Genomic DNA, 89,966 nt, shown 5'->3' with positions numbered 1-89,966 from the left:
GGCCGAGATGGTCGCGGGCCAGCAAAGCCTGTTCGCCAACCAGGCCGAGATGATGGCCCAGGCCGAGGACCAGCGGAAGACCCGCATCCGCCAGATCGAAAGCCAGATCGAGGGCTTTGCCGCCCAACAGGACGCGATCCGCACCCAGGCCGACCTTGTGGAATCCGAACTGGCGACCCAGCGCGACCTTCTGGCCAAGGGCCTGACACAGGCGGCCCGCGTCTCGGGGCTGGACCGCGAACTCGCGCAGTTGAACGGGCGGTTGGGCGAGCTGACCTCGGCCCGCGCCGAAGCCGAGGGGCGCATCACCGAGATCGAGATCGAGATCACCGCGCTTCTGACCCAGCAGCGCGAACAGGCCCAGGCCGAATTGCGCGACGTGGTGGCCAGCGAAAGCCAGCTGGACGAGCAGGCCCGCGCCCTGACCGACCGGATCACCCGGCTGGAGGTCAGGTCGCCCGCCGCAGGCCTGGTGCTTGGCCTGCAGGTGACGACGCCGCAGGCGGTGATCCGCCCCGCCGACGCCCTGATGTTCATCGTCCCGCAGGACCGCCCGCTTCTGGTCGCCGCGCGCGTGCCCGTCACCCATGTCGACGAGGTTCATTCCGGCCAGGATGTCCGGCTGGTCTTCTCCTCGCTGCCCTCCCGCTCCACGCCCGAAGTGATCGGCAAGGTGACGCTGGTGTCAGCCGACGCGCTGACCGATGACCGCAGCGGCGCAAGCTACTTCCGCACCGAAGTCGCCATCGACGCCGCCGCCCTGAAGACGCTCGGCGACGCCGAGGTGGTGCCCGGCATGCCGGTCGACGTCTTCATCCGCACCGGCGACCGCACGCCGCTCTCCTACCTCCTGAAACCGCTCACCGACTACTTCCGCAACGCCTTCCGCGAGACGTAGGCCCCCAGGGGTCAGGACCTCCTTACTCACGCCGTCCCCGCGCTTTACAGCCCCGCCTGGCGCGGGCTAGGTCTGGCGAACAGGGAAGACTTGCCGAGGATGGCCCGTGCCGACAGCTTCGATCCTTGGAACAGGGACGGCCCGCGACCTTCCGATTGCCACCAGCCTGGAGCTTGACCGCATCCACGGCCTCCCCGACGGCGAGGTTGAGCGGCTGACTGGCGTCACCCAGCGGCCCCGCGCGGGCGGGCGCGACCAGGTGGCGCTGGCGGCCGAGGCGGCGCTTGCGGCCCTCACTGACGCCGGGATCGACCCCGCGGCGCTTGACGCGATCCTCCATGCCGCCGCCGTCCCCTACCAGACCATCCCCGCCACCGCGCCCCTGGTCCAGACGGCCCTCGGCCTGCCCGACGGCGCGGTCGCGGCCTATGACCTCGGCGCAACCTGCCTGGGGTTCCTCGCCGCGCTGCAACACGCCGCCGCGATGGTCGAGACTGGGCGCTGGTCCCGCGTTCTGGTCGTCGCCTCGGAACGGATCAGCGACAACCTCGACTGGCGCGTCCCCGCGACGGCGGGCCTGTTCGGCGACGGGGCCGGGGCGGCGGTCGTGGGCACAGGCCCGGGGGGGCTGAAGGTCGGCCCGGTGGCGCTGAAGACCTACCCCTCGGGCTATGAGGACGCCCGCCTCCGCGCCGGCGGTACCCGGCTTGGCACCGACGCGCCATTGGACGAGATGCGCTTCTGGATGGACGGCCCCGCGCTTTTCGGCCTGACCCGCCGCCGGTTCGACGATTTCGTCCACGGTAGCCTGCAGACCCATGGCCTGACCCTCGACGACATCGCCCTTGTCGTCCCGCACCAGGCCAGCCCCGTCGCCCTGCGGCTGATGGCCCGTGCCCTGGGGCTGGGCGAGGATCGCCTGGTCGACCTGTCGGTGACCCATGGCAACCAGGTCGCGGCCTCGCTTCCCGTCACGCTGGACCACGCGCGCCGCAGCGGACGCCTGCACCCCGGATCGCGCGCCCTGATGCTGGGCACCGCCGCTGGCGTCACCTTTGGACTGGCGGTATTGGAGGCTTGACCATGCGGCTGACCTTCCACACCCAGGCCCGGATCCCGGTCCCCGCGCGCCTCGTCCTCGCAGGCGGGCGCGGGCGGCTGGACCTTGCGGTCCGCTATGGTGTGCTGGAACGTCCCGGCCAGCCGCCCATCCTGATCGACGCGGGCTGGCCCGACCACCGCCCGGGCGAGGGCCTGGGCCTTTGGCTCTACCGCGCGATCCTGCGGCCACGGGTCGACCCTGCCCTGTCCCCCCAGGCCGTGCTGGGCCGCCCGCCGGGAGCCGTCCTTCTGACCCACCTCCACGCCGATCACGTCGGCTCGGTCCGCAGCCTGACCGGCGTCCCGATCCACGCCCCGGCGCAGGCCCTGGCCCACGCGCGCCGCCATCCCTGGCGGGCCTTGCGGCATGGGGTGATGGCCCACCTTCTGCCCGACCGGGTGATCGACATGGCAGGCGATACCCCCCTGCCCTTTGGCCTCGGCCGGGGCAAGGACGTGCTGGGCGACGGCTCGGTCTTTTCGGTCCCCCTGCCCGGCCATGCCGATGGGCACATGGGGCTTCTGTTCCCGGGCTTCGCGACCCCAGTCCTTTACGCTGCCGACGTGCAATGGGTCTGGCCCGCCATTGCCGAAAACCGCCCGCCACGCGGACCGGCCCGGCTGGTCTACGACGACCCCCGCGCCGCGATGGAAAGCCTCGCCCGGGTCCGCGACTTTGCCGCCGCGGGCGGGCGCGTGGTCCTGTGCCACGACCCCGACCCGGTGCCGGTCTTCACCGCATGACGCTGCAGGGGGCCGCCATCGCGCTCCGCACCTTTGCCGCGACCTTGGCGAGGGCCGCCTGGCAGCGCGACCGCGCGCGGTTCGAGGCCTGGCAAGCCCGCCGTCTGCAGGCCTGGCTGCACGACCATGTCGGGGTGGACAGGCTGCTGGCCCTGCCCGAGATGGACCGTCACAGCCTGATGGCCAATTTCGCCAGCCTGAACCGCCTGGGCCTCTCCACTGACGCCGCGACCGCCATTGCCGAAGGCCGCGCTCCCCTGCCCACGGGCCATCACGTCGGCCTCAGCACCGGCACCACCTCGGGCCGCCGGATGCCCTATCTCATCTCCGAAGCAGAGCGGTTCCTGTGGCTGGGCACGATCCTGGCCAAGACGCTGGGCCTTGCCGCCCTTGCCCGTCCGCGCGTCGCGGTGGCCCTGCCGCGCGGCTCCGCGCTCTATGACGCCGCAGGGGACGGGCGGGCGCTGCCCCTCTGCTTCGTCTCGCTGGCCGAGGGCTTCGCCGGCGCGCGCACAAGGTTGGAGGCCTTCCGCCCCGACGTCATCGTCGCCCCGCCACGCCTGTTGCACTGGCTCGCCCTGCAGCGCACGACCCTTGCGCCGCAACGCATCTTCTCGGCAGCCGAACTGCTGGACCCACCCGACCGCGCCGCGATCCGGGCAAGCTTTCCCGGGGCGCAGCTGGGCGAGATCTACATGGCGACCGAGGGCCTCTTTGCCGTCAGCTGCCAGCACGGGCGGCTGCACCTGGCCGAGGATTGCCTGCATTTCGACCTCGTCCCCGCCGGCGATGACGCGGTCGAGGCGGTGGTCACCGACTTCTCCCGCACTGCGCAGACCATGGCGCGCTACCGGACCGGCGATCTGTTGCGCGTCGTGCCCTGTACCTGCGGCTCGCCCTTGCGCGCGGTGGTGGTGGCGGGACGGGCCGCGGACCGGATCGGCGGCATCGCCCCGGACCGGCTGACCCATGCGGTGCTGAACGCCGGCGCGCCGGATTTCCGGCTGGTGCAGCAGGGCGAGGACGATCCGGTTCTGACCCTGCCGCCGGGTACCGATCCCTCAGGACCCAGCGCGGCGCTTCAGGCACTGTTGGATCGCCCGATCACTGTGGAAACCCGGCCCCTCACCCCGCCCGAGGACACCAAACTGCGCCGCGTCATGCGGATTGCGTGACCCGTTCCAGCGTGGCCAAGAACCGCTCGGCGGGGTCATAGGCCGCAGCGGCAGCGCGAAAGCGGGGGATGGCGGGCCAGTCTTCCGAAAGCAGACGGTCCACCAATCCCGCCGCGCCCACCAGCGACTTGGCGCGTAGCCCCAACCCATGCCATTCGATCCGCGCGGCCATGTCGAACTGGTCGAAATCCTGCGGCACGACCAGGCTCGGCATCCCTGCCGCAATGGCCGAATAGGCGATGCCGGTGCCGCCATGATGGATCACCGCATCGAACCGTGGCAGGTCGCGCTGATAGCAGAGGCGCGGTACGACCAGCAGGTTTCGTGGTCCAATCGATCCGCTCGGCCCTCCTTCCATCCGGCCCGCCGAAGCGACGATCACCCAGTCGGGCCGGTCTTCCGCCATCCTCTGCAGACCCGCTCGCCACCGCGCCCGCGCCCAGGGCAGATGCGTGCCAAGCGTGGCAAAGATCAGCCGATTGGCCTGCGGCAGCTCGGGCGCAGGGTCCAGCAACGGGGCAGAGGCGAGGGGGCCGATCATCTGAAACGCCCCCGGCCAGCGCCGGGGAAACTCCAGTTCCGCCATCCCCAGGCCCAGGATAGCCTGCGGTGAATAGATCGCCTCGCTGCCGTCCGCACGGAACGGTCGGGAAAGCTCAGGCGGCAACTGGCGGCGAAACAGGGCAAAGACCGCCTGCCGCAGGGCGCGATGTCCCAGCCGCCCCACCGCATCCCGCACCCGCCCCGGCATTCCACGCGGAGGAGTCCAGCCGCCACAGAAGGACGGCGTCCCGTTCGGCGCGTACAGCGACAGGGGTGAGGCGACCATGGTGACCCATGGCACCCCCGTCCGCGCCGCCGCCGGTCCCGCCATCAGCGCCACGCTGTCGGCGACCAGCACATCGGCCCGCCAGCTGAGGATTTCATCGCACAGGTCATCCGTCAGCCCCGGCACCAGCGCCAGGTTCGCCCGCAGCTGCGCCAGCGCCGCCCAGGGCCGCCCGGTGATCCGACCAAACCCCTCGGCCAGATGCTCCAGCGCGCCGGGGGCGAGCGATGGCGGGGCCGCCGCCTCGATCCCCCGCGCCTGCAGGAACGGCAGCCGAGCATGCCCGGTCAGCACCCTTACCGCATGCCCCGCCCCCTGCGCCGCCAAGATCAACGGCACCAGCCGGTCCAGATGCCCGGCAAAGGGTGGCGCGATGACCAGGACCCTCATCCCCGCCAGTCCCGCAACAGACCCGCCACCGCAGCCCTCGTCTCTGGGCAGGTCCAATAGCCCATGTGCCCGCACGGCACCCGGACATCCGGCGCGGCCCGGTGCAGCGCGCGCGAGATCAGGTCGCGCTCACCCACCACCGTGACCAGCCGCACCCCGGGCCAGTGCGGCCGTTCCCCCAGCACCGGGCCCAGGGCGATGACCAGCCGACAGACCCCTTCGACCCAGCCGCACCGCAGCAGATCCAGCCCGCAGCTTCCGGTGATGATCGCCACCGGCCCACCCAGCGCCATCAGCCGCCCCGCGACCGCCTCGCGCGCCGCCCCCGTCCGCGCCGCCCGCCACTGCACGGCGTTGCGCCAGGCGGCCAAGGGCAGCGGCACCGCCCCCTCAGGTACCCCGCCAACCCAAGGATAGCCGTCCCGCACCCCTTCCAGATGCCCCGGAGTCACCGCGGCCAGGAACTCCGATTGCACAGGGGCCAACCCGGTCCGCGCAGGGTCCGACCGGCCGGTCAAAAGTGCGACGCGAGCCACTGTCACTCGTACCGGATCCCGTCCGCCGTCAGCCTCATCCGGCGGCTGCGCCAGCGGATACGCCCGGGCCGCAGCGCCGCGGCAATCGACACCAGCGGCAACACCAGCTCTGCCGCCACCACCGCCCAGATCGGAGCCGTCCCCCGCCCCCCGATCGCCCGCACCAGCCGCCGATGCAGCGCCGCCCGCACCACCAGCAGGCCCAGCCAGACCACCACCGCCAACGGCCCGTCGAACACCGCCAGCACCAGCCCCACGAGGGGCAGCACGGCGGGCACCAGCACCAGCCCCAGCATCGCCCCGTCGAGGTTCGCCGCCACATAGCGATGCGCAAAGACCGTCCAGCGCCGCAACAGGCGCAGCGCCTCTGGCAGCCCCCGCAGCGTCACCGCCACCCGCGCGGGCACAGCCGTCTGCAGGATCGGGCGGCCATTCCCCGCAAGCAGCTGCGCAACCGCCCAGTCATCCGTCACCGAATGGCCCATCGCCGCAAAGCCGCCCATCTGCCGCAAGGCCCCGGCATCGACTGCATAGGCCATCCCGTTGATCGTCCGGTTCCGCCCCAGCCGCGCCATCGCGAGATAAGCCGAGGCGCCCTGCCCGTCGACAAACCCCGCCACCAGCGCCTCGGCCGCCGTCGCAGGCGTCCGCCCCCAGCTGGGCAGGGCCGTCGCGAGCCCCCCGGAGCCCCGCGCCAAACCCGCCAGCCGTTCCAGCCCGCCGGGTTCCAGCGTGGTGTCATCGTCCAGCACGGCCAGCACATCGGTATCGGCCAGAGCCTCGCCCCGGATCAGCTTCAGCGTCTTGGGGTTCTCGCCATCATGTGGCGGGCGGCCCGTCACCACCTGCACGCCTGTCCGCCCCTCGGCCAGCCCGAAGGCCACCCGCTGGCCCTCGGGATCATCGTCATCAACCAGCCAGACGAACCGTGCCCCCGGCGCATGGTCCGGCCCATGGGCCAGCGTCTCCTCCAGCGTCGGGTCGCCCGACAGGATCGGCTGTAGCACTGTCACCGAAACCGGCGACACCCCCGCCCCATCCCGATGCCGCCAAGCGAGCCGCAACCGCACCGCGTGACAGCCCGCGTAAACCAGCCCCAGTCCAACCAGTACCACACCGATCACGGGTCCGCCCCCACCTGGCCCATGGCGGGATCATCCAGCCGCGCGCCCCCCTGCCACCAGCGGCGAAAGCGCTCAACCGCCAGGTTTGTCGGCACGTCCGGCGGCCCCAGCTCGGCGCGAGTGCGCGCATCCTGAAAGGTCTTTGTCGCAGTGAACACTTCCACCCCGAAGCGGGTCAGCGGAGGCTCCCACCAGCCGGTCCGGCGAGACAAGGCCTCCAGCGCCACAGCAGCCCGGCGCGCACCATCGACGCCAACGGTCAGCGACGGCCCGGGCAGGCCCAGCCGCGCCAGCACGTCCGCAACGAAGGCCTCGATGCCGACCGGGCTTTGGTCGATCAGGTGGAAGATGCCCTCTGCCTGCCCCTCCACCGCCCGCGCGACCTGCCGCACCAGCGTATCGATCGACACCAGGTCCCCCCGCGCCGGAACCACCGTCCGAAAGCGCGGCAAGACCCGCAGCCGGGCCGCGCGGGCGATGCGGGGAAACAACACCGTGTCGCCCACGCCATAGACGGCGCGCGGCCGCAGGATCGCCCAGGACCCGGGATAGGCGGCGACCAACGCCTCGGCTGCCCGCTTCGTTCGGGCATAGTCATTGACCGCCGGCGTCATGGGCGCAGGCGCCTCGGGCAGATCCTCCTGATCGCCCTCGGCGTACAAGACAGAGGAAGACGAAATCAGGATGAACCGCGCCCCCGTCCGCGCTGCCAGCGCCAAGGCATGGCGCGTCCCCGTCACATTGGCCGCGTCAAAAGCCGCAGGCCGCCCCCAGGGCGCGGACAGGGCGGCGGCGTGGATGACGGTATCGAAGGGCGCAAGGTCCGGCACCCCGCGCGTCAGGTCATGCGCCACCGCAACGTCGGCGGCCTCAACCCGGGGCGGGCGGCGCGACAGGCCGGTGACGTGATGCCCGCGCGACCGCAGATAGCGCCCGACCGCCCCGCCGACGAAACCGCTTGTGCCGGTGACCAGTATCCTCATGCCGCCAGCAATACCCGGGATCGGGCGGAACGAAAGTCAGAACTTCCAGCCCCTCGCTGCCAAGGCCTTGCAGGGCGCCCGCACCAGCGTCACCATGGCGCGACGGAACGGAGGACCCGCGATGAAGATCAACGGCCAGGCCTATCGCACGATCTGGCGCGACGACCGGGGCGTGGTGCAGGTGATCGACCAGCGCTGGCTGCCGCATGAGCTGCGCATAGTGCCCCTGATCACCCGCGCCGACTTTGCCACCGCGATCCGCGACATGTGGGTGCGGGGCGCGCCGCTGATCGGGGCCACCGCCGCCTGGGGGATGGCGATGCAGATGGCCGAGGACCCCTCGGACAGGGCGCTGGCTGAGACCTGGGACATCCTCCACGCCACCCGCCCCACCGCGATCAACCTCCGCTGGGCGCTCGACGAGATGCGCCGCCTGCTCGCCCCCCTGCCCCCGTCAGCCCGCGCCGCCGCCGCAGCCGCCCGGGCGAAGGCGCTCTGTGACGAGGATGTCGAGATCAACCGCCAGATCGGCCTCCATGGCCTCCACATCATCCGCAAGATCGCCGCGACCAAGCCCGGCAAGCCGGTCAACATCCTGACCCACTGCAACGCGGGCTGGCTTGCCACCGTCGACTGGGGCACTGCCACCAGCCCGATCTACCATGCCGATGCGGCGGGCATCCCCGTCCATGTCTTCGTCGACGAAACCCGCCCGCGCAACCAGGGGGCCCAGCTGACCGCTTGGGAGCTGAACAGCCACGGCATCAGCCATGACCTGATCGTCGACAATGCGGGCGGCCACCTGATGCAGCATGGCGAGGTCGACATGGTCATCGTCGGCACCGACCGCACCACAGCGCGGGGCGATGTCTGCAACAAGATCGGCACCTATCTCAAGGCGCTGGCGGCGCGGGCGAACGGTGTGCCGTTCTACGTGGCCCTGCCTTCACCCACCATTGACTGGCGGGTGATGGACGGCCTGCGCGAGATTCCAATCGAGGACCGCAGCCCCGCCGAGGTCACCCTGATCCAGGGCCGCGACACCGATGGCGCGATCCGAACGGTGCAGATTTCACCCAATGGGACGGGGGCCAGGAACCCTGCCTTCGACGTGACCCCGGCCGATCTGGTCACCGGCCTCCTGACCGAACGCGGCCTTTGCCCGGCGACCGAAGCGGGCCTTGCCGCGATGTTTCCGGACCTCAGGGCCGCCGTCGCGGGCGCGTCGAAAGATGCCTAACCCTTCCTGAACGCCCGCGCGCAAGCCGTTGATTGCGCGTCGAAATCAGAAAATGTCCACCGTGGGCAGACTCAAGCCTCGACCCACAACCCCTCGTCCTTGACGATCTTGTAGGCCTCGTCCAGCGACTTCTTCGCCCGCTCGATCAGCACGTCGATCTCGGCGGGGGTGATCACCAGCGGCGGCGCGATGATCATCCGGTCGCCCACGTGCCGCATGATCAGGTTGTTGGCAAAGCACCGCTCCCGGGTCTTGTAACCGACGGTCCCCGCCTCGCTGGCAAACTTCGCCCGCTTGGCCTTGTTCGGGGTCAGCGCGATGGAGCCCATCAGCCCCACGAGCTTCGCCTCGCCCACCATCGGATGGTCGGTCAGCTTCTCCCACCGCTCGCGCAGGTAGGGCGAGGCCACGTCCCGCACATGCTCCACGATCTTCTCGTCCTGCATGATCCGCAGGTTCTCCAGCGCTACCGCGCAGGCCACCGGATGGCCACTGTAGGTATAGCCGTGGAAGAACTCCCCGCCACCACCTACAACGTTGGCCACCTCGTCACAGACGATCGACCCACCAATCGGCGCATAGCCCGAGCTGAGCCCCTTCGCGATGGTCATGATATGCGGCTTGATGTTGAAGGTCTCGGACCCGAACCATTTCCCGGTCCGACCAAAGCCGGTGATGACCTCGTCGGCGATCAGCAGGATCCCGTACTTGTTGCAGATCCGCTGGATTTCCGGCCAGTAGGTCTTGGGTGGCACGATCACGCCGCCCGCACCCTGGATCGGCTCGCCAATGAAGGCGGCCACATTGTCCGGCCCCAGCTGCAGGATCTTCTCCTCCAGCTGCCGCGCGCGGGCCAGGCCGAACTCGTCTTCCGACATGTCCCCGCCCTCGCCCCACCAGTAGGGCTGGTCGATATGCTCGATCCCGTCGATCTTGCCGCCATGCGCGTGGATCGGCTTCATCCCGCCAAGCGAGCCGCCGCCCATCGTGGAGCCATGATACCCGTTCCACCGCGCGATGATGGTCTTGCGCCAGGGCATCCCCTTCACGTCCCAGTACCGGCGCACCAGGCGGATGTTGGTGTCGTTCGCCTCCGACCCCGAGCCCGCGAAGAACACGTGGTTCAGATCACCGGGCGCAAGCTTAGCGATCTCCGCCGCCAGCGCGATGGCCGGCACATGGGTCGTCTGGAAGAAGGTGTTGTAATAGGCCAGCTCCTCCATCTGCCGCGCCGCGACCTGGGCCAGTTCCTTGCGGCCATAGCCGATGTTCACACACCACAGCCCCGCCATCCCGTCGATGATCCGATTGCCCTCGCTGTCGGTCAGCCAGACGCCTTCCCCCCGCGTGATGACCCGCGCGCCCTTGGCCGCCAGCCCCGCCTTGTCGGTAAAGGGGTGGAAGTGGTGTGCGGCGTCCAGGCGCTGCAATTCGGCCGTCGGCATGTGGTTGGTGATCATGTTCATGGGGGTGACCTCGCGGGAATCGGCAGGGCCTGCTGCCCCGTCTTGATCGCGAGGATATGATCAAACGCGCCGCCGTTCAAGAAATTTGATCAAATTATCTGACGCCTTTCTCTTCCCCAAATATCCCGGGGGTTTGGGGGCAGCGCCCCCATCATCCGAGGAGGAGGCGCAGGGCCGACGACGAGACAAAAGCCTCGCGCGTCAGCGCTCAATTCGAAACCCGTCAGTGGCCCTCGGCCAGCGCCTGCCGGACGTGATCGACGCCCTGCTGGATGTCCTGCTCAATCGCCCGGGCAAGGGCCTTGGCATCCCCTGACCGCATCGCTGCCAGCGCCTCACGGTGCAGGTCCGGCGCGGCCTCGCGGCCATAGCGGTCGATCACGGCGCGCAGGGAGGGCCCCGCCCGCAGCCACAAGGACCGCGCGAGGTCCAGAAGGACCGGGGCTTCCGCCGCCTCATAGAGGGCAAAGTGGAAGGCATGGTTCGCCGCCAGGTAGTCCGGCAGCTTCCCCGCCCCGATGGCCCGGTTCACCGCCCCGTCGATCGCCTCCAGCCGGTCGATCTGCGCTGCCGTCAGCTTCGGCGCGGCGAGTTCCGCCAGCTTCGGCTCGATCGCCAGCCGCGCGAAGGCCACCTGCTCCAGCATTTCGGACGAAAGCTCCGGCACCGCCACCCGCCGGTTGCCCTGCGGCAGCAGTGCGCCCTCGGCGGTCAGCCGCCGTATCGCCTCGCGCACCGGGGTCATCCCAGCCCCAAGGTCGGTGATCAGCCCCTGGATCGTCACCGGCGCACCGGGGGCGAGATGTCCGAACAGGATCATGTCACGCAGCCGCGCGTAGGTGACCTCATGGCTCGGGATCTTGCGGCTGTCGGCGTCCATTGGGGCTCCCCTCACGTCGCCCCTTTATGACGCCATCTGCCCGGCAATCAAGAGTTGATCAAATCCTCAGGACGCGTTTGGCGCATAGCGGAACCGCGTCACATCCGCCGTCCAGCCCTGCCCCGTCAGGTCATGCGCGACGACGCCGACAAAGGCCCCGGTGAAGGAGGCATGCTCGCCCCGCCCGCCCTCGTCCGACACCACCGAGGCATCCAGCTCCGGCCCCACTGCCACGCCATTGACGCTGAAGCGCTGCACCGACCGGTCGACGCCGACCCCCAGCGTCACCTTGCCCTCCGCCACCGGGAACCGCCCGTGGAAAGTCAGCGCCTCGCCGGGCCAGTCGCCGAGGCAAGACACCAGGGTCACCACCCGCTCGCCGCCCTCGCGCGTCACCAGGGCCGCATGAAACTTGTGCCGGTTGTAATAGGTGATCAGCCCCGCCGCCCGCTGCCAATTGGGCGGGTCCGCGACCACATCGCACTCCGCTTCATAGCTGGGTTCATCCTGCCGCCGCGCGACCAGCGACTGCTCGAACCACGACCCGAGGCTTTCCCGCCCGATCAGGCGCAGGGCGCTGCCGGTCATCCGGAAGATGCGATCCGGCTGAGGCGTCCGCAGCCACTGGAAGTCCATCGGCAGTGCCGAGCCCGTGAAGTCGTACTCCACCGCGACCGGCACCACCCGCTCCACCGGCAGATCGACCGTGGTCGGAGGCAGCATCCCCCCATCCTTCAGCCACAGCCACCCGTCGCGCCAGACGACCTCGGCCAGCCCCGTCTCCCGGCCCGTCGCGCAGAAGAGCCCGCGCGGACCCTTCTGCGGCCGCCCGCAGAGGTACGAATGCCAGAACCGCCCGTCATGCCCTTCGACATACTGCCCATGCCCCATCCGCTGGATAGGGTTCTGCGACGCGAACCGCGCCGTGATCACGTGCTTCTGCGGATGCGTCTCATACGGCCCGCGAATGTCCCGCGACCGCGCCAAGGTCACCGCATGGTCATAGCCCGTGCCCCCTTCCGCGGTCGTCAGGTAATAATACCCGTCCCGCCAGAAGAGATGCGGCGCTTCGGTCAGGCCCAAGTCGGTGCCGACATAGATCGTCGAAACCTCGCCCAGCAGCCCCTTCTCCGGGTGCCATTCCTGCAATTCGATCCCGTCAAACCGGTCATTCGCCGGGTTCAGCCCCGAGCCCTTCTCGCGATGGTTCCAGCGCATGTTGACGAACCATTTCCGCCCGTCCCGGTCATGGAACAAGGACGGGTCAAACCCCGAGGAATTGACGTAAGTGGGGTCCGACCACTCCCCGTCCACCGTCTCGCAGGTGACGATGTAGTTGTGCGCGTCCTTGAACGCCCCATCCAGCCGCTTCACGTCCGTATAGACCAGCCAGAACTTCCCGTCCGCGTAGGACATGCACGGAGCCCAAATCCCGCAGCTGTCCGGGTTCCCGCGCATGTCCAGCTGGCTCGCCCGTCGCAGGGGCCGCGACACCAGCCGCCAGTTCACCAGGTCGCGGGAGTGGTGGATCTGCACCCCCGGATACCATTCGAAGGTCGAGGTCGCGATGTAATAGTCCTCGCCCACGCGACAGAACGACGGGTCGGCATTGAAGCCGCGGATCACGGGGTTTTCCAGCATCATCAACCTCTTGTCATGGATGCGGGCGGAAGGATCCCTCAATCCCTCCGCCCACGCGGCCGACCCGACAGGGAGGTGCCGGGGCCCGGCCAACCCTTCAGCGCAACAGCGCCCGTGCCTCAGTCGGCGACAGGGCCGCTGGCCGGGTGCAGGTTGTCGTCAGCGTGACGAACTGCCCGGTCTCGCCTGAGGTGAGACAAGCCATCATCACGTCGACGCCATGCAGCGTCCGCTCCAGGCTGCAGCGCGCATCGCGCCCGCCCTGCAGCGCGGCGACCATGTCGGCCAGACCCGCCGTGCGGTAGTTGGCCAAGGGCCCGCGCTGCGGATGTTCCTGGTTCGGGATGCCGAACGGGTGGTCCCAGGGTTCGAGCGTGGTCAGGCTGCCGTCCTTGCCGCCGATCTCCACCGTCCCGCCGAAGAAGTTCGGGTCGGGGACGTAGAGCGTGCCCTCGGTGCCATAAAGTTCAAAGTGGTTGCGCTTGTGGTGCCAGACGTCCCACGAGGTCGACAGGTTGATCGTCGCCCCGCTGGTAAACTCCAGCAGAGCATGGATGTTGGTCGGCGTCTTGACCGGGACCTTCTCGCCATTCCGCGCCCCGTTCGAGATCGTCCGCTCCTTCTCGGCCATCGAGGTCAGCGCCCCCACCCGCTTCACCGGGCCGAGGAAGTTGATGAGGTTCGCCACATAGTAAGGCCCCAGGTCCAGCATCGGCCCCGCGCCCGGCAGGAAGAAGAAGTCGGGGTTCGGATGCCAATGCTCCATCCCGTGGTTCAGGACCGCCGCGCAGCCCGCGGTGACCTGACCCACGCGCCCCTCATCCAGCGCCGCCCGCGCCTGCTGGTGCGCGCCGCCCAGGAAGGTGTCCGGCGCGCAGCCCACGGCCAGGCCCTTCGACTTCGCCAGGTCGCGCAGCGTAACACCCTGTTCCAGCGTCAGGACCAGGGGCTTTTCCGAATAGGCGTGCTTCCCGGCCTCGAGGATGCGCTTCGTCACCGGGTAGTGCGCGTCCGGGATGGTCAGGTTGATGACCACGTCCACGTCCTTGTTGGCCAGCAGATCATCAACCGACTGCGCCTTCACGTTGAACTCTGCCGCGCGCGCCTTCGCCGCCTCCATGTTGACGTCCGCGACGGCCCGCACTTCCAGCCCCTTGAAAAGGGGCGCAAGCCGCAGGTAGCTCGTCGAGATATTGCCGCATCCGATGATGCCGAGACCGAGATTTGCCATTTTGTCCTTCCTCAGAATGCCTTGACGGTTGCGATGGACCGGGTTGCGAACCGCGCGTCGTCCTTGGGGTTGTCGTGTTCCAGAACGAAATGCCTGACCCCGATCTTGCGCAGCGCGGCCACGATCGTCTTCCAGTCGACCGTGCCGTGGCCCACGTCCGACCAGCCGTCCTCGTCGGTGTTCTCCCCGGCCTTTGCGATGTCCTTCACATGCGCCGCCGTGATCCGGTCCTTGTATTTCTCGATCCAGGCCAGCGGGTCCGCGCCGCCGCGAATGACCCAGGCCACGTCCATCTCCCATTCCAGATCCGGCCCGCCTTCGAAGATGCGGTCTTGCGGCAGGCTGCCATCGGCCAGCTTGTGGAACTCGAAGTCGTGGTTGTGCCAGCCAAAGCCGTAACCGGCGGCCTTGTAGGGCGCCCCCGCCTTCTGCAGCCGCGCGCCGAAGGCCTTCCACCCCGCCGCATCCGAAGGCCGGTCGGCGGGCATCACGTAGGGGCAATAAAGCCGCTCCATCTTCAGCGCCTTGGCGATGCCCAGCACCTTCTGCACATCGTTTTCCAGCTGCTGCAGGCCAAAGTGCCCGGTCGGCATCGTCAGACCGGTAGCCTTCAGCCCCTCCTGCGTCGCCGCCACCGCCGCGTCATCGGCATACAGCGCGCCATAGCCTTCGACGGCAGTGTAGCCGGCCTTCGACACCATCTCGAAGGTCCGCGACATGGGCGGGAAGTTGCGCGAGGAATAAAGCTGATAGCTGAACATGGGTCTGCCTTTCGTCAGCCGCCGTAGGTGGCGGAATGGAGATCGCGGAGGGTGAAGGTGGGTGTGGCCGAGGGGTCCTCGGGGGTGAAGGTGATCGTCGTCGGATAGCCGGGGAACATCGTCACGGCGTTGGCCGAGAAGCGGCCCGGAACTTCAGATTCCACTGCAACAAAGGGGCTGAGTGCCGTGACTTGCAACGTCAATTTCCAGACATCTTCCTCGCGCTTGATGTCCGCCGTCAGGCCGGACGGCTTGAGGTCATAGGCCTTCCAAGGCTTCGGTGCGTGGACGTCGCCTCCCTGCGCATCGCCCGACCAGATGAAGGCCAGCACCTCGCCCGCCTTCAATGCGTCGGACGCAACCGTCAGCACCGGCACCGCCGCATCCGGGGACACGGTCACCGTCGCCTTGCCCAACTCCCGCGTTGACCCATCCATCGCCGCCGCATTGGCCGTGACGGTGATCGTCACCCCCTCGGACCGGTCATTCACCGCCCGCAGCTCGATCCCGCCATCCTTCGGCACCGCCGTCACCAGCACCGGCGCATAGAACCGCGCGGCCATGTGGTGAAGAAGCTTCCAGTTCCCGCCGTGATCCAGGCTCGCCCAGCTGCACACCGGCCAGGTGTCATTGAGCTGCCAGTAGAGCGTCCCTTGGCAATGCGGCTTCAGGCTCCGCCAATGGGTCACCGCCGTCTTGATCGCCAAGGCCTGCTGCACCTGGCTCACATAGACGAAGTTCGGGAAGTCCACCGGGAAGCGGAAATAGCGGAACATCGTCTCGGCGATCCGCGCATTGCCGCCCGGGTTCTTCTGGTGGCTCTCCATCACCGGGGCGGCGATGTTCCAGTCCGCCTCATCCGCAAAGGCCCGGATTGCCGACAGCGAGGGATAGGATTGGAAGCCGAACTCCGAACAGAACCGAGGGCTTACGTCCCGATAGTGATCAAAGTCCTTGCCCTCGTGCCACACGCTCCAGAAGTGCATGTCACCCGACGAGTCATCATGCCACGCATCGCCAAAAGCCATCGGCCCCGGTGACGGCGACGACGGCCACCAGTTCGCCCCCGGCAGCGTGTCCAGAAGCGCGGCCTCGACAGTCCTGTTCAGCCGGTCGTAGTTCACCAGATAACGGTCGCGGTCCTTGCGGCTTTCCGGGAACCAGGTCAGCGCCCCGATCAACTCATTGTCGCCGCACCAGAGGGCGATGCAGGCATGGTGGCTGATCCGCGCGACGACATCCCGCACCTCGGCATCCACTTCGGCGAGGAACTCGGGGGTCGAGGGGTACAGATGGCAAGCAAACATGAAGTCCTGCCAGACCATCAGCCCCAGCTCGTCGCAGAGGTCATAGAACCAGTCCGGCTCATACCGCCCGCCGCCCCAGATGCGGATCATGTTCATGTTGGCGTCAACGGCGGATTGCAGAAGGCCCCGCACGCCCTCGACCGTGATCCGCCCAAAGAGCGCATCCGCCGGGATCCAGTTCGCCCCCTTGGCAAAAACCGCCCGCCCGTTGACCAGCACGCCAAAGGACCGCCCCGCCGCGTCCGGCTCGGACACCAGCTTCATGTCCCGCAGGCCGATCCGCTTGACCACCCGCGCCCCGCCGCCGGTCAGCACCAGATCATGCAGCACCTGCGCGCCCTGACCTGCGGGCCACCACAGCACCGGGTCCCGGATCACCAGAGAAAGCTCCGCCACGCCACCCACGACGCGCGCAGTTTGCGAGACGCCACAAAGGCTTGCCGTCACATCCTCAGACGTCGCATGAACCGTCAGCCTCACCTCGACACAGGCCGCAGAGTGCACCTGCTCCACCAGCACATCACCGATTCGCGGCCCCACGGGTTCCAGCCGCACGCACCCGGACACCCCGAAAATCCCCAGCGCGATGTTCCAGTCCCAGCCGAAATCGCACTGCTGCTTGCGCAGCATGTTGTTGAAGGCAATCGCCCCATTGACCTGCTGGTACGGGATCGGAAACGGCATCCGCGCCGCCCTCGCCAAGGCCTCGCGGACCGGAGAGCGGAAGTGGATCTCGACCGCATTCTCGCCCGCCTTCAGCGCGGAAGACACATCCACCCGCCACCGCCGATGGACGTTGGCGGCTGACAGGACCAGAACCCCGTTCAGCCGCACCTCGGCCACGGTGTCCAGCCCTTCGACCACCAGTTCCGCAGGCGAACCGTCATGCGAGAACACCCGCCGCGCCACCCAGTCGCGCTCGCTGACCCAGCGGCAATCATACTCGTTCCGGCCCCAATAGGGCTCCGGGATCACCCCCGCCTTCGCCAGCGCCGAGACCCCGTCCCCCGGCAGGTCGAAGGCAATGACATGGGCGCCGCTTTCATCCGAAAGCGTCCAGCACCCCGCCAGATCGAGCATCGTTCAGATCCTTTGTTCCGTCTTCGCGTCAAAGAGCGAGGCCTTGGGGATATCCAGCCCCAGATGCACCTTCGTCCCCGCCGGGAGCCGCCCTTCGACGGGCACCCGCACGCTCATGTTCACCCCTTCGGCCTTCAGCCACAAAAGGCTGTCGGCCCCCAGGTTCTCGTCAATCTCCACCTCGGCCGGGATCGACGGTCCGGCAACCGGCGCGGTCGAGACCGTGATATGTTCCGGCCGGACGCCCAGGATCGCCTGATCCCGGTCCAGGACCGCCCCGCCCTCATAGCCCGCAAGGTCGATCTTCGTGGACCCGAACTGGAAGGCCTTACCGCCATCGACCGTCCGCCCCTGCAGGAAGTTCATCGACGGGCTGCCGATGAAGCCTGCGACGAACAGGTTCGACGGACGGTTGTAGATCTCCAGCGGCTCGGCCAGCTGCTGGATCACACCGCCCTTCATCACCGCGATGCGGTCGGCCAGCGTCAGCGCCTCGATCTGGTCATGGGTCACGTAGACCATCGTGTTGCCGAGCGCGTTGTGCAGGCGCTTGATCTCGACCCGCAGCTCGGACCGCAGCTTGGCGTCGAGGTTCGACAACGGTTCGTCGAAGAGGAACACGTCCACATCCCGCACCAGCGCGCGGCCGATGGCGACCCGCTGGCGCTGACCGCCGGACAGGGCGGCCGGTTTGCGGTCCAGCAGCGGCTGGATCTGCAGGATTTCCGCCGCCCGGGCGATGCGCTTGTCGATCTCGGCTTGCGGCACGCGGGCGTTCTTCAAGCCGAAGGACAGGTTCCCCCGCACGGTCATCTGGGGATACAAGGCGTAGGACTGGAACACCATCCCGATCCCCCGGTCCGACGGCTCGGCCCAGGTGACGTTCTTCCCCTTGATCCAGATCTGCCCGTCGGTGATGTCCAGAAGCCCCGCCAGACAGTTCAGAAGCGTCGACTTCCCGCAGCCCGAAGGCCCCAGAAGCACGACGAACTCCCCCTCTGCCACGTTCAGGTTCATGTTCTTCAGGACAGAGACGGAACCGAAGTTCAGCGTCAGGTCCTTGACTTCAATCGAATTTCCCATGTGTCAGCCTTTCACGGCACCGGCGGCGATACCGCGCACGAAGAGTTTCCCAGACAGGAAGTAGACAACCAGCGGCACCAGGCCGGTCAGCATGGTCGCGGCCATGTTGACGTTGTATTCCTTCACCCCCTGGACCGAGTTGACGATGTTGTTCAGCTGAACGGTCATCGGGTAAAGCTCGGGCTTGGTGTAGACCACGCCGAACAGGAAGTCGTTCCAGATCCCGGTGACCTGCAGGATCATCGCCACCACGAAGATCGGCAGCGACATCGGCAGCATGATCCGGAAATAGATGCCCCAGAACCCGGCCCCGTCGACGCGGGCGGCCTTGAACAGCTCTTCTGGGATCGAGCTGAAGTAGTTCCGGAACAACAGCGTCAGGATCGGCATCCCGAAGATCGTATGCACCATCACCAGACCCCACAGCGTGCCGTAGATCCCAAGCTCGCGCAAAAGGATCACGATCGGGTAGAGCATCACCTGATAGGGAATGAACGACCCGAAGATCAGGATGGTGAAGAAGATGTCCGATCCCTTGAAGCGCCAGTTGATCAGCGCATAGCCGTTCACCGAAGCGATGATGATCGACACGATGACCGAGGGCACGGTGATGACGACACTGTTCCAGAACCCGCGGCTCAACCCGTCGCAGTTCAGGCCGGTGCAGGCCTCGGACCAGGCCTTGACCCAGGGCTGGAAGGTGATCTCGACCGGCGGGGCGAAGATGTTGCCCAGCCGCACTTCGGGCATGCCCTTCAGGCTGGTCATGATCATGACCCACAGCGGCAGGATGTAGTACAGGCACACGACGATCAGCGTGCCGTACAGCATGATGTTGCGCCCGCTGAGAACCTTCTTCGGCTTCGCGCCGCGCGGGCCGGACATTGCGGCCATGGACACGTCAGCCATGCTTCTTCCCTCCGAATTCCAGGTAAGCCCAGGGGATCAGGACGATCAGCACGCTGAGGAGCATCATGGTCGAGGCCGCCAGACCCTGCCCAAGGTTCTGTGCCGTGAAGAGGTAGTCGTAGACATACATCGCGGGCACTTGGCTGGCCGTTCCGGGCCCGCCCGAGGTTTGCGCGACGACAAGGTCGTAAAGCTTGATGATCCCCGATGCGACGATGACCAGCGTGGTGATGAAGACCGGCCGCATCATCGGCACGATGACCAGAAGATAGGTCTTCCAGGTCGGGATGCCGTCCACGCGCGCGGCCTTCCAGATGTCCTCGTCGATGCCGCGCAGGCCCGCCAGCATCAGGCACATCACAAAACCGGTGCCTTGCCATAGTCCCGCGATCAACAGGCCGAACATCACGATGTCGGGGTTGTAGAGCGGATCGAAGGTAAAGCTTTCCCAGCCCATGCTGCGGACGATGCCCTGGATGCCGAACTCGGGGTTCAGGATCCATTGCCACACGAGGCCCGTCACGATGAAGGACAGGGCGAAGGGATACAGCATGATGGTGCGGAACGTGTCCTCGAACCGGATCTTCTGGTCCATCAGGACAGCCAGCAGGAAGCCCATGACGATCGTGAAGACCAGGGCAAAGACCCCGTACAACATCAGGTTGCCGATCGAGGTCAGCCAGCGGCTGCTTTCCCAAAGCCGCTCATACTGGTCGAAGCCGACAAAGTTCAGCCGGGGCAACAGCTTCGAGTCGGTGAAGGAATAGACCACCGTCCAGATCGTGCCACCGACGAAGACCACCAGCGCAGTCAGCACCATGGGAATTGCGGCGATCTTTGCATTCAGATTGCGGAATAGTCGCCCGCTGCGCGCTGTGGAAGCCATGCGCCCCTTCCCCCCCTCGGTCCGGATACAGAAAGGGCCGCCCGCCAGGCGGACGGCCCTGTGGATCAGGCAGGTATCAGAGACCCGACTTCAGGATCTCGACCCACTTGGCATGGGCTTCTTCAGGGGCCATGTCGGACTTGAAGAACTCGACCATCAGGTCGCCAGCCTGGGTCTGGACGTCGGGCGACCAGACCATGTCGCCGCCCGGCAGGATGTTGCCGCCAGCCAGCAGTTCGAGGCCCTTCTTCATGCAGTCGTTGGCAGCCGACAGGTCGACGTCACCACGGATCGGCAGCGAGCCCTTCTTCAGGTTGAAGGCAACCTGGGTGGCAGGCTCGACCAGGATCTTGGCCAGACGCTTCTGCGCGGCTTCCTTTTCCGGATCGTCCAGTTTCGGGAAGTAGAACGCGTCACCGCCGGTCGAGAGGTACGCATTCAGGCCGAGGCCCGGCAGGCAGGTATAGTCCTTGCCGGCCACTTCGCCCGCAACCTGGAATTCGCCCTGCGCCCAGTCACCCATGATCTGGCCGGCGGCCTGATCGGTGATGACGAGGTTGGTGGCCTGGTTCCAGTCCTGCACGGTCGACTTGGCGGCCAGCTTGCGCGCGTCGGCAGCCGCCGCGAAGACCGCAGCCATTTCCGGGCCGGCCGCGACGTCCATGTTCTTCTCGACGTTCACCTGTTTCCAGACGTCAAGCCCGGCAACGGCGGTCGTGATCGCACCGAAAGCGAGGTTCGACTGCCAGGGCTGGTTGCCCAGCGCCAGCGGGATCTTGCCCGCAGCTTCAACCTGCGGCGCGGTCGCAACGAACTCGTTCCAGTTGGTCGGAACCGGGATACCCAGATCCTCATAGACCTTGTTCGACAGCCACAGCCATTCCGGCGAGTGGATGTTCACCGGCGCGCAGTAGATCCGGCCGTCGATGGTGCAGGCGTCCAGAAGCGACGACGGGAAGATGATTTCCTTCCAGTTGTTCTCTTCGGCGACATCGGTCAGGTCGAGCATCAGGCCGGCCTCGACCAGTTCCATGGCCTGCTGGCCGTGGTTGAACTGGGTGGCGCCCATCGGGTCACCGCCCGTGATGCGGCTGATCATGATCGGACGCGCAGTGCCGCCCGAACCGGCGATCGCGCCGTCGATCCACTTGTCGCCCGAGGCGTCGAACGCCTTGGCGAGTTCCGCAACCGCCGCGGCTTCCCCTCCGCTGGTCCACCAGTGGGTGACCTCCAGCTCGGTTGCCATGGCGGGCATCGCCACGGACATCGCCAGAAGCGCCGTCATCTTCGAAAGTTTCATACCGTTCCTCCCGGTTTCTAAAACGTTATAGAAATAGCCTATAACGTTATAGTTTTGCCGATCAACTGATCTTTTCGCTTGTCGCGCCTGCTTGCAAAAGTTTTCATGAAGGGATGATCCGCGCCTAGAAGGGGCGGAAACCCAGGGAAAACCCGGCCGATGCTGCACCGCCAAAATCCCGCTGAACCCCTTGCCGGACGGGCAAATCCCGCCCCGGGCCGGGTGGCGTGTGCTGCAGGCGCAAAGCCGCTGTGGACAGGCGAATCACCCAAGGGGATTCGCGGCGGCCTGGAACTCCTTTCGCCGGAAGGGGGCGCGCAGCATGGCCACGCTCACTGATCCGCCCACCCCTGATTCGGATACCCAGCGCCCGACGCTGAAGACCATCGCTGCCGCCACGGGCTTTGCCATCGCCACCGTCAGCCGCGCGCTCAAGGACGCCCCCGACATCGGCGAGGACACCAAGCGCCTCGTGCGCGAGACCGCCGAACAGCTCGGCTACCGCCCGAACCGCGCCGGGGTCCGCCTGCGTACCGGCAAGACCAACGTGATCGCGCTGGTCCTGTCGACCGAGACGGACATCATGAACCACACCTCGCGGCTGATCTATTCGATCGCGAACGCGCTCCGGGGGACGGCCTACCATCTGGTGGTGATGCCCTTCTTCCCCGATCAGGACCCGCTCGACCCGATCCGCTACATCGTCGAGACCGAAAGCGCCGACGGGATCATCCTGAACCAGACCAAGGAAGACGACCCGCGCATCCGCTACATGCACGACCACGGCTTCCCCTTCGCTGCGCATGGCCGTACCGCGATGGGCATCGACCACCCCTATTTCGACTTCGACAACGAAGCCTTCGGCCGCATCGGGGCCCGCACCCTCGTCGAACGCGGGCGCAAGCGGCTCTATCTCCTCGCGCCGCCCCGCGCCCACATGTACGCCCGCCACATGACCTTCGGCTTCTCGGACGAGGCCGCCCTCCTTGGCGTGCCCTTCGAGGTTGCCGCCAACGTGACCTCCGATTCCGGGGGTGAGGCCGTGGAGGCTGCCGTTGCCGCCCGCTTCGCCCAGCCTAACCCGCCCGACGGTCTTCTCGTCGGCTCGACCACCGCCGCGATGGCGGCCATTGCCGGGGCCGAACAGTCCGGCCGCACCCTTGGTCGCGACTTCGACGTGGTGGCAAAAGAGGCCATCGCCGTGCTGCGCCGCTTCCGTCAGGACATCCTGATCGTGCGGGAAGACGTGGGCCGCGCCGGCGAATTCCTCGCGCATGCGCTGGTGGCGGAAATCGACAAACGCGACTGGACCGACAGGCAGGGCCTCGAGGTGCCGGTCAAGGTGGAACGGGGCCGCTAAGGCCCGAAGTGGAGGAAAACATGAAGACGATCAAGGGCCCGGCCCTGTTCCTGGCGCAGTTCGCGGGCGACGCCGCACCGTTCAATTCCTGGGGCGAGATCACCAAATGGGCAGCCGATTGCGGCTATGTCGGCGTGCAGGTCCCCTCCTGGGACGGCCGTCTTTTCGACCTGGAAAAGGCAGCGTCGTCAAAGACCTACTGCGATGAGTTCAAGGGAATTGCGAAGGATGCAGGCCTGCAGGTGACCGAGCTTTCCACCCACCTGCAGGGCCAGCTCGTCGCCGTCCATCCCGCCTATGACACCCAGTTCGACGGTTTCGCCGCCCCTGCCGTCCGCGGCAACCCGAAGGCCCGCGCCGAATGGGCCGTGGACCAGGTGAAGAAGGCGCTGACCGCTTCCAAGAACCTCGGCCTCACCGCCCACGCCACCTTCTCCGGCGCGCTGGCCTGGCCCTACCTCTACCCCTGGCCCCAGCGCCCCGCGGGTCTGGTGGAAGAGGCCTTCGACGAGCTTGCCCGCCGCTGGACCCCGATCCTGAACCATGCCGAGGACTGCGGCGTCGACGTCGCCTATGAAATCCACCCCGGCGAGGACCTGCACGATGGCGTCACCTTCGAGATGTTCCTCGACCGGGTGAAGGGCCACAAGCGCGCGAACATGCTTTACGACCCCTCGCACTATGTCCTGCAACACCTTGATTACCTTGACCATATCGACATCTACCACGACCGGATCAAGATGTTCCACGTCAAGGACGCCGAGCTGAACCCGACGGGCCGTCAGGGCGTCTACGGCGGCTTCCAGTCCTGGGTGAACCGCGCGGGCCGCTTCCGCTCTCCCGGCGACGGGCAGGTCGATTTCGGCGGCATCTTCTCCAAGCTCACCCAGTACGGCTACGACGGCTGGGCCGTGGTCGAATGGGAATGCTGCCTGAAACACCCCGAGGACGGCGCGCGCGAAGGGGCCGCCTTCGTTGACGCCCACATCATCCGCGTGACAGAAAAAGCCTTCGACGATTTCGCCGACGCCGGCACCGACCGCGCCGCCAACCGCCGCATGCTTGGACTGGAGTAAGCCATGCCCATCGACGCCGCCCACACCGCCCGCCCCGAACGTCTCCGCCTCGGCATGGTCGGCGGCGGACGCGACGCCTTCATCGGCGCCGTCCACCGCATCGCCGCGCGGATTGACGATCAGTATGAACTGGTTGCTGGCGCTTTCTCATCCAACCCGGAAAAGGCCCTCGCCTCCGCGCAAGACCTCGGCGTCCCCCGCGCATATACCTCTTTCGCCGAGATGGCCGCCAAGGAGGCTCGCCGCAAGGATGGCATCGATGCCGTCGCCATCGTGACCCCGAACCACATGCACGCCCCCGTGGCGATGCAGTTCCTGAAGCGCGGCATCCACGTCATCTGCGACAAGCCGCTGACCGCCACCCTGCCCGAGGCCAAGAAGCTCGCGAAAGCCGCCGAGGCCTCGGGCGTCGTCTTCGCGCTGACCCACAACTACACCGGCTATCCGATGATCCGGCAGGCCAAGGCGATGATCGCCGCCGGGGAACTCGGCGAGCTGCGCCTCGTCAACGTCGAATACGTCCAGGACTGGCTGACCGAAGCGGTGGAGGCCTCGGGCCAGAAACAGGCCGACTGGCGCACCGACCCCGCTCGATCTGGGGCCGGAGGCTCTACCGGCGACATCGGCACCCACGCCTTCAACCTGGCGAACTTCGTCACTGGCCTGACGCTCGACACACTCGCCGCCGACCTGACCGCCTTCGTCCCCGGCCGCCGGGTAGACGACAACGGCCATGTGCTGATGCGCTACCAGGGCGGGGCGAAGGGCATGCTCTGGTGCAGCCAAGTGGCACCCGGCAACGAAAACGGCCTGCGCCTCCGCGTCTACGGCACCAAGGGCGGCCTCGAATGGGCGCAAGAGGACCCGAACTACCTTTGGTTCACCCCCTTCGGCCAGTCCAAGCGCCTGATCACTCGCGGTGGCGCGGGATCGGGCCCCGAGGCCGCCCGCGTCAGCCGCGTGCCGCCCGGCCACCCCGAGGGCTACCTCGAAGGCTTCGCCAACATCTACACCGAGGCCGCCCGCGCGATCCGCGCCGCGAAGGCCGGCACGCCCGTCCCCGAAGGCACCACCTTCCCCGGCCTGAAAGAGGGGCTGGAGGGCGTGGCCTTCGTCGACGCCTGCGTCCGCTCCTCGGCCCGCAACGGCGCCTGGGTCAGCCTGAACCTCTGACGGCTGGTGGGCGCATCGCCCACCCTACCTCGCGCGGGCATAGGGTGGGCAATCTGCCCACCGTCCTGTTCGGCGTCGTAGGGTGGGCGATCCGCCCACCGCCCCTACCCGCGCAGCCGCGCCCGCTCGCGCTGCAGCCACAGCACCGTCAGCAACAGCGGCGCATTGCCGATCTCGCCCGAGGCCATCACCTCGACCAGCCGGTCGAAGGACAGAAGGTGACCCTTGATGTCCTCGCCCTCATCCACAGCCCCAAAGACGCCCGCCACCCCGTCCGGCAAGTCGCACAGCGCAACGTAGGAATACAGGTACTCTGCCACCGCCCCCGGCGTCGGGTAGTATTCCGCCACCTTCTCCAGCGCGCCGAGCGTAAGCCCCGCTTCCTCCACCGCCTCGCGCCGCGCGGCCTCCTCGGGCGTCTCGCCCGGGTCGATCCGGCCCGCGATGGCCTCCAACTGCCAGGGCAAGGGATCGCCGCGCCCGAAGGGACCCATCCGGAACTGCTCGATCAAGAGCACCCGGTCCCGCAGCGGATCATAGGGCAGGACCGTCACCGCATCGCCGACAACGAACACCTCGCGCGTGAGGCGCTCACTCATCCTGCCGTCAAACCGCCGATGCCGCAGCCGGTGCACGTCGACCGCAAAGAATCCGGCATGCGCGGGGTCGGGTGTCCCCGCCTCCACCTCGCCCGTCCCCTGCCGCAACCCCGGGCCCGGGGCAGACGCCGCCCGCACCCTGCTAGCCGCCTCGACCCGCAGCGAGGCGAGACGCCCGGCCACGATGTCCACAGGCAACCGGCCATAGGCCTGCATCACAAGCCGGGCCAGCATCAGCCGCTCGGCCGCCGCCACGCCAGCCCCCGGCCCCCCGGCCCGCATCACTTGTCCAAAGAACCCCGCCCGCGCCTCGGCCTCGGCCGGGTCCGCGCCCAGGACCACCGCTGCGGTCCCCTCCGGCCAGCCTTCCAGGGCAGTGCTCACGTCACTTCCAGCGGCGACCCGCGTTTTCCGTCAGAAGCCCGCCGACAATGCCTCCGATCAGGACCGTTCCGAAAACGCCCACCGACATCAGGCCCCGCGCCCGCTGCGCCATGGTCTGGAACACGTCCAGGATCGCCTCAAGCGCCGTGTCGTAACGCATCTTGACCGAGTTATCGATCATCTCGCGCAGCGCCAGCAGGAACAGCGCCGCCACCACCAGGATCACCGCCGTCTTGATCCCGGCCCCGGCGGCCTCGACATAGCCCTTGCCCGTCGTCCCGCCCATGACCGACCAGCCGATGATCGCCCCGACCACGGCAGCGCCTTCGCGCAGCGGCCCGGCCGAGGACGCATCCGGCATGTTCAACGCGTAATAGTTGGCCAGGACGAACCCGACGACAGCAAAGCAGACCGCAGCCATCAGCTTGGCGCCGGTTGGCATTTTTGTAGCCATTCCAAAGTCCTCAGCTTGGACGCGTCACCGTGATCTGCGTCACGTCGCAGTTTCCACCCTGAAACGCCCCCGCGCAAGAGGCGAGGTAGAAATCCCACATCCGCTTGAACCGGTCGTCAAAACCCAGCTTCTTCACCTCGCCCCAGCGGTCGGCAAAGCTTTCGTGCCAGCGCCGCAGGGTCAGGCTGTAGCTCTCGCCGAACTCGATCGATCCCTTGACCTTCAGCCCCGCCTTTTCCACTTCGGCCCGCAGGACCGACGGCGCCGGCAGCATGCCGCCCGGAAAGATGTATTTCTGGATGAAGTCGACGCCCTTGCGGTACAAATGCCAGCGCGCATCGGCGATGGTGATGATCTGCAAGGTTGCGCTTCGCCCCGGCTTCAGCCGGTTGCGCAGCGTGTCGAAGTAGACCGGCCAGTACTTTTCGCCCACCGCCTCGAACATCTCGATCGAGGCGATCCCGTCATAGCTGCCGCGTTCGTCGCGATAGTCCTGCAGCTTGATCTCGACCCGGTCCGACAGCCCCGCCTTCGCGATCCGCTCCACCGCATAGTCATGCTGCGCCTGGCTGATCGTCAGGCCCGTCACCCGTAACCCCCGCTCCTTCGCGGCATATTCGGCAAAGCCGCCCCAGCCGCAGCCGATCTCCAGCACATGATCGCCCTCGCGCGCGCCCATCTGGTCGACCATGCTGGCATATTTCCGGCGCTGCGCGGTCTCCAGGCTTTCCTGCGGATTGGCGAAGATCGCCGAGGAATAGGTCATCGTGTCGTCCAGCCACAGCCGGTAGAACTCGTTGCCCAGGTCGTAATGGTAGCTGATGTTCTTCCGCGCCTGGCGCTTCGAATTCGACTGCAGCCAGAACCGCATCCGTTCATAGGCGCGCAGAAGGCCCAGGCCCGGGAAGCCGTCGCCCACGATGTTGTTCGCCGGACGCTGGATCAGGTCCAGGAAGGCCTGCAGGTCCGGCGTCGTCCACCAGCCGTCCAGATAGGCATCGCAGAACCCGAGGTCCCCCTCGCGCACCAGGCGGGCGAAGAGATCAGGGTTCACCACCTGGATCTCGGCTGCGATCCCCGGCGTCCGGCCCTCGATCCGGAACCGCCGCCCGTCGGGCAGGACAAAGTCCAGCCGCCCCTCGCCCAGCCGCCCCGCCGTCTCGAACGCCGTGGCAAAATAGCGTGGCAGCCCGGCCTGCCCCTTCACCGTCGTCAATACTTCCATCGGCCCACCCCCAGGGTCGTTATTGTAAACACTTTCACCAAAGGTGATGCGTTCCTCAAGCATTTCGTGCGCCATATGCCGAAAGGGCAGCCGCGCGGCCCTCGGCCAGGTCGACAACTGGCGTCGGATAGGGCTGATCGGCCCGCATACCCCAGGATCGCGGCACCGCGTCAAAGAAGGCCAAAGCCTCCGTCCCCGGGCTTTTCGACAGCTCTGCAATGAACCGACGCCGATAGCGCGCGTCGGCGTCGAACTTCTCGGCCTGGCTGCCTGGATTGAACACCCGGAAATAGGGCGCCGCATCCGGTCCGGACCCCGCCACCCATTGCCAGCCCATCGCATTCGCTGCCGGGTCCCAGTCGGTCAGGCAATCGGCAAACCAGTCCAGCCCCAGCTTCCAATGCGTCAGAAGGTGCTTCGTCAGGTAGCTCCCCGCGATCATCCGCGCCCGATTGTGCATCGTGCCCGTGACATACATCTCGCGCATCGCGGCATCGACGAAAGGCTCGCCGGTCATGCCCCGGCGCCAGCGCTCGGCTAACTCGCTCTCGCCGCGCCAGGGGAAGCTGTCCCACTCCGGCTTCCAGTTGCCGCTGGTGATATGCGGCGTGTGATGCATCAGGTGATAGCTGAACTCGCGCCAGGCCAGTTCCCGCAGAAAGCTCTCCGCCCCCGCGCGCCCCTCGTCCCGCGCCCGCAGTCCTGCATGCCAGACCTCGCGGATGCCGATCTCGCCATAGGTCAGGTTCTCCGACAGGCGCGAGGTCCCCGCGACCCCCGGGTAATCCCGCATCTCGCCGTACCGCGCGACCGGCCCCTCCAGAAACGCCGCAAGCTTCGTCCGCGCCGCTGCCTCGCCCACCGCCTGGTAGGGCAGCACCACCGCCGCCCCCCGGTTCATCGCCGCCCCCAACCGCCAGTCCTCCAGCCGGTCCGAGGCAGGCCACCGCTCCACCCCGCGCAATGCCTTCGGCGCGGGCTCAGGAGCCGCCACCCCCATCCCCCGCGTCGCTTTCCAATACGGAGTGAACACCCGGTAGAACCCACCCGTCCCGGTCTGCACCTCCCAGGGCTCATGCAGAAGATGCCCGACAAAGGACCGCGCCTCGACCCCGTCCCCCTTCAGCGCCGCCTTGACCGCAGTATCCCGCGCCACGGATGCCGGATCATAAAGCCGCGACCACCAGACCCCGCCCGCGCCCGTCTCTGCCACCAGCGCCCGCAGCACCTCCAGCGCCGGCCCCCGCCGCAGGATCAGCCGCGCGCCCAGCCCCTCCAGAGCCTTCGCAAAGGCGTCGACCGAAAGCCCCAACCGCCATTTCGGCGCGGCACCCAGCGCTTCGGTCTCCGGATCCAGGATGAACACCGGCAGCACCGGCCGCCCGCTTGCCACCGCAGCGGCAAGCATCGGCTGGTCCCCCAGCCGCAAGTCCCGGCGGAACCACAAGATCAACGGTTTATCGGACATTCCCCGGCCTTTCCCACGCAACGACAAGCTAGGCCGAAAGCAGCAGGGTCAATATGGTCTTGCCCATTTTGCAAATACTCTCGGGGGTTTGGGGGTGGAAAACCCCCATCGCCCGAGGAGAAGCGCGAAGGCGCGCCGACGAGACAAAAGACTTGCGCGCCAGCGCTCCGCTAAGCTGACCCTACAGCACCCGGTCCAGCGCCGCGATCAGCCGGGCGACCTCTTCGGCCGAGGTATAGTGCACCGCCGACATCCGCAAGACACCCTTGTCGCGCGAGATTCCCAGCGCCTCCAGCGGCCGGACCGCATAGAAATCCCCCGCCCAGCAGGCGATCCCGTTGCGCCCCAGTTCCTCGCTGACCGGCTCGGCCACCCTGTCCAGCTCCACCGCCACCGTCGGCGCCCGCTGCTCCGCCGACCGCGGCCCCAGCAGCCGCACATCGTTCCGCCCCCCCAGGTAGTCGAGCAAAGGCTGGATCACCGCCACCTCCTGCGCGCGCATCAGGTCGTGCACCCCCCGGTTCCGCGCCGCCGGATCGCCGCCGATCCCATGCCTTTCGGCCAGCGCATCGACATAATCCGCCATCCCCGCGCAGGCCGCGATCTGCGCATGGTCCGGCCCCGCAGGCGTGTGCCGCTTGTACAAGGTCCCATGGTTGAAGAAATGCGCCTGCCCCGGCAGCTCCATCCCGAACGCCTCGCGCAGCACCATGATCCCCTGGTGCGGCCCATAGGTCTTGTAGGCCGAGAACAGGTACACATCGCACCCCAAGGCCGGGATATCCGGGAACCCGTGCGGAGCATAACTCACCCCGTCCACCACCGTCCGCGCCCCTGCCGCCTTGGCCATGGCACAGATCGCCGCCACGTCGTTGATCTCGGCGATCACGTTCGAACAATGCGGGAAGCACACGAGCTTTACCTTGCCATCCGCCAAAGCCGCATCCAGCGTCTCAAGGTCCAGCGATCCCGTCGACCGGTCCAGCTTCCACTCCCGGACCTCGATCCCTTCGTCAGCCAGCCGCCGCCAGACGCCCGAGTTCGCCTCGTGGTCCTGGTTCGTCACCACCACCGCGCCGCCCGTCCCGGCCATCCACTTCCGCACCGCCTGCGCCAGCACATAGGTGTTGGCGCTGGTCGACGGCCCGAACGACACCTCCTCGCGCGCGACGCCCATCATCGCCGCCAGCCGCGTCCGTGCCTCGTCCATCTCCGCGCCCCCCGCCTGCGCCCCCGGATAGGGCCCATAGGGCTGCACCTTGCGGTCCCGGTAGAACCGCGTCAGCCGGTCGACCACCTGCACGCATGGGTAACTCCCGCCCGCATTCTCGAAGAACGCATGCGTTGACAGGACTGGCGAGGCAAACGCCGGGAATTGCGCACGGACAAAGTCAAGATCAAGCGCCAAGGCACAGGGCTCCATGTTGGGGCCGCGGGCCGGGGCGCGCACGCAGTGCGGGGGCTCCCGGTCTGCGGCAGGTCTTCCAGCCAGACCCCCGGATGTCTCCCCGAAGGCCAGAGCCGGGATCGCCCCGGCATCGTCTGGCACGCTAGCCGCCCCGCGCCCGTCCCGCAACCCCCGCACGTGCCCGCTCCCGGGCCCGTGCACTGGGCAGAACCCGCTCGCCGATCGGGCATCCTGACGCAAGGTCACCTGAATTTGTGCCGTTTTCTGCAGCAAAGGCTGCAAAAATCCACAATTTCCCCTTGTCCTTTCCGGCGCTCCCTCCCACCTTCGCCCGATAGGCGTGCCGAGGGGGCAGCGTCTTCGACCACCACAAAAGAACATCTGGCAGCCGGCCCAACCGGCAGGCCAAAGCAGAGGAGCACTTATGTCCCGATTTTCCCTTTCCATGTTCAGCGCAGCCTCTGTGCTGGCGCTTACCGTCTCGGCGCATGCCGCCGACCCCGAATTCACCGTGCTTGACTGGGCCGGCTGGGAAATCGACGGGATGCTGCAACCCTACGTCGACAAGCATGGCCAGAAGCCGACATATGTCTTCTTCGCCGACGATGACGAGGCGTTCCAGAAGATGTCCTCGGGCTTCAAGGCCGACGTCGTGCATCCCTGCGCCGCCGCCGTTCCCCGCTACATCGACGCGGGCCTGATCGAGCCCTGGGATACCTCGAAGATCCCGGAATTCGCCAACATCCCGGCGCGGATGGTCGAACCCTTCACCAATGACCAGGGCGTCTGGTTCATCCCGACCGACTACGCCTACACCGCCATCGCCTACAACGCCGAGACGGTGCCTGCGGAAGACGTGGCCTCGGTCCAGGTCTTCACCAACGAGAAATACGCCGGTCGCATCTCGCTTCCGGACAACACCGACGACGTCTGGTCGCTCGCTTTCATGGCCACCGGCGTTACCTCGTGGGACAACGTGACCGACGAACAGTTCACCGCCGCCGCCGACTGGCTGCGCAAGGTGCACCCGAACGTCCGCGCCTACTGGGCCGACCCGTCGGAACTGTCGCAGCTGATGGCCTCGGGCGAAGTGCAGGTGGCCTGGTCCTGGAATGACCCGGTCGCGATCCTCCAGTCCGAAAACTTCCCCGTGGGCTTCAACCGCGCTGCCGCCGAAGGTGCCGCGACCTGGTACTGCGGCTTCGTCAACGTCAAGGACGCCCCGGGCGTCGAGGACAAGGCTTACGACCACATCAACTCGCTTCTGGCGCATTCCTCGGCCCAGCCGCTTCTGGATGCCATCGGCTATGCGCTGGCGAACGACGCCGCGATGGCCGAAATCCCGGCCGAAGCGCTGGCTGCAGCCTATGTCGACCCGGTGACCACGCCCCTCTTCGTGCAGTCGCCGCCGACGACCGAGCTTCGCGACCGCATGATCGAGGAATTCGAGCTGATCAAGTCGGGCTTCTGATCCCGTCCGACCACTCCAACGAACGCCCGGGGGAAACCTCGGGCGTTTTGGTTTTCGCACTCTTTGCGCCCACTTCACCAGCGCTGCTACGATGACCCGGCGAAATGTCAGCCGATCCCTGCGGTCAACCGCCTGAGCGTGTCGCTTAAGGTAGCGTCGGCCACGAATTCATCCCCGCCCACCGTTCACACCCCGGTTGCACCGCCGCCCCGCCCCGTCTAAGCCACAGGGACCCCCACTCCGGTCCCTCATGTTCGAAGTCATCGCCCTCAGCTTCGCCTTCACCTTCGGCCTTGCCGTCCGCCGGATGGGTCTGCCGCCGCTGGTGGGCTTTCTCGCCGCGGGCTTCGCGATCAATGCCGTAGGCCCGGCCCTCGGCCTGCCCGAGAAAACCGGCGAGATCCTCGACCACGTCGCCCACCTCGGCGTCCTCCTCCTCCTCTTTGCCGTGGGCCTGAAGCTCCGTCTCGGCCAGCTTGCCCAGCCCCAGGTCTTTGGTGGAGCGCTCATCCACTCCGCGATCACCACCGCCGTCTTCTCTGCGGGCCTCGTTGTCTTCCTCCGCCTCGACTGGTCCACCGCCCTCCTCCTCGGCGTGGTCCTCTCCTTCTCCTCCACCGTCTTCTCGGCCAAGGTGCTGGAGGCCAAGCGCGACATCGGCGCCTTCTACGGCCGCACCGCCATCGGCATCCTCGTCGTTCAGGACATCATCGCGCTCGCTGTCCTCTCCCTCTACAGCGGCCAGGCCCCATCCCCTTGGGCGCTGGCCCTCCTCGTCGCGCTTCCGCTCCTGCGCCCCATCCTCCACTGGCTCCTCGACGCCTCCGGCCATGACGAGCTCCTCGTCCTCGCCGGGATGCTCCTCGCTGTCGTGGCCGGCGGCGCCGGCTTTCAGGCCGTGGGCCTCGGGGCCGAGATCGGCGCGCTGGTCATTGGCCTCCTCCTCTCCACCCATGCCCGCGCCAAGGAGCTGTCCGATTCCCTCTGGGGCCTGAAAGAGCTGTTCCTCGTCGGATTCTTCCTGCAGATCGGCATGTCCGGCCTGCCCGGCCCCGGCGACCTGGCCATCGCCCTCGTTCTCACGCTGCTTCTGCCCCTCAAGGGCGCGCTCTTCTTCGCCCTCCTCCTCGCCTTCCGTCTCCGCGCCCGGACCGCCTTCCTGACCGCGCTCAACCTCACCGCCTACAGCGAATTCAGCCTGATCGTCGCCGCTGTTGTCCTTCCGGAATGGCTGGTCCCCCTTGCCCTTGCCGTCAGCCTCTCCTTCATGTTCGCGGCCCCCCTGGACCGCTTCGCCGACCGCCTTTTCGAACGGCTCGAACCGCGCCTCCACGGCTTCCAGGCGCGCCGCGTCCACCGGGACGAGCTGCCGACCGACCTTGGAAACGCCTCCGTCCTGATCCTCGGCATGGGCCGCACCGGCACCGCCGCCTATGACCAGATCGCCCCGCAGCTAAGCGCCGTTGGCATCGACGCCGACACCTACCGCGTTCAGGCCCATGTCGAGACCGGCCGCAACGTCCTTTTCGCCGATGTCGAGGACGCAGGCTTTTGGCGCGGGCTCCGCATGTCGGGGATCGAAGGCGCGATCCTCGCGATGGACAACATCGAAGCCAAGGAAAGCGCCGCCCGCGCGCTGCGCGCCAAGGGCTTCCACGGCCCGATCATCGCCCATGCTTTGTATGAGGACCACGTCCTCCGCCTCAAGACCGCGGGGGCCGACCACATCTACCAGACGATGAACCAGGCCGGCATCGGGCTGGCTGAGCAGGCCGCCCGCGCCATCGAACTGGACCGCCAGCCCGCCAGTCTGATCGAGGTCTAGGGCCGCGGGGCAGACCTTTCCAGATCCTTAACGACCGCAGACAACCTGTTGATTTCCCTCGCGCATCCGCGTTTGTCCACCGTGGACACCTACCGCCCCAGCGTCGCCACCACCAGCTCCGCCGCCGCCGCGCCCGAGTTCTGCTGCTGCCCGGTGATCAGGTTCCCGTCCCGCACTGCGAAGGCCTTGAAAGCCCCCGAAGTGATGAAATTCGTCCCCTCGATCTTCCCCGCCTCCTCCTCGATCCAGAACGGCTGGATCCGCTTGCCCACGAAACTGTCCGCATAGGCCTCCTCGGCGTTGGCAAACCCCGTCCAGGTCCGCCCTTTCACCAGCAGGTCACCATTCGACAGCCGCGTCTTCAGAAGGACGCAGGTCCCATGGCAGACCACCGCCACCACCTTCCCCGCCTCCCAGGCCCGCGCGACGAACCCGTGCAGCTCCGCATCGTCGATCATCGTCACCATCGGCGACTGCCCACCCACGACGAAGATCGCGTCGTACCCGGCCAGATCGACCTCCCGGATCGCCCGCGTCCCTGCCAGCAACGCCGCATGGGTAGGCGACTTCTTGAACCCCAGCGACAGGATATCCGCCGCCGAGTATCCGCTCGCATCCTCCGGGTCCGAATAGCTGTCTCCCACCAGATCGCCGCCCTTCGGGCTGACGATGTCGACCTCGTAGCCCGCCTCGGCGAAGACCCACCAGGGATGCGTCAGCTCCGCCCACCAGAACCCGATCGGCCAGCCCGTGGTGGGCGACACCCCCGGGTTCGCCGCGATCATCAGGACGCGCTTCTTCGTATGGATGTCGATGTTCCCGGACATGGGATTTCCTTTCCTGTGTTGCTCTCTTGCGCGGCTATTCGACCTCAGGCGTCGCCGCCCGCCGGATCGCCTCGGCCAGCGCCGCGGGCGCGGTCAGCATCGGCGCGTGGCCAGTGTCCAGCGGCACCGCCTCCTCCACCGTGCCGCGCCCGATCATCGTCAGCTGCAGGTCGGTCGACACCGCCCGGTCGCGCAGCGTCACCACATACCCCTTCCGCACCGCCCCGAACCGCTCTGCCGTCAGCGGCACCGGTGTCGCCAGGGGCGCCAACGGCTCGTCCACCATCGCAGACGCCACCGCCTCGCCCACCGCCGCATCGGCATCGTTGGCAAAGATCGCTGCCCGGTCGCGCGGGTTGACCGAGGCGCTGGAGTAATCCGCGGCCACCACAAAACTGTCCGCCTGCCAGCCGCCATGGTGATCCGAGGCCGCAAGCTCCTGCAAACTGTCCCCCGGGTTTGTCCCCACACGCGGCAGATAGGCCGCGACATAGACCAGCCCCGCCAGAGCCGAGGGATCGGCCTCCGCCACGCCCGAGATCACCATGCCCCCGAAACTGTGCCCGACCAGAACCACCTTCCCATCCGGGTCAGCCGCCGCCGCCTCTGCCACGGCCTGCGAAACCGTGGCCACATGATCCGCCATCTGCACCTCGCCCAAAGCGCGGCCATCACCGGACCGTCCCGGAAGGTCGACGGTCACCACCGTCTCGCCCGCGGTCCGCATCGCATCCGCCGTGGCCTGCCAGGCCGCAGCCGTCTGAAAGGCGCCGTGGACGATGACAAAGGTCTCGGCCAAGCCAGGTGTCGTCAGGGCGCAGAAGGCCGCGCCCAAAGCCAGGGGCTTCAGGGTCATCTCATTCTTCCTTTCTCTTTGCGTTATGCGGTAACAGGCGGCAGGTCGTACCAGTCAGGTTTCGACTGCTCCCACAGGTTCTTGATGATCCGCTTTCCGATGGGTCCGTCGATCAGCCCGGCCGAGATAAGCCAGCGCCCCGCTGCAGTGACCTCTTTCAGGACCCGGCCCCCGCAGGTTCCGCAGAAGGCCCGCCGCGCGGCTTCCGAGGACTGGTACCAGACCAGCGCATCGGCCCCCCGAAGTTCAGCCTCGGCCTGAGGAACGGCCAGGAAGGCATTGAAATTTCCGTGCATCTTCTGACAGTCGCCACAGTGGCAGGCCAGCACACCGGCCGAGGCCGCCGGGATCGTCACCTGCACCTTTCCACAGTGGCAGGACGCGTGAAGTGTGTCGCTCATCGTCTTCCCCTCATTGCCCCGCGACCGCCGCGAAGGCCCAATTCCGTCCTTTTCCGCGCAGGATCGCCTGGTTGATCCAGACCATGGCGAAGGGCTCCAGGATACGCGCCTGCCGCAGGCCGCCCGCATCCAGCGCCTCGAACCCCAGGTCCACCAGAAGCTGCATCGCCGCCATCTTGGCCCCTGCATCATCCCCCGCGACCAGCTGCACGGGCCGGTGGGCCAAGTGGTCGTTCTTCGCCATGATCTCGGCGCCGACCTGGTTCAACGTCTTCACCACCCGCGCGCCAGGCAGCCAGCCCTGCACGATCTCGGCCCCGCTGGTCCCATGACCGATAACCAGCCCCAGCGCGCCGTCGACCATGCCCAAAGGGTTCATGCAGTCGATCACCACCTTGCCCGCCAGATCGCCCAGCGCCCTCACCGCCGCCTCGGCCTTGGCCCAGGGCAGAGCCAGGATCACCACATCCGCCCCCATCGCCGCGTCGGCGGGAAAGGCCACCGCCGCCCCCGTCTCCGCGGCCAGCGCCATCACGTCCGGCTTGCCTGCATCGCGCACGCCCAGCACCAGCACGTGGCCCTTGTCCGCCAGCCCCTTGGCGATGGCACCGCCGACATTGCCCGTCCCGATGATCGCGACCCGCATCCAGAACCTCCTTGCCCAAGGCATGGGCCAAGGGATATGCCAAACGTGACAGAAGGAAAAACGAATACGGCTCATGTCTGACTTAAGCGATCTGCAACTCCGCAGGCTGGACCTGACCCTGCTTCTCGTCTTCCTCGGTCTCCTGCGGCACCGGAAGGCAGTGGCGGTGGCGGACGAGTTGGGCCTGACGCAATCCGCGATCAGCCAGGCCCTGCGCCGGTTGCGCGACGTGTTCGGCGACCCCCTCTTCCTCCGCCGACCGCACGGGATGGAGCCGACCGCCACCGCCCTCGCCCTGGAACGCCCCGTCACACAGGCGGTTGAGGCCCTACGCAGCGCCCTCGGCCAAGCCCGCGCCTTCGACCCCGCGACTGCCGAGGGTGTCATCCGTATCGCTGCGCTGGACAGCCAGCAGGCCGGCCTCGTCCCCGCCCTCGCCGCCCGCCTGCGCAGCCTTGCCCCCGGCCTGACCCTCTCCGTCCTGCCCTTGGGCCGCACTGCCGCCGTCGATGCGCTGATCGAGGGCCGGATTGAGCTTTTCCTCGGCCTCCTCCCCGACCTCCCCGACACGATCCGCGTCGCGCCGCTTTACGCCGAGACCTACCTTGTCGCCGGTCGCCCTGACGTCCTGCCGCAGCGCCTGGACCTCGCAAGCTACTCCGCCGCCGACCACATCCTCGTCGCCCCCGGCGGGGACCTCACCGGCATCGTCGACGTTGAGCTTCAGCGCCAGGGACTGAGCCGTCGCGTCATCCTGGGTCTGCCCGCCTTCCTTCCCGCCCTCGCCGCCGCCGCGAGCACCGGGGCGCTCGTCACCCTGCCCACCCGCATCGCCACCGCCTTTGCCCCCGGCTTCGGCCTGGTGACCGCCCCGCCGCCCCTTGCCTTGCGCAGCTTCGCCGTCTCGGCCCACTGGCACCGCCGCAACGACGGCGACCCGCGGCTGGCCTGGCTGGTGGCGCAAGCGAAGGCCGCGGGGGAAGCGCATGAGATGGTAAGCGCATCCTGAACGTCCACGCCCAAGCCCTTGATTTGCAAGGCCCCGCGAATCGGTCCTGCGTGGACACCGCCCTTGCACCCCCCGCCCCCGACCCCTATATTGACCCCTGTCCGGGGCAACCCGGTCTATGGCGATAAACGCACCTGTAATAATCGGCTCGGACCCGGGGGCGGTACCCGGCGGCTCCACCAGACACCCGTTCGTTGCGGGGGGACGGGGCCGAAATAGGATCGACGAACGACCAAAGAGGCCAGCTTTCGCTCGGTGAGGTACCACCGTTATCGGTCCATGATCACAGTTGCCAACGACAACCGTGCTCCGGTGGCGCTGGCCGCGTAAGCGGCTCGCAAGACCAAAACTAAGCCCTTGCGGTTAGCCCCGTAAGGCGGGGCCCGCCGGAGCCTGGCAACAGAATCCGGCACCTCCACTTTCCCGCCAGAAGGCACCGGCAAACTTTTGGACTCAGGTACCTGGCAACAGAAACCTGCACCTTTTCCTCCGCTCCTCGTTCGACTTCGTCTCCTCGTCGCCTTGCGAGGAGAACCAAAGGGCACGACGAGCCGCTTGCCAGAAGCCCGGCGGCAACCCATCCTGCCCCATGCTCCGCGCGGCCCTTCTCCTCTGCCTGACCGCCCAGCCCGCCGCTTCCTGCGAGACGGCGCTTCTCCTGTCCATCGACGTCTCAGGCTCCATCGACATGGGCGACTACCTCCTCCAGACCGAGGGCCTGGCCTTTGCCCTGCAGGACCCCGAGGTCGGCGAAGCCCTGGTCAAGGGCCAGGTCGCGCTGGCCGTGGCCCAGTGGTCCGGCATCGAGGAGCAGGCGCTGGTCCTGTCCTGGCAGCGCATGCTTGCGCCTGATGACGTCACCCGCTTCGCCGCCCGCGCCGCCGACATCCCCCGCGCCTTCAGCGGATCTGACACCGCCGTCGGCCAGGGCCTGCGCTTTGCCGCCGCCCAGTTCGCCGCCGTCCCCGACTGCGCGGCCCGCGTCATCGACGTCTCGGGCGACGGCCAGGAAAACGCGGGCTTCACCGACGCGAAGGCCCGGGCCGAGGCGATGGACGCCGGTATCACCATCAACGCCATCGCCATCGAGGAACCCGGCCCCGCCTTCCCGATCACCAGCTACTACCAACGCTGGATCATCACGCCCGGCGGCTTCGTCGTCACCGCCCGCGGGTTGCAGGATTATGCCGAGACCCTGCGGCTGAAGCTGCTGCGCGAACTCCTAAAACCTGTTGGCTGACCCTTGACCGCCTGGCGTCGACACCGTACCCCTTCCGCCATGGGGTCCGCGTCCACCCCGTGAGGCCCCGGCCCAAGCGTCGCATCCCTGACCCATTGGCCAAAGGATGCACCCCATGCCGCAGTTCACCCAGATCACTCCCGCCCAGGCCTGTCGTCGGATCGGCACGCCCGATGCGCCCACGATCTTCGATGTCCGCACTGACGAGGACACCGCAGCGCTACCGCGACTGATCCCCACGTCACGCCGCATGGCCCACACTGCCGTGGCGACGCTGTCCAATGACTCCGGTTCGGCCATCGTCGTCTGCACCAGGGGCCGCAAGCTTTCCGAAGGGGCCGCGGCCTGGCTTCGGTCCAAGGGATGGCAAGCCGAGGTTCTTGAAGGCGGCATCCTCGCCTGGGAGGCCGCAGGTCTGCCGACGACCCCGCTCTCGGTCCTGCCGCCGGCGGGCGCGCCTTGGGTCACCCGCCATCGGCCCAAGATCGACCGCATCGCCTGCCCCTGGCTGATCCGCCGCTTCATCGACCCGACCGCCCGCTTTCTTTTCGTCGCGCCCTCCGAAGTGGCCGATGTCGCGGACCGCTTCGGCGCCATCCCGTTTGATATCGAGGGTGTGCGGTTCAGCCACCGCGGCGACCAATGCAGCTTTGATGCCCTCCTCGATGACTTCGGACTGCATACCGAGGCGCTGGACCGCATGGCACTGGTGATCCGTGCCGCCGATACCGACCGGCATGACCTGGCACCTCAGGCTGCGGGCCTGCTTGCGCTGTCAGTCGGGCTGTCACGACTGTATCGCGATGACCTGCAACAGCTTGAGGCCGGGATCGCGCTGTATGATGCGCTTTACCGCTGGGCCCGCGACGGGCACGAGGAGGGCCACGACTGGCCGGCGGGAAGAACCGAATGACCGAATCCACGATGACCCCGACCCTCCCTGACCTGACCCGCACTTTCGCAAAGATCGGCTGCCTGTCCTTTGGCGGACCCGCCGCGCAGATCGCGTTGATGCACCGCATCATCCTGGACGAAAAGCGCTGGGTGGCCGAGGCCGACTACCTGCGCGCCCTGTCCTTCTGCATGCTTCTTCCGGGACCTGAGGCGATGCAGCTGGCCACCTGGATCGGCTGGCGGCTGCACGGGGTGAAGGGCGGCCTGATCGCCGGGGGGCTTTTCGTGCTGCCCGGCGCGGTCGTGGTCCTGGCGCTGTCGCTGATCTATGCCGCCTTCGGTCAGGTCCCGGTCATGGCGGCCCTCTTCACCGGCGTGCAGGCCGCCGTCATCGCCATCGTGATTGAGGCGCTGATCCGCGTCTCGAAGCGCGCCCTGAAATCGCGCGAGGCCTATGTGATCGCCATCGCGGCCTTCGTGGGCCTGTTCCTTTTGAAACTGCCCTTCCCGCTGATCATCCTTGCTGCCGGGCTTTGGGGGTTCTTCCGGACCCGCGCCGTCGCGCGCGACCTCGGCGCCTCGCCGCCGCCTGCCGCCCTTGCCCGCTCTCTGCGCGCCGCAGCCGTCTGGCTGGTGATCTGGCTTGCCCCGCTGGGTGCCCTGATCCTTCTGGCCCCGGGTCGCCTGGCCGAAATCGGCCTCTTCTTCTCGAAACTCGCTGTCCTGACCTTTGGCGGCGCCTACGCGGTGCTGGCCTGGATGGCGCAGGAGGTGGTCGAAGACAAGGGCTGGCTGACCTTGCCCCAGATGATGGATGGCCTTGGGCTTGCCGAGACAACGCCAGGGCCCCTGATTCTGGTCAACGAATTCGTGGGCTTCCTGGCCGCGCACCAGGTCGGCGGCTGGACCCTGGGCCTCGCGGGCGCGGGCATCGCGCTGTGGATGACCTTCGTGCCCTCGTTCCTGTTCATCTTCGCCGGCAGCCCGTTCATCGACCGGCTGACCCACATGCCCCGCCTATCCGGTGCGCTGGCGGCAATCACGGCGGCGGTGGTGGGGGTGATCGCGAATCTCTCGCTGTGGTTCGCGCTGCATGTCCTGTTCGCGACGCTGTCCGAGACAAGTCTCGGACCGGTTCATCTGCTGGTCCCCGATCCGTCCAGCCTGCGCCTGCTGCCCGCCGCAATCGCGGTTTTCTCTGCCTGGGCGCTGCTTTGGCGCCATTGGTCGCTGGCCGCAGTGCTTGGCCTATCAGCACTTTTCTCTGCGGCAACCGTGCTGGTCTGACGGGTGTTGCGCATCGCTGACTTCCACCCTTCCCTTGGGCACCGAATTGCCTATGCTGCAGTCCAACCGTGAAAGGACGGCGCCCATGGCACGCAGCATCGACTATGGCAACCTCATGCACCGCGCGATGCGGGGCCTGATCCAGTCGGTCCTGACCGAGGTTGCCGAACACGGCCTGCCCGGCGCGCACCACTTCTTCATCACCTTCGACACCAAGCATCCCGACGTGCAGATGGCCGACTGGCTGAAGGAACGCTATCCGACCGAGATGACCATCGTCATCCAGCACTGGTTCGAGAACCTCACCGTCACCGATGAGGGCTTCAGCATCACCCTGAACTTCGGCAACAACCCAGAGCCGATGGTGATCCCATTCGACGCCCTGCGTACCTTCGTCGACCCGTCCGTCGAATTCGGCCTGCGGTTCGAGACGCAGGAACAGGACGAGGACGACGAGGACGAGGAAGAGGACATCGAGGTCGAGGAAGAACCGCACCGGCAGGACGCCGAGATCGTCTCGCTCGACCAGTTCCGCAAACACTGATGAGCGACCTCGCGTTATTCCGTCGGCGGCTTCTCAAGAACCCCCGGCAGGTGTCGGCGATTGCGCCGTCGTCGCGCACGCTTGCCCGGGCGATGACGCTGGGCCTTGGTCCGAACAGCGGCCCGGTTGTGGAGTTCGGCCCCGGCACCGGGCGGTTCACCGAGGCGATCCTTGCCCGTGGTGTGCCGCCGGAAAACGTAACGCTCTTCGAACTGGACGAGGAATTCGTTGCCTATCTCCGGCAGAAGTTTCCCGGCGTGACCGTGCACCAGCTGCCCGCGCAAGAGGCCGCGAACCTGGTCGCCCCTGGCGTCAGTACCGTGATCTCCGGCCTGCCGCTGCTGTCGATGCCCGAGGACGTGCGCGAAGGCATCGTCTCGGCCGCCTTCGCGATCCTTGCGCCCCGGGGCCGCTATGTCCAGTTCACCTACGGCCCCCGCCCGCCCTTGCCGGCCGAAACGATTTCTGCGCTTGGGCTGACAGTGAACAAGGGCCACAAGGTCTGGGCCAACCTCCCCCCCGCCACGGTCTACCGCTTCCGCCGCGCGTGATTTCGGTATACCATTGCATGCCGGATTGATTTCGGGCGCCCGCAGCGCTATGCGGGGCCCGAGAGTTTGCGAGGAGTTTGCCATGACCGCCACCCGGACCGAGACTGACAGCTTTGGCCCGCTTGAGGTGCCCGCCGACAAGTACTGGGGCGCGCAGACCCAGCGGTCGATCATCAACTTCCCCATCGGCTGGGAACGCCAGCCCGTCCCGATCATCCGGGCGCTCGGTGTGATCAAGAAGGCCTGTGCGCTGGTCAACATCGATCAGGGCGACATCTCGCCCGAGCTGGGCCAGGCCATCGCCGCCGCGGCGCAAGAGGTGATCGAGGGCAAGTTCGACGACAACTTTCCGCTGGTGGTCTGGCAGACCGGCTCGGGCACCCAGTCGAACATGAACGCGAACGAGGTGATCTCGAACCGCGCCATCGAGAAGCTGGGCGGCGTCATGGGCTCGAAAAAGCCGGTGCATCCGAACGACCACGTGAACATGGGCCAGTCGTCGAACGACACCTTCCCGACCGCGATGCACGTGGCCATCGGCATGCACACGCGCGACCTGTTGATGCCGGGGCTGAAGAAGCTTCTGGCCGCGCTGGATGCCAAGGCGGTGGAGTTCAAGGACATCATCAAGATCGGCCGCACCCATACCCAGGACGCAACCCCCTTGACCCTTGGCCAGGAATTCTCGGGCTATGCCATGCAGGTCCGCAAGGGAATCGAGCGGGTCGAGATGTGCCTGCCCGACATCTATGAGCTTGCCCAGGGCGGCACCGCCGTCGGCACGGGCCTGAACACCCGCGTCGGCTGGGACACCCGCGTCGCCGCGCGCATCGCCGAGATCACCGGCCTGCCCTTCGTCACCGCGCCGAACAAGTTCGAGGCGCTGGCCGCCCATGACGCTATGGTCATGTTCTCGGGCGCCTTGAAGACGATTGCCGCCTCGCTGTTCAAGATCGCCAACGACCTGCGGCTACTGGGCTCCGGTCCCCGTTCGGGCCTGGGCGAGCTGATCCTGCCGGAAAACGAGCCCGGATCGTCGATCATGCCGGGCAAGGTCAACCCGACCCAGGCCGAGGCGATGACCATGGTCTGCGCGCAGGTGATGGGCAACGACGCGGGCGTGGGCTTTGCCGGCAGCCAGGGGCACTTCGAGCTGAACGTCTACAACCCGATGATGGCCTACAACGTGCTGCAGTCCATCCAGCTTCTGGGCGACGCCGCCGTCAGCTTCACCGACAACATGGTGGTGGGGACCCAGGCCAACATCCCGCGGATCAAGAAGCTGATGCAGGAATCACTGATGCTGGTCACAGCACTTGCGCCCACCATCGGCTACGACAATGCGACCAAGGTCGCCAAGACCGCGCACAAGAACGGCACGACCCTGCGGGAAGAAGCGATTGCCCTGGGCTTCGTCGATGGCGAGACCTTCGACCGGATCGTCCGGCCCGAGGACATGATCGGCCCCAAAGGCTGACGCGGCGGGCTGATGGGCGAGGTCGTCAACCTTCGGACCGTGAAGAAACAGGCGGCCCGCAAGGCCGCCCGCTCAGCCGCCGACGCGAATGCCGCCAAGCATGGTCGGACGAAGGCGGAGCGGGTCCTCGACAAGGCCCGCGCCGAGAAGGCCGCGCGGGAACTCGACAGCCACAAGCGCGAGACGGAGTAACCTGCCGTTAACCCTGTCTTGGCAGGGTTGCGGGCAGGAGGTGCGATGATGCGGGAAATGCCTTTGCCGATCACGTCGCAGGAGTGGATGCGACAGATGTTTGCCACCAAGACGGCGCTCGACGGCGGTGTCATCCGCCGAAAAGTGAGCGATGTCGAACGCCTCGTCGGGCGCGATGCCTTCCTGGCGGCGATGAAGAAGCGTGGCTACCGGGTGGTAGAGAACGCGGGACATTTCGTCGTCTTCTGCAATTCTGACGACGTGTTGCTGCGCCTCTGACATCCAGGACCCAAATTTCTTAAGTAAGAAATTTGTCAAAATCCTTACTTAAGGATTTTGGGCGTCCCGCGCATTGGCTACGGTCCCACCCATGACCACCCGCCCCGCCAAGCACTCCCTCACCCTCCACGGCCACCGCACCTCGGTCTCGCTGGAACCCGAATTCTGGGACGCCTTCCGCGCCATCGCGCTTGAAAAACAGACCCCCCTCAACGCGCTCGCCGCCGAAATCGACGCCGCGCGTCGCGGAGACGAAGGCCTCGCCTCGGCCATCCGCGTCTTCTGCCTGAACCATTACCGGAGCTCCTGATGCGCGCCGCCGTCCTTCGCACCTACCGCGAACCCCTTAGCCTGGAAACCGTCGCAGACCCCGGCTGCGAACCAGATGGCGTGGTCCTGAAAACCCTCGCCTGCGGCATCTGCCGCAGCGACTGGCACGGCTGGGTGGGCGAACACCCCAAGGTTAAACTCGGCGATATCCCCGGCCATGAATACTGCGGCGAGGTCGTGGTGGCCGGACCGCTGGCCAAATGGCGCAAGGGCGACCGGGTCATCGCCCCCTTCATCCTCGCCTGCGGCGACTGCCCGGAGTGCCGCTCGGGCCAGACCACCACCTGCCGCTCGCAGCGCGTCCCCGGCTTCGGCGACCGCGGCGCCTATGCCGAATATGTCTCGGTCCCCCATGCCCACAACCTGACCCGTCTGCCCGAAAGTCTCTCCCCCGCCCTTGCCGCTGGGCTCGGCTGCCGGGTGACCACCGCCTTCCACGCCTTGACGGGCCGCGCAGCGCTGCAGGCGGGCGAATGGCTCGCCGTCCACGGCACCGGCGGGATCGGGCTCTCATGCCTCCTGATCGGCAAGGCTCTAGGTGCGCAGGTCATCGTCGTCGACGTCGTACCCGAGAAGCTCTCCCACGCCCTGAGCCTCGGCGCCGAGGCCGCACTCGACGCCCGTGACGGCGACGTCGCCGCCAGGATCATCGAGCTGACCCAAGGTGGCGCGCATGTCAGTGTCGAGGCGCTGGGGATCGAAGCCACTGCCAACAACTCCTTGAAATGCCTGCGCCCCCTGGGCCGCCACGTTCAGGTCGGCCTTCCCGTGGGCCACACGGCCCAGATGCAGATCGACATGAACACGCTCTACATGCGGCAACTGTCGGTGTTCGGCACCCGCGGCATGCCCGCCTGGCGCTACCCGACGCTCCTGAGCCTGATCGAGACCGGCCGGATCGACGTCAGCCCCATCGTCGCCCGCACCGTCGCGCTCTCACAAGCCACCGAGGAACTGAAAGCCTTCGACGGCCCCACCGCCCCCGGCGTCGCCGTCATCACCGATTTCGCCAGCTAACCGGCCACGCGGGACAAAGTCACCGCCAGGTCACCATAACCGGTAAACCGCCGCTCATAGGTCAACCCCAGCCGCCGGGCGCAGTCTTCGGCCTTGGCGTCCAGCGCCGGGTCATCCTTCTGCGCCTGGTAGACGAGCTTGGTGTAGTTGCCGAAATACATGTCCCGCAGCTCGGGGTGGCGGTCCAGGCCCATCGGCCTCCAGACGAAGGCATCGAACTGCCGGACCAGGAAATCGGTCAGGTAGAAGGCGTCGAACTCGGTCTCGGCCCGCGCCGCAAAGACGGCGTTTCCTTCGAAGAAGGCATAGCAATGTGGGCCTTCCACCATCTCGACCCCCAGCCGGTCGCAGGCCGCCTTGAGCAGTCCCCCCGTCCCGCAATCGGCATAGACGACGAAGACTGTCTCATAGGCCCCGCGCGCCGCCGCAACGGCCTCTTCCACCGCCGGGATGATCTTTTCGGGCCAGAGATGCAGCTTTGCCGGCAGGCATTGCAAGTCCATGTGCGCCCAGCCGTTCGCCGCCTTCAGCGCCAGGATCTCATGCGCCAGGGCCCCGCAGGCGATCAGCAGGATGCGACCGACGCGGGCTGGCGCGAGCCCGGTCTCTGAAAGAGTGACATCGTCCATGTGGATTACCGGCTGACCCGGGTCCAGGTCAGGATCACGCTGGCCGACAGCGCCGCGAAGGCCAATGCCGCAAAGGGTACGCCGGTCCACACCGCAAGCCAGATGGTCAATCCGGCCGCCAGGATCACCAGGGCAATCAGTCCAAGGAAATGGGTCAAGGGCATATCATGTCTCCCTGACGCTCAATCTGCGCTTCGGGAAGGCACATGACAAGCCCTTCCCGAATCACAGGGTCGGCATCAGCCGTTCAGCTGGTTGTGCTTGCGGGCGACGAACTGCTTGGCCGTCTCGACCGCCACGGCGGCGTCACGGCAATAGGCGTCGGCGCCGATGGCCTTGCCGAACTCCTCGTTCAAGGGCGCACCGCCCACCAGAACGATGTAATCCTCGCGCAGGCCCTTTTCCTTCATCGTGTCGATCACGACCTTCATGTAAGGCATGGTGGTGGTCAGCAGGGCCGACATCCCAAGGATATCGGGCTGCTCTTTCTCCAGCGCGTCCAGGTACTTCTCGACCGCGTTGTTGATCCCCAGGTCCACGACCTCGAAGCCCGCGCCTTCCATCATCATCGCGACAAGGTTCTTGCCGATGTCGTGGATGTCGCCCTTCACCGTGCCGATCACCATCTTGCCCATGCGCGGAGCACCCGTCTCGGCCAATAGCGGCTTCAGGATCGCCATCCCGGCCTTCATCGCGTTCGCGGCTAGAAGCACCTCGGGGACGAACAGGATCCCGTCGCGGAAGTCGGCACCGACGATGGTCATGCCCGCGACCAGCGCCTTGGTCAGGACGTCATAGGGGGCCCAGCCCCGCGCGATCAGGATATTGACGCCCTCTTCGATCTCTTCCTTGAGACCGTCATACAGGTCGTCATGCATCTGCAGCACAAGCTCGTCATCCGACAGTTCGGAAAGGATGATCTCGTCGTCGTCGGCCATCGGGCGTGCTCCAAAGCGATATTGTCGTGGCCTTGTGCATGGTCGCAAAGCGACAAAGCCACTATTCGGCAAACGACATACACCGGATGAAAGCCGACAGAAAGGCGTCGCCAAGCGGAAAGTTGTGGCGATTGTTCCGCCTTTGTTCTAGATTTATCGGATGTCCGATCCCTCCACCATCCTGCCCGGCCAGCGTCTGCGGGCGCGGGGGGCCGAAAGCAACAGCGCAGGCCGGTTCGAAGCGACCGCCCGCGAAGCCTTCGACGACGGCTGGGACCTGCCCGAGGAGGAGCGGCTGGTCGCGACCGAGGTACGGATCGAACGCCCGCGCTCGGCGCTGACCTTCAACCGCTCGCCCGACGTGCCCTTCGACCGTTCGATCAACCCCTATCGCGGTTGCGAACACGGCTGCATCTACTGCTACGCCCGCCCGACCCACGCCTTCCTCAACCTCTCGCCCGGCCTTGATTTCGAGACCCGCCTGATCGCGCGCCCCGGCATCGCCGAGGTGCTTGAAGCCGAATTGCGTCGCCCCTCTTACCGCGTCGCCCCCATCGCCATCGGCACCAACACCGACCCCTACCAGCCGGTCGAATGCGATCACAGGATCATGCGCGAGGTCCTGCTGGTGCTGTCGGCCTTCCGTCACCCGGTCTGGATCACCACCCGTGGCACGACGATCGAACGCGACATCGACCTGATCGCGCCGATGGCGGCGCAGGGTCTGGCCTCGGCCTCGATCAGCGTCACGACCCTGGACGCCGAGCTTGCCCGCAAGATGGAACCCCGCGCCCCCGCACCCCGCCGCCGGCTGCAGATCATCGAACGGCTGGCGCAGGCGGGCATTCCCGTCCGCATCCAGATCTCGCCCCTGATCCCGGCGCTGACCGACCATGAGCTGGAGACGGTGATGCAGGCCGGGCGCGACGCCGGGGCCACGGCGGCCAACAGCATCCCCCTGCGCTTGCCGCTGGAAGTGTCCGGCCTGTTCCGCGACTGGCTGGAGGCGACCGTCCCCGACCGCGCCGCCCGGGTCATGGGTCGGGTGCGCGAATTGCATGGCGGGCGTGACTATGACCCGGACTTCGGCACCCGCATGCGCGGCCAGGGCCTCTGGGCCGAGCTGATCCACCGTCGCGCCGATGTGGCACGCAAGCGGCTTGGCCTCAATGAAGGGCTACCGGCCCTGCGCGGCGATCTCTTCGCCCCACCGCCACGGCAGGGTGACCAGTTGACGCTGTTCTGACCCGGCGCGGCCAGGCGCAAGACTTTTCGAAAAGTCTTGCCAAAATCCTTCGAAGGATTTTGGCCCCGACCGGACCGGTCAGCCCCGGCGCCCCCGGCGTTCCCGCCGCCCCGCGCCCGCGTCATCCCCGGTCCCGTCCGAGGCCGAGGAGAACCCGCCGAGCTTGGCCTGGATCACCTCAAGCGAGGGGCGGTTGCCCTTGGGCCGGCTTTCCAGCGCGACCCGCATCGCGCGCAGGTGTTCGGGCATCGTGCCGCAACAGCCGCCGATGATCCGCACCCCGGCATCGCGCGCCATCACGGCATATTCCGCCATCAGTTCCGGCGTGCCGTCATAGTGGATGTGGCCGTCGTGGTACTTCGGGATGCCCGCATTGCCCTTGGCGATGATCGGCCGTTCTGTCCCGGTGGCGGCAAAGCCCAGCACCGTCCGCATCAGGTCCGACGCCCCCACCCCGCAGTTCGCCCCGAATGCGATTGGCGGGTTGATCAGGCGTTCCACCATCTCGGCCATCGCCGCCGAGGTCATGCCCATCATCGTCCGTCCTGCGGTGTCAAAACTCATCGTGCCGCACCAGGGCATGTCGGCGCGCAGGGCCGCATCCGCCGCCGCGCGGTATTCCTCGGGCGCCGAGATCGTCTCGACCCAAAGGACATCCGCGCCGCCCTCTTTCAAGGCTTCGGCCTGTTCGTGGAACATCTCCACCGCCAGTTCGTGGGTCAGCGAGCCCATCGGCTCGAAGATTTCGCCCGTCGGACCCATCGACCCTGCGACCACCACCGTCCGGCCCGCCTTGTCGGCGATCTCGCGCCCAAGTTCCGCGCCGACCCGGTTCAGTTCGCGCACGCGGCCTTGCGCGTTGTGCAGCTTCAGCCGCGAGGCATTGCCGCCGAAGGTGTTGGTCAGGAACAGGTCCGCGCCCGAGGCGACGGCATCGCCGTAAAGCTTCCGGATGTTCTGCGGCTTCTCGACGTTCCAGAATTCCGGCGGCTCGCCCGAGGACAGGCCCATGTTGAACAGGTTGGTCCCGGTCGCCCCGTCGGCCATCAGCCAGTCGCGCGCGTTCAGCATCCGGGTCAGCGCGTCGGTCATGGTCACCTTCCTTCAGGCCTGATTGTCCCCCTTCCTCTGCCATGGGTTGCGACGATAGGCAAACCCATATTCCTCATCTTGTCGTGGGGTCCGGCTCATGTTCGCCAACGGCTCGGGGCGGCAGACCCGGCGCCAGATCTCGGCCCCGACCAGCGCCAGCGCCAGCCAGGACGGAGCCGCGATGTAGAGCCGCTGCCAGCGCGGCGCGAAGCCGGACTTGAACTGGTCAAGGCCCCGCATCGCCTCACCGGCGAACCGGCGACCCAAGCGTGCGACCAGGCCCCTTTCCCCGTCGCGCGCGCCGATCGGCACGGCCGCAAGCGACAGGTGGCGGACCCCATCCGCGCGGGCAGCGGCCAAGCCGGCCAGGATCATCAATTGCGCCGTGCCTTCCGGGGCCGCCGGATCGGGGCGCAGCAGGTCCAGCGTCCAGACCGGCTGCCCCTTGATGCGGGCCGCATGAAAGCTGGCAAAGCCCACCGCCATTCCGCCCTGACGCGCCACCAGGACCACCTGGCCCGCCAGGTAGTCCGGGTCAAACCGGCCCATGGCAAAGCCATGCTCGCGCCCCCGAGCCGCTGTCCAGGAGGCGTTGATCCGGGCAAGTTCGGCCCAGTCCGGACTGCGGTCCACCGCGGACACCACGCCCGCCGCCTCGGCCCGCCGCAGCTTGCGGCGCAGCCCGGCGCGGGCCGGGACGTCCAGCCGGAAGGCTTGGGGGTCCAACCAGGCTTCGCGGGCCACCGGCAGCACCCGCAGCCCGGCCCGCCGCGCCCGAACGGCGGATCGCCCCCCCAGCTTGTAAAAGACGGGCCATCGCCCTTCCTTCTGCGCGGCCTGGCGGAACTGCGAAAGGTCCGCCACCGCCGACAGCGCGACCAGCCCATGTGCCGTCCGGCCCGCGACACAGCCCACAGGATGCAGGAAGAGTTCGCCCTGCGCGACCAGCCCCGCCTCGGCAATCTCCGGGGCCGAAACGGGCGGCCTCGTGATCCTCTCCGGTGCGGTATTCCGAGCCTGCAGCGCCACCGCAACGCCAAGCAGCGCAGGCATCGCATAGGCGATCAGCCGCCAGACCACCACCGCGGCCAGCAACCCGGCCTGCGGTTCCTGCGGCAACAGCGCCAACAGAACGATCTCGAACGCGCCAAGCCCCGCGGGAGAGCCCGAGACGAGCCCCGCCCCAAGCGCCAAGAGGAACACCGGCAGAAAGACCGCAAACGACAGATCCCCCGGGATGAGGAGCCAAAGCGCGCACCCGGCCGCGATGCAGTCGACCGTCGCGAGCGCCAGCAGCCGCCCGGTCGTGATCAGGTTCGGCACCCCCGCCCGGCCCAGGGCCAGTGCCGCGGCCAGGCCCAGGACGGCCAAGGCCAGCCCCAGCGGCGCAAACCCCGCAAAGGGCGCGTCCGGCAGGACCAACAGGCAGACGGACGCCAGGATCACCCAGGCCAAAAGGAACGAGCCTGCTACCAGCGCCGACAGCCGCATCGCCGCCACCAGCCCCAGTTCCGGCAGCATCCGCCAGCGCACCAGCGCCCCGCTCAGAACCCCCAGGCCCACGGTCTGCCCGATGGCAATCGCGGCGAACCCGGCGCGTGAGGCGCGGGCCGGATCGATCCCGGTCCGAAGATGCCGGTGCCAGGCCTGGTCATAGCCCGCCACCGCCCAGAAGCTAACGCCAGTCGCGATCATCGCCACGGCCAGGGCACCCGTCCCGATCCCGGCCAGGGCCAAGAGGACCAGTTCAGGATCGATCGCCTGCAGCCGCTGGGCCAGCAGCCCCAGGAACAGGAGGCCGATCCCCGCCGTCCACAACAGGCGCCAATAGACCCGTGGCCCCAGCGCCCCTGCCCCGTCCCGTTGCCGCACCCTTCGCCTCCGACCAATCGAAGGCCCGAAGGTGCACCGGCAGTGCTGGCGGCCCGGTTAACGTATCAAATGCGCGAAAAGAAAAAGCGCGGCAAGCCTATGTCCTGAGGCTTGCCGCGCCACCTCGGGTGGATCGCGCCCAGACCCACGCTGACGAGACCGGCACCTTCCCCAGACTGCCGTGTCACGCAGGTCTTGCTGGAAACGCATTGCCGACGCAGTCTGCGGCGGCGCAGGCGGAACCAGCCTGGCTGCACTCCACCCAAGGGTTGGCTTCAGGCCGTGCAGGCCAGATCGACCCGGAACCCAAAAGCCCGCGCCACCGCGCGAAGCTCGGCCTGGACCATCAGGTGGTCTGGCAGGTTCCCGGCCTTGACGTAGAGCCGCCCGCGAAATCCTGCGTCACCCAACAGAAGGATCAGCTCGATTGCATCAAAACTGGGCCCGATCAGCGGCGCGATCACCAGATCGACGTTGGTCAGGTCGGTGTCCTCTGACAAGAGATCGGCAAAGCAGACTTCCTCCGGGTCAGAAGGCACAGAATGCACGAACGGAGCAAAGGCGGTCTGTGGGCAAATGAACATGTGCGGCTCCAAGGTTTGAGAACTTGCGACAAGCCCGCCCTATGCGGCCTCGCCCCTTCGGCAATGGTTTTGGGGCCAATCTTCTTTGCCCCATGACGCCCTGCAGGAGGTGAGGCCTGGCAAGGTCACTTGGGGTAACGGTCGGCGATCGACACTATTCCGCGATTAGCGAAAAAAATCTGCGCTTGCCCGACGCAAACAGGTTCGGGCCTTTCCGAAGTTCGGTTGGCGCAGGCATTCTATGGATACAAGCCACATGCGCCCATCGGATTCCAACGGGTTCCTGGTGGCTGGGAAGATGTCCAGCCCGGCACGTCCCTGATCCTCGCCCACCGGTCAGCCGGCGTGGCAACGACCAGCAGAGGTGGCAGAGGCGGAAACCGATACCAGCCTTATCCTACGGCACCGCCCAATCCTGCGGCACCGCCAAGGGTCTGGCGCACATAAAAAACCTGCGTGCTGGCACCAGCACGCAGGCCTTCAGGTCTGGTTCAGACTGACTTGGTCTCAGACTTCGTTCAGAAGCTGGGCCTTGGCGACCGGCATCAGCTCCTTCATCTTGGCGCGCACCTCGTCGGCGCTGGCCTTGCCGGCCAGATCGGCCACGACCTTGCGCACCACGTCCTCGTCGCCCGCTTCCTCGAAATCGGCGCTGACCACCTCGATGGCATATTCCGCCGCCGCGTCGTCCGCCTTGCCCATCAGGCCCGCCGCCCACAGCCCCAACAGCTTGTTGCGCCGCGCCTCGGCCCGGAACTGCATCTCGCTGTCATGGGCAAACTTGGCCTCGAAGGCGTTTTCGCGATCGTCGAACGTGGTCATGGGCTCCCCCAAAATCATGGAAATCTGGTCTGGCGTTGTCACCCATATGCCCATCCCGCCCCTTTCCCGCAAGCCCCCTTCGGGCGGCCGGGGCGGCTCGCGCCTTGCGGGTATGGCCCCCTTGGACTATAGGCCAAGGAAAGCGGCAGGAAGGATCGCCCTTCGTCCCCGCACCCCCGGATGATGTGAACCATGGCACGGCGCAAGAAGGTCTACGAAGGCAAGGCCAAGATCCTGTATGAAGGCCCCGAACCCGGGACCCTGGTTCAGTATTTCAAGGACGACAGCAGCTCATCCGTGGCCGCCCCCTCGACGCTGGAGGGCAAGGGCGTCCTGAACAACCGCCTGTCCGAATTCTTCATGTCCGGCCTGAACCAGATCGGCGTGCCCACGCATTTCATCCGCCGACTGAACATGCGCGAACAGCTGGTGCGGATGGCCGAGATCGTGCCGCTGGAAATCGTCGTGCGCAACTTTGCCGCAGGCCCGCTGACCGAACGCCTGGGCATCCCCGAAGGCACCCAGCTGCCGCGCCCCATCGTCGAATACTACTTCAAGGACGGCAAGCTGAACCTGCCTCTTGTGGCGGAAGAACACATCGTCGCCTTCGGCTGGGCCAACCAGCAGGACCTCGACGACATCGTGGCGCTGTCGCTGCGGGTGAACGACTTCCTGTCCGGTGTGATGATGGGCGTGGGCATCCGTCTGGCCGATTTCCGGATCGAGGTCGGTCGGATCTGGGAAGGCGACTTCATGCGCCTGATCGTGGCGGATGAGATCAGCGCCGACAGCTGCCGTCTTTGGGACCTGCGCCAGCCCGAACGCCCCGACGGCACGGTCCCGGACCCGCAACCCCTGGCCGATGTCTACACCGAGCTGGCCCGGCGGCTGGGCGTCCTGCCCTCGAACGTCACCCACCAGATGAAGCCCACGCTGATCAACTGAGGTGGATTGCGGCGATGCATCTTGCCGACCTGCACGGGTTTGCAATTGCAGCCAAGAAGGCGACCTACGTTGGGGGTGGTGCCAAACAGGCATCCAGCCGATCCGGGTCGCACGATCTTGGATATGCTTCGGGTGACTGGAGATACCTCGACTCCTACTTCGGCGGCACGGATTTCCTGGGCCAGGAAGTGATCTGGTTTCAGGCAAAGCCCGTTTGGGCAATGAATTACTATGGGCGCATCCTGCGCGATGACCTGATCGACGGAAGCCGCGCAGCGGACACGCTGCGGGCGGCGCTTGCCTCGGATGGGTCAGAAGGTCGACTGCTCGACAGCCTCGACTGGCAAGGGCCGCACGGGAGCTACAGGATCCGGTCAACCGGCGACATCGCCAACTTCAAGGGACGCGAGACAATTCATTGCGCCGGTGTGCTGGCCTACGAACTCGATTACCAAGGCGGCCTGGTCAAGGCGTAAGCCTTCGGCTGGCATCCGCCTCAGGCCTTGCCCCCCGCCCGCCCCTTCGCTAATGACCGGGCATCCCGCAATCCGGAGGCCCCCGATGAAAGCCCGCGTCACCGTCATGCTGAAGAACGGCGTCCTTGATCCCCAGGGCGAGGCGGTGCGGCATGCGTTGGGGTCGCTCGGGTTCGCGGGCGTGAACGGCGTGCGGCAGGGCAAGGTGATCGAGCTGGACCTGGCGGAAACCGATGCGGCCAAGGCCGAAACTGCGGTCAAGGCGATGTGCGACAAGCTTCTTGCGAACACCGTGATCGAAAGCTACCGGGTCGAGCTTCTCTGACCGGGCGGTGGGCGCTTCGCCCATCCTACGCGTGGGCGCGGAAACGGCAACTGACCTTTAGCCCCCGCCCGTCTGGCAAGGTGCCAAACGCACAGCTTGCGCCGAACAGGCCCGCGATCTCGGCCACGATGGCCAGCCCCAGCCCCGACCCGCCCGCCTGCGCCGCCGCAGCCTGTGGCGCCATCCGCTGCGGTAGCGTCCCGGCCTGCAGCGCCGCCAGCCGGTCGACGGGCAGGCCCGGCCCGTTGTCCTCAACCTCCAGCACCACGCCGTCCGCCTCGACCCGGACCCGCACGGTCACCACCGCGCCGCGCCCGGCATAGGCCAGCGCGTTGTCGACCAGGTTGCGCAACAGTTCCGCCGCCAGCACCGGCTCGGCCAATGCCTCGGCCCGGTCGGCGCCCTCATACCCCAGGTCGATCCCCCGGGCATCGGCGCGCGGCAAGGCCTCGGCTGCCAGTTCGCGCGCCAGTGCCGCCAGGTCGACCGGCCCCAGCGTCAGCCCCGTCGCCACCGCATCAACCCGCGCCAGCGCCAGAAGCTGCGCCAGAACCCGCTCGGCCCGCTCCAGCGCCTGGTCCGCCTTGCCCAGCGCCGCCTCGCCCTGCGCCGGATCGCCCGCCCGCCGCGCGAGCGCCAACTGGGTGCGCAGGGTGGCCAGGGGCGTGCGCAGCTGGTGGCTCGCGTTGCCGGTGAAATGCCGCAGGGCCGCCACCGCATCCTCCAGCCGCCCCATGAAGCTGTTGACCGCCCCGGCCAGGGGGGCTGCCTCGAGCGGCACCGCCTCACGGATCGGGCGCAGATCGTCCGGCGTCCGTTCGGCAATCGCCGCGCCCAGCCGGTCCAGCGGGCGAAAGGCCAGCGTCACCGCGATCCAGACCAGGGCAATGGTGCAGAGCATGAGCGCGAGGATCCGCAAGGCCGACCGGATCAGGATCGTCCGCGCGAGTTCCGACCGCGCCAGCGTCGATTCCGCTACCGTCACCGTGAAGGCCACCGATTCGGACCCGGTCGACACTCGCCGCAGCAGCGTCGCCGACCGGATCGGCACCTCGCCATAACGCCCGTCGGCAAAGCCGATCCCCTCCTCGCCCACCTCGACCAGCGCCAGGTCCGGATACCCCGTCAGGAACTGCCCCTCCGGCGCGTCCACCCGGTAGAAGACCTGGTCCTCGGCGGCCGAGGCCAGCATCTCCAGCGCCGCAAAGGGGATGTCGACCTCCAGCCCGCCGCCTTCGTCCACCGTGACCCGTTCCGCGATGGCCAGGGCCGAGCCCTCCAGCACCCGGTCCGACAGCCCCCGCGCGGTCGCCACCGCCTCACGCCAGGTATCGGCCAGCGCGATCACGCCCAAGGCCGCCGTGGCCAGGCTCAGCCACAGGATCAGCCGCCGCCGCAGGGAATAGCCCGTCACGGCGCGTCCACCGGCTTTTCCAGCAGATACCCCAGCCCCCGCACCGTCCGCAGCACCAGCCCATAGGGCGCGATCCGGCGCCGCAGGCGCGAGGCGTATTGCTCGATCGCATTGTCCGACAAAAGATCGTCCAGCGAGGTCAGCGACTGTACGATCGCCTCCTTCGCCACCACCTTCCCCGCCCGCTGGAAGAACAATTCCAGCAGCGCCCGTTCCCGCGGCGGCAGGTCGAGAACCGCCCCCTCGGCGCTGAACTGCCGGGTGGTCAGGTCCAGCTCCAGCGCCCCCAGCCGCACCACCGAGGACTTCAACCCCGCCTGCCGCCGGAGAAGCGACCTTACCCGCGCCTCAAATTCCCGCACGTCAAAGGGCTTGGACAGGTAATCATCCGCCCCCAGGTCCAGCCCCCTGACCCGCTCCTCCGGCGCCCCCCGCGCCGTCAGGATCATCACCGCGGGCGACGGCTGCCGCGCCCGGATCCGCTTCAACAGGCTAAGCCCGTCCAGCCCCGGCAGGTTCAGATCCAGGATCACCAGCTCGAACTGCTCCGCCAAAAGCAGCGCCTCGGCCCCCAGGCCATCATGCACGCAGTCGACCGCATGCCCCGACCCCGCCAGAAGCGCAGTCAGCGCCTCGGCCAAAGGCAGGTCATCCTCGACAAGCAACAGGCGCATCCCATCCCCCCGCTTGCCAGCCTAAACGACCCCGCCCCCGCGCGGGAGCCGATTTCTTCAAAGAAATCGGACCGGAGTTTTCGAAAACTCCGTTTGAGCCGCAGCCCCACATCAGGCACCCTGCCCCCATGTGGCGCTTCCTCCTTCTCCTCCTCGCCCTGCCCGCCTGGGCCGACCCCGCGCGCTTTCCCGCGCCGGGCACCGAAGACGCTACTCTCACCATCTACTCCACCCTCGACACGCCGCTCGTCGCGCCGCTGATCACCGCCTTCCAGGCCAAAAACCCCGCCGTCACCGTCCAGTACATCGACCTCCTCGCCGCCGAGATCGCCGCCCGCGTCATCACTGAGACCGATGCAGGCCAGCCCACCGCCGATTTCGTCTTCTCCTCCGGCATGGACCTGCAGGTGAAACTGGCGAACGACGGCTACGCCCAGCCCGTGACCGTGCCCCTCGCGCGGGACTGGCCCGACTGGGCCAACTGGCGCGACATGGCCTTTGCTCTGACTTACGAGCCCGGCGTTCTCGTCTGGCACAAGCCCTCTTTCCCCGACGGCCCGCCGCAATCGCGGCTGGAGATGATCGACTGGCTGAAACGACCTGAGGCGAGCGGCAAGATCGGCACCTATGACGTGGCGCGGTCCGCAGTGGGCTACCTCTACCTCGCCCGCGATGCCGAGCATTTCGCCGACATCTGGTCTCTCGTCGCCGCCATGGGCCGCGCAGGGCTGCAGACCTTCCCGACCAGCGCCGAGATCATCGACCGCGTTGCCGATGGCCGTCTGGCGCTTGGCTACAACATCCTCGGCTCTTACGCCGACGCCCGCGCGCGGGAAAACCCCGACCTCGGCGTCGTCCTCCTCAAGGACTTCACCGTCGTGACCAGCCGCGTGGGCCTTGTCCCCCGCGCCGCTGCGCGCCCTGACCTCGGCACCGCCTTCCTCGCCTTCCTCATGGGCCGCGAGGGCCAGACCATCATGGCCGACCGCCTGCGCCTTGCCGCCGTGTCGCTGGAAGTCTCCGGCCAGAACTCCGCCCGCGCGATGGAGGCGGCCTTGGGCGACCAGCTTCGCCCCGTCCCGGTCAGCCCCGGCCTTCTCGTCTACCTCGACCAGTCCAAGCGCGCCCGCCTCCTGGAACTCTGGCACGACGCACTGGATTGACCCCTGCGCCGGGCTGTCAGCTTCCTGACAGCTTTCTGTGCTGCAGTTTCCCCAGGGACGGCACGAGGAGGTGCCGCCCAACGACAATCCGGCGCGACACGCGCCATGGGAGGAGACCACAATGAAACACGCCCTTCTCGGCGCGGCCTTTGCCGTTGCCGCAGCCACCGCCAGCTTTGCCGAAGACTACATGATCATGGCCCCCGCCTCGCCCGGCGGCGGCTGGGATTCGACCGCCCGCACGATTCAAGAGGTCATGGTCGCCGAAGGCATCTCGGGCAATGTCCAGGTCACAAACGTCCCCGGCGCGGGCGGCACCGTGGGCCTTGCGCAGTTCGTCGCCTCCGCGAACGGTGACCCGAAGCAGCTGATCGTCGGCGGCTACGTCATGGTCGGCGCGATCCTGACCAACGCCTCGCCCGTGTCGCTGGCTGACGTGACCCCCATCGCCCGCCTGACCGGTGAGGCCGTGGCCATCGTCGTCCCCGCCGCCTCCGAGATCCAGACGATCCAGGACCTGGTCGAGAAGATGAAGGCCGACCCCGGCTCCGTTTCCTGGGCCGGTGGCTCGGCGGGCGGCGTCGACCACATCACCGTGGGCCTTCTCGCCAAGGCTGCGGGCGTCGACCCGACCAAGATCAACTACGTCGCCTTCTCGGGCGGCGGCGAGGCGCTGGCCGCGATCCTCGGCAACCAGGTGACCGCCGGTATCTCCGGCGTGGGCGAATTCCTGCCCCAGGTCGAAGCCGGCACGCTCCGCATCCTCGCCGTCTCGACGGCCGAGAAATGGCCGGGCACCGATGCGCCGACGCTGATGGAATCGGGCTACGACGTGAACGTGCAGAACTGGCGGATGATCGCCGCCGCTCCTGGCCTCAGCGACGAACAGAAGGCCGCCGTCACCGCCGACATCGACAAGCTGGTGAACTCGGCCGGCTGGAAGTCGGCGCTGGAGACCAAGGGCTGGGCCAACACCTACCTGTCGGGCGCCGACTTCGACGCGCAGCTTGCCAAGGAGATCGAGGCGACCACCGCGATCCTCAAGGACATCGGTCTGGTGAAATGACCGGACAACCCGGAACCGGACGCCGCCCCGATGGGGCGGCGTTTGTCATCGCAGGCCTGCTTGCCGCCTTCGGCGCAGTGCTCCTTTGGGATGCCGGCCGCCTGCCGCAGGACGGCGGCTATGCCGGGGTCGGCCCGGCCGGCATGCCGAAACTCGTCGGCTGGGGCCTGATCGGCCTTGCCGCCCTGACCGCGCTCTCCGGCTTGAAGCGCAAGCTGGCCGACGTTCCCCGGCAGAACCCCGTGCCGCTCCTCTGGATCGGCGGCGGCGTCGCACTGCAGATCGCGCTTCTGCATGTGATCGGCTTTGTCCTGGCGACCGCCCTTCTCTTTACCGCCACCGCGCGCGGTTTCGGCGAACGCCGCCTGCCCCTCGCCTTTGCGGCCGGACTGGCGCTCTCCTTTGCGGTCTACGGCGTCTTCGACGGGCTTCTGCAGCTGAACCTGCCCGGCGGGCCCCTTGAAACCCTGATCTTCGGAGGCTGAGCCGATGACCACCTTCGACTTCCTCCTCCAGGGCCTCGGGACCGCGATGGACCCGATGATTCTTCTCTACGCGCTGATCGGCGTGACGCTGGGCACCGCCGTCGGCGTCCTGCCCGGCATCGGCCCCGCGCTAACCGTGGCGCTGCTTCTCCCCGTGACCTACGGCCTTGACCCTGCAGGCTCGCTGATCATGTTCGCGGGCATCTATTACGGGGGCATGTATGGCGGCTCGACGACCTCGATCCTCCTGAACACACCAGGGGAAAGCGCCTCCATCGTCACCGCGCTGGAAGGCAACCGCATGGCCAAGGCAGGCAGGGGCGGCCCCGCGCTCGCCACCGCCGCCATCGGCTCGTTCGTGGCGGGCCTGCTGGCAACCCTCGCGCTGGCCTTCCTCGCCCCCCACATCGTCAAACTCGCCCTTGTCTTCGGCCCGCGAGAATACTTCGCGCTGATGGTCCTCGCCTTCGTCACCGTCTCCGCCGCCTTCGGCGATTCGGCCCTCAAGGGCCTCACCTCGCTCTTCATCGGCCTCGGCCTTGCCACCATCGGCATCGACGGTCTGACCGGCCAGGCCCGCATGTCCTTCGGCGTGCCCCAGCTTCTGGACGGGATCGAGGTCACCACCCTAGCCGTCGCCCTTTTCGCACTGGGCGAGGCGCTTTACGTCGCCGCCCAGACCAACGGCCTCGGCGACCGGGTCGAGGCGATCAAGGGCTCCGTCCGCATGACGCGTGAGGACTGGCGCCGGTCCTGGCCCGCCTGGCTGCGCGGGTCCGCCATCGGCTTCCCGATCGGCGCGATGCCTGCCGGGGGCGCCGACATCGCCAGCTTCCTAAGCTACGGCACCGAAAAGAAGATGTCGAAACACCCGCAGGAGTTCGGCCACGGCGCCATCGAAGGCGTCGCGGGCCCCGAGGCTGCGAACAACGCCGCCGCCGCAGGGACACTGGTGCCGCTCCTGACCCTCGGCCTGCCGACCACCGCCACCGCCGCCATCATCCTCGCCGCCTTCCAGCAGTTCGGCCTGCAACCCGGACCGCTCCTCTTCGCCACCGCCCCCGACCTCGTCTGGGGCCTGATCGCAAGCCTTTTGATCGCGAACCTGATGCTCCTGGTGCTGAACCTGCCGCTCATCCGCTTCTGGGTCATGCTCCTCCGCATCCCGCGGCACTGGCTCTATGCCGGCATCCTCCTCTTCGCGACCCTCGGCACCATCGGCGTGAACCCTTCGCCGGTCGAGCTTTCCATGCTCCTCCTCTTCGGCTTCCTGGGTTACGGGTTACGCCTCTACGGCTACCCCATCGCGCCCGTCGTGGTGGGCCTGATCCTCGGCCCCATGGCCGAACAGCAGCTTCGCCGGGCGCTCGCCATCGCGCAAGGCGACTGGACGACGCTCGTCTCGACGCCCTTGTCAGCCGCACTCCTCGGCATCGCAGCCCTCGCGCTTATCGTGCCGATGCTGATGCGCCTGCGTGGCAAGGGCCAGGTCCTGGCGCAGATCGCCGGGGACAGTGACTGAATGCGTAGGGTGGGCAACCTGCCCACCCTACCTTGCCGTCACCTTCAACCAGATCCCGTCCTTCGCCCGCACCGTCAGATGCGCGACCGGCACCGGCACGCGGCCCGCCATCGCCTCGAACCGGAACGCCCGCACCAGATGGGCGAGCAACAAGGTTCCCTCCAGCATCGCAAACCCCGCCCCTGGGCAGACCCTCGGCCCGCGAGAAAACGGCAGATACCCCCCCTGTGGCACCTCCCCTGCCCAGCGGTCGGGGTCAAAGTGATCCGGCCTTTCCCACAGCCGCTCATGCCGGTGCAGATGCCAGGGACTGATCACCACCTGAGCCCCCTTCCCCACGGTCCGCCCCCGGAACTCCTCCGCCCGCGCCGTCTCACGCACCATCATGGGCACCGGCGGGTACAGCCTTAACGCCTCGCGGAACGCATCGCGGGTAAACCGCAAGGACCCGACCGTACCGAACTCCGGCCGCAACGCCGCCGCCTCCGCCGCCACCCTCTCCTGAGCCTCCGGATGCGTCGCCAGCAGATACAACGCCCACCCAAGGGCCGAGGCGCTCGTCTCATGCCCGGCCAGGAAAAAGATCGCCACCTGGTCGACCATCTCCGCCGTCCCGAACCGCTCCCCCGTTACCGGGTCCGGCGTCGTCATGATCCGCGTCGCGAGGTCCGGCGGAGCCTCCCCCGCCGCAATCGCCCGCGCCCTGTCCGCCGTCAGCCCCCCGATCAACTCCCGGATCACCCGCGCCGAGCGCTTTGTCGCCCCCCGGTGCAACCTTGGCACCCACGAAGGCAACGGCAGGAACGCCCCCAGGTTCAGGATCGGAGCACTCCGCTGATAGGCCCGAAACTCATGGAACACCGCCTGCGCCACGCGGTCCTCGATCGGGATCGAAAACAGCGTGCGAAAGATCACATCCGCCGCCGCATGGCTTGCCGCCAGCTCGATCTCCACCTCGCCCGGGGCCATCCGCCCCACCGCCGCCTCCGCCGCCGCCCAGATCGCCGGGAAACTGTCCTTCACCCGCCCGCCCTCGAAGGCCGGGTCGATGATCCGCCGCTGCCGCAACCATTCCTCGCCGTTCGTCACGAACACCGACCGCCCCAGCAGCGGCCGCAAGCCTTCCGTCACCCGGTCCGACTTCGGGAAATCCGCAGGCCGCTCATCCAGCACCCGCCGCACGAGGTCCGGGTCGTTGCACAGATAGCTGCGGAAAAACGGCGTCCGGAACTCGGCCATCCAGGCCCGATACAGCCGCGCCGGCTGCGCCGACAGGATGTCCTGCCGGAATGCCCGCAGATGCCCCCACAGCGAAACCTTGTCCGCCCGCGGCACCGGTTTCGGCGGCAGCGTCATGCCACGTCCCGGTAGGGGCTCAAGGGCGTCGTCACCAGGCTGGCCGAGGATTTCCGCCGCCCGAACCGCCGCGCCAGCGTCTTCGGCCCCGCGGTGACGCGGAAGTAATCATACTCCCAGGTGCTGCCCGTCAGGTTGTCGAAGGCGCAAAGGTACTGGAAATGCAGCCGGAAATACTGCCGCCGCAGCGTTTCCCAGGTTTCGGGCTTCAGCGTCTGGGTGAAGGCCGCCGAATAGACCAGTGGCCAGCGCTGCCCTTCCGGGGCGACCCCGCTGACCGCCACCGGATCGCAAAGCGCAAAGCTGCAGCCGTCCCCGGGTGCCGTCACGTCGACCCAGGTCAGCTCCTCCCGCGTCGAGAGATAGGCGAGGTCCCCGCGCAGCCGCCCCGCCTTTGGCAGGAAGGACACCATCGGCACCACCTGCCCCAGGGACAAGAACCCCAGCGCCGGACGGTGCGCCGGCAACCCCTCGCGGATCAGGTCGGCCAGGATCGACACCGCCAGATGCACGCCCGAGGAATGTCCGACCACCAGCACCTCATCCAGGTCCCGCTCCAGCGCGGCGCGGATGCGGGCGCGGAACTCGGCCATCCGGGCCTCGAGGACGGGCGGATACTCTCCCTTCAGCGTGGCGGTGAAGGCATAGTCGTGCATCAGGTAATAGGCATAGACCCGACGATCCAGCGCGCGAAAGCCGCGCAAGACAAGCCACCCCGCCAAAAGCCCCGCGAGGACCGCCACCCCCGCCCCCAGGACCGTCGGCCAAAGCCAGGCCAACACCGCGGCCACCAAGAGGGCCAGCAGAAGGGCAAGCAGGGCCTGCCCGACCAGGAACAGGATCGGATACAGCGCCGCCACCATCGGCCCTTTGCGCAACCGCATCAGCCGCCGCAGCGCTCCCGAGCCGATATAGGCCCAGGCGGTGCGGACCAGCTGCAGATAGGTTGCCGCAATCCCTTGCGCCATCGACCGCTGCACCAGGTCGGACCAGACCAGCACCTCGACCTCGGCCTCGACCGCGCGTCCCTCGATCTCGGCCGTCACCTGCCAGCCATAGGTCTCGCCCGCTCGGGGCCGGATCGCCAGCCGGTAGCCCGACACCGCCGCCTGCGCCGCCCCTTCGGTCCGATAAAGCTCGCGATAGCGGCGCGGCGGAAAGGGGTCATAGCCCGGGATATACAGGACATGGCGCCGGAAGACGCCCGCCTGCTTGCCCTTGTCCTTGCCTGATCCCACACGCATCCCGCCACTCTGCCGCTGTCACCTTAACGGCTGGTAAGCGTCAGGGAAACCACGCTCAGCCCGGCAGGGGCAGGCCCAGGACCTCGTAGGTCTCCAGCATCCAATAGCTGAAATCGGTGAAGGCCCCGGTCACCAGCGCCAGCCCGACCACGATCAGAAGCCCGCCCATCAGCCGCTCGATCAGCTTCATGTGCCGCTTGAGCCTGGTCATCAAGGCCATTGAATGTTCGATGAAAATCGCCGCCAGCAAGAAGGGCAGACCCAACCCCAGCGCATAGACGCCCAGAAGCAGCGTCCCCCGCTCCATGCTGCCCTCTTGCGCCGCCAGCGACAGGATCGCCCCCAGCTGCGGGCCGATGCAGGGTGTCCAGCCAAAGGCAAAGGCAAGGCCCAGAAGGTAAGCACCAAAGGCCGACCCGCCCCGATCGCCCGCATTGACCCGCATCTCCCGGTCCAGGATCGGAATGCGGTAGAGGCCCAGGAAGTGCAGCCCGAAAGCGATGATGACCAGCCCGGAAATCTGCGCCAGCAGCACCTGGTTCTCCAGCACGAAGCTGCCGAAGGCCGAAGCTGTGAACCCCAGGAGAAGGAAGATCGTCGACAGGCCCATGACGAAAAACAGCGCAGGCAGGATCACCCGGTGCCGGTCGACCCCATCCCGCATGTCGCCCATGGATATGCCGCCCATATACGCAAGGTACGGCGGCACGATGGGCAGGACACAAGGGGACAGGAACGACAGCACGCCCGCCACCAGCGCGACCAGCATCGCGGGCAGAAGGGCAGCGTCGATGATCTCGATTCCGAACATGCTTTGACCCAGATAGCGGCTTTCGTGCAGTCCGTCACCGGGTCAGCCCGTCACATGCGCGTGGCAGACCTGTAACCTTGCCCCGCCGCCGCGCCCCGGCTACACCCGGCCCATGCTGGATTGGGACGAGATCGTGGATTGCGAGGGGCTCCTCTGCCCCCTCCCCGTGCTGCGCGCGAGGAAGCGGCTCCTGTCGCTCGCACCCGGCACGGTCCTGTGCGTCCGCACGACCGATGCGATGGCGCTGGTCGACCTGCCCCATTTCTGCACCGAGGCCGGGCACGCCTACCTTGGCAACCGGACCGACGGGGCCGTGACACTCCACCTGATCCGCCGGGCCTGAACGGTCGCTCGTCGTCCGACGTCGTCGCTCCTCGCTGGGGCTGACCCACGACGAGGAGACGAAGTCGAACGAGGAGTTCCCCCGTCAGCGACCCAGCGACCACCAGCCCTTGCGCTTGGGCTTCGCAGGCTCGTCCGGCTCCGGCGCGGGAGCTGCCGCCTCGCCCGGATCGGCCACCACGGTTTCGGCCACCGGGGTCATCCCCGGATCGGGGGCCAGCGCGGGCGCTTCCGGGGCCGCTTCCGCCGCAGGCGCCTTCGCCCGCGACCGACCCTTCGGCTTCGGCGCTTCGGCAACCGGCGCTTCCGCCGCTGGGGCTTCCGCCACAGGGGCCTCAGCCTCAGCCGTCACCGCCTTGGCCCGGCTCGCCCGCTTCTTCGGTGCGGGCTTAGCCTCTGGGACCGGCTCTGCCACAGGAGCTTCAACAACGGCCTCAGCGACCGGAGCCGTCTCCGCCACAGCCTCGACCGCCTCGGCCTTGGCCCCACGCGGCTTGCGGGTCCGCCGCGGCTTTGCCTTCGGCTCCTCGGTTACCGGTTCCGACACGGCCGCGACTTCAGCATCGCCCTCGTCGGCACCTTCGTCCGCGCCCTCTTCGTCCTCGTCACCTTCGGCGGCAGCCTCGCCGCCCTCGGTCACCGCGCCTGCGCCATCACGCTGGCCACCGCGCCGACGCCGACGCCGCCGCCGCTTTTTCCGGCCCGGTTGGCCATCACCCTCGCCCGCCGGGGCAGCCGTCCGCACTTCTCCCGAAGCCTCGGCCTCCTCGACCTCCTCCTCGACGATGTCGTCGACGATATCCTCGTCTTCCTCTTCCTCGACCGGCGCGCCCATCAGCCCGGCATGGCCCGATACCACCGGAGCCTCCGGCACCGCCCGCAACGCCGTCTTGAACTTCTCGATGGAATAGTCGGGCGACACCATCATCGGGTCCGCCTCGATCCGCACGGCCATGCCATAGCGCGCCTCGATCAGCGCCACATGCTCGCGCTTCTGGTTGAAGAGATAGTTCACGATCCCCACCGGCGCCTTCAACAGCACCTCTTTCGACCGCTTCCGCGTCCCCTCTTCCTCCAGCGCGCGCAGCACCGTCAGCGCCATGCTGTCATCGCTGCGAATGAGGCCCGTGCCATGGCAATGCGGGCAGGCCTGGGTCGTCGATTCCAGCATCCCCGGCCGCAGCCGCTGGCGGCTCATCTCCAAGAGGCCAAAGCCCGAGATGCGCCCCACCTGGATCCGCGCCCGATCCGTCTTCAGCTTGTCCTTCAGGCGCTTCTCAACCGTCAGGTTGTTCTTGCGCTCTTCCATGTCGATGAAGTCGATGACGATCAGACCCGCCAGGTCGCGCAACCGCAGCTGCCGCGCGATCTCTTCGGCTGCCTCGACGTTGGTCTTCAGCGCCGTCTCCTCGATCGAGCCTTCCTTGGTCGCCCGGCCCGAGTTCACGTCGATCGCCACCAGCGCTTCGGTGACGCCAATCACGATGTAGCCGCCGGACTTCAGCTGCACCACCGGGTTGAACATGCTGCCCAGATACCCTTCGACCTGGTACTTGGCGAAGAGCGGCATCTGTTCGGTATAGCGGATCACCTGCTTGGCATGGCTCGGCATGATCATCCGCATGAAGTCCTTGGCGGTCCGATACCCCGCCTCGCCCTCGACCAGCACCTCGTCGATCTCGCGGCTGTAGAGGTCCCGGATCGACCGCTTGATCAGGTCGCCTTCCTCGTAGATCTTCGCCGGAGCAATCGATTTCAGCGTCAGCTCGCGGATCTGCTCCCACAGCCGCATCAGGTATTCGTAGTCGCGCTTGATCTCGGGCTTGGTGCGCTTGGCGCCTGCCGTGCGCACGATCAGACCCGCGCCTTCCGGCACCTCCAGCTCGCCCGCGATTTCCTTCAGCTTCTTGCGGTCGACCGCATTGGTGATCTTGCGGGAAATCCCACCGCCCCGCGCCGTGTTCGGCATCAGCACGCAATAGCGGCCCGCGAGCGACAGGTAGGTGGTCAGCGCCGCGCCCTTGTTGCCACGCTCTTCCTTGACGACCTGGACCAGCATGATCTGCCGGACCTTGATGACTTCCTGGATCTTGTAGCGCCGGGCGCGCGGGCGACGCGGGGCCGCGATTTCCTCGGCCACGTCCTCTTCGGCGATGGATTCGATCTCGTCGTCCGTGTCGGACGCATGGTCCACCGCGCGGTAGCGTCCGTTCTCCCCGTTGTCACCCTCACCGTTGTGGTGGTCGTGATCGTGGTGGTCATGCCCGTCGTGGTCGTGGTGCTCGTGGTCGTGCTCGGCAGCCTCGGTCGACGCCTCGACCAGCGACTCCCCGGCCTCGTCCTCGCCCAGGTCGACGACATCCATCCCGGCCGGCCCATCGGCCACCGCATCGTCAGATTTCACCGCCTCGGCCTTGGGTGCGGGGCGCGGGCCCCGGCGGCGCGAGCGGCGGTTATCTTCCTCTTCCTCGGCGCGCGCCATCTGGCGCTCTTCCTCGATCAGCGCCTTACGGTCGGCAACTGGGATCTGGTAGTAGTCCGGGTGGATTTCCGCAAACGCCAGGAACCCGTGCCGGTTCCCGCCGTATTCCACGAACGCCGCCTGCAGCGACGGCTCGACGCGCGTCACCTTGGCAAGGTAGATGTTTCCGGCAAGCTGGCGTTTGTTTACGGTCTCGAAGTCAAACTCTTCGACCTTGTTTCCGTCGACCACGACCACCCGGGTTTCCTCGGGATGGGTGGCATCGATAAGCATTTTCTTGGCCATAGTGTTCCAATGCGCCCCGGGCGCATCAGGCCCCCTGGCGGACCAGAGGACACATCAAACGGTACGGGGCGGCTTGTCTGGGCGCGGGCGGCGGGCATATGCACGGCTCTCCTGCCCAGGGGGCAGAGCAGTCCGATGCGCAAAGTACCTACACGCCTCATCGCGGTTACAATTGAAGGGCCTTTCGGGCCCTCCACCTAATATAGCCAGCAAATCCAAAGACTTGCGGGCAATGTGCACGACCTTGCGGCCGATCCGGCTCCCCACACGGGACGCAAGACCTGCATCCGGCAGCTGGGGGAGAGAATTCTTCGGGCAGTCAGACTGCCTCTGGTCGACCCTAGGGGGAAGCCGGGGCAAGGGCAATGGCGAAATTGCAGGCGTCGGTCACGGCTCAGCGCCAGGCAGCATCGGTGCAGGTCCACTCCGGCTCCGCCGCACCCACGCCGCACAGGGATCGTGCGACCGCCTCGGGCTCCAGCGCGTCGTTCCAGACCGTCGTCCAGTTGCCCGGCGCCAGCGGGATGGCAAGGGCCGGCTTGACCAGCACCAGGTCCAGATAATCGGGGTCCAGTGCGCGAAGATCGACCCGCCCTTCCCCTTTGGCCACCGGCGCCATCGCCATGCGCAGCAGCACGTCCTCGTCAAGGCCAAGCCCCTCTTCCAGCGGCATCGGCCTGCTTTTGTACCAGGTCGGGGTCGACAGGATCAGATAGTCGATCTCCTGCGCCACCTCGGCGCGCTCGGCCTCGGACAAGGTCCGCCGCTGCAGGACACCGCCTGCGCCGGTAGTCCACTGTTCCAGCCGCTCCTCGGCCAGGATCAGGGGCGCGCCCATATCGCGCCCCCCAAGTTCCGCAAGGGGCAGGGCCGTGACGCCCTCCGCCCCACGCCCCTGCAGGACCGCGGAACAAGGGCCTTGCTCGCAGGTCCAGTCCTCGGCGATCAGCAAGGGCGTCCGGTCGGCCATGCGCGGCAGGTCACCCAGCACTTCGCCGCTCTCCATCCACCACAGCTGCACCCGCTGCCAGGCCAGGCTGACCAGCGGCACGCCAATTGCCAGCACCGCGACCAGCACCAGCCCGCGAAAGCCCACCCGGCGCCAGCGGGGTACGACGATCATCACCAGAAGGACAATCCCGATCAGCCCATACAGCGCCAGCGAGATCAGAAACGCCGCGATCCCGTCATAGCAGCCACCCGAAGTGCATTCGGCCATCAAGGGCCCGGGCAGCACCGCCAGGACCAGCGCAGCCAGAAGCCCCATCCGTCGCGCCATGCCGCACCTCTCCGCCTCACCTGGCGGCAGATAGGCACGCAAGCCCGGCGGCGGCAAGTGCGGCTTCCCGACCCTCCTCGTTCGACTGCGTCTCCTCGTCGGTGCGTTCAGCGAGGAGCGACGAAGTCGACGACGAGCGGCCCCTCAGAGCAAGGACACGGTCAACAGATCCTGAACGCCCGCAGCCAAGCCGTTGTTTTCACGGGACCGACGCCGCCTGTCCACCGTGGACACCCAAGGCGTCAGACATAGTCCCCGCGCGTCAGCCCGTACTTCGCCATCTTTTCGTTCAGCGTCCGGCGTGGCAGGCACAGCTCCTCCATCACCGCCACGATCGACCCCTTGTGCCGCCGCATGGTGTTGTCGATCAGCATCCGCTCGAAGGCCTCGACATAGTCCTTCAAGGGCTTGCCTTCCGTGGTCAGCGCAGGGCCCGAGGCCTCGTTCTCCGCCATCAGCAGCGACGCAATCGACCCCGACCCCCGCCGGTTCTGCAGCACCGCCCGCTCGGCAATGTTGACCAGCTGCCGCACATTCCCCGGCCAGGGCGCCTGCAAGAGCTGGGCCGCCTCCTGCGCGGTAACCTGCGGCGCGTCGCAGCCGTATTCCTCGGCGAATTGTTCCGACAGCCGGGTGAACAGCTGCAGGATATCCTCGCCCCGCGTCCGAAGGGGCGGCAACAGGATCGTCATTGCCCCCAGCCGGTAGAACAGGTCCGGCCGCAGCGACTGCTCCAGCGTGGTGTCGGGCGCGTGGCTGTTGCAGATCGCGATGATCCGGGTTTCCGGCGGCACCCCCTGATCGTTGATGAAGGTCAGAAGCCGCGCCTGCAAGGCGCCGGGCATCGCCTCGACATCCTCCAGGCACAGCGTCCCACCCCGCGCTTCCTCGACCAAGGGCAGCGTTCCATCCTCGCCCGGCCCGAACAGCCGCGCGGCCAGCTTGTCCTCGCTCCACGCCGCGCAGGAGATCGCCACGAACTTCTTCGACGCCCGCGGCCCCACCGCATGCAGCGCATGCGCGACCAGAGTCTTCCCCGTCCCCGTCTCACCGTCGATCAGCACGTGAGAATCCGCCTGGCCAAGGTCCAGGATATCCTCGCGCAACCGCTCCATCGCCGGGCTGGAGCCGATCAGCTTCTTCATGATGGTGGAGCCATCCGACAGCTCCTTGCGAAGCGCCCGGTTGTCCAGCGTCATCCGTCGCGCCTGGGTCGCCTTCTTCGCCAGTTCCGTCATCCGGTCCGGGTTGAACGGCTTTTCCAGGAAATCGAAGGCCCCCACCCGCATCGCCTCGACCGCCATCGGCACGTCGCCGTGGCCGGTGATCATGATGACCGGCAAGCCACTATCCTGCCCCATCAGGCGCTTGAGGAAGGACATCCCGTCCATCCCCGGCATCTTGATGTCGCTGACCACGACGCCCTGGAAATCCGGCCCGATCACCTTCAGCGCATCCTCGGCGCTGGCATAGGTTTCGGTGTCGAACCCCGACAGGGCCAGCCACTGGCTGATCGACTGGCGCATGTCCGCCTCGTCATCGACAATCGCCACTTTCATTGCGCGGGCCATGGGGACCTCTTCATTCTGCTGCTTCCACTTTGCTGCCCAGGATCGGCAATTGCATTTCGAACACGGCCCCGCCGCCTTCGCCATTCCGCGCGGTCAGGCGACCGCCCAGGTCGGTGACGATGCCACTGGAGATCGCCAGACCCAGCCCGACGCCTTCTCCGGGCTTCTTCGTCGTGTAGAAAGGCTCGAACAGGTTCTCCAGATCGGTGATCCCCGAGCCATTGTCGCGCACCGTCAGCGTCGCGGTCTCGCCCGCCGACAACAGGATGTCGATCTGCGGGTCCTTGGTGTCCTTCGTCGCGTCCAGCGCGTTGCGCAGCAGGTTGATGATCACCTGTTCCAGCCGCAGCCGGTCGGCCATCACCATCACCGCCTGCCGGGGCATCCCCCGACTGATCTTGACCACCCGCGCCTTAAGCTGCGGCTCCATCATCGCCAGCGCCGAGGAGACACAGGCCCGAAGATCAACCTCTTCAAAGGCCTCGCCGCCCTTCCTCGCGTAGGACTTCAACTGCCGCGTGATCGCGCCCATCCGCTCAATCAGATCGTCCACGCGCTGGAAGGACGACAACGCCTCGTCCAGCCGCTTCCTTTGCAACAACAGCCGCGCCCCCGCGAGGTAGGTCTTCATCGCCGCCAGCGGCTGGTTCAGCTCATGGCTGACGGCCGCCGACATCTCACCCAAAGCCGCCAGCTTGGACGACTGCGCCAGCGTCAGTTCCGCGACCTCCAGGTCCTTCTTCACCTTCTCGCGTTCCGCAATCGCCCGCTGCAGCCGCGCATTCAAGAGCCGCAGTTCCGCCGATTCCCGCTGATAGGACAGCGACCGCGACCAGGCGCGCCGGGACAGAAGGTAGAAGGTGAAAGCCATCAGGATGGCAAAGCCCATGATCTCCAGCGCCAGGATCCCGTTCACCTGGTCGCGCACTGACCGATAGGCGGTGAAGGTCGCGATCTTCCAGCCGCGGAAGGGCACCCGCGCCTCGGTCCGCATCACCGCCTCGCCGCGCACATAGGCGTCGGGCGGGTCCTGCGTCCATTCCGCTGTTGCCTGCAAGGCCCGTGCGATCGCCGAGGGCGGATCGCGCAACGCCAACGCCTCGCTGGCCGGCAGGCCCCGCCAGCGCGGCTCGGTCGCCAGCATCACCGTGCCTTCGGTGTCGGTCACCATGATCGCGTCCTGCAGGCCCGCCCAGGCGCGTTCGTATTTCATCAGGTCGACCGAGACGAGGATCACCCCCAGCGTCGTCGCCCCATCGATCACCTTGCGCGAATACAGGAAGTCGAAGCCGCCGGTATCGCGCCGGACCGCAGAGAAAATCGTGTCCTTCGACCGCTGCGCCTCGACAAAATAGGTCGAATTGCGGTGGCTGGTGCCCAGAAGGTTGCGGTTCGTCGCCCCCACCACCCGGCCATCCGCATCAACCAGCCGGATCGAGGCCACACCCAGTTCCGCCTGCAGCTTGATCAGCTTGGCCGAGGTGCCGGAAAAGTTCCCGCTTTCCAGGGCCGACACCAGGTCCGGGTCGCTGGCAAGAAGCAGCGGCACGACCGAGGTTCGCTGTAATTCGGCCATCAGGTTGCCGGTGTACAGCGCCAGCCGCACCTCGGCCCGGCTGCGCGTGTCGGCCGTGTAGCGGTCGGTCAACAGCCGGTTCGATACCAGCACCACCACCACCGCCAGGATCACCAGCAGCACGACCACCAGCTTGGCACGCCAAGGCAGGCCCGGCGGCGTGGCGGAAATCGTGCTGGGATCGGTTGCGGTCATGCGGGCAGAGTAGGCCCCGCCAGATGCAGCCTCAAGCCGATGGGGCTCAGGCCAGCGCCATCCCGCGCATCAACGAGGCGAAAAGCCCCTTGCCATCGCTGCTGCCAAGCGCAGCCTCGGTTGCGCGTTCGGGATGCGGCATCATTCCCAGCACCCGGCGGTTTTCCGACAGGACTCCCGCAATGTCGCCCATGCTGCCGTTGGGGTTCTGCGCATAGGTGAAGGCGATCCGGTCCTCGCCGCGCAGGCGGGCCAGCCCGGCCTCGTCGATGGTGTAGTTGCCGTCGTGGTGCGCGATCGGCACCTGGATCTCCTGCCCCTTGCGGTAGGCGCTGGTGAAATCCGACTGTGCCGTCTCGACCCGCAGACCGACCGTCCGGCAGACGAATTTCAGCGTGGCGTTCCGCATCAGCACCCCCGGCAAAAGGCCCATCTCGGTGATGACCTGGAAGCCGTTGCAGATGCCCAGCACATAGCCGCCCTTTTCCGCATGGGCCCGGATCGCGTTCGAGATCGGGGACTGCGCCGCAATCGCCCCGCAGCGCAGGTAGTCGCCAAAGCTGAACCCGCCCGGCACCCCCACCACGTCCACGCCCGCGGGCAGGTCCGTATCCTTGTGCCAGACCAGCGCCACCTGAAACCCTGCGCCTGCGAAGGCCACGGCCAGGTCACGGTCGCAGTTCGAACCCGGGAAGGTGACGACGGCAGCTTTCATCGGGGCGACTCCTTTTCTGGAATGGCCGCCTGATAGCCGGTTGCGTGAAAAAGGGCCAGAGCTTGTGCCGCCCCGCAAAGCCGCTAGGCTGCGGAAATGCTCGACGATACCACTCTCTCCGCCCTCCGCGCGCTGTTCGGCGACCGGCTGTCCGTCGCGGCTCCGGTCCTATCCGAACACGCCCAAAGCGAAAGCCTCGTTTCCGCAGGCCTGCCCGACGCCGTGGTCTTCCCGCGCGCGACGGATGAGGTCGCCGCCCTCGCCCGCTGGTCAACCGCCCACCGCGTCCCCCTGATCGGCTGGGGCGCGGGCACTTCGCTTGAAGGCCACGCACTGGCCGTTGCCGGGGGTGTCGTCGTCAACTTCCGCGACATGACCGCCGTTCTCGAAATCCACCCCGAGGATCGCCTCGTCCGCGTCCAGCCCGGCATCACCCGCGAAGCCCTCAACACCGAACTCCGCACCACCGGCCTGATGTTCCCCGTCGATCCCGGCGCAAACGCCTCTCTCGGCGGGATGGCCGCCACCCGCGCCTCGGGCACCACCGCCGTCCGCTACGGCACGATGCGCGACAATGTCCGGGGGCTGGAAGTGGTTCTCGCCAGCGGAGAGGTCATCCGCACCGGCACCGGCGCGCCCAAATCCTCCTCCGGCTACGACCTGACCGCGCTTTTCGTCGGCTCCGAAGGCACCCTCGGACTCATCACCGAGCTTACCCTGAAACTCCACGGCCAGCCCGAGGCGGTGATGACAGCCGTCGCCGCCTTCCCCTCCGTCGGGGCCGCCGTCGACTGCGTCATCGCCACGATGCAGATGGGCCTGACCCCGGCGCGGATCGAGTTCCTGGACGCAGACACCGTCGCCGCCTGCAACGCCTACTCGCGCCTTTCCCTCCCCCTCGCTCCGCAGCTGCTGGTGGAATTCCACGGCCACCCCGAAGGCCTGGCCGAAGACGTCACCCGTTTCCGCGCCTTGGCTGCGGACCACGGGGCCAAGGGCCTCGATTGGGCCGAGAAACAGGAAGGCCGCACCCGCCTCTGGGCGGCCCGCCACAGCGCCTATCGGGCGATCCTCGCGTCCCGACCGGGGGCAAGGGCTATTGTCACCGACGTCTGCGTCCCGATCTCGCGCTTGGCCGAAGCGGTGGAGGAAACCCGCGCCGACATCGCCGCGTCAGGCATTCCCGGCCCGATCCTCGGTCATGTCGGCGACGGCAATTTCCATGCGATCCTGATGGTGGAACCCGCGCGGCCCGACGAGGCGGCAGCCGCCAAGGCGCTGGCGCAGCGGATGGCAGAACGCTCGCTCCGTCTAGGCGGCACGATAACGGGTGAGCACGGCGTGGGCTTCGGCAAGCTCGGCCTCATGGCAGCCGAGCATGGCGCGGGCTGGCAGGTCATGGGCGCGGTGAAAGCCGCGCTTGACCCCTTGAACCTCATGAACCCGGGGAAGGTTGTCCCCCCGTCAGCCATGAGCTTCAGGCATGACTAGAGATCAAAGCTTGACCGGCGAAACAGGCCATTGTCGATCTCACGCTGGCGGCGTTCCAGGTCGATGCGGCTGACCGAGGCGTCCAGATAGGCGCGCTCCAAGTCGGCGATGCGGGGGAAGGCTTTCCCGGAAACCAGCGATTTGAACAGGTTGAACATGATGATGTCCTTTCTTCTTGCCCAGAAGATAGGACGCTGCAGCGCAGCATTGTAGGTCCAAGCCGAGAACCCCGCCATGCAGCAGACGCAACAGTCGCCACAATTGCGCCGCCACTTTACGCGAACCGCCTAACCCTGCAGCAAGGCCCGCGCCGCCGCCCGCGCGGCCTCGGTCACCGTGTCACCCGCCAGCATCCGGGCGATCTCCTCGACCCGCTCCTCCGGCCCCAAGCCCGTGACGGTGGAGAGCGTCTGCCCCTTCGCCACCCGCTTCTCCACCCGCCAATGCCGCGCGCCAAAGGCCGCCACCTGTGGCGAATGCGTGACCACCAGCACCTGTGCGCCCTGCGCCAGCGCCTTCAACCGCCGCCCCACCGCATCCGCCGTGGCCCCGCCAACGCCCCGGTCGATCTCGTCGAAGATCAGCGTCAGGCCCGGGCTGTCCCCCGTGAGACACACCTTCAGCGCCAGCAGGAACCGGCTAAGCTCCCCGCCCGAGGCAATCCGGTTCAGCGGCCCGGCAGGAGCCCCGGGGTTGGTGGCCACCGTGAAGGTCACCGCATCCACCCCCTCCGGCCCCGGCTCGCCGCCCGTGACCTCGGTCGCAAAGACCGCCCGCTCCATCTTCAGCGGCGCCAATTCCGCCGCCATCGCCGCATCCAGCTTCTTCGCCGCCTTCATCCGCGCCGCAGTCACCCGCGCCGCCTCGGCCGCATAGGCCTCCTCCGCCTCGGCCACCGCCTTACCCAACTTGGCCAGGCCAGCCGCCCCGCCATCAATCGCAGCCAGCCGCGCCCGCAGCCCCTCGGCAAAACCGCCCAGATCGTCCGCCAGCACCCCATGCTTGCGCGCCAGCGCCCGGATCGCGAACAGCCGCTCCTCGACCCGCTCCAACTCGCCTGGATCGAAGTCCAGCGCCTCCAGCGCCCGCTCCACCCCGCCTTGCGCCTCACCCAGCTCGATCAGCGCCCGGTTCAGCGCCTCCATCGGCGCGTCCAGACGCCCCTCGGCCTTCTCCGCCGCGCCATCGAGCCAGCGCAAGGCATCGCGCATCCGGCCCTCGGCGCCCTCGTCCGACAGGGCCATCAGCGCCTTCGCCACGTCCTCACGAATGCGGCCCGCGCCCTGCATCAGCCGCCGCCGCGCATCCAGCGCCTCGTCCTCGCCGGGTTGCGGATCCAGCTTGTCCAGCTCTGCCACCGCATGGCGCAGGAACTCTTCCTCGGCCGCCGCCCGTGCCAAGGCCCCCGCTGCCTCGGCCAAAGCCTGACGCGCCTCCCGCTGCGCCGCCCAAGCTGCCCGCAGGCCAGACAAATCCAGGCCCGCAAAGGCATCCAGCAGCGCCCGATGCCCCCGCGGGTTCAACAGCCCCCGGTCGTCGTGCTGCCCATGCAGTTCCACCAGCGTGTCCGACAGGTCCCGCAAGACCTCGCCCGAAACCCGCCGGTCATTGACGAAGGCCGTCTTCCGCCCGTCCGAGGCATTGACCCGCCGCAGGATCAGCTCGTCCTCGGCTTCGATCCCCGCCTCCTCCAGCACAGCCCGCGCCGCATGGGCCGGGGCCAGATCGAAGACCGCCGTCACCTCACCCTGCGCCGCGCCCTGGCGCACCAGTTCCGCCCGCCCCCGCCAGCCCAGCACGAAGCCCAAGGCGTCCAGCAGGATCGACTTCCCCGCCCCGGTCTCGCCGGTCAGCACGTTCAGACCCGGCTCAAGCTCCAGGCTCAGCCGGTCGATGATAAGGACATCGCGGATATCCAGGCTACGCAGCATCGAACGGCCCGTAGGGTGCGCATTCATTGCGCACCATCGTTACAACCACTCGCCCTTCACCATCTGGCGATAGATCGTGCGCAGCCAGCCTTCGCCCTTGGCCTCCGGCGACAGACCCTTGCCCTTGAGCAGGCGGAACGTGTCGTCATAGAACGGCGAGGCCTGGTAGTTGTAGCCCAGGATCGCCCCTGCCGTCTGCGCCTCGTCGGTCAGACCCAGCGCCAGATAGCATTCCACCAGCCGGTGCAGCGCCTCGGCGGTCTGGGTGGTGGTCTGGAAATCCGCCACCACGGTCCGGAACCGGTTGATCGCCGCCGCATAGTGCCGCCGCTTCAGATAGTAGCGCCCGACTTCCATCTCCTTCGCGGCCAGCTGGTCGAAGGCCAATTCGAACTTCAGAATGGCCGACCGGGCGTATTCGCTGTCGGGATAGGTCTCGATCACGTCGCGCATGCCCTGCAGCGCCTGGAAGGTGATGCCCTGGTCGCGGCCCACGTCGTCAATCTGGTCGTAATAGGACAGCGCCATCAGATAGAGCGCGTAAGGCGCATCCTCGTCGCCGGGATAGAAGTCCAGGAACCGCTGCGCCGCATCGCGGGCCTCGGGGTATTCCTTGGCCTTGTGATGGGTGAAGGCCTGCATGATCAGGGCGCGCTTGGCGAATTCGGTATAGGGGTACAGCCGTTCGACTTCTTGGAAGTAGACCAGCGCATCCTTCGGACGCTTGCCGGTTTCCAGCTCCAGCTCACCCTTCTTGTAGATCTCTTCGGCGGTATAGCTGTCCAGCGCGCGTTCCTGCTGACCGCCGCCGCAGCCGGCCAGCATTACAACCAGAACCGCCGCTCCAACAAACCCTGCGCCGGGCCTTCTGCCTGACATTCTTTGCCTATCCAACCTGCAGCCCGGGCGGTTCGCCCTATGTTTGGCCCGTCCTAGCACAGAAAAATCCGGCGCGCAAAACGCCTTTCGTGACTTTGCGCAGGTTCAGACTTGGACGTGGCGCACCGGCAGATCGCCCGCATGGACCCCCACGCCCGGCAGCTTGCCCAGCGTGCGCGGCCCGCAATCGACGATCTCGTAGGCCGTGGCATCGGCAAAAAGCGCCCGCAGCAGGCGGTTGGTCAGCGCGTGACCGGCCCGCTCGCCGACATAGCGGCCCAGGATCGGGCCCCCGGCCAGGGCCAGATCACCCACCGCGTCCAGCATCTTGTGCCGCACGGGTTCGTCGGCATGACGTAAACCGCCCGGCGACAGCACCCGGTCGCCGTCGATCACAACCGCGTTCTCCAGCGTGCCGCCCAGCGCCAGCCCGTTCGCCCGCATCGCGTCGACATCGGCCTGACGGCAGAAGGTGCGGCTGTCGGACAGCTCGCGCACGAAGGCGCCATTCGCCATGTTCAGGCGTCGCGCCTGCACGCCGATGGCCGCGTCTTCAAAGTCGATGCGGAAGTCGATTTCCAGCATGTCCGCCGGTTCCAGCCGGGCAACCGCGTCACCCTCGCGCACTTCAACCGAAGCCAGGACGCGGACAGCGCGGACCGGCTGGTCCTGCTCGTCCAGACCGGCGGCCATGAAGCCCTCAATGAACGGCACGGCCGAGCCGTCCAGGATGGGCACTTCCGGCCCGTCGATCTCGATCAGCGCGTTGTGGATCGCAAAGCCCGCCAGCGCCGCCATCACATGCTCGATGGTGGAAACCGAAACGCCCGCGTCATTCTCGATAACCGTGCACAGCCGCGAGGGCATCACCGCATCCCAGCGCGCCGGGATCAGCGCCGCCTTGCCTGCAACATCCGTGCGCCGGAACCAGATGCCATGATCTGCCGGTGCCGGGCGCACGACCATCCGCACGGGCAGGCCCGTGTGCAGGCCAAGCCCAGTGAAGGTCGCAGGGGAATTCAGCGTATTCTGCACGTCTCGCCTAACCTCATGCCGGGCAGGTTCGACGCCTGCTTCCGGTTGAGTGTTAGCTATTCGTTAAGACGCCTGAGCTCAACTCACTCTTTGTGACGGTATGTGACAGCTTTGAAATGTTCGGCAAGTCATTGGTCTGTAAAGGAAAAGGCCCGGTTTCCCGGGCCAGTCTCTGGTAGTTTGCCGCGTTCTTTTCAGTTGGCCTGGCGGCGCAGGAAGGCAGGAATCTCGATCCGGTCCTGATCGGAACCCATGTCGTGGTCGTCGTCGTAGGAGGTCACCGGCGGCTGGGCGCGCGCGGCCGGGGCCGTCGGGCTGGCCGCTTCCAGGTGGCCCGCCATCCGGTTGATCAGGGACCCGATCCCGAACCGAGGCTTCGCGGCAGCCGCCGGGGCCGGGGCCGGGGTCGGCGCCGCAACCGGGGTCGGGCGGGTGAACTTCGCAGGCGCGCTGCCCGGACGGCTGACCGCCGCCTGCAGCCGGGCCAGGGCCTCGGGCGAGGGCTGGCCGGCAACCCGCGGACGCGGCGCGACAAAGTCGCTCGGGTCGGCTTCGATGGCTGCCGGGGTCGACCGGATCAGCGTCGGCTGGGGCGCCGGCTGCGGGCGATAGGCCGGCGGCGGCAGGTCGTCCTCGACCGCCATGGCGTCCGCGTCCATGTCCGCCTTCGAGGCCGCCGCGTCGAAGGCCGCATCGGCCACCGTCTCGACTTCTTCCTCGAAGACCGCACGCTCTTCCATCACCGGCTCGGGCGCCGGGGTGTAGACCGGGGCGGCCGCACGCGGCGCTTCCGGCTGGTGCTGCACCGGGCTCAGCGTCAGCGGCGTGCCCATGCTGCGGCGCGCGACCGGCGTCTCGGCCTTGTTCGCGGCGCTGGCATCGATCCCGGTCGCCACGACCGACACACGAATACGGCCTTCCATCGCGGTGTCCAGGGTGGAACCGACGATGATGTTCGCCTCCGGGTCCACCTTCTCGCGGATGATGTTCGCGGCTTCGTCCAGTTCGAACAGCGTCAGGTCATGGCCGCCGGTGATGTTGATGAGAACACCCTTCGCGCCGTTCAGGCTGATCTCGTCCAGAAGCGGGTTGGCAATCGCCTTCTCGGCCGCCTGGATCGCCCGGTCGTCGCCCGTGGCCTCGCCGGTGCCCATCATCGCCTTGCCCATCTCGTCCATCACCGCGCGAACGTCCGCGAAGTCGAGGTTGATGAGGCCCGGTCGCACCATCAGGTCGGTCACGCCCTTGACGCCCTGATAGAGGACATCGTCAGCCATGGCGAAGGCTTCGGTGAAGGTGGTCCGCTCGTTCGCCAGCCGGAACAGGTTCTGGTTCGGGATGATGATCAGGGTGTCGACGACCTTCTGCAGGCTCTCGATCCCCTCCTCGGCCTGGCGCATCCGCTTCTGGCCCTCGAACTGGAAGGGCTTGGTCACCACGCCCACTGTCAGGACGCCCAGCTCCCGCGCGGCTTGCGCGATGATCGGCGCCGCACCCGTCCCGGTGCCGCCGCCCATGCCCGCGGTGATGAAGCACATGTGCGCGCCTGCCAGGTGGTCGACGATTTCTTCGATCGTCTCTTCCGCCGCCGCCGCCCCGACCGAGGGCCTTGCCCCCGCGCCCAGACCTTCCGTCGCCTTCACACCCATCTGGATGCGCGATCCTGCCCGGCTTTGCTGCAAGGCCTGCGCGTCGGTGTTCGCCACGACAAAGTCGACGCCTTCCAGCGCCTTGTCGATCATGTTGTTCACCGCGTTGCCGCCTGCACCGCCCACACCGAACACGGTGATGCGGGGCTTCAGCTCTTCACGCTCCGAAGTCATCGTCAGATTGAGTGCCATTGTTGGTTTGCCTGTCCGTTTGTCCGCCGCCTGTTTCCGGTCCTTTCCGCCATTAAATCCCCGCGGAAGGCCGACTTATCCCCGATTCTATCCACAACGTTTCAAAACGTCACGCGAAAACTCGCGTCAAACCACGAAATCTGGGGGTCAAACCCCCGAATTCAGCGGTATTTCGCCCTGAGGGCGTGGATATAGTGGTCACCAGTTGTCCTTGAACCATTTGACGGCCCGCCGCAACGAACGTGCCGGATAGCGCTCGGTGGGAATCTCGAAGTCCCACCATTCGTCCTGCGGATGCGCCGCGAACAGGCACAGACCCACGGCCGAGGCAAAAGCCGCTCCCGTCGCCGCTTGCGGCAGACCCTGCACCCGCAGGGGCCGCCCAAGCCGCACCCGCTGGCCCAGGACCCGCGTCGCGATGCCATCGAGGCCCGGAATCTGGCTGCCGCCACCCGTCAGCACGATCTGCTGGCTCGGCAGCGTGTCGAACCCCGCCACGTCCAGCGTTGCGCGCACTTCCTCCAGGATCTCCTCGACCCGCGGCCGCATGATCCCGATCAACTCGGTCCGGGAAATCTGCCGCCGGTCCTTTTCCCAGTCGCCACTGTCGCCGCCAATGTCGATCATCTCGCGGTCATCCATGCCGGTCGCATAAAGCCCGCCATGCCGCGTCTTGATCCGTTCGGCCGTGGCCATCGGAATCTGCAGACCCTTGGAGATATCGCTCGTCACGTGATCCCCGCCCATCCGGACCGAATCCGCATAGATCATGTGCTTCTTCATGAAGATCGAAATGCCGGTCGCGCCGCCACCCATGTCGATGCAGGCCGCGCCCAATTCCTGCTCGTCCTCGACCAGGCTGGAAATCGCGCTGACATAGGCCGAGGACGCAATCCCCGCCAATTCCAGGTCACAGCGCTTGATGCAGTACAAAAGGTTCTGCACCACATCCCCGTCGACCGACAAAAGATGCATGTCCACCGCCAGCCGATGCCCGATCTGCCCGCGCGGATCGCCAAGGCCCGACCGATGGTCCAGCGCAAAGTTTACCGGCTGCGCGTGCAGCACTTCGCGCCCAGCGCCTAGGTCCGGCACATCACACGACGCCAGCACCCGGCTCACATCCTGCTCGGTGACCACGGAATCCTGCAGGTCCAATTCCCCCGCGAGGCCATAACTCCGCGGCTCCGCGCCCGAGAAGCAGGCGATCACATGATCGACCCGCACATTCGCCATCTTCTGCGCCGCCTGCACCGCCGTGCGGATCGCGCGTTCCGTCTCGTTCATCACCGCGATCTCGCCAAAGCGGACCCCGCGCGAGCGGGTCGTCGCCGCACCGATCACCCGGAACTGGCTTTGCCCCGCCATTGGGCCCACGCCGTCCTGCTCGCGCAGCCGGTCCGGCCCATCGAACCGCAGGACAAGGCAGGCAATCTTCGACGTGCCCACGTCCAGAATGGCGATCACGCCACGCTGCATCGCGGCCTTGCGCATGTTCCGCATCGCACGCTGGGAAGTATAGAGATCGGTCACAGTTCGTTCTCCACGGTTTCAAGGCCCTGCGCGCGACGGGTCTCGGCCAGGGCATGGGGGGTAAGACGAAGGGTGGGGCGGTGGTCCGACCGCAAGTCGACGGTCAGGATGTCTCGGTTCATCAGGTCCTGCGCATGGTCCAGCGCCAGAAGCCGTTCCAGCGCCTGCACCGGGTTTGTCTCGGGCAGAAGCACGCGCTGCTCGCGGTCCAGGACCAGGTCCCAGCGCCGCTCGCCCACGCGGACAAGGCCACGGATGCGCGGGGTCAGCGGGCCAGCGGCGGCGATCAGCTCCAGCGCCTCGGGCGTGGTGGCATCCGCCCCTTCGCCCGCGATCAGCGGCAGGTCGGCCCGGTCGGCCCGCGCCCGAAGGCCCGCGACCCGGTGCCCGGTCTCGTCAACCAGCGTCAGCCCGTCCTCGGTCCGCCAGACGGCGACCGGCACGCGCTCGGTGATGACAACTTGCAGAACTCCACCCGACCGCACCCGCAGGTCGGCCTTCTTGACCGCATCCAGCGCCTCGATCCGGTCGCGCGCAGCGTCGAGGTCGATGTCGAAGGACGACATCGGCAACGGGAGCGCCAGCTTGGCCCGTACCGCCTCGGCCAGGTCCTCGGACGCGCCCTCGACGCGGGCCAGCGACACCCGGAACTCCGGCCGCGCCTCGAATTCCTCGCGCAGATGTGTCAGCTGCCCGATCACCGCCTGCCGGTTCGGCTCCTGGCTGAACCACAGCGCAACCGCGCCCAGCACCACCAGCGTCGGCAGGCCCTTCCAGACGAAGCCGCGCACATAGGGCGTCAGCATCAGCCTTTGCAGCCGGTAGTCCCATTTCGACGGCGCGGGGTCCTTGCGAACACGCGTAGGACGGCGGGCGCTCAGCGATTGCATGACGCGTCCTCCACCATCCAGGCGCAGAACTCGGGGAAGCCGATCCCCTGATGCGCCGCCTGTTCCGGGGCGAGCGAAGTGGGCGTCATCCCGGGCTGCGTGTTCGTCTCCAGAAGGATCAGCCCGGCGAGGCCCCGGCTTTCGTCCCAGCGGAAGTCCGTACGCGACACCCCCCGGCAGCCCAGCGCCTTGTGCGCCCGCAGGGCATAGTCCAGACAGGCCGCCTCGATATCCTTCGGCAGCTTCGCCGGGCACTCGTGGCGGCTGCCACCGGGCGCATACTTCGCCTCGTAATCATACCAGCCCGAGGTGATGATATCCGTCACCCCCAGCGCCCGGTCTCCCATCACCGTCGTCGTCAGCTCCCGGCCCGGCACATAGGCCTCGACCATCACCACGTCGGGCATCGAGGCCGCCAGCCGAGGCGCGTTCGACCCCTCGCGGACGATATAGACCCCGACCGAGGAGCCTTCATTGTAAGGCTTCACCACGTAAGGCGCGGGCAGGACATGCCCCGCCTCCACCGCCTCGCGGCTGGCCAGCACGCTGTCGACCACCGGCAGACCCGCGGCCTTGTAGACTTCCTTGGTCTTGACCTTGTCCATCGCCAGGGCCGAGGCCAGCACCCCGGAATGCGTGTAGGGAATGCCCAGCCACTCCAGCATCCCCTGGACGCAGCCATCTTCGCCCCAGCGGCCATGCAGCGCGTTGAAACAGACATCGGGTTTCAGGTCGGAAAGGCGCGCAGGCAGATCGGGGCCACAATCGACCTCCGTCACCCGGTACCCCGCCGCCCGAAGAGCCGCCGCGCATTCGCGCCCAGAGACAAGCGACACCTCCCGCTCAGCGGAAAGCCCACCCATCAGAACCGCCACTTCGGGGGCCATCCTGCTCGATGCGCCCGCCATACACTGCCTCATCCGGGGCTTATCTGCGCCCCGTGATCTTATTCGTCCTGCGAGTATTCTCCGACCCGCATGATTTCCCACTCTAGCGTGATACCGCTTGATTGGTAAACCTTTTTCCTGACCTCTTCGCCGAGATTTTCAAGGTCCGCCGCCGTCGCGCCGCCTGCATTGATCATGAAGTTGGAATGCATGACCGACATCTGCGCCCCGCCAACCCGCGCGCCCCGCATTCCGGCGTCGTCGATCACCTTCCAGGCCTTCAGCTCATGCGTGTCATCGGCCTTGCCAGTCGACGAGAACCCCGCCGGATTGCGGAACGTCGACCCCGCCGACCGCTCCTTCGTCGGCTGCGACGAATCCCGCTTGGCAATCTGCTCCACCATCCGCGCGTCCAGCACCGCCGGATCGCCCTTCGGCGCGCGGAACGTGGCCGAGACAATGACCGAGCCCTCCGGCAAATCACTCTGCCGATACCGCAGGTTCAACGCGCTGGCAGGCAGTGTTACCACTTCCCCGGTCCGCGTGACCACCCGCACCTCCTCCAGCACGTCGGCCACATAGGACCCGTAGCACCCCGCATTCATGCGCACCGCGCCGCCGATGCTGCCCGGAATGGTCCGCAGAAAGGTCAGGTCCACCCCCGCCTCCGCCGCCCGCCGCGCCACATGAGCATCCAGCGCCGCCGCCCCGGCAACTACGCGGTCGCCCTGAACCTCAATCGAATTAAACCCCCGCCCCAGCCGCACCACCACCGCCCGGATCCCGCCATCCCGCACGATCAGGTTCGACCCGACCCCCATCGGGAACACGGGCATTAAGGGATCAAGCCCCCCCAGAAACGCACACAAATCCGCCTCGTCCGCCGGCTGGAACAGCCAATCCGCCGGCCCGCCGACCCGCAACCAGGTGAGGTCCGCCAGCGGCCGATCCGGCGTCAACACGCCGCGTACAGGGGGAAGAGTGGTCATGCGCGGTTGGTAGCCGCGCTGACGGGGCGGACGCAAGGGCTTCCGCCATGGGGTTCACCTGTGGCCAGGATACTGGCGCGGCTTGCGACCTGCCGTCTACCGGGCGCTCCTCGGCGTCGTTTCAGGTCGCAGTGCATGGCGTGCCCTCGATCTGCCGCACCGCTTTGGCCAGGGCGGCAGGACCGGCCTGCCAGAGGTCGTCGGGGATCAGGGCCACCCGGCGCTGCAAGTCCCAGTCAAGCTGGCTGCCCGACAGGACCCCGTCCCACCAACGGGTCCAGAAGGACCATGTGTCGTGGTCGCGCGCCCAGATTGCGCGGGCCATCGTATCGGGGCCAGTGAACCAGTCAGGCGGCATCTCGGGCCAAAGGGCGCAGGCCTGGGGATCGCGACCTGCGGCCAGATCGCGCGCATCGGCCTGAATGGCGGTCCAGTGAGCGGCGCCTGCGAGATTGCCAGCAGAGTAGAGGGCCTGTTCCGAAACGAAGTCGGCGGCGGCACGCGCGTCGGGAGTAGAGACGGCAGCAGAGACCGCAGCCAGAGAGGCAGAGGACGCGGCAGAGGAAACCTCTGGCCGGAAAGTGGTCTCTGCGGCGGCGTCAGCTGCGTCTGCGGCAGCATGGGCTGCAGTAATCGCGGCATGGTCACCGGCGGCAGTGCAGGCGCGGGCGACGGCAGAGAATCCGGCACGCGCCCTGACGGCGAGGGCGGCGGCGGCCCTGACTTCGGCGCTGGGACAACGGCGCGCAAAGCCCGAAGTCAGCAAAAACCGAAGCACTGGCAGCGCAGTCAAGTCAGCCGCCTGCGCCCAGGCGGCGTCCATGGCGCCTGACCACAACGGGCAGACACGCAGGGCGGCGCGGGTCGCGATGCACAAGTCATCGGCCTGTCGTGTCGCTTGGGGCCGGGTCTTCAGCCATGCAGCTAGGCCCTCTCGATCCTTGATGACTTCCACTTCCATGGCCGCAGTTTCGGCGACCAGGGTTCGGTGCGCAAGGCGCGTTCCCTTGCCCCCCGCCCTCATCGGCTGGGTCTGGCTCTGACGGCGAGGATCACCAGGTTCCCGAAGAACTCCGGCGTCAAGGCTGACCCAGATGCTCAAGGCGATCAGGCCATCGGCCGCGCGCCGGGTGACATGCACACCCAGCCCCGCTGACCCAGCATCTACGCGGCTGCCCGCAGTCTCAACTTTATTGGCCGCCGCCCCAGTCGGGTCACCCCTGCCCAGATATCGCAATCCTGCAGGATCCGGTTAGACCCTAGCCTCAGTCGGAAGAACCGACACACCAGGCACCAGCCCGGAACGGCGCGATGGTCCGCCGCTTCTGCGGGCAGGCCCCGCCATGCCGCCCGCCCAACCTCCCGAACCCACGTCAGGTCCGCCCAGTGGCTATCCAGCCTCGGCACGCCACATGCAGGGCGAAGTCTGGTCATCTTCCACGCCTTCCGGGCCGCCTGGTTGCACGGCGAACTTGGCCTACTCATGCGCCCCCGCCCGCCAGCGCTGGTACAGCCCCAGCGCCGCGGCCAGTGCTGTCCCGACGGTCAGGGGCAGCCAGATGAACATGACCGCCAGCCCACGGCCCATCGCCTCTTCGGCGTGGCCCAGCGGTGCTCCGGCTACCGCCAGCGTGATCCCGGCCAGCGCGCCGGGCATGAGCAGTCCCGGCCACAGCCCGAAATGCCGCGCCACCGCCCAGGCCCCCCAGCCGCCCAAGCCAAGGCCAATGACGACCAGTACCAGGAATCCTCCCGCCATCGGACGCTACCCCCGCTGAAACCCAGGCCGCAGATCAGCCCGGTCCCGGGGGTCGCGACAAGTCGGGAAAAGCCGCCCTCAGGCCCGCCGCCTCAGGGCAACCACGATGCCGACCGCCGCTCCGACCAGGACCGGCGCGGTGAAGACCAGCGTCTCCTGCACGAGGTCGATCCCCCCGGCGAAGTCCAGCCCCTGTTCCTGCCAGGTCATCCCGACCAGCGCCGCCAACGCCGCGACCGGCAGCACCACGGCCGCGCCCCAGCCATAGCGACGCGTCACCGCATAGGACATGACCCCGACAAGGATCACCGTCACCGCACCGATTGCCCAGAAGATCCAGTTCATTCCGCCTCACCCGAACTGACGGCGCAGCCAGCGCCAGAGGAAGATCACCGGCCAACGCAGGACCGAGGCCCCCGCGGCCAGCAACAAAAGCCCGACCAGCGGACCCGAAACCCAGGTCGCCCATCCCAGAAGCGGCACGCCGATCGCGATCAGCACATAGGCCGCCTTCCAGTGATGATCGCGTGAGGGGAACATGGCGATCACATTGGCCACGACCAGCCAGAGCAGGCACAGCACAAGCGGCCAGTAATCCGGGTCCGAACCGAAATTGCCCATCATGCAGCCTCTCCCGACACAATGGTGAACAGCGCCGCACCCAGCGCCGCAAGCGCCGCGATCAGCCCGGCCCAGGGCACCCAGCGCGGCACCCGGAACGGCGCCTCCGGTTCGCGGCGGTGCAGGCGGATCAGCGCGGCATTCACCACCACGAAAACCGCCAGCAGCACCGCCGAAGCCGCCTTGGCCAGCGTCTCGACCGGCAGCACCAGCGCCGCGGCCAGCACCGCCCCGCCGACCAAGAGCGTTGCCCGCGCCGGCGTGCCAAAGCGCCCATGCGCCTCTGCCAGCGGCGCCAGCACCCGGCTCCGCCGCCCCAGCCCGAACAGCACCCGCGCCGCCATCACGATCTGCGCCAACACCCCGTTCAGCGCCGCCGCCACGGCAATTGCCGACAGAAACACCGCCGAGCCGCCCATCGCCCGCTCCCAGATCAGCGCCACCGGCTGCTCGCTTCCGCTCAACTCGGCGTGGGGCACGACCCGCACAGCGGCAAAACTGACCGCCATGTACAGGACCGCCGTGATCGCCAGCGCCAAGAGGATCGCCCGCGGCATCGCCCACTCGGGGTCCTTGGCCTCTTCGGCCATGTTGGTCAGGTCCTCGAAGCCGATGAAGGCGAAGACCGACAGCGAAATCGCCGCCGCGATCCCCGCCAGGGGTGGCGCGGGCAAGTCCGCCAGGCCCACCCAGTCCGGGCCCGGCGCGGCCAGGAACCCCGCCCCGATCACCGCCACCAGACCCGCAACCTCGACCAGCGTCAGCACCGCGATCAGCGCCAGGCTTTCCAGGACGCCAACCACCGCCACCACAGTCAGCACCACCCCGATCAGCAGGATCAGCAGCGGCACCGGCCAGTCGACGAACGCCGTCAGATATCCCACCCCGCCGCGCAGCACCGCCGCGGCCGAGATGATCCCGGTCAGCGCAATCGCCAGCCCGGCCAGAATGCCGAACCCGCGAGAAGAGAAGCCCCGCTCGACATAGGCCGCCTGCCCCGCCGCCTCGGGCAGCCGGGTGGCGAACTCGGCATAGGACAGCGCGGAAAACAGCGCCACCAAGCCCGCCAGCAGAAAGGCGAAGGGCGCCCAGATCCCGGCATGGCCCACCACCGTGCCGACCAGCACATAGATGCCTGCCCCCACCATGACGCCCACGCCATAGGCGGTCAGCAGTCCAAGGCCCAGACGGCGCTCCAGGTGTTCAGCCATCACGGGGCCCCACTCGCGGCAAAGCCAGTGAACCCGGGCACGGCGGCAAGGTTCCCTGCCCGGCCCGGCCCCGGTCCGCTCATTTCTCCAGGTCCTTCGGCAAGGGCGCCGGACGGCCCAGCGCGCGACGGACGAAATAGATCAGCGGGTTGCGGAACATCGAGACGAAGGCCACCAGGCCCACCAGGAGCCAGACCCAGCCATGCACCCAGCCGACCCAGACCAGTAGGATCGGCGCCAGGATCAGAAGGACCAGCCCCGGCGCCATCTGCCGCTTCATCGGCAGCATGGCGACCGCAGCCGCCGCCAGAACCCAGAGGCACAGGAAGAACAGCGGTGAGACGTAGCCGATCACCCGCGCGCGTCAGGGCAAAGGCATCCGATTTTTCGCAGAAAAATCGTCCCTCTCACGCCGCTGCCCCCATCAGTTTGCCCGGAAGGGCATTCGCCCAGCTGGAAATAGTCCCCGCGCCCAGGCAGACAACCATGTCACCGGGCCGCGCCTGTTCCTTCACCAGCCGCGCCAGCTCGCTTTCGTCCTGCAGCGCGCGGGCATGCCGATGGCCATGCGCAATCAGCCCCGCCACCAGGTCATCGCGGGAGGCCCCCGGGATCGGGTCCTCGCCCGCCGCATAGACCTCGGCGATGGCCACCACATCGGCCTCGTTGAAGCAGGTGCAGAACTCTTCGAAGAGGCTCGACAGCCGGGTGTAGCGGTGCGGCTGGTGGACCGCGATGATCCGCCCCTTCGTCGCCTGACGCGCGGCCTTCAGCACTGCGGCGATCTCCACCGGGTGGTGGCCGTAGTCGTCGATGATCGTGACCCCGTTCACTTCGGCCACCTTGGTGAAACGCCGGTTCACGCCCGCAAACCCGGCCAGCGCCTCGCGGATTTCGTCCTTCTTCATCCCCAGGTGCCGCGCCACGGCGACTGCCGACAGCGCGTTCGAGACGTTGTGGTCCCCCGGCATCGGCAGGGTGCAGCCCTCGATCATGCTGCCCTCGCCCTGCAGCGCGATGTCGAAATGCGCGACGCCGTTCTCATACCGCAGGTTCACCGCCCGCACATCGGCCTGGGCGTTGAAGCCGAAGGTCACCACCCGGCGGTCGGTCACCCGGCCCACCAGCGCCTGCACCTCGGGATGATCCGTGCAGCACACGGCCAGCCCGTAGAACGGAATGTTCGACACGAAATCCAGAAAGCCCTTCCGCAGATTGTCGAACGTTCCCCAATGCTCCATGTGCTCAGGGTCGATGTTGGTCACGATGGCGATCGTCGCGGGCAGCCGGTTGAAGCTGCCATCCGACTCGTCGGCCTCCACCACCATCCACTCACCCGCCCCGGCCCGGGCGTTCGAGCCATAGGCGTGGATCACGCCGCCGTTGATGACCGTCGGGTCAAACCCGCCCTTGTCCAAGAGCGTCGCCACCATCGTCGTCGTCGTCGTCTTGCCATGCGTCCCGGCGATGGCGATGTTGGACCGCATCCGCATCAGTTCCGCCAGCATCTCCGCCCGGCGCACCACTGGCAGCTTGCGCCGCCGCGCTTCCTCAAGCTCCGGGTTGCCCTTCTTGATCGCCGACGAGATCACGACGACCGAGACACCATCGCCGATGTTTTCGGCCTTCTGCCCCTCGAAGAAGGTCGCCCCCAGCTTGACCAGCCGGTCGGTGATCTTTGAGGCCTTCGCATCCGACCCCTGCACCCGGTAGCCCAGCGTCATCAGCACCTCGGCGATGCCCGACATCCCGATCCCGCCGATGCCGACGAAGTGGATCGGCCCCAGCTCCAGCGGAAGCTTCGTTGCTGCGTTCATGTTGCGTCTCCGCCTAACTCTTCCACCAGCGCCACCAGCCGCGCCGTCGCGTCCGGCTTGCCCTCGCCCAGGGCCGCCCGCGCCATCATCTCGGCCTTGTGGGGGTCTTCCAGGATCGCGGCGATGTGGCCCGCAAGGGCACTGGCGTCAAGCGCCTTCTCCTGGATCACCACCGCCGCCCCTGCGTCAGATGGTCCCTTGGCATTGGCCGTCTGGTGGTCCCCTGTCGCCGTCGCCAGGGGGATCAGGATCGCCGGTCGCCCGATGACCGAGATGTCCGCCACCGACGACGCGCCGGATCGCGAAATCACCAACTGCGCCTCGGACAGCCTGCGCGGAATGTCCGCAAAGAACGGCGCGATCTCCGCCCTCACCCCCGCCGCCTCATAGGCCTCGGCGGCCCGCGCACCGTCCTC

88 protein-coding genes and 1 other RNA gene (1 of these 89 running past the window's edge) are annotated in these 89,966 nt (G+C 67.4%); 32 read left to right on the top strand and 57 right to left on the bottom strand.

Going from position 1 to position 89,966, the window contains the following annotated elements:
• The 4 genes from AC2EAL_RS19980 to AC2EAL_RS19965 form a co-directional block, all read left to right on the top strand.
• Window positions 1-898 (top strand): HlyD family type I secretion periplasmic adaptor subunit (locus tag AC2EAL_RS19980; RefSeq protein ID WP_484725992.1); only part of this gene is annotated, 898 nt, incomplete at its 5' end.
• A gap of 106 nt (window positions 899-1,004) precedes the next feature.
• Window positions 1,005-1,979 carry a 3-oxoacyl-ACP synthase III family protein gene (locus AC2EAL_RS19975; protein ID WP_484725991.1) on the top strand — a complete coding sequence of 325 codons (975 nt, stop codon included), beginning with the start codon at window positions 1,005-1,007 and terminating at the stop codon, window positions 1,977-1,979.
• 2 nt (window positions 1,980-1,981) lie between these two features.
• Window positions 1,982-2,743 (top strand): MBL fold metallo-hydrolase, encoded by a 762-nt coding sequence (locus tag AC2EAL_RS19970; protein WP_484725990.1) that lies wholly within the window; start codon window positions 1,982-1,984, stop codon window positions 2,741-2,743.
• The gene (locus tag AC2EAL_RS19965) at window positions 2,740-3,918 is read left to right on the top strand and encodes a CoF synthetase (RefSeq protein ID WP_484725989.1); all 1,179 of its coding nucleotides are present in this window, start codon (window positions 2,740-2,742) and stop codon (window positions 3,916-3,918) included. The genes AC2EAL_RS19970 and AC2EAL_RS19965 overlap by 4 nt, the downstream gene beginning before the upstream one ends.
• Here the strand turns inward: AC2EAL_RS19965 and AC2EAL_RS19960 are convergent.
• Genes AC2EAL_RS19960 through AC2EAL_RS19945 form a run of 4 tightly spaced genes read right to left on the bottom strand, consistent with a single transcriptional unit; the run spans window position 3,902 to window position 7,780 of the window.
• Window positions 3,902-5,137, bottom strand: a complete 1,236-nt coding sequence (locus AC2EAL_RS19960) for a glycosyltransferase (protein WP_484725988.1) — start codon at window positions 5,135-5,137, stop codon at window positions 3,902-3,904. The two genes, AC2EAL_RS19965 and AC2EAL_RS19960, sit on opposite strands and share 17 nt — an antisense overlap.
• On the bottom strand, window positions 5,134-5,622 hold the full coding sequence (locus AC2EAL_RS19955) for a hypothetical protein (protein ID WP_484725987.1): 489 nt from the start codon (window positions 5,620-5,622) through the stop codon (window positions 5,134-5,136). The genes AC2EAL_RS19960 and AC2EAL_RS19955 overlap by 4 nt, the downstream gene beginning before the upstream one ends.
• A gap of 53 nt (window positions 5,623-5,675) precedes the next feature.
• Entirely contained in the window at window positions 5,676-6,797 is a 1,122-nt protein-coding gene (locus AC2EAL_RS19950) for a glycosyltransferase family 2 protein (RefSeq protein ID WP_484725986.1), read from the bottom strand.
• Entirely contained in the window at window positions 6,794-7,780 is a 987-nt protein-coding gene (locus AC2EAL_RS19945; RefSeq protein WP_484725985.1) for an NAD-dependent epimerase/dehydratase family protein, read from the bottom strand. The genes AC2EAL_RS19950 and AC2EAL_RS19945 overlap by 4 nt, the downstream gene beginning before the upstream one ends.
• A gap of 121 nt (window positions 7,781-7,901) precedes the next feature.
• On the opposite strand from AC2EAL_RS19945, the gene mtnA reads away from it, so the two are divergent.
• Window positions 7,902-9,020, top strand: a complete 1,119-nt coding sequence (mtnA, locus tag AC2EAL_RS19940; RefSeq protein WP_484725998.1) for an S-methyl-5-thioribose-1-phosphate isomerase — start codon at window positions 7,902-7,904, stop codon at window positions 9,018-9,020.
• 71 nt (window positions 9,021-9,091) lie between these two features.
• Here mtnA and AC2EAL_RS19935 read toward each other — a convergent pair whose 3' ends face one another.
• The 10 genes from AC2EAL_RS19935 to AC2EAL_RS19890 form a co-directional block, all read right to left on the bottom strand.
• Window positions 9,092-10,486, bottom strand: a complete 1,395-nt coding sequence (locus tag AC2EAL_RS19935) for an aspartate aminotransferase family protein (RefSeq protein WP_484725984.1) — start codon at window positions 10,484-10,486, stop codon at window positions 9,092-9,094.
• Window positions 10,487-10,709: 223 nt separating this feature from the next.
• Window positions 10,710-11,366 carry a GntR family transcriptional regulator gene (locus tag AC2EAL_RS19930; RefSeq protein WP_484725983.1) on the bottom strand — a complete coding sequence of 219 codons (657 nt, stop codon included), beginning with the start codon at window positions 11,364-11,366 and terminating at the stop codon, window positions 10,710-10,712.
• Window positions 11,367-11,432: 66 nt separating this feature from the next.
• Entirely contained in the window at window positions 11,433-13,007 is a 1,575-nt protein-coding gene (locus tag AC2EAL_RS19925) for a glycoside hydrolase family 43 protein (protein WP_484725982.1), read from the bottom strand.
• 97 nt (window positions 13,008-13,104) lie between these two features.
• A complete protein-coding gene (locus AC2EAL_RS19920) occupies window positions 13,105-14,238 on the bottom strand; it encodes a Gfo/Idh/MocA family protein (RefSeq protein ID WP_484725981.1) in 1,134 nt (377 codons plus the stop codon).
• An 11-nt stretch (window positions 14,239-14,249) separates the two neighbouring features.
• The gene (locus tag AC2EAL_RS19915) at window positions 14,250-14,999 is read right to left on the bottom strand and encodes a sugar phosphate isomerase/epimerase family protein (RefSeq protein ID WP_484725980.1); all 750 of its coding nucleotides are present in this window, start codon (window positions 14,997-14,999) and stop codon (window positions 14,250-14,252) included.
• Between the two features lie 14 nt (window positions 15,000-15,013).
• On the bottom strand, window positions 15,014-17,386 hold the full coding sequence (locus tag AC2EAL_RS19910; RefSeq protein WP_484725979.1) for a beta-mannosidase: 2,373 nt from the start codon (window positions 17,384-17,386) through the stop codon (window positions 15,014-15,016).
• Window positions 17,387-17,389: 3 nt separating this feature from the next.
• The gene (locus tag AC2EAL_RS19905) at window positions 17,390-18,469 is read right to left on the bottom strand and encodes an ABC transporter ATP-binding protein (protein ID WP_484725978.1); all 1,080 of its coding nucleotides are present in this window, start codon (window positions 18,467-18,469) and stop codon (window positions 17,390-17,392) included.
• A 3-nt stretch (window positions 18,470-18,472) separates the two neighbouring features.
• Window positions 18,473-19,378 (bottom strand): carbohydrate ABC transporter permease, encoded by a 906-nt coding sequence (locus tag AC2EAL_RS19900; protein WP_484725977.1) that lies wholly within the window; start codon window positions 19,376-19,378, stop codon window positions 18,473-18,475.
• Complete coding sequence (locus AC2EAL_RS19895) at window positions 19,371-20,198, bottom strand: carbohydrate ABC transporter permease (RefSeq protein ID WP_484725976.1); 828 nt, start codon at window positions 20,196-20,198, stop codon at window positions 19,371-19,373. Before AC2EAL_RS19895 ends, AC2EAL_RS19900 begins: the two co-directional genes overlap by 8 nt.
• A gap of 142 nt (window positions 20,199-20,340) precedes the next feature.
• Window positions 20,341-21,564: an ABC transporter substrate-binding protein gene (locus AC2EAL_RS19890; RefSeq protein ID WP_484725975.1), complete on the bottom strand. Its 1,224-nt coding sequence runs from the start codon at window positions 21,562-21,564 to the stop codon at window positions 20,341-20,343.
• Between the two features lie 322 nt (window positions 21,565-21,886).
• On the opposite strand from AC2EAL_RS19890, the gene AC2EAL_RS19885 reads away from it, so the two are divergent.
• The 3 genes from AC2EAL_RS19885 to AC2EAL_RS19875 are packed head-to-tail and all read left to right on the top strand — an operon-like array spanning window position 21,887 to window position 25,173.
• Window positions 21,887-22,924 carry a LacI family transcriptional regulator gene (locus AC2EAL_RS19885; RefSeq protein WP_484725974.1) on the top strand — a complete coding sequence of 346 codons (1,038 nt, stop codon included), beginning with the start codon at window positions 21,887-21,889 and terminating at the stop codon, window positions 22,922-22,924.
• Between the two features lie 20 nt (window positions 22,925-22,944).
• The gene (locus AC2EAL_RS19880; RefSeq protein ID WP_484725973.1) at window positions 22,945-24,000 is read left to right on the top strand and encodes a sugar phosphate isomerase/epimerase family protein; all 1,056 of its coding nucleotides are present in this window, start codon (window positions 22,945-22,947) and stop codon (window positions 23,998-24,000) included.
• 3 nt (window positions 24,001-24,003) lie between these two features.
• Window positions 24,004-25,173: a Gfo/Idh/MocA family protein gene (locus AC2EAL_RS19875; RefSeq protein WP_484725972.1), complete on the top strand. Its 1,170-nt coding sequence runs from the start codon at window positions 24,004-24,006 to the stop codon at window positions 25,171-25,173.
• 104 nt (window positions 25,174-25,277) lie between these two features.
• Here the strand turns inward: AC2EAL_RS19875 and AC2EAL_RS19870 are convergent, their stop codons facing one another.
• The 5 genes from AC2EAL_RS19870 to AC2EAL_RS19850 all read right to left on the bottom strand — a co-directional run bounded on the left by AC2EAL_RS19870 (window position 25,278) and on the right by AC2EAL_RS19850 (window position 30,726).
• Window positions 25,278-26,156: an NUDIX domain-containing protein gene (locus AC2EAL_RS19870; protein WP_484725971.1), complete on the bottom strand. Its 879-nt coding sequence runs from the start codon at window positions 26,154-26,156 to the stop codon at window positions 25,278-25,280.
• Between the two features lies 1 nt (window position 26,157).
• Window positions 26,158-26,610: a TrgA family protein gene (locus AC2EAL_RS19865; protein ID WP_484725970.1), complete on the bottom strand. Its 453-nt coding sequence runs from the start codon at window positions 26,608-26,610 to the stop codon at window positions 26,158-26,160.
• Between the two features lie 10 nt (window positions 26,611-26,620).
• Entirely contained in the window at window positions 26,621-27,835 is a 1,215-nt protein-coding gene (locus tag AC2EAL_RS19860; protein WP_484725969.1) for a class I SAM-dependent methyltransferase, read from the bottom strand.
• Window positions 27,836-27,890: 55 nt separating this feature from the next.
• Window positions 27,891-29,303, bottom strand: coding sequence for a cryptochrome/photolyase family protein (locus AC2EAL_RS19855; protein WP_484725968.1), 1,413 nt, complete (start codon window positions 29,301-29,303; stop codon window positions 27,891-27,893).
• A 181-nt stretch (window positions 29,304-29,484) separates the two neighbouring features.
• A complete protein-coding gene (locus AC2EAL_RS19850; protein ID WP_484725997.1) occupies window positions 29,485-30,726 on the bottom strand; it encodes an aminotransferase class V-fold PLP-dependent enzyme in 1,242 nt (413 codons plus the stop codon).
• 409 nt (window positions 30,727-31,135) lie between these two features.
• On the opposite strand from AC2EAL_RS19850, the gene AC2EAL_RS19845 reads away from it, so the two are divergent.
• The gene (locus tag AC2EAL_RS19845; protein WP_484725967.1) at window positions 31,136-32,182 is read left to right on the top strand and encodes an ABC transporter substrate-binding protein; all 1,047 of its coding nucleotides are present in this window, start codon (window positions 31,136-31,138) and stop codon (window positions 32,180-32,182) included.
• A gap of 250 nt (window positions 32,183-32,432) precedes the next feature.
• On the top strand, window positions 32,433-34,007 hold the full coding sequence (locus AC2EAL_RS19840) for a cation:proton antiporter domain-containing protein (RefSeq protein WP_484725966.1): 1,575 nt from the start codon (window positions 32,433-32,435) through the stop codon (window positions 34,005-34,007).
• Window positions 34,008-34,096: 89 nt separating this feature from the next.
• Here AC2EAL_RS19840 and AC2EAL_RS19835 read toward each other — a convergent pair whose 3' ends face one another.
• From AC2EAL_RS19835 to AC2EAL_RS19820, 4 genes are read right to left on the bottom strand one after another with little or no spacing between them, the layout of a single operon-like run.
• Complete coding sequence (locus tag AC2EAL_RS19835; RefSeq protein ID WP_484725965.1) at window positions 34,097-34,834, bottom strand: type 1 glutamine amidotransferase domain-containing protein; 738 nt, start codon at window positions 34,832-34,834, stop codon at window positions 34,097-34,099.
• A gap of 34 nt (window positions 34,835-34,868) precedes the next feature.
• Window positions 34,869-35,690, bottom strand: coding sequence for an alpha/beta fold hydrolase (locus tag AC2EAL_RS19830; protein ID WP_484725964.1), 822 nt, complete (start codon window positions 35,688-35,690; stop codon window positions 34,869-34,871).
• Between the two features lie 23 nt (window positions 35,691-35,713).
• A complete protein-coding gene (locus AC2EAL_RS19825; RefSeq protein WP_484725963.1) occupies window positions 35,714-36,091 on the bottom strand; it encodes a GFA family protein in 378 nt (125 codons plus the stop codon).
• A gap of 10 nt (window positions 36,092-36,101) precedes the next feature.
• A complete protein-coding gene (locus tag AC2EAL_RS19820; protein WP_484725962.1) occupies window positions 36,102-36,737 on the bottom strand; it encodes an NADPH-dependent F420 reductase in 636 nt (211 codons plus the stop codon).
• Between the two features lie 73 nt (window positions 36,738-36,810).
• Here AC2EAL_RS19820 and AC2EAL_RS19815 point away from each other — a divergent pair, with 73 nt between their 5' ends.
• From AC2EAL_RS19815 to AC2EAL_RS19760, 12 genes are all read left to right on the top strand, one after another.
• On the top strand, window positions 36,811-37,746 hold the full coding sequence (locus AC2EAL_RS19815; protein WP_484725961.1) for a LysR substrate-binding domain-containing protein: 936 nt from the start codon (window positions 36,811-36,813) through the stop codon (window positions 37,744-37,746).
• 59 nt (window positions 37,747-37,805) lie between these two features.
• Window positions 37,806-38,160: a transfer-messenger RNA gene (ssrA, locus tag AC2EAL_RS19810) on the top strand.
• Window positions 38,161-38,335: 175 nt separating this feature from the next.
• Window positions 38,336-38,986, top strand: a complete 651-nt coding sequence (locus AC2EAL_RS19805) for a DUF1194 domain-containing protein (RefSeq protein ID WP_484725960.1) — start codon at window positions 38,336-38,338, stop codon at window positions 38,984-38,986.
• Window positions 38,987-39,101: 115 nt separating this feature from the next.
• A complete protein-coding gene (locus AC2EAL_RS19800; RefSeq protein WP_484725959.1) occupies window positions 39,102-39,899 on the top strand; it encodes a chromate resistance protein ChrB domain-containing protein in 798 nt (265 codons plus the stop codon).
• Between the two features lie 11 nt (window positions 39,900-39,910).
• On the top strand, window positions 39,911-41,167 hold the full coding sequence (chrA, locus tag AC2EAL_RS19795) for a chromate efflux transporter (protein WP_484725958.1): 1,257 nt from the start codon (window positions 39,911-39,913) through the stop codon (window positions 41,165-41,167).
• An 85-nt stretch (window positions 41,168-41,252) separates the two neighbouring features.
• A complete protein-coding gene (locus AC2EAL_RS19790; RefSeq protein WP_484725957.1) occupies window positions 41,253-41,711 on the top strand; it encodes an SspB family protein in 459 nt (152 codons plus the stop codon).
• Window positions 41,711-42,262: a class I SAM-dependent methyltransferase gene (locus AC2EAL_RS19785; RefSeq protein ID WP_484725956.1), complete on the top strand. Its 552-nt coding sequence runs from the start codon at window positions 41,711-41,713 to the stop codon at window positions 42,260-42,262. Before AC2EAL_RS19790 ends, AC2EAL_RS19785 begins: the two co-directional genes overlap by 1 nt.
• Before the next feature lie 82 nt (window positions 42,263-42,344).
• A complete protein-coding gene (gene fumC / locus AC2EAL_RS19780) occupies window positions 42,345-43,739 on the top strand; it encodes a class II fumarate hydratase (RefSeq protein WP_484725955.1) in 1,395 nt (464 codons plus the stop codon).
• Window positions 43,740-43,751: 12 nt separating this feature from the next.
• The gene (locus tag AC2EAL_RS19775) at window positions 43,752-43,931 is read left to right on the top strand and encodes a DUF4169 family protein (RefSeq protein WP_484725954.1); all 180 of its coding nucleotides are present in this window, start codon (window positions 43,752-43,754) and stop codon (window positions 43,929-43,931) included.
• 45 nt (window positions 43,932-43,976) lie between these two features.
• The gene (locus AC2EAL_RS19770; RefSeq protein WP_484725953.1) at window positions 43,977-44,210 is read left to right on the top strand and encodes an N-(5'-phosphoribosyl)anthranilate isomerase; all 234 of its coding nucleotides are present in this window, start codon (window positions 43,977-43,979) and stop codon (window positions 44,208-44,210) included.
• A gap of 91 nt (window positions 44,211-44,301) precedes the next feature.
• A complete protein-coding gene (locus tag AC2EAL_RS19765) occupies window positions 44,302-44,520 on the top strand; it encodes a ribbon-helix-helix domain-containing protein (RefSeq protein ID WP_484725952.1) in 219 nt (72 codons plus the stop codon).
• Window positions 44,520-45,557, top strand: a complete 1,038-nt coding sequence (locus AC2EAL_RS19760) for a zinc-dependent alcohol dehydrogenase family protein (RefSeq protein ID WP_484725951.1) — start codon at window positions 44,520-44,522, stop codon at window positions 45,555-45,557. The genes AC2EAL_RS19765 and AC2EAL_RS19760 overlap by 1 nt, the downstream gene beginning before the upstream one ends.
• Here the strand turns inward: AC2EAL_RS19760 and AC2EAL_RS19755 are convergent.
• The 3 genes from AC2EAL_RS19755 to AC2EAL_RS19745 form a co-directional block, all read right to left on the bottom strand.
• Window positions 45,554-46,186: a DUF1638 domain-containing protein gene (locus AC2EAL_RS19755; RefSeq protein ID WP_484725950.1), complete on the bottom strand. Its 633-nt coding sequence runs from the start codon at window positions 46,184-46,186 to the stop codon at window positions 45,554-45,556. The genes AC2EAL_RS19760 and AC2EAL_RS19755 overlap by 4 nt on opposite strands.
• A gap of 5 nt (window positions 46,187-46,191) precedes the next feature.
• On the bottom strand, window positions 46,192-46,350 hold the full coding sequence (locus AC2EAL_RS19750; RefSeq protein ID WP_484725949.1) for a hypothetical protein: 159 nt from the start codon (window positions 46,348-46,350) through the stop codon (window positions 46,192-46,194).
• 75 nt (window positions 46,351-46,425) lie between these two features.
• Complete coding sequence (locus AC2EAL_RS19745; protein WP_484725948.1) at window positions 46,426-47,124, bottom strand: corrinoid protein; 699 nt, start codon at window positions 47,122-47,124, stop codon at window positions 46,426-46,428.
• 160 nt (window positions 47,125-47,284) lie between these two features.
• Between AC2EAL_RS19745 and AC2EAL_RS19740 the strand changes: the two genes are divergently transcribed.
• Window positions 47,285-48,370 carry a PA0069 family radical SAM protein gene (locus AC2EAL_RS19740; RefSeq protein WP_484725947.1) on the top strand — a complete coding sequence of 362 codons (1,086 nt, stop codon included), beginning with the start codon at window positions 47,285-47,287 and terminating at the stop codon, window positions 48,368-48,370.
• Between the two features lie 78 nt (window positions 48,371-48,448).
• Here AC2EAL_RS19740 and bmt read toward each other — a convergent pair whose 3' ends face one another.
• From bmt to AC2EAL_RS19720, 4 genes are all read right to left on the bottom strand, one after another.
• Entirely contained in the window at window positions 48,449-49,462 is a 1,014-nt protein-coding gene (gene bmt / locus AC2EAL_RS19735) for a betaine--homocysteine S-methyltransferase (RefSeq protein WP_484725946.1), read from the bottom strand.
• Between the two features lie 12 nt (window positions 49,463-49,474).
• Complete coding sequence (locus AC2EAL_RS19730) at window positions 49,475-51,334, bottom strand: phosphatidylglycerol lysyltransferase domain-containing protein (RefSeq protein ID WP_484725945.1); 1,860 nt, start codon at window positions 51,332-51,334, stop codon at window positions 49,475-49,477.
• A gap of 275 nt (window positions 51,335-51,609) precedes the next feature.
• Window positions 51,610-51,873, bottom strand: coding sequence for a hypothetical protein (locus AC2EAL_RS19725; protein WP_484725944.1), 264 nt, complete (start codon window positions 51,871-51,873; stop codon window positions 51,610-51,612).
• Window positions 51,874-52,425: 552 nt separating this feature from the next.
• Window positions 52,426-52,740: a DUF1476 domain-containing protein gene (locus AC2EAL_RS19720; protein WP_484725943.1), complete on the bottom strand. Its 315-nt coding sequence runs from the start codon at window positions 52,738-52,740 to the stop codon at window positions 52,426-52,428.
• Between the two features lie 192 nt (window positions 52,741-52,932).
• Here AC2EAL_RS19720 and AC2EAL_RS19715 point away from each other — a divergent pair, with 192 nt between their 5' ends.
• The 3 genes from AC2EAL_RS19715 to purS all read left to right on the top strand — a co-directional run bounded on the left by AC2EAL_RS19715 (window position 52,933) and on the right by purS (window position 54,486).
• Window positions 52,933-53,685: a phosphoribosylaminoimidazolesuccinocarboxamide synthase gene (locus AC2EAL_RS19715; RefSeq protein ID WP_484725942.1), complete on the top strand. Its 753-nt coding sequence runs from the start codon at window positions 52,933-52,935 to the stop codon at window positions 53,683-53,685.
• Window positions 53,686-53,699: 14 nt separating this feature from the next.
• A complete protein-coding gene (locus tag AC2EAL_RS19710; RefSeq protein ID WP_484725941.1) occupies window positions 53,700-54,161 on the top strand; it encodes a DUF5680 domain-containing protein in 462 nt (153 codons plus the stop codon).
• 85 nt (window positions 54,162-54,246) lie between these two features.
• On the top strand, window positions 54,247-54,486 hold the full coding sequence (gene purS, locus AC2EAL_RS19705; protein WP_484725940.1) for a phosphoribosylformylglycinamidine synthase subunit PurS: 240 nt from the start codon (window positions 54,247-54,249) through the stop codon (window positions 54,484-54,486).
• Window positions 54,487-54,511: 25 nt separating this feature from the next.
• Here purS and AC2EAL_RS19700 read toward each other — a convergent pair whose 3' ends face one another.
• Both AC2EAL_RS19700 and AC2EAL_RS19695 read right to left on the bottom strand, forming a co-directional pair.
• Window positions 54,512-55,900, bottom strand: a complete 1,389-nt coding sequence (locus AC2EAL_RS19700; RefSeq protein WP_484725939.1) for a sensor histidine kinase N-terminal domain-containing protein — start codon at window positions 55,898-55,900, stop codon at window positions 54,512-54,514.
• Window positions 55,897-56,574, bottom strand: a complete 678-nt coding sequence (locus AC2EAL_RS19695) for a response regulator (RefSeq protein ID WP_484725938.1) — start codon at window positions 56,572-56,574, stop codon at window positions 55,897-55,899. Before AC2EAL_RS19695 ends, AC2EAL_RS19700 begins: the two co-directional genes overlap by 4 nt.
• Window positions 56,575-56,702: 128 nt before the next feature.
• On the opposite strand from AC2EAL_RS19695, the gene AC2EAL_RS19690 reads away from it, so the two are divergent.
• From AC2EAL_RS19690 to AC2EAL_RS19675, 4 genes are all read left to right on the top strand, one after another.
• Window positions 56,703-57,737, top strand: a complete 1,035-nt coding sequence (locus AC2EAL_RS19690) for an ABC transporter substrate-binding protein (RefSeq protein ID WP_484725937.1) — start codon at window positions 56,703-56,705, stop codon at window positions 57,735-57,737.
• A 121-nt stretch (window positions 57,738-57,858) separates the two neighbouring features.
• The gene (locus AC2EAL_RS19685; protein ID WP_484725936.1) at window positions 57,859-58,803 is read left to right on the top strand and encodes a Bug family tripartite tricarboxylate transporter substrate binding protein; all 945 of its coding nucleotides are present in this window, start codon (window positions 57,859-57,861) and stop codon (window positions 58,801-58,803) included.
• On the top strand, window positions 58,800-59,288 hold the full coding sequence (locus AC2EAL_RS19680) for a tripartite tricarboxylate transporter TctB family protein (protein WP_484725935.1): 489 nt from the start codon (window positions 58,800-58,802) through the stop codon (window positions 59,286-59,288). Before AC2EAL_RS19685 ends, AC2EAL_RS19680 begins: the two co-directional genes overlap by 4 nt.
• Before the next feature lie 4 nt (window positions 59,289-59,292).
• On the top strand, window positions 59,293-60,810 hold the full coding sequence (locus AC2EAL_RS19675; protein ID WP_484725934.1) for a tripartite tricarboxylate transporter permease: 1,518 nt from the start codon (window positions 59,293-59,295) through the stop codon (window positions 60,808-60,810).
• A 27-nt stretch (window positions 60,811-60,837) separates the two neighbouring features.
• Here the strand turns inward: AC2EAL_RS19675 and AC2EAL_RS19670 are convergent, their stop codons facing one another.
• The 3 genes from AC2EAL_RS19670 to AC2EAL_RS19660 are packed head-to-tail and all read right to left on the bottom strand — an operon-like array spanning window position 60,838 to window position 64,221.
• Window positions 60,838-62,166: a cytochrome P450 gene (locus AC2EAL_RS19670; RefSeq protein ID WP_484725933.1), complete on the bottom strand. Its 1,329-nt coding sequence runs from the start codon at window positions 62,164-62,166 to the stop codon at window positions 60,838-60,840.
• Window positions 62,163-63,410: a hypothetical protein gene (locus tag AC2EAL_RS19665; protein ID WP_484725932.1), complete on the bottom strand. Its 1,248-nt coding sequence runs from the start codon at window positions 63,408-63,410 to the stop codon at window positions 62,163-62,165. Before AC2EAL_RS19665 ends, AC2EAL_RS19670 begins: the two co-directional genes overlap by 4 nt.
• 55 nt (window positions 63,411-63,465) lie before the next feature.
• Entirely contained in the window at window positions 63,466-64,221 is a 756-nt protein-coding gene (locus AC2EAL_RS19660) for a cytochrome c biogenesis CcdA family protein (RefSeq protein WP_484725931.1), read from the bottom strand.
• A gap of 115 nt (window positions 64,222-64,336) precedes the next feature.
• Between AC2EAL_RS19660 and AC2EAL_RS19655 the strand changes: the two genes are divergently transcribed.
• Entirely contained in the window at window positions 64,337-64,564 is a 228-nt protein-coding gene (locus AC2EAL_RS19655) for a sulfurtransferase TusA family protein (RefSeq protein WP_484725996.1), read from the top strand.
• Between the two features lie 84 nt (window positions 64,565-64,648).
• On the opposite strand, the gene AC2EAL_RS19650 is transcribed toward AC2EAL_RS19655, so the two are convergent.
• The 5 genes from AC2EAL_RS19650 to purQ all read right to left on the bottom strand — a co-directional run bounded on the left by AC2EAL_RS19650 (window position 64,649) and on the right by purQ (window position 72,666).
• Window positions 64,649-67,330 carry an Rne/Rng family ribonuclease gene (locus tag AC2EAL_RS19650; RefSeq protein ID WP_484725930.1) on the bottom strand — a complete coding sequence of 894 codons (2,682 nt, stop codon included), beginning with the start codon at window positions 67,328-67,330 and terminating at the stop codon, window positions 64,649-64,651.
• 394 nt (window positions 67,331-67,724) lie between these two features.
• Window positions 67,725-68,609, bottom strand: a complete 885-nt coding sequence (locus AC2EAL_RS19645; RefSeq protein ID WP_484725929.1) for a hypothetical protein — start codon at window positions 68,607-68,609, stop codon at window positions 67,725-67,727.
• A 242-nt stretch (window positions 68,610-68,851) separates the two neighbouring features.
• Window positions 68,852-70,180, bottom strand: a complete 1,329-nt coding sequence (locus AC2EAL_RS19640) for a sigma-54-dependent transcriptional regulator (RefSeq protein ID WP_484725928.1) — start codon at window positions 70,178-70,180, stop codon at window positions 68,852-68,854.
• Window positions 70,181-70,190: 10 nt separating this feature from the next.
• Window positions 70,191-71,951 (bottom strand): sensor histidine kinase, encoded by a 1,761-nt coding sequence (locus tag AC2EAL_RS19635; RefSeq protein WP_484725927.1) that lies wholly within the window; start codon window positions 71,949-71,951, stop codon window positions 70,191-70,193.
• Window positions 71,952-71,997: 46 nt separating this feature from the next.
• The gene (gene purQ / locus AC2EAL_RS19630) at window positions 71,998-72,666 is read right to left on the bottom strand and encodes a phosphoribosylformylglycinamidine synthase subunit PurQ (RefSeq protein WP_484725926.1); all 669 of its coding nucleotides are present in this window, start codon (window positions 72,664-72,666) and stop codon (window positions 71,998-72,000) included.
• 96 nt (window positions 72,667-72,762) lie between these two features.
• On the opposite strand from purQ, the gene AC2EAL_RS19625 reads away from it, so the two are divergent.
• Window positions 72,763-74,157, top strand: coding sequence for an FAD-binding oxidoreductase (locus AC2EAL_RS19625; protein WP_484725925.1), 1,395 nt, complete (start codon window positions 72,763-72,765; stop codon window positions 74,155-74,157).
• On the opposite strand, the gene AC2EAL_RS19620 is transcribed toward AC2EAL_RS19625, so the two are convergent.
• The 17 genes from AC2EAL_RS19620 to AC2EAL_RS19540 form a co-directional block, all read right to left on the bottom strand.
• Window positions 74,154-74,315, bottom strand: a complete 162-nt coding sequence (locus tag AC2EAL_RS19620) for a hypothetical protein (protein ID WP_484725924.1) — start codon at window positions 74,313-74,315, stop codon at window positions 74,154-74,156. The genes AC2EAL_RS19625 and AC2EAL_RS19620 overlap by 4 nt on opposite strands.
• A 129-nt stretch (window positions 74,316-74,444) precedes the next feature.
• Window positions 74,445-76,088: a DNA repair protein RecN gene (gene recN, locus AC2EAL_RS19615; protein WP_484725923.1), complete on the bottom strand. Its 1,644-nt coding sequence runs from the start codon at window positions 76,086-76,088 to the stop codon at window positions 74,445-74,447.
• 39 nt (window positions 76,089-76,127) lie between these two features.
• The gene (locus AC2EAL_RS19610) at window positions 76,128-76,967 is read right to left on the bottom strand and encodes an outer membrane protein assembly factor BamD (protein WP_484725922.1); all 840 of its coding nucleotides are present in this window, start codon (window positions 76,965-76,967) and stop codon (window positions 76,128-76,130) included.
• A 105-nt stretch (window positions 76,968-77,072) separates the two neighbouring features.
• Window positions 77,073-78,002 carry a UDP-3-O-acyl-N-acetylglucosamine deacetylase gene (gene lpxC / locus AC2EAL_RS19605; RefSeq protein WP_484725921.1) on the bottom strand — a complete coding sequence of 310 codons (930 nt, stop codon included), beginning with the start codon at window positions 78,000-78,002 and terminating at the stop codon, window positions 77,073-77,075.
• A gap of 194 nt (window positions 78,003-78,196) precedes the next feature.
• Window positions 78,197-79,843: a cell division protein FtsZ gene (gene ftsZ / locus AC2EAL_RS19600; RefSeq protein ID WP_484725920.1), complete on the bottom strand. Its 1,647-nt coding sequence runs from the start codon at window positions 79,841-79,843 to the stop codon at window positions 78,197-78,199.
• A 198-nt stretch (window positions 79,844-80,041) separates the two neighbouring features.
• The gene (ftsA, locus tag AC2EAL_RS19595) at window positions 80,042-81,376 is read right to left on the bottom strand and encodes a cell division protein FtsA (protein WP_484725919.1); all 1,335 of its coding nucleotides are present in this window, start codon (window positions 81,374-81,376) and stop codon (window positions 80,042-80,044) included.
• Window positions 81,373-82,266: a cell division protein FtsQ/DivIB gene (locus tag AC2EAL_RS19590; RefSeq protein WP_484725918.1), complete on the bottom strand. Its 894-nt coding sequence runs from the start codon at window positions 82,264-82,266 to the stop codon at window positions 81,373-81,375. Before AC2EAL_RS19590 ends, ftsA begins: the two co-directional genes overlap by 4 nt.
• On the bottom strand, window positions 82,254-83,174 hold the full coding sequence (locus tag AC2EAL_RS19585; RefSeq protein ID WP_484725917.1) for a D-alanine--D-alanine ligase: 921 nt from the start codon (window positions 83,172-83,174) through the stop codon (window positions 82,254-82,256). Before AC2EAL_RS19585 ends, AC2EAL_RS19590 begins: the two co-directional genes overlap by 13 nt.
• Window positions 83,175-83,212: 38 nt before the next feature.
• The gene (gene murB / locus AC2EAL_RS19580; protein WP_484725916.1) at window positions 83,213-84,142 is read right to left on the bottom strand and encodes a UDP-N-acetylmuramate dehydrogenase; all 930 of its coding nucleotides are present in this window, start codon (window positions 84,140-84,142) and stop codon (window positions 83,213-83,215) included.
• A 121-nt stretch (window positions 84,143-84,263) separates the two neighbouring features.
• Window positions 84,264-85,103: a hypothetical protein gene (locus AC2EAL_RS19575; protein ID WP_484725915.1), complete on the bottom strand. Its 840-nt coding sequence runs from the start codon at window positions 85,101-85,103 to the stop codon at window positions 84,264-84,266.
• Window positions 85,104-85,619: 516 nt separating this feature from the next.
• On the bottom strand, window positions 85,620-85,901 hold the full coding sequence (locus tag AC2EAL_RS19570; protein WP_484725914.1) for a hypothetical protein: 282 nt from the start codon (window positions 85,899-85,901) through the stop codon (window positions 85,620-85,622).
• A 78-nt stretch (window positions 85,902-85,979) separates the two neighbouring features.
• Complete coding sequence (locus AC2EAL_RS19565; RefSeq protein WP_484725913.1) at window positions 85,980-86,246, bottom strand: hypothetical protein; 267 nt, start codon at window positions 86,244-86,246, stop codon at window positions 85,980-85,982.
• A 6-nt stretch (window positions 86,247-86,252) separates the two neighbouring features.
• A complete protein-coding gene (locus AC2EAL_RS19560) occupies window positions 86,253-86,525 on the bottom strand; it encodes a DUF2484 family protein (RefSeq protein WP_484725912.1) in 273 nt (90 codons plus the stop codon).
• The gene (locus AC2EAL_RS19555) at window positions 86,522-87,733 is read right to left on the bottom strand and encodes an APC family permease (protein ID WP_484725911.1); all 1,212 of its coding nucleotides are present in this window, start codon (window positions 87,731-87,733) and stop codon (window positions 86,522-86,524) included. Before AC2EAL_RS19555 ends, AC2EAL_RS19560 begins: the two co-directional genes overlap by 4 nt.
• A gap of 79 nt (window positions 87,734-87,812) precedes the next feature.
• The gene (locus tag AC2EAL_RS19550) at window positions 87,813-88,088 is read right to left on the bottom strand and encodes a DUF2484 family protein (RefSeq protein WP_484725910.1); all 276 of its coding nucleotides are present in this window, start codon (window positions 88,086-88,088) and stop codon (window positions 87,813-87,815) included.
• Window positions 88,089-88,140: 52 nt separating this feature from the next.
• Window positions 88,141-89,550 (bottom strand): UDP-N-acetylmuramate--L-alanine ligase, encoded by a 1,410-nt coding sequence (murC, locus tag AC2EAL_RS19545; protein ID WP_484725909.1) that lies wholly within the window; start codon window positions 89,548-89,550, stop codon window positions 88,141-88,143.
• On the bottom strand, window positions 89,547-89,966 hold the 3' portion of the coding sequence (locus AC2EAL_RS19540; RefSeq protein WP_484725908.1) for a UDP-N-acetylglucosamine--N-acetylmuramyl-(pentapeptide) pyrophosphoryl-undecaprenol N-acetylglucosamine transferase. 672 nt of this gene lie beyond the right edge of the window; 420 of the gene's 1,092 nt are visible here — the last part of the coding sequence; the start codon falls outside the window, past its right edge; the stop codon is at window positions 89,547-89,549. The genes murC and AC2EAL_RS19540 overlap by 4 nt, the downstream gene beginning before the upstream one ends.

The organism is Tabrizicola sp. T74 (genome assembly GCF_057219935.1).
The sequence above is the reverse complement of the archived record's forward strand: the minus strand, read 5'-3'. Positions and strand labels throughout refer to the sequence as shown.

Bases quoted from the DNA above. Each gene is read 5' to 3' on its own strand.
- AC2EAL_RS19970 (WP_484725990.1), top strand. From the start codon at position 1,982: ATGCGGCTGACCTTCCACACCCAGGCCCGGATCCCGGTCCCCGCGCGC.
- AC2EAL_RS19965 (WP_484725989.1), top strand. From the start codon at position 2,740: ATGACGCTGCAGGGGGCCGCCATCGCGCTCCGCACCTTTGCCGCGACC.
- AC2EAL_RS19960 (WP_484725988.1), bottom strand. From the start codon at position 5,137: ATGAGGGTCCTGGTCATCGCGCCACCCTTTGCCGGGCATCTGGACCGG.
- AC2EAL_RS19945 (WP_484725985.1), bottom strand. From the start codon at position 7,780: ATGAGGATACTGGTCACCGGCACAAGCGGTTTCGTCGGCGGGGCGGTC.
- mtnA (WP_484725998.1), top strand. From the start codon at position 7,902: ATGAAGATCAACGGCCAGGCCTATCGCACGATCTGGCGCGACGACCGG.
- AC2EAL_RS19935 (WP_484725984.1), bottom strand. From the start codon at position 10,486: ATGAACATGATCACCAACCACATGCCGACGGCCGAATTGCAGCGCCTG.
- AC2EAL_RS19930 (WP_484725983.1), bottom strand. From the start codon at position 11,366: ATGGACGCCGACAGCCGCAAGATCCCGAGCCATGAGGTCACCTACGCG.
- AC2EAL_RS19925 (WP_484725982.1), bottom strand. From the start codon at position 13,007: ATGCTGGAAAACCCCGTGATCCGCGGCTTCAATGCCGACCCGTCGTTC.
- AC2EAL_RS19920 (WP_484725981.1), bottom strand. From the start codon at position 14,238: ATGGCAAATCTCGGTCTCGGCATCATCGGATGCGGCAATATCTCGACG.
- AC2EAL_RS19915 (WP_484725980.1), bottom strand. From the start codon at position 14,999: ATGTTCAGCTATCAGCTTTATTCCTCGCGCAACTTCCCGCCCATGTCG.
- AC2EAL_RS19910 (WP_484725979.1), bottom strand. From the start codon at position 17,386: ATGCTCGATCTGGCGGGGTGCTGGACGCTTTCGGATGAAAGCGGCGCC.
- AC2EAL_RS19905 (WP_484725978.1), bottom strand. From the start codon at position 18,469: ATGGGAAATTCGATTGAAGTCAAGGACCTGACGCTGAACTTCGGTTCC.
- AC2EAL_RS19900 (WP_484725977.1), bottom strand. From the start codon at position 19,378: ATGGCTGACGTGTCCATGGCCGCAATGTCCGGCCCGCGCGGCGCGAAG.
- AC2EAL_RS19895 (WP_484725976.1), bottom strand. From the start codon at position 20,198: ATGGTGCTGACTGCGCTGGTGGTCTTCGTCGGTGGCACGATCTGGACG.
- AC2EAL_RS19890 (WP_484725975.1), bottom strand. From the start codon at position 21,564: ATGAAACTTTCGAAGATGACGGCGCTTCTGGCGATGTCCGTGGCGATG.
- AC2EAL_RS19885 (WP_484725974.1), top strand. From the start codon at position 21,887: ATGGCCACGCTCACTGATCCGCCCACCCCTGATTCGGATACCCAGCGC.
- AC2EAL_RS19880 (WP_484725973.1), top strand. From the start codon at position 22,945: ATGAAGACGATCAAGGGCCCGGCCCTGTTCCTGGCGCAGTTCGCGGGC.
- AC2EAL_RS19875 (WP_484725972.1), top strand. From the start codon at position 24,004: ATGCCCATCGACGCCGCCCACACCGCCCGCCCCGAACGTCTCCGCCTC.
- AC2EAL_RS19865 (WP_484725970.1), bottom strand. From the start codon at position 26,610: ATGGCTACAAAAATGCCAACCGGCGCCAAGCTGATGGCTGCGGTCTGC.
- AC2EAL_RS19860 (WP_484725969.1), bottom strand. From the start codon at position 27,835: ATGGAAGTATTGACGACGGTGAAGGGGCAGGCCGGGCTGCCACGCTAT.
- AC2EAL_RS19855 (WP_484725968.1), bottom strand. From the start codon at position 29,303: ATGTCCGATAAACCGTTGATCTTGTGGTTCCGCCGGGACTTGCGGCTG.
- AC2EAL_RS19850 (WP_484725997.1), bottom strand. From the start codon at position 30,726: ATGGAGCCCTGTGCCTTGGCGCTTGATCTTGACTTTGTCCGTGCGCAA.
- AC2EAL_RS19845 (WP_484725967.1), top strand. From the start codon at position 31,136: ATGTCCCGATTTTCCCTTTCCATGTTCAGCGCAGCCTCTGTGCTGGCG.
- AC2EAL_RS19840 (WP_484725966.1), top strand. From the start codon at position 32,433: ATGTTCGAAGTCATCGCCCTCAGCTTCGCCTTCACCTTCGGCCTTGCC.
- AC2EAL_RS19835 (WP_484725965.1), bottom strand. From the start codon at position 34,834: ATGTCCGGGAACATCGACATCCATACGAAGAAGCGCGTCCTGATGATC.
- AC2EAL_RS19830 (WP_484725964.1), bottom strand. From the start codon at position 35,690: ATGACCCTGAAGCCCCTGGCTTTGGGCGCGGCCTTCTGCGCCCTGACG.
- AC2EAL_RS19825 (WP_484725963.1), bottom strand. From the start codon at position 36,091: ATGAGCGACACACTTCACGCGTCCTGCCACTGTGGAAAGGTGCAGGTG.
- AC2EAL_RS19820 (WP_484725962.1), bottom strand. From the start codon at position 36,737: ATGCGGGTCGCGATCATCGGGACGGGCAATGTCGGCGGTGCCATCGCC.
- AC2EAL_RS19815 (WP_484725961.1), top strand. From the start codon at position 36,811: ATGTCTGACTTAAGCGATCTGCAACTCCGCAGGCTGGACCTGACCCTG.
- AC2EAL_RS19805 (WP_484725960.1), top strand. From the start codon at position 38,336: ATGCTCCGCGCGGCCCTTCTCCTCTGCCTGACCGCCCAGCCCGCCGCT.
- AC2EAL_RS19800 (WP_484725959.1), top strand. From the start codon at position 39,102: ATGCCGCAGTTCACCCAGATCACTCCCGCCCAGGCCTGTCGTCGGATC.
- chrA (WP_484725958.1), top strand. From the start codon at position 39,911: ATGACCCCGACCCTCCCTGACCTGACCCGCACTTTCGCAAAGATCGGC.
- AC2EAL_RS19790 (WP_484725957.1), top strand. From the start codon at position 41,253: ATGGCACGCAGCATCGACTATGGCAACCTCATGCACCGCGCGATGCGG.
- AC2EAL_RS19785 (WP_484725956.1), top strand. From the start codon at position 41,711: ATGAGCGACCTCGCGTTATTCCGTCGGCGGCTTCTCAAGAACCCCCGG.
- fumC (WP_484725955.1), top strand. From the start codon at position 42,345: ATGACCGCCACCCGGACCGAGACTGACAGCTTTGGCCCGCTTGAGGTG.
- AC2EAL_RS19775 (WP_484725954.1), top strand. From the start codon at position 43,752: ATGGGCGAGGTCGTCAACCTTCGGACCGTGAAGAAACAGGCGGCCCGC.
- AC2EAL_RS19770 (WP_484725953.1), top strand. From the start codon at position 43,977: ATGATGCGGGAAATGCCTTTGCCGATCACGTCGCAGGAGTGGATGCGA.
- AC2EAL_RS19765 (WP_484725952.1), top strand. From the start codon at position 44,302: ATGACCACCCGCCCCGCCAAGCACTCCCTCACCCTCCACGGCCACCGC.
- AC2EAL_RS19760 (WP_484725951.1), top strand. From the start codon at position 44,520: ATGCGCGCCGCCGTCCTTCGCACCTACCGCGAACCCCTTAGCCTGGAA.
- AC2EAL_RS19755 (WP_484725950.1), bottom strand. From the start codon at position 46,186: ATGGACGATGTCACTCTTTCAGAGACCGGGCTCGCGCCAGCCCGCGTC.
- AC2EAL_RS19750 (WP_484725949.1), bottom strand. From the start codon at position 46,350: ATGCCCTTGACCCATTTCCTTGGACTGATTGCCCTGGTGATCCTGGCG.
- AC2EAL_RS19745 (WP_484725948.1), bottom strand. From the start codon at position 47,124: ATGGCCGACGACGACGAGATCATCCTTTCCGAACTGTCGGATGACGAG.
- AC2EAL_RS19740 (WP_484725947.1), top strand. From the start codon at position 47,285: ATGTCCGATCCCTCCACCATCCTGCCCGGCCAGCGTCTGCGGGCGCGG.
- bmt (WP_484725946.1), bottom strand. From the start codon at position 49,462: ATGACCGACGCGCTGACCCGGATGCTGAACGCGCGCGACTGGCTGATG.
- AC2EAL_RS19720 (WP_484725943.1), bottom strand. From the start codon at position 52,740: ATGACCACGTTCGACGATCGCGAAAACGCCTTCGAGGCCAAGTTTGCC.
- AC2EAL_RS19715 (WP_484725942.1), top strand. From the start codon at position 52,933: ATGGCACGGCGCAAGAAGGTCTACGAAGGCAAGGCCAAGATCCTGTAT.
- AC2EAL_RS19710 (WP_484725941.1), top strand. From the start codon at position 53,700: ATGCATCTTGCCGACCTGCACGGGTTTGCAATTGCAGCCAAGAAGGCG.
- purS (WP_484725940.1), top strand. From the start codon at position 54,247: ATGAAAGCCCGCGTCACCGTCATGCTGAAGAACGGCGTCCTTGATCCC.
- AC2EAL_RS19695 (WP_484725938.1), bottom strand. From the start codon at position 56,574: ATGCGCCTGTTGCTTGTCGAGGATGACCTGCCTTTGGCCGAGGCGCTG.
- AC2EAL_RS19690 (WP_484725937.1), top strand. From the start codon at position 56,703: ATGTGGCGCTTCCTCCTTCTCCTCCTCGCCCTGCCCGCCTGGGCCGAC.
- AC2EAL_RS19685 (WP_484725936.1), top strand. From the start codon at position 57,859: ATGAAACACGCCCTTCTCGGCGCGGCCTTTGCCGTTGCCGCAGCCACC.
- AC2EAL_RS19680 (WP_484725935.1), top strand. From the start codon at position 58,800: ATGACCGGACAACCCGGAACCGGACGCCGCCCCGATGGGGCGGCGTTT.
- AC2EAL_RS19675 (WP_484725934.1), top strand. From the start codon at position 59,293: ATGACCACCTTCGACTTCCTCCTCCAGGGCCTCGGGACCGCGATGGAC.
- AC2EAL_RS19670 (WP_484725933.1), bottom strand. From the start codon at position 62,166: ATGACGCTGCCGCCGAAACCGGTGCCGCGGGCGGACAAGGTTTCGCTG.
- AC2EAL_RS19665 (WP_484725932.1), bottom strand. From the start codon at position 63,410: ATGCGTGTGGGATCAGGCAAGGACAAGGGCAAGCAGGCGGGCGTCTTC.
- AC2EAL_RS19660 (WP_484725931.1), bottom strand. From the start codon at position 64,221: ATGTTCGGAATCGAGATCATCGACGCTGCCCTTCTGCCCGCGATGCTG.
- AC2EAL_RS19650 (WP_484725930.1), bottom strand. From the start codon at position 67,330: ATGGCCAAGAAAATGCTTATCGATGCCACCCATCCCGAGGAAACCCGG.
- AC2EAL_RS19645 (WP_484725929.1), bottom strand. From the start codon at position 68,609: ATGGCGCGACGGATGGGGCTTCTGGCTGCGCTGGTCCTGGCGGTGCTG.
- AC2EAL_RS19640 (WP_484725928.1), bottom strand. From the start codon at position 70,180: ATGGCCCGCGCAATGAAAGTGGCGATTGTCGATGACGAGGCGGACATG.
- AC2EAL_RS19635 (WP_484725927.1), bottom strand. From the start codon at position 71,951: ATGACCGCAACCGATCCCAGCACGATTTCCGCCACGCCGCCGGGCCTG.
- purQ (WP_484725926.1), bottom strand. From the start codon at position 72,666: ATGAAAGCTGCCGTCGTCACCTTCCCGGGTTCGAACTGCGACCGTGAC.
- AC2EAL_RS19625 (WP_484725925.1), top strand. From the start codon at position 72,763: ATGCTCGACGATACCACTCTCTCCGCCCTCCGCGCGCTGTTCGGCGAC.
- AC2EAL_RS19620 (WP_484725924.1), bottom strand. From the start codon at position 74,315: ATGTTCAACCTGTTCAAATCGCTGGTTTCCGGGAAAGCCTTCCCCCGC.
- recN (WP_484725923.1), bottom strand. From the start codon at position 76,088: ATGCTGCGTAGCCTGGATATCCGCGATGTCCTTATCATCGACCGGCTG.
- AC2EAL_RS19610 (WP_484725922.1), bottom strand. From the start codon at position 76,967: ATGTCAGGCAGAAGGCCCGGCGCAGGGTTTGTTGGAGCGGCGGTTCTG.
- ftsZ (WP_484725920.1), bottom strand. From the start codon at position 79,843: ATGGCACTCAATCTGACGATGACTTCGGAGCGTGAAGAGCTGAAGCCC.
- AC2EAL_RS19590 (WP_484725918.1), bottom strand. From the start codon at position 82,266: ATGCAATCGCTGAGCGCCCGCCGTCCTACGCGTGTTCGCAAGGACCCC.
- AC2EAL_RS19585 (WP_484725917.1), bottom strand. From the start codon at position 83,174: ATGGCGGGCGCATCGAGCAGGATGGCCCCCGAAGTGGCGGTTCTGATG.
- murB (WP_484725916.1), bottom strand. From the start codon at position 84,142: ATGACCACTCTTCCCCCTGTACGCGGCGTGTTGACGCCGGATCGGCCG.
- AC2EAL_RS19575 (WP_484725915.1), bottom strand. From the start codon at position 85,103: ATGGAAGTGGAAGTCATCAAGGATCGAGAGGGCCTAGCTGCATGGCTG.
- AC2EAL_RS19570 (WP_484725914.1), bottom strand. From the start codon at position 85,901: ATGGCGGGAGGATTCCTGGTACTGGTCGTCATTGGCCTTGGCTTGGGC.
- AC2EAL_RS19565 (WP_484725913.1), bottom strand. From the start codon at position 86,246: ATGAACTGGATCTTCTGGGCAATCGGTGCGGTGACGGTGATCCTTGTC.
- AC2EAL_RS19560 (WP_484725912.1), bottom strand. From the start codon at position 86,525: ATGATGGGCAATTTCGGTTCGGACCCGGATTACTGGCCGCTTGTGCTG.
- AC2EAL_RS19555 (WP_484725911.1), bottom strand. From the start codon at position 87,733: ATGGCTGAACACCTGGAGCGCCGTCTGGGCCTTGGACTGCTGACCGCC.
- murC (WP_484725909.1), bottom strand. From the start codon at position 89,550: ATGAACGCAGCAACGAAGCTTCCGCTGGAGCTGGGGCCGATCCACTTC.